We start from the raw sequence: 115,343 nt of genomic DNA, 5'->3' as shown, positions 1-115,343 counted from the left end.
GAGATTTAAAGCGTCCTTCCCAAAACCGTCCGGTACATTGGTCTTCTTTGTTGGCTTGGCGAGCAATGTACTCATTAAGGTTTTTCATAAACCATGAGATATCCATCAGTCTTTCTCGCCATTGATGAATTATTTTCTCCGCACAATCTATTTCAGGTTTTTCCGTCAATTCATTGTTTGAATATCGCTCTATCAAGGGCAAAGGACGATAAAGTTTGGTCCAACGTTGTATCACTTGATAATTAGACCAGCCTTTTGCTTTTTTTTCATCGACGTGAAGCACTAAATGATAATGATTAGACATAATGGCGTAGGCACAAATATCGATAGAGAATACTTGAGATAGTAGCCTGATTCTCTCTATTAGCCATATTTTACGATGATCGAAGCACTGACCACTTTGCTGATCTTCGCCGCATAAATACGCTTTTCGGACGCAACGAGAGATACAGTGGTAATAAGGTGTGTCTTGCAGAGAAATCAGCGAAGAACGAGCTTGAGTCATGGCAGTATGTCCAGTCTGTTTTTATATACAGTAATAACATTAGACGCATTGTTGAAAACTGTCAAAGATGTCAATAGCATTTGGTAAGATTTAGATAATATTTTGTTGGTAAAAGAAATGGTTAACAGCCTAGTGATCATGACTGTCCCAATGATCACTTGTTCTCAGTTAAGTAATAATGAAGCCGTTTAAGGTGGTTTTACAGAAGGGGAAACTGCTCCGGGTGTGATACGGTTAATTTTGTGACTGTCCCACAGTATTTTTTCACCGTTTGATAGAGATTGTTGACTGTCCTATAGATATTGACTGTCCTGTAGATTGGGGAGTGTCGCTGCGGGTGATTGAGTAAATTCTCAGCCGCAACTCGCCTTTGAGTTGAAGCTAGGGCATAATGTCGAGGTTAAATCATAATAATTTTCATTTAGAAACTATATCATCATGACTCGTCCTTTTTTTACTTGGCTTATGCCTTTGGTAATGCTTTCAATTTTGATTCTTAGCTCTTTTGGCGTTCAGTCTTTTCCGGTTACCGTGCAAGATCAACAAGGTACTTTTACGTTAGATAGTCAGCCCAAACGCATTGTTGTTTTGGAATATTCTTTTGCTGGGGCTTTGGCATTGCTCGATATTACGCCGGTTGGTATTGCCGACGATAATGACCCTAATCGTTTAATACCTCAAGTTCGCCAGCACTTTGGGGCTTGGACTTCGGTAGGCAGTCGAGCACAACCAAGCCTGGAAGTGATCGCTGAATTGGCGCCAGACTTAATCATTGCTGATCCGAGTCGGCATGCTGCGATCAAAAAAGATTTAGAAAAAATAGCACCGACACTGATGTTGGCTTCGAGAAGAGAGACTTATCAAAATAACTTAGCGTCTGCTCAAATTATCGCTGACGTCGTTGGTCGTGGCCGTGTGATGAAAAAACGCCTGGCACTGCACCAGCAACGTATGGCGAGCTATCGACAACAGCTCAATGCGATGGGGATGAATGGTCAAACTGCGTTGTTTGGTTCAGCACTTGAGAACGTCTTTTCGGCGCACCCTAACATGTCTTATGCCGGTGGTGTCCTAAAGGCGCTTGGATTTCAAAATCCTCCTTTCTTTGCAAAAAAAATGGCCACTCAGCAAATTAACCTTGAGCAGTTTCTTGCCGTCAATCCAGATGTCTTGTTTTATGCTAAAGCGTCGTCAGAACCGATATTTGAGCAATGGCAAACACAGCCTTTATGGCAATTTATGTCGGCCGCTAAATCCGAGGAAATGTATCTGGTTGACGGGCAGCTGTGGTCGAGAAGTCGCAGTGTTATCTCAGCAGAGCTGATTGCACAACAGGTGTTAGACTTATTGAGTCAGTCAAACCATGAAGGCTAATCTTCGTTTTAGCAGTCTGTGTTTGGGGTTTGTATTGATAAGCATTGTTATGCTGATCTTCAGCTTGCGAACGTTTAGCCCCATCCACATAAGCGTCATTGATATAAAGGATGCTTTAAGTTTTGAGCCGACGACGATGGGAGCCATGATCGTTGAACAAATTCGCTTACCAAGAGCGATAACGGCTTGGTTGGTCGGAGCCAGTCTTGCCGTTGCCGGGGTGTTGATGCAAGCAATGACACGCAATCCTTTAGCCTCACCAAGTGTGTTAGGTGTGAATGCAGGGGCTTCTCTCGCGGTTGCTTTGGTCACGACAGTATGGGCTTTTGATAGTGTTTTTTCTTCTTTTTTTGCGGCAATGATTGGCGGTTGCCTTGCATGGTGCATTGTCATGTTGCTCGGCGGGGTATTGTCTGGCCCTTCTCATCGAGCACGGCTTGTTCTTGCCGGGATTGCGGTGTCGGCTTTGTGCATGTCCTTAACCAAATTAATTATGCTGCTTGAAGAAGAAAAAGCGGCCAATATTCTCGCTTGGCTGGCGGGATCATTGATCAGTGCTGATTGGCCCACCTTACAAACCATCACTTTGCCATTACTGATTTGTTTGTTATTGTCAGTGATTATTTCCCCAAAACTCAACCTCTTAGCGATTGGCGAAGAAAATGCGCAGAGCTTAGGTTTGTCTTTGAATACGATAAAATGGGTCACAGGCCTCATCATTTTAGTTATGGTTGCCGTTTGCATCAGCGCGGTGGGCAGCATCGGCTTTATTGGTTTATTAGTACCACATTTAGCACGCTATTTGATTGGGTACGATCATCGATTCATCATCCCAATTAGCGCTTTAATTGGTGGCTCACTGTGCTTAACTGCCGACGTATTAAGTCGTTGGGTGGCCTATCCCATAGAGACGCCTGCTGGGGCGATTATTGCGTTAATTGGCGCTCCGAGTTTCTTTTATTTGGTTAGGAAGAAGTAGTGCAAAAATCTTCTGTGTATCTTTATCTTTCCCTTGGCATTATGGCGTTATGTATCGCCAACTTAAAAATGGGCGCCGTTGATTTAGCGTGGCATGAGCTTTGGCAGCCCAGTGATTCTGCTCATCAATTTACCTTGTATGACTATCGGTTGCCAAGGGTACTACTCGCACTCATGGTTGGTGCTTTCTTAGGTGCCTCTGGTGCATTGGTCCAAGGCGTGGTCAGAAACTCATTGGCATCGCCTGATATTTTAGGGATCAGCCATGGCGCCGGTCTGGCTGCGGTCTTTTTTATGCTCTATATGCCGAATGGCTCGGTGTATTTATTGCCCTGGGTGGCGCTTGTGGGAGGCTTGGTTGCTGCGGGGGTTTTATTGGTGTTTTGTCGTCGGTTACACAAGCCTATTGAGTTTGCATTGACCGGAGTCGCTTTGGCTGCGCTTTTGGGATCAGTCATCGATTTTTTAATGCTGACGCAAAAAGTGGATATTAACCAGGCCCTGCTGTGGCTGACGGGCAGTTTGTGGGCAAGAGGGTGGACTCAAGTGACGTTATTGCTGCCTTGGTGTCTGCTGTTACCTGTGGCCATCAGTTGTAGTAAAAGACTCGACTTATATGCGATTGGAGATGAAAAAGCCATTAACCTGGGTGTGAAAGTCAACAAGACACGGTTGGGGGTATTATTACTCGCGGTCTTGCTAACGTCGGTGTCGGTGGCGGTTTGTGGTCCACTGGCATTTTTGGGATTGGTCTCGCCTCATATTGCTCGTCGTCTCGTGGGGGGAAATCACTTCCAACTGATCGCAGTTTCCATGTTAGTCGGCAGTTTGTTGCTACTGTTTGCCGATTTGCTCGCACGCAATATTTCGCCGCCCCTGGATATCCCGGCTGGTATTATGACGGCGTTGTTAGGGGCGCCGTATTTTTTGTATTTATTGTCTAAAATGAAGTAATTCAGAGGTTTGATCAGCTCATGACTAACCAAATGGCAACCATCATCATCAGTGAGCCGGCAATGCGGTTCATCAAGCGTACGTTTTTGTCATCCCCGAGGAGTTTTTTTAAGCCTTTACCGCCAGTGGCGTATAATGTCATACAGATGAACTCAGATAACATGATGATGGAAACTAAAAAAGCCAGTTGTGGTGTGAGAGCATGGCTTTGGTCGATAAATGGAGGTAACAAAGACACCATAAATGCCCAGCCTTTAGGGTTGGCGATAGCGGTAACAAAACCTTGCACAACCAACTCCCAATCTGTGCCTTGTTGAGTCTTGGTTTCTTGAGAAAGAGCCAATTTGCCTCTTGAAAGCCAAAGTTGAACTCCTAAATAGAATAAATAGCTCGCCCCTATGATCTTAAATCCAATGAACAACATTGGGTAGTTGAGCATCACTGTCGCTACTCCAATGACGGCGGCGATAGCCACTAACGCCACGCCAACAACTTCGCCGGCCATCATCCACAAGGTGCGTTTATAGCCAATACTCATCCCTAAACTCAATGCCAGAGTCATGCACATACCAGGGGTGATTGATACAAAGAAAAAGGTTGGGATAAACATGGCAAGTAACGCGCTGTTCACTAGGTATCTTCCTTAATACATTAATGTGAAACCAATTGTATCGATAAGCGACCGAGAGAGGAAGACTTTTTGATAGACGATTATGCTAAATAATTGTCATTGTTGTAAAAGTTAACGCCTTTATCAACCGATTAAAGTACACTATTGTGCGATATGAACGATGGACCTAAATTGAGTGCGATAGTGAGAGAAAGTGGTTGCCAATAACTCACTCGGTGTCTGTCCCTGATATTATGTTTGGACTGTTTTATGACTGTCCGCAACTGCTGTGAGTATATGTATCCTTAAGTGTCCGGATCTTTGTTGAGTGTCCGGAGCTTTGTTGTAGATTAGTGTGGCTAAAAGTTCATGCCTGTCTAGACAATGGCGTTGTCGTTGTTTTTATGACTGTCCTCAACGTTTTTTAGGACATGTGACATGGTCACATATTTATATGAGTGTCCCGTTGATTCTGAGTGTCCCGTTGATTCCATCCCGTTGATTCATGGGGGGCACAGTTTTGAAGCTTGTGGTTGTCTTAAAAGTGTTGTGAAATTTTGTGTGTGTCCGGGTAGGTGTCGCGTCGAGAGATGTCCTTTGCAAGTGATCGTAAATGTATGGGTGTCCTGAACATGGTTGGGTTGAGAAGACCACGATGGGTAATGGTTTAATGATGATTTTGATGAAATAGGTGGCTGTCCTGAAATGATGAGTATAGAGGAATTGTGGTTGCCGATGTTGGTGATTTTTATTGGTGCTTATGTACAAACGGCGATTGGCTTTGGGTTGGCAATTATTGCCGCGCCGGTCTTGATCATACTCGACCCGCAGTGGGTCCCTTTACCGATCATTATCAGTGCGTTCACGGTCGCATTGTTGGGGGCGGTCCGTCATCGTCGCAGTATTAAAATTGGGCAGTTGAAAATGGCGCTGCTTGGCAGAGTACCTGGGTCGTTGTTGGGCGCGGGTTTATTAGTCTGGGTTTCTAGTTCTGTGCTGTCGATGTGGGTTGGCGTTCTGGTGTTAGTGGCGGTGTTGGTGAGTTTAATGCCGATTCGCTATGAACCCACACCAAGGCGTATGGCGGTTGCGGGGTTCTTTTCTGGTTTATTTGGGACCAGTAGTGCGATTGGTGGCCCACCGATGGCGTTATTACTTCAACATCAAGAAGCGCATTCGTTGCGCGCCAATTTGTCGGCCTTTTTTATTGCCAGCTCTTTAATATCGATTGCGGTTTTGGTTGTATTAGGACATGTGACATGGTCACATATTTACATGAGTGTCCCGTTGATTCCGGCGACGATGGCGGGGTTCTTTTTGGCGATTAAAACCACAGAACACTTACCCAAGCAAACCGTGAGGTATTCAGCCTTGTTGTTGTGCTCGGTATCGGGCAGTGTGGCGATTTACGAAAGCCTTTTTGTTATGAAGTAGCGCGTTGTTTTCGGGTGCGCGGTTACGGTTTTCAGAGAGAATAAAGGATTGATTATGAAAAGTGCGCTTATCTTGGTTGATATTCAAAATGATTTTTCACCACAAGGAGCATTGGCCGTCCCCTGCGGTAATGAGATTATCCCAGTGGTCAATCAGTTAATGCCATTAGTTGATGTCGTTGTGGCTACCAAAGATTGGCATCCGAGTGGTCACAGTAGCTTTGCGTCGACGCACCGCGCTCCGGTCGGTGATATCAAAATAGTGAATGGGGTTGAGCAGATTATGTGGCCCGATCACTGTATTCAAGGCAGCCTTGGTAGTGATTTTATTCCTGGCTTAGAAACCGAAAACATAGCGCACGTGATCTACAAGGGCACGCACCGTGATATTGACAGCTACAGCGGCTTTTTTGATAACCAAGACAAATTTAAGACTGACCTCGACGACGCCCTACAAGGTTTGGGAATTAATCGACTCTTGATCGTCGGGTTAGCCACGGATTACTGCGTCAAATTTACCGCTCTTGATGCGTTGAGACTGGGTTATCATACCGCGGTAGTAAAAGACGCTTGTCGCGGTGTTGAGTTAAGCCCTGGCGATATCGAAAACGCGTATCAAGAGATTGAAGCCAAAGGGGGAACGGTGATTTCCTCATCACAAATTCAGCAATACTTGAACCAATAACTCAAAGGGGAATCGATGGACCTTCTCAGTGTGATTGCCCCGATATTTATCATTATCTTAATCGGATTTTTGTGTGCTAAGGCCAAGTTATTGTCGGTTACTACGTTTGCAGAAATGGGGCGCTATGTCATGTATGTCGCTTTACCTGCTGTGATTGTAAAAACCTTACTCACTTTAGACTTGGCAGCCTTGTTCAACCCCAATTATTTTATTAGCTACATCTGTGCGTCTTTGGTTACGCTCGGTTTGGGGATCGTCGTATTTATTGCATTACTCAAGCAACCCTGGCCAACGACATCGGTATCGGTAACGGGTATGGTGGTGCCAAACAGCGCATTTATTGGCTTTCCTTTACTCAGTCAAATACTGGCCGATCCGCCGCTGAGTGGTTTTGCTATGGCCTTAATTGTCGAAAACTTGATTGTGGTGCCTATCTGCTTTGTTTTGATGGATTATCATCATTCGTCTTCATCATCAAGCTTGGCGACCAAGGTTTGGTTGGTGTTAAAGCGCAGTATAAAAAATCCGTTATTGATCGCCATTGTGTTAGGGATTGTCGGCAACCTGGCTCAAATAACCTTGCCCCAAGTCGCGCAAACCACCCTCGACCTGTTGGCCCCTTCGGCTGTCGCGGTGGCGTTATTTGTGATTGGCGGCTCGTTAGCCACGGTGGTGTTAAGTGAAACCCACTGGCGTGCGGTCACGTTAACCTTAATGGGTAAATTAGTCCTTCATCCATTGATTGCTATGGCGATAGGGTACGCATTATTACGCGATCATCCTGAGCTGTTTTTAACTTTAGTCTTGATCACCTGTGTGCCTATGCTCAGTACGTTTACTGTGATTGGTGAGCGTTATCGGCAAAGTGCTTTTTGCGCCTCGACTCAGCTTCTCACCACCTTGTGTTCATTATTGACCATTCCGCTGATGGTGTTTTTAGCCCACTTATTAGTGAAGTTTTAATGGGCTTAGTCATGGCTGGCTGCTTGTTTTTGTCTGCCGGTACCTAACGGTTGAACTCGATGAACTACTGGTATCTATGCTCAAAGGCCGCTCAGAAACACAGCGAAAACCAAGACGAGTGAATCGGCTTGTGGTGTGATGTGTGACTCACTGCTATTGCGACTTGCCTGGGAGGGCGATCATTGAGTGGGGGGGTCTTGCTGTGAAAAGGTGAGAAACAGTTAGGGTATAAGAGAGTGCAAGTTTGTCCCCGCGGCGGTTGTGTTGGCGGGGACAAAAATACGCCAGGTTGTTAGCGCTAAAATACCATCTTCACCGTTATTGAGTTAGCTGCAGCGCCTCATTGATCACGTGGAAAATGTAATTTTGCTCAACCGCACCTTGGAATAGGTAGGCTTCTGGCCCTTTGGCAAAAATAGCCACATCTTCGCCAGAGTGCGTTTCTGAAGAGAACTTGATTAATGATTGCTGTTTGTAATCCAGCGCGAGGACTTCGTCTTCGGTTGGGTTTTCTCGCGGGCCATTGGCAGCGGTCGCGCCATTGCCATAACTGATGGTAGTGTAACGGCGGCCGTATTCATCTTCGCTGTATTCGTTACCGAGTTTAGCTAAGCCTAAAATTGGGTTACCGCGGTTTGAGTAGCCATTCATAATAAAAGTATGCGCGTGGTCGGCAGTCACGATGATCAGCGTTTCTTCTGGATTGGTTTTTTCGAGTGCGGTTTTGATGGCTTGATCAAAAGCAACCGTTTCTGCCAATGCACGGCGAGCGTTGGTGTCGTGGTGAGCGTGGTCGATACGACCAGCCTCAACCATTAGCATATAACCGTCTTGATTGTTGGAGAGAATATCGATGGCTTTAGACGTCATCTCGGCAATCGAAGGTTCATCTGCCCCGCGATCCTCTTCGTATTTCATGTGGCTGCTTTCAAACAGACCAAAGGCACGCGTAGTGTCTTTGCCCAACTGATCAAAGCCGTTTTTATCGTAGACGTATTGGCCATCTGGGTAACGAGTTTCCCATTGCTCAATTAAGTTTTTACCATCACTGCGTTTGCCCTTTTTACCTTCAGGGTCAACGACGGTCTCAGGGAGAAACTCGCGGCGACCGCCGCCAAAGACCACTTGTAATCCATTGCCTTTATCAAAGTTAACCAGCTGTTGTGCAATATCGATACAGCCTTGCTGCTTGGCAATATTGGGCATGGAGCTGTCGCTTTCCCAGTTGCGATCAGCACTGTGTGCGTAGGTTGTTGCTGGCGTTGCATGGGTAATGCGAGCGGTGCTGACCACACCAACCGACAAGCCTTTTTCTGCGCCCATTTCCCAAGCGCTTTTCACTTCATTGCCTTTGGCAGTGGTACAAAAACCGCGCTGTACATTGTCGTTAATGCTGATCACGCCCGACTTGGTTTTGACACCTGAAACCATCGCCGACGCCGTACCGGCTGAGTCTGGGGTTTGAGCGTTGGTATTATACGTTTTCGACAAGGCCACGTTAGGAAGGGTTTCCATGGTCAGTTGGTATTCTTCACCGAGTAAACCTTGGCGCTGGCCCTCAAAAATACGGGCGGCAGTAATGGTACCGACACTCATGCCATCGCCAACAAATAAGATCACATTTTTGGCCGGATGGGTAATTGGTTGATTGGCTTTTGCTTTGGCAAGCGCGTCTTGTGCTTGTGTAAACCAAGGGTCGTTAGCTTGTGGGGCATCAACATGAGCATTTTGTTGTGTTGTGCAGCCGGTGATGGCCAAGGTTATTGCGGCGCTGAGCAATAAAGGGTGAGTATTCACAAAGAACTCCATTTTTATCATAAATAGCGTGTTAATTTCGCCATAGAATATAATTATTACTGTGAATTATTGATGACGGAAAAATGAAAATATGGCGCTGTCATCAAAATTTATTAATTGGAATCTACAATAAAACATACAAGATTTTTATAAATAAGGGTTTGTTTTGAAGTGTGTGATTAAATTGTTCTATCAAGCTTGTTTGATGTTGCTTGTGAGTGGGCTAGTGAGTGCAAATCTCGTGCTGGCCAAAGAAAAACAGGATGTTATAACATTACAATGGCAAGACTTAATCCCTTTTGAAGAAAGAAATACAATTCCGCCACAGCGAGAAATTATTAATCACGATGGAGAGGCGCCAGCACAATTATTATTTGGTGGAGTGAGAGATGACCTTAATAATAAATTAATTACTATACCGGGTTTTGTAATTCCACTTGAAGGTGATAATGAAAAAATAACGGAGTTTTTATTGGTGCCGTTTTTTGGTGCTTGTATTCACGTCCCGCCACCGCCGCCAAATCAAATCATCTATGTTAAATTCGAGCACGGTGCGCCTATCCAACAATTATGGGATGTGGTCAATGTGACCGGAGTCATGAAAACCCAGACCACCCAATCAGAGTTAGCGCAAACTGGCTACCTGTTAGAAGGGGTGTCTGTTGCTCCTTTTCAAGAGTAAACGAAATGACAGCCTGGTTATCGAATCCTGAAAGACACAAAGAGCAGTGATTGCAGTGGATTAAGCGGACAGGCATGGTATTCTGAACACATGTGTATAGATTGAGCATGTGCTCATACCAATAGAGAGAATGTGGATGTCTGAGTCGACTTTTGATCAGCAAACCGATTTACTCACTGCGATAGCCGTTGCTTATTATCAGCAAGGGGCCACTCAAGAAGAGATTTCTAAAAAATACCACCTTTCACGAGCCAAAGTAGGGCGTTTATTAAAGCAAGCTCGCGAGGAAGGGATTGTCGAAATCACGGTCAAGTATCACCCGGTTTTCAGTGCCCAAATTGAGCAGCGTTTGATTGAGCGTTTTGGGATTAAACGCGCACTCATTGCCTTAGATCAACCCAATGATGAACTGCAAAGGCAGCAAGTGGCGGGCTTAGTGTCTAATTATTTATCAAGTCAACTCAAAACCGGTATGGTGGTCTCGGTTGGCCAAGGACGAAATGTGTCGGCTGTGGCACATCACACCGGTGTGATTGACCCACGAGATTGCAAATTTGTCTGTAGTATTGGCGGTATTCACCCCCGTGGTGGGATGTTTAACGCCGATCACATTTGTCGTCAGTTAGCCAAAAAATACGGCGGCAGCTCAGAGACACTTTACGCTCCAGCGTACGCGCAAACTCGTGAGCAAAAGTTCGCCTTTATGCAAAATGTCACGGTCAAACAAACCTTAGATTTGGCGCGCAAAGCCGATGTCGCCTTGGTGGGCATCGGGGATATGAGTGAGAATAGTTATATGGTTGACCTTGGCTGGTTTACCGCGGAAGAAGTCGTGTCATCGCGTGTCGAGCACGGGGTCGTCGGCGATTTTGCCGGCTATGATTTTTTTGATATTCACGGTCAAATTCGCGATACCGTGATGAACGATCGTGTGATTGGTTTGGGGATCGAAGATTTTCGCTCGGTATCAGAAACGATTGCGATTGCAGCCGAGAACAACAAGCCGTTGGCTTTGTTAGGCGGTTTGCGCACTGGGGCGATCGATGTACTAGCCACCAGTGTCAGCAATGCGCTGACGGTTCTTAACCTCGACCAACAAATGGGGCAGTTGACCTTACCCCAAGGGCAAGGGGTAGACTCTGTAAAACCACTCGATTGAGAGTACAGGACAAAGGAGCGGATATGGGGTGTTGTAATCAAGCGCCAAAAGGCGGAACTCGCAGTATGGGCTTATTATTAAAAATGGTTGGTGTGATGTTTGCCATTGTGATCTGCCTCGCTTGGCTGTCGAGTTAACCCATTGAGTGACCGTCTTTTTTAACCAAACGTTGTACTGAAGGTTGTCATCAAAAAGCCGGCGAATGCGCCGGCTTTGTTATAGGTTTGTGCGGCCTAACACGAGCTAGGCAGAGGCCAAGTCTGCTTCGCTGGCGCTGCCACGCACTTTTAACAGGCTGTAGGTCACTGCGGTGATCACACTGCCAAGGGCGATGGTCGCCAAGTACATGATGGCTGGGCTGATAGCGCCAGGAATAAACAGAACAAACAATCCGCCGTGGGGAGCCATCAATTTTGCGCCAATTAACATAGAAAGGGCACCGGTGGTCGCGCCGCCAAGCATACACGCAGGGATCACGCGCATTGGATCTTTCGCGGCAAAGGGTATCGCCCCCTCAGAGATAAAGCACAGCCCCAGTACAAAAGAGGCTTTACCCGCTTCTTGCTCTGACTTGTCAAATTTTTTCTTTGCCATAAAGGTGGCTAAGCCCATTCCCAATGCCGGTACCATACCCGCTGCCATGATGGCCGCCATCGGCAGGTATTGTTGAGAAGCGAGCAGTCCCACGCCAAAGGTGTAAGCGGCTTTGTTGACTGGGCCACCTAAATCAAAGCACATCATTGCGCCGAGGATAATACCAAGTAATACGGCATTGGTTGAGCCCATGCTGTTCAGGAACTCTGTCATCGCGGCCATGATCGATGCTACCGGGCTGCCCACGATATAAATCATCACTAGGCCGGTAAACAAACTGGCGACAAAAGGAATGATCAAAATGGGCTTGAGTGACTCCATCGAGACCGGCAGTTTTATCCATTGTGCAAGAGCCTTCGCGCTATAACCGGCGATGAAACCGGCCGCAATACCGCCTAAGAACCCAGCGTTAATGGTGCTGGCCAGCATACCCCCAATCAGGCCAGGAGCCAGGCCTGGACGATCGGCGATAGAAAAGGCAATAAAGCCGGCTAAAACGGGGATCATAAGAGCAAATGCCGAGCCTCCACCTATGGTCATCAGCGCGGCGGCAAGAGTGCCTTCTTCTTTAAACGCTTCGATACCAAAGACAAACGAGAGTGCAATGATCAAGCCCCCGGCAACCACAACCGGCAACATATGAGATACCCCAGTCATGAGGTGCTGGTAAACGCCTTTGGACTCACTCGAGCTGGTTTCTTTCGCACCGCTGTGGTGATAAACACTCGCTTGCTCCCACGCGTTGTCCATCTCAGCCGCGGTTTTTTTCAGCGCCGGTCCGGTTTTGGTGCGATAGAGTTTTTTGCCATCGAAACGCTCTAAAGGTACTTCGATGTCTGCGGCAATAATGACCAAATCTGCTTGTGCGATCTCCTCGGCGGTCAATTGGTTTTTCGCACCGACCGAGCCACGGGTTTCTACTTTGATCTTGTATCCGCGCTTTTTACCCTCTTCTTCAAGGGCTTCTGCGGCCATAAAAGTGTGTGCTACCCCGGTTGGGCACGCGGTAATAGCGACGACATTTTTGCTCGTCAATACGCCAGCTGATGGTGCTTGTGGCGCTTGATAAGCTTGGTCTTGAGTCAGTACTTTGGCGCGCTCTTTGGCTTGTTGCAACGAAGTTGTTGGGTTTTCTATCACCTCTTCAATGCTGAGTTTGCTGACCGGTTTGCCGATAAAGCGCGTGGTATCAATGTCTTGATCACTGGCTATCACAACCAGTTGCGCTTGCTCGATGCTTGCAGCAGACAACACCGATCCACCGGTAAGGCTAGATTGGCATTCTACTTGGCAAGTCCAGTTCAATTCTTGGGCGGCTTTTTCAAGTAATTTGGCCGCAATAAAGCTATTTGTCATCCCGCTCGGACAGGCTGTCACAATGGCTATATTCATCACATTCACCTTTGTTTTAGTTCACGTTTGTAGGGCTTAATGCCGTTACTTGTGTTTGTTTTATTGTTGTTGTTAATTGTTCGAAGTCTTTGATCCCAACACCGACTTGGGTCACCGCCAAAGCGGATAGGGCCGTGGCAAAGGCCAGCCCTTCGCTAACGGGCATCACCTGCATGCAAGCCCATGTTAGGCCGGCGACTAACGTGTCTCCGGCGCCCACGGTGCTTTCCACGGGCATGACGGGGGCTTTCGCTTGATAGAGTTGTCCTTGAAACACACCAAGCAGGCCTTGTTCACCGCGAGAGACAATCACATTGCTCACCCCGCGTTGGTTGAGCTGCCTAATGGCTTCAAGAAGATCATTTGACGTATTCACATCGCGATCCAGTATGAAGGCGAGCTCCTCATCATTGGGTTTGATAAGCCAAGGTTTGGCTTCAATACCCGCTAACAGCGCCGCTCGACTGCTATCAAAAACGACTTTCTTACCCATCGACTGGAGCCGTTCAATCCATTTTGCACATTGTTGCGGCGATACCCCTGGCGGCAGGCTGCCGGCAATCACAAAATACTCGTGTTGCTTGGCGAGTTCGAATAAGGTGGTTTCAAAGCGGGCGATATCGGCTTGGCTTATCGAGGCGCCAGGAAAATTGATGTCTGAAACAGAGCGCTCTTTATCGACTAATTTGACATTGACTCGTGTGGCGCCGTCGACTTCGATAAAGGCATCATGCAGGCCGAGCGATTGAAATAAATCATCAAATTGAGCGCGGTTTTCTCGACCTAAAAACCCGGTGACGGTCACTTTGGCGCCCAACTCGCACAACACTTTAGCGACATTGACCCCTTTACCAGCAGGGTGCAACGTGCTGCGGTTGACGAGATTGACGGCCCCTGGCGTGAGCGTATCCAGCTCTCCGGTAAGATCTAAAGCGGGGTTGAGGGTAATGGTTACCACTTTATCGGTCATTGATGTGTGACTGGTCATGATAACTCCTACGCCTCACCAAGGCCTTGTGAAATAACCTTGCCAATCGCATCGAGCGCTTCAGCGGCGTCTTCACCTTGAGCGGTGAACTGCAGTTGATGCCCTTTGAGAACGCCCATCGCGATCACTTTCATCAAACTCTTGGCATTGACGCTTTTGTTGTCGCCATTGAGGTTGGCAACTTGAATTTTGGCTTGGAAACGCTTCGCTTCAGCAACCAACATGGCACCGGGTCTGGCGTGCAGGCCGTGGGCATTATTGATGGTAAACACCGCGCTGTGTGCGTTGTTATCGTCATGGGATGCTGAGGCAGATTGGGTGTCGCCTGCCGGCACTTGGCCTTGCAATGTTGCCACCACATCGGCTTTATTGGTTTGATTGAACAAGGTTTCTTGGTGCTTGTTCCACAACAGTTCAACCACATTGTTTAATTGAGGAAGCAAAGCATCCGCTTGGCCGGCAAGTATCAGCAGCCCCTTCACTTCTTTTTGTTGATGCGTAAAGGCCTTAGCGACGGAAACAAAACTGGCTGCAGGTTGAGTGACGTGCTGATCAGAATGCATTAACCACAATCCGTTCCCGAGGTGGGAGGGCGCACAGTCAATCGCATTAGCGACAAATGTCGCGGTGACACATTGCTGATTTTTTAATAATCCGGCCCCAGCGACACTGAGCTGTAGCATGTCGTCGGCAGGAAACGACAAAGCGATCAGCGACTCATCTAGGTGGCAGGGCAGGGCGGCATTGCCTTGTAAAATCTCGATCAGCTGTTTGCTATCGGTGGCGTTTTTTAGTTGCTCATCGATGCCATCGGCACTTAATACTTTGGTCAATTGTTTTAAAATGGATAGATGTTCATCCGATTTAGCCGCAATACCTATGGCCAGATACACGGTGTTGCCATCGTGCCAATCGACGCCATTCGGAAAGTGGAAAATACTCACTCCGGTTTTGATCACCTTGTCACGGGTTTGTGTGGTGCCGTGTGGAATTGCAATACCATTGCCAAGGTAGGTCGAGCTCTGTTGTTCACGCTCGAGCATGCCATTGACGTATCCGGGCTCAACAAGTTGTCTTTGTTGTAATTGGTGAGCGATATTTTTAATCGCCGCCAGTTTATTACTCGCGCTTTGGCCCAGAGTGATGTCATCGGAAGTTAAAGTCAGCATAGTTGCCTCTCGTAGTACAAATAGATGGCCGCAAACCCATGCCGCCACCAAGAATAACTTTACCTATCACAGTAAAAATCGAATGCTGAATCGATTCAGCATTGAGATAAAAAATTTTTCATTCTCAAAAAGAACAATCCATTCCCCAACGCATCGAACACAGAGAAGCCTAAAACAAGGCAAAGTTAACATCAAAACGGCGATGTCCTCACTTTTATCTCGCTGCTGAATCGTTTCAGCTTTTATACTGAACCGATTCAGCTTATAATGCAAATTCTGTTTTCACTTGGCATTGATATCTATGATCATGCGCACACTTTAAAGGATCGTTTATTATGACATTGGATGAAATTGCCAAACTCGCCGGCGTATCGAAAACCACCGCCAGTTATGTCATCAATGGCAAGGCGCAGCAATATCGAATCAGTGCAAAAACGCAACAAAAAGTCATGGCGGTAGTCAATGATCACAACTACCAACCAGATAGGGCAGCCAGTTCACTAAGAGCAGGACACTCACGTTCTTTTGGCTTAATTATTCCCGATCTTGAAAACAGCAGTTACGCAAAACTGGCCAAGCTACTCGAATACAACTCGCGCCAAGCGGGTTACCAAATATTGATAGGCTGCTCTGATGATGACAACGAACGCGAGAAAGAAGTCGCGCAGGCTCTAGTTAGCCGTCGTATCGATGCATTGCTCGTTGCCAGCACCATGCCCGACGCCAGTGATTTTTACCTAGCAATACAAAAACTCGGTACCCCCGTTATCGCTATCGACCGCCCTTTAGATGATGAGTTTTTTGCTTGTGTGGTCAGCGAAGACAATCAGGGTGCTTATCAGTTAACGCAATCGATATTGTCACCGTCGATCAAAACCGTTGGACTCATTGGCGCCTTACCTGAATTGACGATTTCTAAAGAGCGCCATCTCGGTGTGGAGAAAGCAGTGCGCCAGGCGGGTAAGCAATTGCAAGTCGCTTATGGAAAGCACTTTGATCGCCGTGAGGGTTCAGCGCTGTTCGCACAATGGCTTGAGCAAGGCACACTGCCCGATGCCGTGATGACCACATCTTATACCTTACTCGAAGGGGTATTAGATGTGCTGGTGGATCACAATACGCTCAGTCATCAACTGCCCATTGCCACCTTTGGTGATAATCGCTTGTTGGACTTTTTGCCGTTTAAAATTAATTCGTTATCACAGCAATTTGAGTTAATCGCCGACAGCGCCACAGAGTTGGCCATCAATGCCTCGGCTAAGCGTTACCACACCGGGGTTGAATTTATTGCGCGCCAGTTAATTCGTCGGCGTTGATGTTAAGCGCGATGCGAACGAAATCTTATGTAAGCGTCAAGCGAGCCAACGCAAGTGGCAGAACGCCGCGCTTTTTTAACCATCAACGTGAAAACAATCAATGTGAAAGAGTATGCTTTTGCAACGTTGAACTATCGCTTAGTGTTGTATTGTTAACTGAAAGCAACACAGTGAGATTGACAGATACGGGTATTGATATCGTTTGAGTGGCGTTCAATGTTATACTGAACCTATCGCATTAATTGAGAGTTATCATGCAACACGAAATCCCAGAAGAAGACGCTATCGAAATTGAAGCCCTTGGCGTTGAAGTCAGCAGTCAACCGATAGAGCTTTACAAAGTGCTCAAAATGGCCAATGTGGTCAACGGCGGCGGAGAAGCCAAACACTTTATTGGCGAAGGCTATGTGGCGGTTAATGGCGAATTGGAAACCCGCAAACGCCGAAAAATGTACGATGGTGATTTTTTGGAGTTTGATGGTGAGTATTACGTCGTGGTGTGTGATAGCCCTGTTGAAGAGCCGGCTCAATCCACCTCATCTGTAGAAGATGGCGACGATTTTGATGCACCGGTTTCGCACGTATCTTTAGCAGCGCCCGCGGATAAGCAAGACAAGCACAAGCGTTCTAAAGCCGCGCAACAAAAACGCACGTCGAAAAAAAGCCGCTCAGCGTCGAAAAAAGGGCCGTCTAACAAAGCACAGTCAGCGTCTTCGTCATCAGCGGCGTCTTCATCACCTTCTGATGGTTCACAACGCGCCTCGACCGGACGCAAAGCTCCTGGTTTTTTGTAAGCCCGCTTTTGACACTCAGTGACGAGGCAAGCTTGCAATTAAGCCAAGGCCTATTGAACTCGAGTGATAAACCTTTGAATTCACGTAATAAAAAAGACCCCAGTTCACGGCGCGTGACTGGGGTCTTTTGATGCTAGCTATTGAGGTAGATTGATATATCAGTCTGCAAAGGCCAAATCGAGAATGCGTTTGCTAACGTCTAAATCAATGCGGCTATGCTCACCCAAGGCGGTCATGTTGTGCGCTTTTAACTGTTTGAGAACGTTGTCGATCGCTTGTGCTTGGTCGGTGTCGTAATCGGCCACGCGAATCGGCATGTCGAGCGAGAGATACAGTTTTTCGATGGCGTTAATGGTTTGCTCTGCAAGATCGTCGGCATCGGCTAGCCCAAAGACTTCTTTGCCCAATAATTCAAGCTTGTCTTTTTTGCTCTCAAGTGTCACACGTAACAGAGACGGTTGGATCATCGACAGCGAACGCGCGTGGTCAGTGCCCCACAGAGCCGTTAACTCGTGACCGATCATGTGCGTTGCCCAGTCTTGTGCTACGCCACTGCCAATCAAGCCATTGAGTGCTTGGTTCGCTGCCCACATCAAGTTAGCGCGCCATTGATCATCTTGTTGCTCAAAGTTGTCGGCCAGTTGTTTCAGGGCTTTAAGTAGCGCTAACGCATAGCCATCTTGTACCATGGCCCCAGCAGGGTAGGTGATAAACTGCTCACAAGTATGAACCCAAGCATCGATGACGCCATTGGCTAACTGGCGTTGTGGCAAGGTTTTCATAGTGTCGGGATCCAACACGGCAAACTGAGGCTGTACTTTAGGTGAAAAGAACGGCAGTTTGGTTTGCAGCGCTTTGTTGGTGATCACCGCGCCGGCATTAGACTCAGAGCCCGTCGCCGGAATCGTTAACACCGCACCAATGGGGAGGGCATCGTCGATCTGATAGTCGCCAGTGAGAATGTCCCAGCCATCACCTTGATATAAAGCCGATGCAGCAACGTATTTCGAACCATCAATAACAGAACCGCCGCCAACAGCCAGAATGTAATCGGCTTGCTGCTCTTTGATCAAAGCGACTGCTTTATCTAAGGTTTCTTTGGTTGGGTTGGGCTCAATACCTGAAAACTCAATCCATTGGTGGTCACTTAGCGCTTGCTCAACTTGTTGGTAAACCCCATTGCTTTTAATTGACCCACCGCCGTATAAAACAATGACTTTTTTATCAAGCGGGATCTCTTGCGCAATGTTGCTGATTTGCTGTTGGCCAAAGAGAATTTTTGTAGGGTTGTGGTAACTAAAATGCATAACTTCACTCACTTATTTTTGTATCACTAAGGGAGAGTTAAACACGGATACTGGATTGAACCCGCTGGTTTAACTCGACAGTGTGAGTGCATAATAGCGTTTGGAGTTGGCATTATTAAGGCGGGTTTCGCCAAAATAATTGCCTATTTCTACAAAAGTGATAATTTTCACTGGTAGGTTTCTTCATGCCGCTTTAGGCTGTGACGACTCGTTCTTGACGCGGTAAGGTGTTTGTTGTCTTTTCATTGCTAAGCACCAGACACGTGTTTTGTTTCATTTTTTCCGGTAGGACCATGACACCGTTATGCTGAAATTTGATCATTATTTACACCAATATTTATTACGTCATCAGCTCAGTCATCTAGAAGGCAATTGCCACACCGAGATTGAGGGGGTGTCGATTTATCGCAGCACACGCGGCCATGAGCGCCAGCCATTGTTGTATCAATCGGGGATTATTGCTTTGGCAGCAGGTCGTAAAACGGTGTTCGGGGGCGGGCAACGTTTTCAGTACAGTGCCAATGATTATTTGGTGGTTGGCGTGCCATTGCCATTAGAGTGTGAAGCCGTGTGTGATGGTGAGCAGGCGCTGATGGGGATTGCCGTCAACTTTACACGCGCGCGGTTAATGCGTTGTGTCAGCCGTTTGGAGCAGTTGGGCTTTTGTGCCCCAGCCAAGCAAAAAGACCCGCTGTGTGGTTTACACTGCCGCGCAAAAGATGGTGAGATCAACGAGATTTTGCTCCGGATTGCCAAAACGCTCAATCATCCCCTGACCGCACAATTGATTGGCGAAGCCTTAGTGGACGAGTTGCTATATCAAGTGTTGATGCATGAAAGTGGTGCGGCCTTGATCAATCTTGCTCGACAAGAAGGCAAGGCATCAAAAATTGCCCGCAGTTTGGATTATATTCATCGCCATTACGCCGAGCCACTTACGGTCAACTTTTTGGCTCAGGAGGTCGGTATGAGTGTTTCGGCTTTTCACACCGCGTTTAAATCGGTCACTTTTTTGCCGCCGCTGCAATACTTAAAACAAGTGCGCCTTAATAAAGCCAAGGAGTTGATTCAATTGCAGGGTAAACGAGTCAGTGAAGCCGCGGTATTAGTGGGTTACCAAAGCAGCTCACAGTTTAGTCGTGAATTTAAACGCCAATTTGCTCATACTCCCGGTGCCATGGCAGAGCGGGAGTATCCAGTCGCAAGCTAGAAGCAAAAAACGACGAGAAGCGTTAGAACTGGTAGTGCTCAGGAATGATAACAATGCCTTTGTCCGAAATCTGAAAGCGCTTGCTATCTTCTATTGGGTCAAATCCGATCGTGGTATTGGCCGGGATTTTGACGTGTTTGTCGATAATACAGCGAGAAATTTGGCAATTTTCACCCACTTCGACGTCATCGAGTAAAATACTGTCAGACACGGTGGCACTGTCTTGAATACGAACATTGGCGGACATGATCGAGTGATGAACCGATCCCCCCGAGTTGACCACGCCATTGCAAATGATGGAATTGATAAAAATGCCTTCATTTCCCGAGCCCGATGACACGGTGCGCGCTGGAGGCAATTGGCGCTCATAGGTCCGGATTGGCCAATTCTTTTGGTATAAATTCATCGGTGGGATAGGTTCAAGCAAATCCATGTTCGCTTGGTAATAGTCATCGATATCGTTGATGTCACGCCAGTAACTGTCTTTGTCGACACGGCCTTTTTTACCCGAGAATTGGTATGCAAAAACTTGATTTTGCGCGACTAAATGAGGAATGATGTCTTTGCCAAAATCGTGTTGAGAATCTGGATTTTGCGAGTCGGCTTCTAGCAGTTCAAGCAAGATATCCATGTCAAACACGTAGATCCCCATCGAAGCCAAACAAGCCTGTGGCTCCTCGGGTAAGGTGGCCGGTCGACGAGGCTTTTCGGTAAATGAAGTCACTCGACTGTCGTTATCGATACCAAGAATGCCAAACTCGCTGGCCTTTTCCGCCGCGACTTTCATGGTAGCAATGGTCATTGCGGCGCGGTTTTCTTTGTGCTCTTCGACCATGGCCGCGTAGTCCATGCGATAAATGTGATCGCCTGAAAGCACCACCACGTATTTCGCTTCGCTGCGGGTCAGCAGCCAATCGTTTTGGTAAATGGCCTCAGCGCTACCGTCGTACCATTTGCCGTTTTTAGGCCTTTGCGGTGGAATGGCCGTCACGTATTCACCCAACTCGGGGTTAAAAATAGACCAGCCATCGCGCAAATGCTTTTGCAAGGAGTGGGATTTATTTTGCGTCAATACGAGGATTTTGCGCAGCCCTGAATGCAGGCAATTGGTGAGTGTAAAGTCAATAATTCGGTATTTTCCGCCAAAAGGCACAGCGGGTTTGGTGCGGTCGTCGGTTAATGGGCTAAGCCGAGAGCCCACTCCACCAGCCAGTATGACGGCGAGTGTATCTTGCATCACGTTCTCTCTTTTTTTCGTATATTTATCGTGTTAACAAGAGCAAAAAAGCAAATTTAATGCCAGAAGTCATTGTTTGATAATGGTTAAGCCAGAGTTGACCACATCATAATGCACTTATCTTTATCATTGATCAATCTGGAGAATCGATAATTTGGGCTAACTCGAAGTTTGAGAAAAAAGTGACCTTGGGCTGGGGGAATATAAGATCAAGCCGAGTCAGTGGTGAGGGAAAAAGCGGAGTTTTTATTATTTTTATGAAATTAATTTTATATTCAAGTAATATTCTTATTGATAAAAATCCCCGATTGCGCTTACCAAAGGGGTCGCGCAATCGGGATTCGCGTAATAGACGGTAAACCGCGATGCCGAACACTGTGAACAGTCGAGTACGGTGTTCGCAGTCGAGGTCAATTTACAGTGTAAAACTAACGTTCCCAGTAGGCTTCTTCGAGGCTGTCTTCGCGTTCTGGCAACGACTGACTGAGGCGAGGCGAGTGCTGTAGTAATACTTGGTAACTGACTCGGTTGGCGTATTTACAGATTTGCGACAAGGACGAGTACGTTAAACATTTAACACTGTGCTTGTGTGAGTCTGGCACTTTTTGCGCGTGAAAAACATTGGCGGAAATGTCGTGGAGCAAAGCCGATAATGCACCATCACCGGCGCCATTGGTGTTTTTGATTTTGAGTGGTCCGCCGAGGTAAGGGCCGATATGAGAGTAGACTTTAACGGGCTTTGCGCAATCGGCTTTTAACATACTGCGGCTAAACTCGTGGCGGTTGTAGGCCTCGATTGGCCCGTTTTGGATGTCGTGACGCGTTTCTCTTACAGACTCTTCATCGCAATATCCCGCCATGTATAAGCCGTTCTCGCCAGCGGTACACAACACCAAATCAACCCATTCAAGCGCTTTATCGGCGGCCAAAAGTGGGTTTGATTCACCGGTTAACGCTAAACCCTCTTCTTCGTTCATGGCAACAACAGTGACGTTGTCACTTATGAATTGTTGCCAAAATTGTGGGTCTTTTTCTATCACGTATTTGGTGCCTAAGGTTAGCACCACGGGAACTTGGTTGGCTTTTGCATATTCAATTGCCTGCATTACCGCTTGTGGCATTGGATCCTCTTTTTCACCGCGCAGCAGATATGAGGAAAGGACCAGTGCAGACGCTCTAGAAAAGATGCCTTCGGGAATAGCGTCAGGCTGTAATTGGTTCATCGCACCCACGTTAATAGCAAAGGTTCGCTCACCGTCTGGCGTGATCAAGGTATAGCAACGGCCAATCGCGCCTTCTACGGTTTGTAGGTGGTTGAGATTCATGCGCGAGGAGGTTTTACACAGGTAACTGTAGGCGTAAGAGCCGACCTCAATGTTTTTCGACATGACGCCGAGTAACACTGATTTACTGTCGGCGATCACCGAGTAGTTGTGCAAGGTGTTACCTATGGTGCCACCTGGGTGCTGATGGGTAATTAAATGTTGCTGTTGAAGTTCTTGGTAGAGTTGCTCGGCTTTCTCATGAGGCAAAACTAATGAGTGACCTTTACTGAGTTGGTGACGCGCCAGGAAAGCATCGTCGACGTTGGCTTCGATATCGACCATGGTTTGACCAATGCCAATCACAATCGGCCGCGGTGTTTTGTCAAATGGCAAAACATGAGAGGCATTTAAAGGACGAGATGACGAAGGAAAATAGTGTTTTGATTTGCGTTGACCGGGGAACTTCATGATAACAGGCTTTGGAAAAAAACAGGCGCGCAATATAGCACAGATTTACGCAAAGGGGATGAATAAAGATCTTAATCACAAAATTGGTTATGCTTAGCTCATCATCAAAGGCCAAGGAATGCAAATGCCAGATCCAAAGTTAGAAAAAGTATACGAATATTTGATCAATGATGAAGACGCCAGGGCTTGTCGTGCGATTTCAGATAGCGCCTGTAAAGTGGTGCCGGGCAATTTCATTAAGATGGTGGTCGCGCAATTTTTTACCAAGCTTGGTGATGCCCTCATTAATCCGAAAGTGACCTTGCCATGGATCATGCAAAGTATTGGTGTACCGGCATCGTTTATTGCGTGGTTAGTGCCGATCCGTGAATCGGGATCCTTGATACCGCAATTGGCCATTGCCAGCTTGATCAGGCAAATGCCACTGAGAAAATGGCCTTGGGTCGTCGGCGCGCTGATTCAGTCGTTGTCTGTACTCGGGATTGGCCTGGTTGCCTTATTATTTACCGGGGCAACCGCCGGGACACTGATTATCCTATTGCTGGTGATCTTCAGTTTAGCAAGGGGACTAAGCTCAGTGGCAGCCAAAGACGTCCTTGGCAAAACCATCCCCAAAAAACAGCGCGGGCAAGTCAATGGGTGGTCGAGCAGCAGTTCAGGCTTAGTCACTCTAATGCTGGCCGGGGTGATGGCTATCTCTTATTTTGTCGACTGGCAAGGCAATGGTGTCTTTTATGCGTTGAGCTTGATTGGCGCGGCTGCGGTATGGTTGTTAGGCGCGGGGGTATTTAGCCTCATCAAAGAAGAGCAAGGCGAAACGGACGGGGGCAAAAACGGGCTGCTCGAAGCGTTGAAACAATGCCGATTACTGTGGACCGACAAGGTGTTCTTTCAGTTTGTCTTGGCGAGAACCTTGCTGTTGAGCACCGCACTGAGTGCACCGTATTACGTTTTACTGGCCCATCAGAAAATCGGTAACCAAATGTGGTTATTGGCTTTGTTTATGTTTGCCAGTGGCATGGCCTCTTTGTGCTCAGGGCCGTTTTGGGGGCGCTTTGCCGATCAGTCGAGTCGTAAAGTCATGATGCTAGGCGCGAGCTTGAGTGGATTGATCGGTATTGGTTTGTTTGTCATCGCCCAACTGGCCCCCCAATGGTTGGCATTAAGCGGTTTCCTGCCCATACTTTATTTTGGTATTTGTATTGCTCACGATGGCGTACGCGTCGGTCGCAAGACGTACTTGGTGGATATGTCTGAAGGCAACACGCGCACGACCTATGTCGCCGTCTCTAATACGGTCATTGGCGTGATGTTATTACTGATGAGCTTTTTGGGATTGTTGACCGAGCTACTGGCTTTGCCGAGTTTAATTGTCTTGTTTGCTGTCTTTACCTTTGTCGGGGTATTGGTCACGAATAAATTGCCAGAGTTGTCTCAATAACACCGCTTTTTTACATGGCTTTAGCACCATCGCCTAACTCGAGCGCAGTAGGCTTGGTATTGGTCGCCAAACTTTTGCTTGAGCAGGGCTTCTTCTGGAGCGATTTGAAAGGTGTTGAGGTATGCGACAAACACAAAGCAGGAGAGCAGGCTCAAAGGCGATGATAAGGTATAACTATAAGCGAATAAAATCAGGGCGAGGCTGAGGTACATCGGGTTGCGTGAGTGAGCGTAAATGCCGTCCTCAATCAAATAACGCGTGCGTTCTATATGGTGTGGGTTGATTGTCGTTTTGTGTTTGATAAAGGGAATGAGGGCGGCAATCGCAATTGTGACGGCAAAAATCAGTGTCACCACAGCGACAAGTGTTTGCCGTGGCATTGCCCAACTCAACCCTTTGATATGGCTTAACCCGTAAGCAATAGCGGCACAAATCAGTAGCAGTACCGGGGGCGGGATCAGGAGCGCGAGCCTTGTGATGGCGAATGTTGGTTTTTCGTTGCCTTGATTCATAGTGGTGTGTCCTTGTTTGCGATTTTGGTGCGTGTCCCCGATTGCGTTTTTAATGCGTGTCCTGTTGGCGATTTTGGTGCGTGTCCCGATGAAGCCTGTCCTGATGAAGCCTTGTGTGTCAGATCACTATATCGAGCAGCAAGTGGTTGGCAGCGCCGATTACCGTTCTTTATCATGATAAATATCAATACAGGGAATCATGCTTGCGCTTATACCAATATATATCAAGGTTAAGTGCAATGGGTGAAAAATGGGCAAGTTTAAAGTTCAAGTGATTGGGGCGATATGCGGTTTTATCGTCATGACTATTTTGGTTCTGACGACAATGAGTTACATGGCATACAAAGAAGAGAGTGTGCTGCTTACCAAAGAAATATTACAACAAAAAAACGCCACCGTCCGCGCTGAGTTACATGAGCGCTTTCAGCACTTAAAAGCCTTGTTGTCGTCTGTCGCTATTAAAGAGCAAGATTTTACCGCATCGGGATTGAGCCCAGAGGCCAAACTCGCGCTTCAACCTCTTAACACCGTATTAGACAAAGCCAGCTCTGGGGTTTATGTCGTCAGACGCAGTGGTGAGATTTATGATCTCGAAAGCAAATTGGATTTTAATGTCCAAGCCTTGCAGCGGCCTTATTACACCGCGGTCTTTCAACTTGGAAAAAACGATTATTTTTCTGAGCCTTACTTGTCTAAAACCACGGGCAAGTTAGTCGTCGGTGTGATTGTTAAGGTCAATCGTGATATTGCCATCTTATCGAGCGTGTTTCTTGATGATTTATTGGGATCGGCTCGCCAGCGCGATGACTTATTCATTTATACCAGCAAAGGGTTGATCGTTCACGCCCCTTACCCAGAGTACATTGGTCAAAAAATTCAAGACAAAAGACCGACCTATCAAGCGTTCAGCACACAAAATCAGCAACTTCATTATTCCGCCGAGGTCAATGACCAATCGGTTGACTTTACCGCTTTTTGGGGCGAGTTTGCCATCAACGGCTGGCAATATGTGAGTTTTGTCCGCGATGAGACCATTGAAGCAGACGCCAATTATCAATTAATCCGCGCTTTGGTAACCGGTGGCTTCATGCTGCTATTTTCCTGTGTGATGAGCAGTTGGTTAATCAACAAATTGGTGCTGAAACCCGTCGGTGGCGAGCCAAAGGCCATCGAAGCCATGATAGCGAAGATGGCTCAAGGCGATTTTCGAATGCCAGACAGCGGTGACAATGACGTTAACAATCAAACTGGTATTTATCATTCAACGTTGTCGCTGAATCATCAATTGCGCCAACTCATCAGTAATACTCATGCTATTTCAGAGCAAGTCACCAGCGCAACGGATCACTTAACCAACGCCATGGAGCGCAACAAAGACAACGGGCAAGATGAATTGGCGCAAGTCGAGCAAATTTCAACGGCGGTCACTGAACTCTCTTCTACCTCACAAGAAATGAGTCAAAAAGCCATCAGTGCAGAAGAGCAAGCCATGCAAGCAAGAGGATTTGTCGAGCAGGGCAAGCAAAAAGTGGAAGAAAATATTCAACTCAATAACAGTGTGCATCAATCGTTTACTGAGACCGCTCAATTGATCGATGAACTGCGTCAATTTGCGATAGAGATTGACAGCGTGACCGAAGTGATTAACGCGATTTCTGAGCAAACGAATTTACTCGCGCTCAATGCCGCCATTGAAGCGGCGAGGGCGGGAGAGCACGGTCGAGGATTTGCCGTGGTGGCGGATGAGGTGAGAAGTTTGGCCTCGAAAACCCAGCAATCGACGGTGAATATTCAACAAATCATTGAAAAACTGCAGAGTCAGTCGCAAAAAGCCCAGCAAAATATGCAGCACAACATGAGATTAATTGGTCAATCGGTTGATCTCACCAATGCGATTGATGACAGTTTTCAAGCTATTTTTGCATCCGTTAGCGCGATTTCTGATGTCAATACCTTAGTGGCGACCTCGTCACAAGAGCAATATCACGTTACCGAAGATATTGCGCTCAATACCACCAAGGCGCACGACTTAGTCCATCAAAATGTGGCGTTAATTGAGAAGACGTTGCAGTCGTGCAAAGCTTTATCCGATGCTGCTGAGCGTCAAAAAAAGGAGTTGGGTTTGTTTAAAATAGTTTGAGGATTGAAGGAACGTCTAGAGAATAGGCTCAGAGGAGAGGCTCTGAGCCCTAGGTGGCGTTTAAAGACCAAAAAAGCGGACAAACTGGCGGTATTTGTCGGTTTCTAATGCCAAATCGGCGCGATAAAATTGGATCCTATCTCCAGGGCGGGCTTGGCCGAGTTTCATTAGACTGAGTTTAGAGACACAACCAATTTTGGGGTAGCCGCCGAGAGTTTGACGGTCATTGAGTAAAATGATCGGCTGGCCATTCGCGGGCAGCTGGATGGCGCCCAACGCGATCCCTTCTGAAATCACACCATCGCCGTGACCTTGAATCGGTTCGCCTTCTAAGAACGCCCCCATACGATTGCATTGCTGCGTTAAGGTGTAAGGCTTTTGGTAGAGTACGCGTTTGGTGTGATCGGAAAAGTCCTTGGCCTGGTAAGATTCGATCACGGCGATGTTGAGCGTACTGTCATAGTGACGAGTGAAGTGGCGCTCGACCCATTGCGCTTTGTCGATGCTTGAGGAAGCGGGGCGCTGCTGAAGAATATCGCCTTTATTCAGCGCTTCTCCTGGGTGGCTAGGGTGGCCGCCTAATTGGTTGCGAACCACGGTCGCTGCGCTGTTAAACACGTCCGCGCCGACAAATCCCCCTTCGATGGCTAAATACGCGCGCATGCCGCTTCGGGCGACTGATAAGGATAAGGTTTGACCTTTTTTGAGCAAAAAACTGCGCCAATTGTGCAGTGGCTTGCCATCGATATCCGCTGGCATCGGCGCGCCAGTGAGCGACAACCAACAATCTTTTAGCGCTTTAAAGGCGGCATTACCTAAGGTAATTTCCAACGTTGGGCTGGATATGTCGTTGCCCAATAAGCGATTGGCCCAGCAATAAGCATGCAAATCCATCGGTCCACCACAGCTGAGTCCCATTTGCGCTACCCGATAACGGCCGGTGTCTTGAATGAGAGTTTGCATGCCCGGCTTCACGGTTAATAATGCCTTCATACTTGTCCTCCCATTTGCAAAAACGTGGCGCGGTCGATGGCTTCAAAGCGAATGGTATCACCGACTTTGAACGGCATCATCGGCTTGGCATCGATGTCGAATAAATCGATTGGGCAGTTGCCGATGATCTGCCAACCGCCGGGGGTGTCTAAAGGATAAACCGCCGTTTGTTGATCGGCGATGCCCACACTGCCTTTTTTCACCTGCAAACGCGGTTTGGCGTGGCGAGGCGTGGCTATGGCGGGGTCTACTGAGCCAAGAAACGCAAACCCCGGCGCAAAGCCAATGGCACAGACGGTGTATTCTTGGCCGGTGTGCTTCTCGATGACTTGATCGACCGAGAGGCCTTTTTGCTTGGCCAAGGGTTCGAGATCCTCTGCTACATCAGGGTGGTAATAGACGGGCAGCGTTAGGGTGTTCGCGGTGGCGTTCAGCGGCGATGTGGCAAAGCTTGGCCAGTGCGCTTCACACCATGTGGTTAAACTGGCGAGGTCGACTTTCAGCGGGTGATAGTCGATCAAGATCGAGGTGTAAGAGGGGATCACATCGAAAATGGCCTCGCCAAACTGGGCTTCGATGGCGTCGGTAAATCTCGCCAAGCGTGCAATGAGCGAGAGGTTGATTTCGTCGCTCACATAGACAATCAGCGACGATTCAGAGACAGGTAAGATCTTCATTGGCATTGGTCAATCAGTTGGCGCAGTTGGTAAACGGTGTTGATCGATTCTTGATTATCACCGTGAACACAAACGGTATCGGCTTGCAACGCTAAGGTTTGCCCGTCGATGGTGGTGACGGTCCCTTGTGTCACTAACTGTTTGACTTGGTTGATGATAAGTTCTGGCTCATGATACACAGTACCTGGCAATTGCCTAGACGCTAACGTGCCGTCCTCGGTATAGGCCCGATCGGCAAAGGCTTCGAACAATAGGGGAACCTGGTGTTGATCAGCAATGGCTTGATAGGCTTGATTATCCGCTTTAGCGAGGATCATTAACGGCAAATCAAATTTTGCTTCAGCGATGGCTTCGACAATGGCGCGATAAATATCGGCATTGACCATCATGTCGTTGTAGAGTGCGCCGTGGGGCTTGATGTAAGTGACGCTTGTGCCGTAGAGCTGACATAGGCCGATCAAAGCACCGACTTGATAAGTGAGCGCGTGTTTGATTTCGTCCAAGGTGTGGGGGATAGAGCGTCGACCGAAACCTTTTTTGTCGTCGTAGCCAGGGTGAGCACCGATACTGACATTGTGTTTGATCGCGCGTTGTATGGTTTGCGCCATGATGTCTGGATCGGAGGCGTGAAAACCACAGGCGACGTTGGCCATATCGATATGCGGCATGACCGCTTCATCCATTCCGACTGACCAAATGCCAAAACTCTCGCCTAAGTCACTGTTTAATTTCATTATCAATATCCTTATCCTGTTGTCACGAGACTGACCTTAGTCTCTTACAATCCATCCAATACCGCCACGCTACACACGCAATAGCCCTGTTTTGGGCGCGGTTTATTGCGTACAGGTGAATGGCGCATCGTCCGTTTTTTCGCCAACAAATGCAAAGTGCATTTAAATTAAATCGTAATTACTTTTTAATTGTTGTCAAACTGTTTATTTGCAGGTAGGGTAAAAATGTCGTATTTATGACCAGTGCCGCAGCGATATCATCAAATTCATCAATAAGCGTCGCGCACGCTTACTGAACGTTGTTTGCCCGTCGGCTCGGTTAATATGGAAAGGAAATTCGCCAAGGACACTCTAAGGAGAAGGCAATGAAATGCTCTAAATGGAACAAGTCACTACTCGCGTTAACGTTACTCAGTGCCAGCAGTGCCTACGCAGAAACGCGTTGGGATATGGCCACCCCTTACCCTGATGCCACTTACCACACACAAAATATCGTTGAATTTGCTAAAGAAGTGAAAGCGGCGACCGATGGGGAACTCAACATCGTGGTTCACACCGGCTCGTCTTTGATCAAACACCCTGAAATTGCGCGTGCGGTTAAAACGCGTCAGGTGCAAATTGGCGAAGTCTTCATTGGCATTTTGGGCAACGAAGCCCCCATTTATAAGTTGGATAACCTGCCGTTTCTCGCCACCAACTTTGATCAAGCGAAGGCCTTGTATGACGCTTCCAAGTCGGCGTTAGAAGCTCAGTTAAACAAAGATGGCATGATGCTGCTTTACTCGGTGCCATGGCCACCGCAAGGGATTTACAGCAAGCAAGCGGTGGTGGATGTCGAGGACATGAAAGGGGCCAAAATGCGTGCTTACAGCCCAACTTTGTCTCGCTTGGCTGTGTTGCTCGAAGCCACGCCAACCACAGTACAAAATGTCGAAATTCCTCAAGCTTTCTCGACCGGAATTATCGACATGATGATCACCTCTTCCACCACAGGGGTTAACTCTCAATCCTGGGATTACCTCAGCTATTACAACGACGTGCAAGCTTGGATTCCCAAAAACATGGTGATCGTCAATCAGCGCTCCTTTAAGCGTTTGCCAAAAGAAGTGCAAACTGAACTCCTAAATGCAGCGAAAAAAGCCGAGCAGCGCGGTTGGCAAATGGCCGAAGAAGAAACCGTGTCAAAAACTCAAGGGCTTGCTAAGAACGGTATCGAAGTGTCACAGCCAAATGAAGGGCTTAAAGCCTCGCTGCAAGACATCGGTGCTGTGATGGCCAATGAATGGAAAGAAGAAGCTGGCGCGACCGGATCTCAGGTTCTCGACAGCTATTATCAATCACAGCAATAATTCTGTGATCATACAGCAAACGGGCGCACGGCGTGAGCTGAGCGCTCGCTTTGTTGCTTTTTAAATGGCTTTCAAGCCTTTATCACAGACCTTTATCACAGACTAAGTGAGTTGCGCAGTGTTAAATAGCCTGTATTCAACAAGTGATAAACGGCACAAGTCAGAGAATGACGAAAGAAGACCCGTTATTTACGTCATGGGTGTGCCGCAGCAACCCGAGACTAAAAACAAGTAACGAGAACCACAATAACGCAGAACAGGGAGTTCGATGATGCGTGATGGATTGGATAAATTGTACCGCTGGTCGGGCGCAGTCTCCGGGCTGTGTATTGTTTTAATTTGCCTTATTATTTTGGCCCGAGTCGTGGGGCGCTGGTTTGGCGTCGCTATTCCATCGAGTGAAGATTTGGCCGGCTATCTGTTGGCTTCTGCGAGTTTTCTCGCCTTGGCCTACGCCTTTCGCCAAGGGGCACATATTCGTGTCAGCTTGTTTACCCAGCGGCTTGGGGCGCGTTATTTGCGTATCGTTGAATCCTTAGTCTTGCTGTTTGCCTCTGTGTTGTCGGTTTATTTGAGCTATCAGCTTGGCTACATGGTCTATGAATCTTGGTTATTTGACGATGTTACTCACGGCTATATTCCGATGCCCTTGTGGTTAGTGCAATTCCCTACCGCCTTGGGGGCGCTGTTGTTTGCCGTATCGGTGGTGGATACGTTAATTCGTTACCTGACCGGCGCAGAAGCGATTCCCGCCTCAGATGAAGAACAACTCGTACAGCAAAATACGATATCAGGAGAAGGCCAATGAATGAGTTAATGATTGGCGTAATAGCCCTGATCGTCCTATTTACCTTACTGGCGGGCGGCACCTGGATCGCCTTGTCTTTGGTGTCTGTCGGCATTGTCGGCATGAGCTTACTGGGCAATCAATCGTTTGGCCTTATCTATGCCACCACGACATGGGGCGCGATTTCAGATTGGTCATTGGCCGCCTTGCCCTTGTTTATTTGGATGGGCGAGATTTTGTTTCGCACTCGCTTGTCTAAAGACTTGTTTGAAGGCCTGACCCCTTGGCTCAATCGAGTGCCTGGCTCGTTGTTACACGTCAATATTCTCAGTTGTGGCATGTTTGCCGCCGTGTCGGGCTCGTCGGCGGCCACTGCAGCGACGATCGGCAAAATGACCCTGCCAGAATTAAAGCGCCAAGGGTTTGATGACAAGATGGCGATCGGTACTTTAGCCGGCTCAGGCACGTTGGGGCTTTTGATCCCGCCATCGATTATTTTAATTGTTTACGGCGTGTCGGCAGAAGTCTCGATTGGCCGTCTGTTCATCGCCGGAGCCATCCCCGGGATCATGCTGTTGGCGATGTTTGTGGCGTTTACCATTTATTGGTCATTAGCCCACCCTAGAATTGCCCCTAAATCCACCATTCAATACACTTGGGCGGATAAGGGCAAAGCCTTGGTCAAATTGATCCCTATCTTGTGTTTGGTGGTGTTTGTTTTAGGCTCAATTTACGGCGGGATCACCACGCCAACAGAAGCGGCCTCATTTGGGGTGTTAGGGGCATTGATTCTCGCGCTTACCAGCCGTACCTTGACCTTAGACACCTTTGTCCAGAGTTTGATGGGGGCGGTGAAAACGTCCTGTATGATCATTTTTATTTTGGCGGGAGCGGCCTTTTTAACCGTGGCGATGGGCTTTATCGGCTTGCCGAGAATGTTGGCAGAGCACATTGCACTTCTCGAATTATCTCCATACATGCTGTTGTTTTTCCTAACCATTTTGTTTGTCGTTCTCGGGTGTTTTCTCGATGGGATCTCGGTAGTGGTATTGACGACGTCCGTCGTATTGCCCATGGTGACCCAAGCGGGTATCGACCCTCTGTGGTTTGGTATTTACATTGTGCTGGTGGTCGAAATGTCGCAAATCACCCCTCCGGTTGGCTTTAACTTGTTTGTGATCCAAAGTTTGACCGGCAAAGATATCTTATATGTGGCCAAAGCGGCACTGCCCTTTTTCTTTGTGTTAATGTTGGCGGTGGTGGTGGTGACGGCGTTTCCACAGTTGGTCACCTGGCTACCGATGACAATGACGAAATAACTAAGAGAACGGGAGAATGGTCTATGAATGAGCCAGTGACTAAAAGGCCGATTGTCTCTTCTTCACACCTTGCGACAGCAGAGGGGATGGCACTCAGTGAATTTGAATACGCCTTAACTATGATGAACAATGCCTTTCATCGTTGGATGCAATCTTGCAGTAGCGCCACCGGGATTTCTGAGCTGAGTCCGCTCGATATTATGGTGGTGCACAATGTGTATCATCGCGAGCGTCCTAAGCGCATCGCCGATGTGGCCTTTACGCTGAATATTGATGATTTGCACACGGTGTCCTATTCGGTGCGCAAACTGGTTAAGCTTGAACTAGTACAAGGTCGGCGCCAGGGCAAAGATACTTTTTATTCGGTGACGGAAGCCGGGGAAGATTTTTGTAACCGCTACAAAGAAACCCGCGAGCAGTTGTTGGTCGATGCGATTAAAAAGCTCGGCATGGATGAACAACTCGGTGACATTGCCAGCGCGATGCGGACGTTATCGGGCTTTTACGATCAAGCCTCTCGGGCGGTGCGATCGCTGTAAAAGTCGTCGGATCATGCAGTTTTTGTTATTTAACTGCATGATTTTTAACCTTGTGCTATACTCTACCGTGTGATTAGAAACACAGGGGAAAAACTATGGCTCCAGGTGCGAAAGACCTTAAGGAAGATGAGTTATATATCGCATTAATAAGCATACATGGATTGATAAGGGGCACAGATTTAGAATTAGGCCGAGATGCCGATACCGGCGGCCAGACCAAATACGTAGTCGACTTAGCCAAAGCGCTGGGTAAAAACCCGCAAGTGAGCAGAGTGGAGCTGATCACCCGTCGTATTCAAGACCCGCATATCGATGCAATTTACTCCACGTTCAGTGAATCCCTCAACCAAGGTAGCCGGATCGTTCGCATTGATGGCGGCCCTTCAGAAACCTATTTTGCCAAAGAAAAACTTTGGGATTATCTCGACAGTTTTGCCGATAACTTACTCGATTATTTTCGCCAGCAAGACCGCATGCCCGACGTGCTGCACAGCCACTATGCCGATGCCGGTTACGTCGCGACAAAATTGCACTTACAAACGGGGATCCCACTGGTGCACACGGGCCATTCGTTGGGCCGAGATAAGCGAAAACGTTTGTTAGCCAGCGGCATGAGCCGGCAGCAAGTTGAAGAAAAATATAACATTTCTCAGCGTATTTATGCCGAAGAAAGCGTGCTCGCCAACGCGGACATGATCATCACCAGTACCCATCAAGAAATCAGTGACCAATACGACCTCTACGACTTTTACAAACCCAATGCCATGAAGGTGATCCCGCCCGGGACGTCATTGGATGATTTTCACCCGCCGCAGTTAGGTGAGCCAGTTTCGGAGATCCGAAAGTCGATCAGTCGCTTTCTCGACGACGCGGACAAACCGATGATCTTGGCCTTGTCGCGCCCTGATCCGCGAAAAAACATCGCCTCCTTACTCAAAGCGTATGGTGAGAATCCTACGTTACAAGAAAAAGCCAACTTGGTGATCATTGCCGGCAATCGCGACGATGTGCGCCAAATGGATGAAGGAGCTCAAAGCGTTTTGAGCGAGTTGATGGTGCTGATCGATGTCTACGATCTGTACGGCAAAGTCGCGTTGCCCAAGCACCACCTTTCCGAAGAAGTACCCATGATTTATAAAATGGCTGCCAATTCGATGGGGGTGTTCGTCAATCCAGCGCTGACTGAGCCCTTTGGTTTGACTTTGCTCGAAGCGGCGGCCTGTGGGTTGCCGTTTGTCGCAACCGAAAACGGTGGTCCTGTCGATATTGTGCACAACTGTCAATGCGGCTTGTTGGTCGACCCTTTAAACGTCACTCAGATTGGCGAGTCTATAGAATCACTGTTAACTGACCCCGACAAGTGGCGTCAATATTCACAAAACGGCATTAAAAATGTCGCAGAGCAATATTCTTGGCAGCACCACGCCAAACAGTACCTCAAAGAAGTCAAACGCCTTGCTTCGACGCCGGCGACGGTTATTGCCCAAGATGAAATTCGTTTAGCCTCGCGTCATGTCCCACGAATGCTGGTGTCGGGGTTAGATCGCACCTTGCTTAGCCCGCAAAGTGATGGCTTACAAGATTTTTCTAAGCTGATGAAAAGCAAGCGCAAAGAGTGTGCGTTTGGCATTGCCACAGCGCGGCCTTTAGACAGTGTGTTGGCGGTGATGAAAAAGCACGGCTTGCCAAAACCGGATATTTTGATCTGCAGTTTGGGCACCGAAATTTATTTTTCTCGCGAACTCAACCCAAGTACCGATTGGCGACAGTACATAGATCACAACTGGAATAGCAAAGCGATACGGCGCATCTTGTCGAAGTTTAAAGGCCTGAAACGCTTGCCTCAAGACCAGCAAAGCAAGTTTAAATTAGCCTACGAAATGGTCTCCGATGAGGTGACCTACGAGGACATTGTTGCCGCCCTTCGCAAGGAAGAACAAACCGTTAATGTGTTTTTGTCTAATGAGCGTTTTATTGATGTGCTGCCCGTACGAGCCTCGAAAGGGTTGGCGCTTCGCTATGTGGCGCGTTTGTGGGAAATCCCACTGCAAAACATTTTGGTTGCAGGCGGCTCAGGGACCGATGAGGACATGCTTGGCGGCAACATGCTCAATGTGATTGTCAATAACCGAAAACACGAACAGCTTTCAGATTACATAGAACAAAAAGCGATTTATTTTGCTGAAAAAAATTACGCCAACGGCATTTTGGAAGCGATAGAGCACTTTGACTTTTTTGGTGCAGGAGAGGGTAATGAGTAATCCACTATTAATTTGTACCGACCTTGATCGCACTTTGTTACCCAATGGCGTGCAGCAGGAATCCCCTGGAGTGAGGGTGCATTTCCACCGGTTAGCGCAAGACCCGAATACCATTATTGTCTATGCCACAGGCCGAGATAAAACATTGGTCGATGAGGCGATCGCACAATATCAACTGCCATTACCTGATTATTTGATTGCCGATGTGGGCTCGAGCATTTATTCCCGTGACGGTGAGCAATGGGTGCAGTGGCAAGGGTGGCGTGAGCGCCTTCGCCAAGATTGGGATGGCTATTCGCGTGAGCAAATGAGTCGTTTGTTTCCCCTTTCTGAGCAGGTGACGGCTCAAGACGAGTTTCATCAGGGCGAGTTTAAATTGAGTTTTATGATCGAACCGGTCGAGGCGTTAGAGGGGGTGTTGGCTGAGTATGAGCAAATCATCCAAGATAACGAGTTACGCTGTCACTGTATTGCCAGTGAAAATGAATATGACAATCACGGTCTGATTGATATTTTACCAACCCAAGCCAATAAGTTGTATGCCTTAGAATACGTCATTGAGCAAATGGCACTCGACCCGAATCAGGTGCTGTTTTCTGGCGACAGTGGCAATGATATTCAAGTATTGGCTAGCCACTTTCCTTCGGTATTAGTGGCCAATGCGACCGAGACCATCAAGAGTAAAGCCATTGCCATGGCCAAACAACAAGGTAACAGTGATGCGTTGTACTTGGCTAAAGGTGAATCGCCAGAGCTCAACGGCTGTTACAGTGCGGGGATCATCGAAGGATTGCATCACTTTTTCCCGCAATTTCGCTTTGAATTAACTTAATGGAGTAAGTATTCAATGAAACAACAATCAATCTATTTATTTGGGGAGGTGTTGTTTGACTGCTTTCCCGAGCAAGCGCCGGTGTTAGGTGGTGCCCCTTTAAATGTGGCTTGGCACCTACAGGGGTTTGGTTATTCGCCGTACTTGGTCACCTCGATAGGCGACGATGAACTGGGCAAGACGCTGCAGCATAAAATGCAGGAATGGGGTCTGTCTCAGCAATACGTTCAGATCAACTCGCAACTGCCCACCGGGACCGTGGCGGTCGAGATGATCGACGGTGAACCTCACTACGATATCGTGGGCCCTGTGGCTTGGGATGATATTGATGAACAACAAGTTCCTGAACCACAAAGCGGTTATTTTTACCACGGTTCGTTGGCGTGTCGCAATCACACCTCGAAACGGGCATTGGATCGTTTGCTGACTCACAGCCGCGATGATCGCATTATCGATGTCAATCTGCGCCCGCCACATTGGAGTAAAGACGATGTTCTGGCCAGTTTGCATTGTGGCTTATTGGTCAAGTTGAGTCTCGATGAGCTCTATACCTTGTCTCCTATTGAGAAGGGGGAGTGGCAAGAGCAAGCGTTGGCATTAAAGCAATCACTCGATATCGTTAATTTGTTGGTGACACGCGGGGCTCAAGGGGCGAGTTTGTTTGACGGCGAAGATCAACGCTTTGATACCGCAGAAGATTTCCACACGTTGGACAAGGCCAATTTTCCGGTTGGCGCCGGAGATGCATTCACCTCTGTGGTGATCATGGGGGTGATCAACCAATGGGATTGGTTAAAGACTTTAGAGCGCGCGCATCAGTTTGCCGGTTACATTGTCACCCAACCCGGTGCGGTGGTCGAAGATATAACGATCTATCAAGATTTTATTAATTTTTGGCACTTATAAGGGAGGTGAACTATGTATGAACCCGTCTCCCATACGCTGCTCAATCAAATCTTTGACGATCTGGCCCCTAAGTTGGGCGAAAAAGAGCTGCGTTTTTTCTACAGTCGCTTAGGGGCGAACTTTTACGCCATTCACGGTTTGTTTGAACGCTTGTACGGCAATCGCGATGATTTTTATCCCCACTTGCGCCATCTAGTTGAAGTGTTGACCATCAATTACATTGAACGCAGCCCAGAGCTGCGCAAAAAAGATCGCGAGCGAGAAGAAAATCATCAGTGGTTTTTGGATCAAAAATGGGTTGGGATGGCCTTATACGCCGATGGTTTTGCCAAAGACTTACAGGACTTAACCTCTCGAATCGACTATTTTTCTGAACTCGGGGTCAACTTTATTCACATTTTACCCATCATGGAGTGCCCAATTGGCAAAAGTGATGGCGGTTATGCGGTGAGTAATTTTCGCAAAGTCGATGAACGCGTCGGCACCAATGAGCAACTGCTTAATATTATCAATCATTGCAATCAAACCGATACCTTGATCGCTTTAGACATGGTGGTTAATCACACGTCCGATCAACACCAATGGGCGATGAAAGCCAAAGCCGGTGATAAGCAGTATCAAGATTGTTATTACATGTTTGATAATCGCGACATTCCCGACATGTTCGAGCACACCATGCCGGATATTTTCCCCGAGCAAGACCCCGGCAATTTTACCTATAATGAGCAGATGAACAAATGGGTGATGACGGTGTTTAATTCCTATCAGTGGGACTTAAATTACACCAATCCGGCGGTGTTTATCGAAATGTTGGAAAATATTTTGTTCTGGGCCAACCAAGGGGTGGATATTTTGCGCCTCGACGCGGTGGCTTTTTTGTGGAAAAAAATGGGCACGGCATGTCAAAACGAAGAAGAAGCCCATTTGATTTTACAACTGTTCAAAGACTGTTGTCAGATTGTGTCGCCGGGACTGCTGTTTATCGCTGAAGCTATCGTATCGCCCACCGAAATCATCAAGTATTTTGGTGAAGATGCGGTGGTGGCCAAAGAGTGTGAAATTGCCTATAACGCGACCTACATGGCGCTGATTTGGGATGCCGTGGCGACCAAAAACGCCAAATTGCTCAGTCAAGGGATCCGCAGTTTACCGGGCAAGCTCGAGCAAGCAACTTGGCTTAACTATTTGCGTTGTCACGATGACATCGGTTTTGGTTTTGATGACAACGACATTTACCACATTGGTTATGACGCTTATTGGCATCGCAAATTTCTCATCGATTACTTTACCGGTCAACATCCGAGCTCGGATGCCACTGGGCGTATTTTTGGTCAAAATGACAAAACCGGTGATGCGCGAATTTCAGGCTCTTTAGCCTCGCTTGTGGGGTTAGAGCAGGCACTGGCATCCGACGATCCACAACGGGTCGACGATTGTTGCCGTCACATTACCTTGCTGCACAGCCTGATCATGTCCTTTGGCGGTATTCCCTTGCTCTATTACGGCGATGAGGTGGGGATGCTCAACGATTATTCCTTTGAGTCTGACGAGCAAAAGAGTCATGATTCTCGCTGGTTGCACAGGCCGCGTTTTGATTGGCAACACCTTGAACGCCGCCACCAGGAGGGGACGGTACAACAACGTATTTTTCAAGATATCCGCAAGTTGATTGAGATCCGCAAAGCCACTCCGTCGTTTGCCGATTTCAACAATCGCGAGTTACTCGAGCTCAACAATGATAACGTGTTTGGGTTTGTGCGTTACGATGTGCAAAATCCATCAGAAAAGGTGTATGTGATTGCCAATATGTCGCTCGAGCCGCAGACCATTTCCTTACACGATATGACCAAATCTCAGTATGTGGTACATCATCAATTGGTCGACCTTTGGACGGGCACCTCACCAACTCTTTACGAGCAATCACTGGTGTTGGGTGGTTTTCAATTTTATTGGCTAAAATTGGCGTAATGTCCGCCAGGCTTTAACTTGGAGTAGAGGAAAGCCGGCGTCTTATTTTAGCCGGCTGACCTTTTCCTCAGTTGCAGAGTCACCCTTCTCTTGATTGTCGAATTTGGCTTGTCGTTGTACTTGTGACGGGGTCACACCGTAGCGCTGCTTAAACTGGCGATTAAAACTCGATTTTGAGTTGAAACCACACGCCATGGCAGCCGACATGATGGTGCCTTTCTCACCTAACTCGAGCAAGGATTTCACTTTGCTTAGGCGCAGTTCGTTGATCAATTGATAAAAGTTTTTGCCTAGCCCTTGATTGATGGTTCTCGATACGTCTCGATAAGGGAGGTTGAGCTGCTCTGCCAGTTGATAGAGAGAGAACTCACTGTCGGTGAAGGCTTGAGTGCGCTGTAAGTGCGCTACGATAGCACGTGCTTGTGGCGCAATGGTAGGATGGTGTGGCGTTTGGCGGGTAGGGTTGTCGTGGCGTTGCTGATGAGTCGCCTTGAAAGTGGCTGCAGTAGGGTCACCCAGTGAATGCGTGGAAAAAACAGGTTGCTGACGCGCCCCAAATACGGTGAGAAGTCCGATAAAAAACACAAACGACAATAATTGTACACGGACCACAGGCAGGGTATCGGGGACGGGGTCTTGGAGGTTATAAAGGAGGTTGATCACCGACAGTAACCCAAGCGTGGCCGGTAAGCTATAGACCCACGCTAAACGCCGTGACCATGACAGTTTGGCAAAGTAGTCTAAAATCGTCTGTTGGTGCTTGTGTAAAACCATCAGTGCGCTGACTGAGTACGCCAAAAATATCAGCGCGTTGATCAGGCCAAAGTGCTTCATTATCGGTAAAAACCAAGGGTCGAATGGGTTGGCCGTGAAGGTTAACATGGCTTGAGTGTCAAACTGTGGCGCTGGGCGCATAATACTTGGGTGGCTCATGAGTAGATACATGGCATAAAAAACCAAGGTTGGCAGCAAATGGGCAGCGTAAGTGGTAAGGCGTGGCGGTGAGGTTTGCGTTAAAGCGCGTAAATAAAGCAATAACAATGGACCATGCAACAAATTCAGTGTTGGATTGGTAAAATAGAAAAAGCGTCCGATGTCGATATGGTGGAATTCTAGCCCGGAATGGATCAAAGGCAACGACAAGACGATGAGCCAAGGAAACAGAATTTTCTGCGCGTGTGTTGGTGGCCTTTGAATGGCGAAAGTGATCATGGCCATGCTCGCCCAAGCAAGACCCAACAGGCTGATTTCCCAATTTAATGTTTCAAAACCACTCAAGGTAAGTCCTTCTAAAAAGCTAAATTGATATTTTTTTAGGTGCCATTCACCGCCATTGGGACGCCAGTGGTGCTTGGTTCAATTAATGTGTTCTGGCATGTTCCTTATTTAGGCAGAATCCATATGAATCATTCTATCACCACTTTATCGCTGATGACGGCAGCACTGATGAGCACTCAGCCGGCCTTAGGTGACACGTTTTTACCTGTGCTACCGGGGACTGGGCAACGTCAACACTACGATACACAAGGCAAGGTGCTGGCGGTATCATCTTCAAGTGTTTATACCGGGCAGGATGCCTCTCACCCCGGACATGGTTTGCGCTATCGAGATAATGGCGATGGCACAGTCACCGATTTAAACACCGGATTGATGTGGCAAAAAGCTCATGACTTCACGCGTCGTACTTTAAAGCAGGCCAAGCGACATGTCGAGAATATGACGCTGGCCGGTTACGACGATTGGCGCATTCCGACCATCAAAGAGTTGTATTCGCTTGCGGACATGGAGGGCCAATTAATCAAACCCGGGGATGATGGGGTCAGTAAACCTTATATCGACACCGATTACTTTGATTATCAATACGATCGTCATTTAGCTTTCGCGGGGCAATTTTGGTCCAGTACCGTGTATGTCAAAGAGGCGATTCAAAATTTTTCTAAGCACGGCGGTTTGCTGGGGGCTTTTGGCTTTAACTTCTCGGATGGCCATATTAAGTCGTATGAAACCGGTCTATTTTATGACGGCACAGAAATTACTCGCGCTGATAATATGTTTGTCCCGGGCTGTTTTGTGCGAGCAGTGCGCGGCAGCACAACACTGTATGACATGCATTACGTGGATAACCAAGATGGCACGGTCACCGATACGTCCACCCATTTGATGTGGGCAAAAGACGACAGTGGCAAACGAATGAATTGGGTCGAGGCGCTCGAGTACGCTAAGCAATCAAAGTTAGCTGGCCACAATGATTGGCGCGTCCCTAATGCCAAAGAGTTACAAAGCTTAGTGGATTACCAAAAAACGCAATTCCCAGCCATTAATACAGCGTATTTTAATACCACGTTAAAGCAATTTAACTCGCCAAAAGACAGTTATTATTTTTGGACCAGTACCACGCAAGGGGATTTTAAGTGGACTGCAGATTACGTGTCGTTCGCTCAGGCGTGGAGTAAGAAAAACTCACAGGCGACGACTTATTATGATTGGCATGGCGCGGGGGCACAGCGCAGTGATCCCAAAGCGGGTCAACCGAGTGACTATGAATTGGCGTCGAAAATGGCGTCGGATTATATTTCGATTGATAACTGGGTTCGCTTGGTCAGAGACGCAGATTGATTGAAAGGAAACCAAGGTCGCTTCGCTCAAAGAACAGTGAAGGAGAGTCTAGGACAGTCTAGGACAGTGTGACACAGTGCAAGACAGTCAAACACAGTAAAAGACAGGGGCAAGATCACTTCGTTTCAAGATCGCTGCGCTGCAAGTGGCAAGGAACAGACAGTGAAGGACAGTCTAGAACAGTGTGACACAGTGTAAGACAGGTAAACACAGCGGGACACGCATGAAATCGAGCGGTGGAAATTGGTGAGTGTCCCGCTATTTTTGTACAAAGCAGGGGCAAGATCACTTCGTTTCAAGATCGCTGCGCTGCAAGTGGCAAGGAACAGACAGTGAAGGACAGTCTAGAACAGTGTGACACAGTATAAGACAGGTAAACACAGCGGGACACGCATGAAATTGAGCGATGGAAATAGGTGAGTGTCCTGTAAATGGTGTACAGCAGTCAACATGGTGACGGGGTAACGAAATGGATAACAACAAAATGGCTTCTAATGCGTCTTTTGTTTCGCGCTCTAAAGGGGCAATGCTGGGCTTAGCGCTCGGTGATGCCTTAGGGACAACATTGGAATTTAAGAGCAAAGACAGTTACGTGCCGCTAACCGATATGGTCGGTGGCGGCCCGTTTCGTCTCAATGCGGGTGAGTGGACCGATGATACTTCGATGGCGCTGTGTTTGGCCGAGAGTTTACTGGCCGTTGGTGATCACGATGCTCAAGATCAAATCGAGCGTTACCTTCGTTGGCGCGAAGAAGGGGAAAATTCAGTCAAAGGCTATTGTTTTGATATTGGTAATACCGTGAGCAGCGCGATAAATCGTTACCTTGATATTGGCGACCCTAATGCCGGTATTGAGGAGTCTTATACTGCGGGCAATGGCAGTTTGATGCGTTTGGCACCCGTGGCGGTTTTCTTTTCAACCGTGAAAGGGGTGAGCAAAGAGACCTTATTCGCCATGGCAGAAGCAAGTTCGGTGGTGACCCACGCTGAGCAAAGAGCGATCCAAGGGTGTCAAATAATGGCACATTTAATGGATAAGGTGTTTCATGGTGAGCGCGATAAGGCGGTTTTGTTCGCTTCTCTTGAGGCACAATTTTCCCATGTTCATGAGGATTTTTTCCCTCTGGTCTCAGGAGCGTTTGTGACTAAATCGCGCGATGAGATTAATGGGACTGGTTTTGTGGTCGATGCGTTAGAGGCGGCACTTTGGTGTTTTGCTCACAGTGATAATTTTGCTGAAGGGGCGCTGTTGGCGGCTAATTTAGGTGATGATGCCGATACAACAGCCGCCATTTATGGTCAATTAGCGGGGGCGTTTTATTCCCTTGAGGGGTTGCCATCCGATTGGCTGGCGAAGTTGGCTTGGCGAGAGAAAATTGAGGATTATGGTAAGCAGTTAAGTCAGTCTAGAACAGTGTGAAACAGTAATAGACAGGGGCAAGATCACTTCGCTGCAAGATCGCTGCGCTGCAAGTGGCAAGGTAAAAAGTGAAGGACAGTTATACACAGTGTAAGACAGTCAAACACAGTAAAAGACAGAGGCAAGATCACTTCGTTTCAAGATCGCTGCGCTTCAAGTGGCAAGGTAAAAAATTGAAGGCAGTGAAACACAGTATAAGACAGTGTAGGACAGTCTAGGAAAGGCACAGAGTGCGGGACACGCATGAAATTGATCGGTGGAAATTGGTGAGTGTCCCGTTATTTTTGACCAACGCTATCGAGTTTTTAATCTGTGATTTAGTCAGATTGGTACAATAGGTTATCGAAATTGACGTCTTATACCCCGCCCATTTGGGCGAGGTTTGACGACTAAGTTGCTAAGGGGCTCGTGTTTCATAAATGAAATCACAGCCTTTACATTATAGCTTCTTGGATGTGTTTAAATTTTTATGGTTTTAACCATTCCTGCTTCTGCATGACCTGGGATATTACATGAAAATTCGATGTTGTTGTCGCCATGGAAGTGCCACAGCAGTTGTTTTGCTTTGCCTGGTTTCACTGTCACACTACTACCGGTGTCGTGATCGTGATTTCCCATACTTTTCATCATCTTTCGATGCTTAACTTGTTCTGCAGGGCTCCCTATAGAAAATTCATGGTCAATGTTACCCGAGTTCATCACTACAAACTGTACGACATCATTTGGCTCAATTGTGATCTCTTGCTTGAAGCGAATAGTCATATCATCAGATAAGAGTACATAAACCACTTTATCTGGTTTGGAACCTTTTGCAGACATACCGACATCAGACATACCTTCCATCGCCATGTTAGAATGATCCATTTTTATATCGCCCATTTCAGAGTGGTTGTGTTGCTCATCTGCAATGACACTGCCAGAAAGTAGAATTAATACCAGAGTGCTGATTGTCTTTTTCATAATAAACCTCAGTTGCGTTTTCATTAATATAGCCCTTTGTGAAAGTAGGAGATCTTGAGTGTGTTTACGAGTTAACTTCGTACTGTTTCCAGAGTTTAAAAATTGCTGGCAGAACCAGCAGGGTGAGTATGATCGCCGAGGCCATCCCCCCAATCATAGGTGCAGCGATACGTTGCATAACTTCGGAGCCCGTTCCGGAACCCTGCATAATTGGGATTAAGCCGATAATGACTGTGAGAACCGTCATCATGATGGGACGAACGCGTAGTCCAGCGCCTTCGATTATGGATTCTTGCAAATCTTGTGATGTTAGAGGCTTTTTGTTTTCCTTTAAATCAAGCTTTCGGTAATGCCATGCTTGATTGAGGTAAACCAACATAATGACCCCTATCTCTACCGCTACACCAGATAGGGCGATAAAGCCTACGCCAACCGCTATAGAAAAGTTGTAGTTCAGGTAGTCCATCAACCAGAGTCCGCCGACCATCGCCAGAGGTAGAGTGAGCATGATGATCATGACTTCGCCAACACGTCTGAAGCTGAAATACAAAAGCAACATGATGATGGCAATGGTGACGGGTGTGACGATACTAAGCCGGGCTTTTGCGCGTTCCATGTATTCGTATTGCCCAGACCAGGCGAGGGAATAACCCGCTGGCAATATCAGTTGTTCGGATACGCTTTGTTTTGCTTGTGCGACATACGAACCAAGATCTCGGCCAGAAATATCGACAAAAACCCAGCCGTTTGGACGCGCATTTTCAGTTTTAATCATCGGTGGGCCATCTTCAAAACGGACCTCCGCCACGTCTGCAAGTGCGATATGTGCTCCACTTGGTGTCACCAGTGGAAGATTTTTCAGTTTCTCAACCGAATCTCGATATGTCTGAGGATATCGAATATTAATTGGATAACGCTCTAGACCTTCCGTTGTCTCACCAACATTCATACCGCCTATTGAGGTTGAAATTACTTGCTGGATTTGTGTGATACTAAGACCATAGCGGGCGGCTTCTTTGCGCTTAATATCAATAGTCACATATCTGCCCCCAGCGACACGTTCAGCATAGACTGACGCGGTACCTTCAATGGTATCGAGGATAGGTTCGATCTTCGCCCCAATGCTTTCAATCACTTTGAGATCAGGACCGGCTATTTTTATCCCGATTGGGGTTTTAATACCTGTCGACAACATATCGATACGAGTTTTGATCGGCATTACCCAGGCATTGGTTAACCCGGGGAATTGGATGAGATTGTCAAATTCCTGCCTTAGAGAATCCGTGGTGATCCCTTCACGCCACTCTTCTTTCGGTTTTAACTGAATAACCGTCTCAATCATGGTTAGCGGAGCTGGGTCTGTAGCGCTTTCTGCTCGGCCAACCTTGCCCCATACTGTTTTTACCTCAGGCACGGTTTTTATTAGCTTGTTTGTTTGTTGCAAGAGCTCGCGAGCTTTACCGATGGAAATACCCGGATAGGTTGTCGGCATGTACATTAAGTCGCCTTCGTCCAGAGGGGGAATAAACTCACTCCCCATCTTGGCAATAGGGATATAAGCGGATGACATCAGGATAAGTGCAATAAGCACGATACTTTTCGGGTATTTAAGACTGATGTTAAGTATCGGTTTATATAAGGAGATCAGAAAACGGTTAATGGGGTTTTTGTGCTCAGGTAGAATTTTTCCCCGTATCAGATACCCCATCAATACAGGCACCAGAGTAATAGACAAGCCTGCAGCTGCCGCCATGGCATAGGTCTTGGTGAATGCCAGTGGCGAGAACATTTTACCTTCTTGCCCTTCGAGCGCAAATACCGGTACAAAGCTCAGCGTAATGATAAGAAGTGAAAAAAATAATGGCGCACCGACTTCTTGCGCTGCTTTCCCAATGACCTGCCATCGGTTTTTATCTGTTAACGGCGTTCGCTCAATATGTTTATGCACGTTTTCTATCATCACGATAGCTCCGTCAACCATGGCACCAATCGCAATCGCAATCCCTCCTAGTGACATTATGTTGGCGTTAATCCCTTGCCAATACATGATGATAAAAGCTGAAAAAATACCCACGGGTAAGCTAAGTGCAATGACTAACGATGAGCGGATGTGATAGAGAAAAAGCGCACACACAATGGCGACCACAAAAAACTCTTCCGCCAGTTTTTCCCACAGGTTGTCGACCGCTTTATTGATCAGTGTTGAGCGATCGTAAGTGGCAACAATCTCAATGCCTTCCGGCAGGCTGGATTTAAGCTCAACAAGTTTCTGCTTTACATTGCTGATGACATTACTGGCATTTTCCCCAAAACGCATCACAATCACACCGCCAACGGCTTCACCTTCACCGTTAAACTCAGAGATACCTCGACGCATCTGAGGCCCCAGATTGATATCAGCAATATCACCCAATAGTAATGGGGTTCCCTTTTCGGTCACCTTAAGTGGCAGTGCTTTAATATCTTCTATACCGGACAAGTACCCCGTTGTTCGTACCATATGCTCTGCTTCAGCGACTTCAATTACTGATGCCCCCGTTTCCTGATTACCCAGTCTAATCGCCTCATTGACTTGTTGTAGTGTGAGGTCGTAAGCACGTAGTTTGGCAGGATCAATGTGTATTTGGTATTGCTTAACCATACCGCCAACGGTAGCGACTTCTGAGACCCCATTAACGGTTTGTAGCTCATATTTTAAGAACCAGTCTTGATAACTTCGAAGCTCAGATAAATCGTGTTTACCGCTTTTGTCTTGAAGGACATAACTGTAAACCCAGCCGACACCCGTGGCATCTGGCCCAAGTGTCGGCTTGGCATTGTCAGGGAGGTTCGGTAAGACCTGGCTGAGATACTCCAGTACTCTAGAGCGAGCCCAGTAAATATCTGTATTATCATTAAAAATGATATAAACATAGGAATCTCCAAAGAAAGAGTAGCCACGTACGGTTTCTGCACCTGGTACAGCTAGCATGGCTGTCGTTAATGGGTAAGTCACCTGATCTTCGACGACTTGCGGGGCTTGTCCTGGGTAACTTGTTTTGATGATAACCTGAACATCAGAGAGATCAGGCAGTGCATCGATAGGGGTGTTTTTTATGCTAAACACACCGGCAAAAACGAGCAACAAAGTCAAAATAAGGACGACAAACCGATTGTTGATGGACCATCTTATAATGTTAGGGATCATTGATTGCCTCCGACTGGCTCAAGCGCAACCAATTTGGGCTCACTATCTGATCGGTTGATGAGAAACCGAACTGACTGCCCTTCGGTAAAGTGGTTTAAGTTGATGCTCTCATCTACAGAGAAGTTCATTTCTCCCGCTTCCCAATACCAATCAGGGATGGGGTCGTGCACGACAGTTAACATACCAAAATCGGCCATGAGCATACTTATCTTCCCAGAGCTCCAAACCTCGTTGGCAATATCAGAGTCGCCGACGTTGAAGTCGAGAATTTCATATTGACCAGAGTCGGTTTTGTGAATTTCAAACTCGATAGATTGACCGGGTTTAATCATGGCTATATCCAAACCCTCTGCAAAGTGAAAGTTCATGACCATTCCTGGCCATTGCCACTCTTCAACGGGTTGATGATTAATCGTCGCCATGCGATGTCCAACCATCATGTCGGTAACTTGTCCTTTGACCCAGACACTAGAGTTCTTGGCCTGCACGCCATTGATTCGCTCTAGCTCTGCGGTTTGACTGGATTCAGAGTCGAGCATAAATTGAGCGGAGGTGACGACCTTATCTCTTGCAGATAGGCCAGAAATAACCTCAATAACGTCTCCGGCTTCTCTGCCCACCTCGATTCTTGCGGAGCGGTAGTTTCCATTGCCTTCAGACAGCACAACTCGGGTCATCCCCCCCGAACGAATGACCGATTCTCGTGGGATAGTTAGGACTGGTGTTTTCGATTCTGCCTGAAGTATCACGTTAGCGAACATATTGGGTTTGAGTAGGCCATCTTGGTTTGAAAACGTTAAGCGCACTTTAAGCGTTCTTGTTCTCGCATCTAAAATGGGATAGATATAATCAACGTTTCCTTGCCAGGTTCGACCGGGAATAGCGGCTAGTACCATAGAGGCACGAGTGCCTATTTCAACCCAGTGTGCTTGACGCTCAAATACTTCTACATCGACCCAAACCTCATCGAGCGGCCCTGCTTTGATAACTGTTTGAGCGGGGGATATGTAACCTCCTTTGCGGATGTTTAATTGAGCGATCACACCATTAGCAGGGGCGTTTATCGCGATGTTTTTGCTCGTTCGTCCTTGTTTTACCACCTGGTTAATCTGGTTTTTATCCATCCCCAGCACAACCAAGCGCTCTCTCGCAGCGTTAATCAAACCTTTACGACCAGTGCGATAGGCATTGAGCAATTCTTCTTGTGCTTTCACTAATTCAGGAGAGAAAAGAGTAAAAAGCACATCACCTTTAGATACCTGTTGTCCAACTGTATTCACATTAAGGTGGTCTATCCAGCCAGTCACTCGGCTGTTGATTTGCCACAAACGACTTTCATCAAACTTGATGTATCCCACGGTATCAATTTGCGGTGTCAATTTATTGAAAGAGGCACTGGCGGTTTTAACGCCGAGATTGTTTTCTACTGCTGGGTCAATCTTAACCGTGCCTTTCTTTGATTGGTTTGAGGAGGTTTCATCGTAAACCGGGATAAGGTCCATTCCCATTGGAGACTTGCCCGGAGAATCTCGGCGATAGTTAGGATCCATGGGGGCCACCCAATAAAGAGGTTCTTTTTCTTCTGCATCGGATATAGAGCCTGGGCCCATTTCATGCCCGCCCATAAAGTATTGATTTGCGGAAAAACCTAAAATGCCACCGATAAGCAGTGCCAATGTAGCTACAGGTAGTGATTTCATTGATTGTTCTCCTCAAGCTCATAAGCGGTACTCAGTTCAGTGATATTTTGGTCGTAGCGGTTGAGTACATAGGCAAGTTCATTTTGGGTGTTGTTTATGTCGGCCACTAAACGCGCCTGTTCTTTCGCGATCATGAGCTCATCTTTGGCTGCACTAATGAGTTCACTAAACTGAGCCGTATTATTTTCATACCCACGTTCAATGGCTTGAGTACGTTCTTTGGCTTGTTTGACTAACACTTTTTGATAGCGGTTAATACGGTCTTGCAAATTGTGTTTATCGGAAATTAGAGTGTTGACTCTGGCATTCATCTGAACCAAAAGGCGATCTTTTTGAGATTTGGCCGCACTAAGACGATGTTGTGCTGCTGAGTATTGTCGATCTTGTTTTTTATCAGTGAATAGAGGTATATCCATCGTTAAATAAGCGCTGACTAAATCGGATGCGGGCTGTCCATCCATACTGTTCGCTTGTCTGAAGGCATATGCCACTTCAACACCGAACTGAGGTCGGTAAGATTGCTCAGCGATAGACACTTGAGTTTGTTTGCTCTGTATTATTTGTTCTACGGCTTTAACTTTCGGGTGAGTTGCCAGTAAATCAAAATACGCCATCGAGTCAGAGTTGCGGGTTTTGTCGATAGCGAGCAATGATTGCCAGTGGTTTTCTAAAGAGTCATTTAGTTGAGCTTGTTGAAGGTATTCAGGTTCCACCCACTCAGAGAGTTGTGCACGAATACGCTGTTGCATTTGACGATTTTTCTGGATTTGCTCGTTGAGTTGACTTACCTGAAGCTCAGCGTAAAGCAAGTCTTGTGTTTCACTTTTACCGAGCGAGTAGTTGGTCTCAATAAAGCGGCGCATTTGCTGCATGAGTTGATGCATTTCATTAATAAGCTCACGCTCACGAGTCAGGTAGTTTAGCTCTATCCACAGCTGCGTAATACTTTTGGCGATATCAAGTTTTCGCAGATCTGCCTTATAATTCATCGCCTGAGCCTGTTGCTGATAATGTTTTTTTGATAAATCGAGTGTGGCGCCACGGCTGAACTGCTGAGAGAGTCCAATAGAAATATTGGTCATGGCATCATCATCGAGCTGAAAACTGTCGACAGGTAGACCACTCACTCCAAATTTTACTTTTGGGTCTAACAAGGTTGCGCTGGCGATTCCGGTTTCCTTAAGTGATAAGGATTGTAAGTTGAGCTGAACGACGCCCTGATCACGGGCTACCGCAAGTTCAATAATGTTATTTAACGTCAATTGGCCTTCACTGGCATAGGAAGGTGTCAGCACAGTATTTAATAGCAGTGCTAGAGATACGGTTTTGATTTTCACTTTTAATTCCAATCGTTTACAGGTGTAAGTGATTAGCAAAACTAATCGCTTGCAAACAGAATGAGTCACGCGGGAAATGCGCGTGAAAAGAGAGTGATGATCGAGATCATCTGATGGAATTTAAGCGATAGGGGGACGGAAAAGTGAACTGGAAATTGAGTTAATTTGATTATTCAGTTCTTTTGAAATAAGAACGAGGCCGAAACTTTGCGAAAAATTATAAGTCGATGGGGTAAAAGTAGTATGGACAGTGAAGCAATGACTGTAGCATTGGTTTTCTGAGGCTTTATCATCACAGCATATAGTGTTGTCACTAGCGATACTTTGTTGAGGTGAATCGCAGTGTGAGCCGCTCGAATCGGCTGCCATACTCATTTTAGGTGATGAGTGAGCATTGACAGAAATAAGAGGTGAAGCAGGGAGAGCGCTAGATAGTGTTAAAACTACTAACGTTACAAATGTCACCCAAATTGTGTGCATTTTTTTTCGCATCACAAACACTTATTTTCTATAGATACAATAAATATCTACTATAGCTTTCATGCTGTCAATAAAATACTACACCGAGAAGGGCAGTCTAGAACAGTGTGACACAGTTTTAGACAGTCAAACACAGTAAAAGACAGGGGCAAGATCACTTCATTTCAAGATCGCTGCGCTGCAAGTGGCAAGGTAAAAAGTGAAGGACAGTCTAGGAAAGGCAAAGAGTACGGGACACGCATGAATTTGAGCGGTGGCAATAGGTGGGTGTCCTGTAAAAATCATTAGAGGCAGAATGGAACTTAGAGCATTTGAAAAGCGCGATCATCACCTGCTTATCAGTTGGATTGACTCGGATAAATTGAACTATCAATGGGGCGGACCAAACTTTGAGTTCCCTTTGGACTCGACGCAAATTAGTAAGCATTGCTCGCAACCGGACGTATTTCCCTTTATTTTTGTGGTCTCAGGTCAGAGTGCGGGTTATATAGAACTATTCAAAGTGACGGAGTCTCACTTCAGAATATGTCGTGTGTTTGTTTCAGTCAGTTTTCGTGGTAAGGGTATTTCAAAGCTCATGCTTGGTCAATTAATTGATTTAGCGAAAGAAAAACACAGCGCTAACTTATTGTCATTAGCTGTATTTGAACAAAATACAGTGGCGATACATTGCTATGAGTCATTGGGTTTTACGGTCACATCTTATGAAAAAGGTTCTCGCTTTTTCGACGGAGAGGCTTGGGGCCTTTTACGGATGGAAAAACGACTATAGAAAAAATTCAGTGTCGAACGGTGAAGCTTGATTTGGGACAGCTAAGTTAGGAATTACATAAAGTGCAGTGCCTTAAGAGCGGGATTGAAGTCCCTATTTTGGTGCGTATTCGCTGTTACTGCTGGTGGTAATCGTTACTGCGCTTTTGATGTTAGGGTAAATATAATCAATGGCTTAAAGCTTGCAATAGAGAGTGGGAATTTTAATTACCCATCAAGGATGAGCGATGAAAACGAAAATTATTTCCCTATGTATGTTTATTTTATCTTCTAGTTTAGCGTTTAGTACGCCAACCTACGCAAAAAAAGCGTTAATCATAGTTGATATGCAGAACTGTTTTGTTTCAGGGGCGGATTCTGTCGTGCACAGTCTGCCAGTGAAAGGAGGAAGGGATATCGTGCAAGGGATTAATCAATTGCAAGAAAAGTTCGATATCGTTGTGGCAACAAAAGATTGGCATCCCGCCAATCATGGCAGTTTTGCCAGTCAACATTCAGGAAAAAAACCGTTTGATATGTCTGTACTTGGTGGAGTTGACCAGGTGCTGTGGCCCGATCATTGTGTGCAAAATACATTAGGTGCAGAGTTTGTTAACGGCCTAACAACTGACAAAATAACCCACACCACTTTTAAAGGTTTGGATCCTAACGTAGACAGCTACAGTGGCTTCAAAGATAACAATCAATCGGCTAAAACCGACCTAGACGACTTTTTAAAATCGCAACAGGTGGATGAAATCTATGTGGTTGGGCTGGCAGCAGACTACTGCGTGAAAGCCACCGCGATTGATGGAGCTAACTTGGACTATAAAACGTACTTTATTAAAGACTTAACCAGAGCCGTTGACCCAAGTGAAGAAAATATCCAGAAAATATATTCAGAACTTGAAAAGTCCGGTGTTGAAGTTATCTCATCAGAAACAATTTAAACCGCTATTTTTAGTAAATGACAGTTAAGGACAGTCTAGTACAGTCAAACAAAGTAAAAGACAGGGGCAAGATCACTTCGTTGCAAGTGGCAAGGTAAAAAGTTAAAGACAGTCTAGAACGGAAAAGAGTGCGGGACACGCATGAAATTGAACGGTGGAAATTGGTGAGTGTCCCGCTATTTTTTGCCACTGTTATTCGACAGGATTTATTGATTCCACTGCACACGCTTGAGTTCAATTGAGGTTGTGCATTCACCGAGCAATGGGCCTAATTCCAGAAAATGAGACGTTTGCTTATGCTGCTCTAGAGCCTCTTCGTTTTCCCAACACTCTTTGATAAAAAAGGTGTTTTCATCAATCACTTCACCTGAGCAGTATTCAATACAGCCGGGTTCTTTTTGGCTTTCTGAGCACAATTTGGCGAGAATTTCCTTAAACTCTGAAAGCTTATCTTCCTTCGCTTTCAGTGTGACGAGAAGATTGACGTTGTTTTGCATTTTCATATCCTATTGATACATAAGAGACAGACAGTAAAACACAGTAAACTGCAGTTTAAAACAGTGAAGTGCAGTCACTTTGCCGTGTGGGACAGTGAAACACAGGGGCAAGATCACTTCGTTTCAAGATCGCTGCGCTGCAAGTGGCAAGGTAAAAAAGTTTAAGACAGTGAAGGACAGTCTAGAACAGGCAAAGAGTTCGGGACACGCATGTATTTCAGGCGTCGAAATAGGTGAGTGTCCCGTTATTTTCTCTATCTAGCTCAAGGCTCAAGTAAGGTCAAAATCAAAAAATAAAGGTTTGGTTTTTTTTCTCGGTTTTCCTTGTGACTGTGTTTTACTGTCCCAAACTGTGTTGCACTGTCTTATACCTTGGGTTTTCTTTACGACAAATAAGGCATCAGCTCATCGTAATTTGCTAGCGTGATCTGCTGGCTCTGAGGGCTCGACTTTAAAGTGTGAATATCAATGTTGTAGGTATCGAGCCAATAGCGGATCAAGGAAGCATTGGTATGAATATCGAGTACCCCGTCTTGCATGCCATAATCTTTGGCGATCACCGCTTGTTGCTTGTCGTTCAATCGCGTATCTGGCGTGAGTTTGATTGTGATGTTGGTGTTCCACAGTGTATCGGAATTTTTTAAAAAGCGAATGCTGTCGTTGATGTCTGGCGTGCCGTGAATTCGACTCAGCACAAAGTCTCGGTAATCTTGGGCGTGTTCACAATAAGCGCGAACATGCCAGCGCAGTGGCGTCCAGACCAGGGTGTGTGGTGAGATAATACGCTCAACCAGTTCGCCATCTTTTAGCGGTGTGTAGCTAATATCGACACGTTTTTTTTCGCGTATCGCTTGTACCAATGGCCGTAGCACTTGGGCCGAGAGGTTGCGAGTGACGGGGTGTACGCGCTGTGTGTGCTCAAAGCCCATGTTGAGCTCGTGAAAGGTATCAGTCATGTCTTCGCTGCGTGCTAGGAGGTGTAAATACTCGTCGGCGTGGCCATTGGTCAGCTCAGGGGCAAAGGTGTCGCTGGGCTTGTAGCCTTTAAGGGATTTATCGTACACCAAGTTGCCCGGCGCAATGTCGGCAAGGTAGGTATTGATGTCTTTTGACGCTTGTTGCCTGCCAATACCGAAGTGTTGCATCAAATGGCTGGTGGTTAAGCGGCCTTCCCAGAGCGCGATAATTTCTATCATGCGGTAGCGAAATAATAAATCCCAGCGTATTGGCCATTTGCTCATGGTGAGGTGATCCCTGTCTAGTTATGCTACATGTTTATGTATTCAGTATTTACCTGTCGCGGTGGTTGGTAGATTATGAGTTTAGTTTCTATTGGTCAAGTCACATTGGCCAAGTGATGTAGCAGATTGAGGGCATAAGACGATGACTAAGCAAGCGAATTACACCAAGTATCAAAAACGGGTGATTAAGTTTTTAGGCGATACCTTAGGCACGAAAACGCCGTTTCGCTATGAGCGGGCGCAGAATAATCATTTAAAGGTGTTGATCGATGGGGTGCCTAAGCCATTGTTTACCGGCTCGACGCCGTCAGATTGTAAGTCGCTGAATAATTTTATGTCTGAGGTGAAGCGGGAGTTAAGAGCGTTAAACACACCTCAAGAGGAGGTGGGCTCGAGCAGGGCAATCAAAGGCGAGGCTCAGGTGTCGACGTCGAACTTTGATGAGAAGTTGTTGCAAGGCTGTATTAAGTCGCTGCGCAATCGCCTTGAGGTGATTAAGTCGAAGGAAGAGGCATTAGTCATTGAGCATAAAAATGTTGAGGTGGTGTCTGATAGCCGTTTGCAGTCGGTGAAGCATGTGTTATCGCACGGGTTACAGCAAGCTAAGCAGCAGCGTTATGTTAAGCCCAAGGAGATGAAGCAGTTTGAGCAGCATTTGCTGAAGCATTTAAATTTTATGTTGCCGACCTTGGCGTTTTATTCTGATTTATTAAATAGCAAGTCTGGCTATCAGGCGGTGAAGTTATCTTCTGATGCATTACCTGTGGCACAAATGGAGAAAATGGTCAGTCAGAGTGATTGTGCGGCTGGGGTCGTGGGCAATATTTATCCGATTCAGGAGTCTTCGTTTAAAGAGGCGGCGCTTTGCGTTTCACAGGGTGAGTCGGGGTCGGAGCAGCCAGAAGCTGAGGCGCCAATCCTCGCCGTTGAGTCAGCAGCCAAGGGCCAAGCGGCGCAGTCGTTAATGGCGCTGAGTTCTGCCGAACGGATTGCTCAGTTTCGTTCGTTAAGTCGCGCGCAGTCTTTGTCTTTAATTGAGGAGATTGAGCAGGCGATGGCGTTAAATCGCGAGCAGGATATTGAATCGGTGGTGATGTTAATTAAGGAAAAGGGCCTGCCGTTGGAGTCAATTATCGCCAGGTTGGAGGCGTAAGGGCGTGACCATAGTGAGTAAGATAATCCATGCAGTTTGTTGTTCATGTTGAAGGACTGAACTCGTTACCATGATCATGCGTGGTAATGCAGATTCGAGGGTTAAATGTTGCGGCGAATAAATTGGCATGGTTGAAGTTGATGGGGCCTGTATTGGCTATTATTCTCATTCTACCGAAAAGTCAGCCAATTATATTTATAACAATCACTCAACCTAGATCACAAAAAACGCCCCACTAAGCGGTAGTTTGTTTGACTTACCATCCAAATCTCGCCAAACCAACCTGAGCTCTCCTGACAAATTGCTAACCTTAACTACACATATCAAGCCCCAAATAGTGAGGTAGAACAATGTCTAATCCACTGTTAAGAAAAGTGTTTTGCATCGAAATTGGCACTGGCATGAGTAAGCTCGTAATGCTGAAACTGGCCGATAACGCCAATAGCAACGGCGTGTGCTTTCCCTCTCATCGTTACCTAGCGGCTAAGTGCGAAATCTCAGAACGTTCGGTGCGCAATCAGCTGACTTATCTTGTTAAGCATGGCTGGATTGAAATTCAAAACCGCACCAATGGCAAAGGTGGTCAGCGCAGCAATTTTTACTTTTTGAACGAGAAGAAAATCGAGCAGGCCTATCTCGATCAAATGCATCAAAGTGATGAATCAAGTCAGGCGAACAGCGTCGTTAAAAGCTTAGATTTACCTGCCAAGCCTCGCCAAAGTATTCAAACAAAATCTGCTCAGTGGGCTGGGGTAGAGCGCTCAGAAAGTGGTCTCAAAACTGCTTCAAATCCCCATCAATCTCAGCAAGTCTCAAACCGACAAACCTCGACTTATCCACAAGGCGGTGGCACCGGTTGCCGGTATGTCAATGAAACTGAGCGAGTAAGCAGCGGCACGGTTTGCCACCACTCATATGATACAGAGTCAGTAAAAGCAGGAACCGATTGCCGGGGGGAGGTGGCAATGGCTGCCGACTACGCGGGCGGCACCAGTTGCCGACATAATCTTTTAGAAAGAAATAAAAAAACTCTGTCGGCAAATCCTGCCACCCTACAAGCGCCTCCGGTGTTTGATGATCAACCTTTTAGTGAGCTAAGAACGCAAGTGAACCTGGATCAATTTGCCATCTGTCGGCGAGCGTTGGAATTAGCGATGAATCGGCAGTGAAGTACTAAACACACAGGAGCCTTTTGTGATGTGATCTGCGATGAGTTCAGTATGTCGATTTGCTCGTTACCATGCGCCAGCGTGATAGAGCAGGCGAGTTTATTGAAGCGAATAACAAAAGTTCAGCCCAAAGTGAAAGAACGGTATAGCCTTATAGGTTTAAAAACAGGATTAATTGATGATTACAAGCTTTGGTTATATTAAACTAATTTTTATGCATGTAATTGTTTTTAGTTGATGACTAGTAGAAAGTGTATTTTGCAAGTCATCATCTTGAGTGGCTTCGTCTAGATGGCAAGAAACAATCTCGAATCCAGTTCTCCTATAAAGTGGAAGGTTTAATAAAGGTATTTGGCATGAACATATTTTCTGGCATCTTGAGCATATGGTTAAACTGGTAGAGGTACTTAAGGCATCACTTCTGCAAGCTTCTGAAAGATTAAAACATAAGGATGTGAAATGACGGTAAGTGTCGCAACTTGTTCAGCACAACAACTTTTTGAAGGCCAAGAAATACGGGCGAGTAATGGCAAGCTACTTAATGGAATGTTAGTCATCCCTGAATATCAGCGCCCTTATTGCTGGGAAAGTCAGCAACTTGACAGTCTGTTGGAAGATTTAAGAGAACATTTTCAAAAGCATAATGAGCTAGCGTATTATTTGGGTAGCCTAATTCTTCACCATGATGAACAGCAACTGAAAATCATCGATGGTCAACAGCGTATTACTACGTTAGCAATATTCGGTTTTCTCTCTCAACAGTACCTACAACTTGATCTTCATTTTGAATCACCCCTTAGCCAACGACAAATTAAGACAAATCTAGATTGGTTAGCAGATCGCAAATCCAAGTGGGCGAAGCTTATCAATTTTGAGCGTATTCAGTTTTCATTGGTGGTCACTGAATCAGAGGATGATGCGTACCGCTTTTTTGAAACGCAAAACACTGGCGGTGTAAGACTTGGTGGTCCCGATATTATCAAAGCCCATCACTTAAGAGCTGTTCCTAAGGTTCATCAATCAAGATTCGCGATCCAATGGGAAGGGTTGGGTAAATTAGATAACTCAGTCAAATCCCTTTTAAAAGGGCGTTATTGGCAACAACTGAATATGAGAGAACTCGCGCCACATCAGAAGACAAAAGCGGTGAGGGATCAAATTGTCTCCGAACTTGGTGAACAAACAACCGAAGGTGATGACATTGCTTATGGTCAAGTACTGCGGTTAACCGGGATTGGTGGCGACGTTGTCCAACAAGCCGCACAACAGGGATACGAAGTCAGGCAGCCGCTTAATGCGGGTATCAACACTATTCGTTACCTGGCGTATTTCCAAAACTTATATCAGCAATACTGGGTTAACCCGACGTTGCCCCATCAAGAAGGTTACAACCGCTTTATTTGCTGGCTAAAAGGATTAGAAGGCTGTGGCTATTTACAAGGTCTCTATGAAGCGTGCCTGATGATGTACATCAGCCAGTTTGGAGAATATCAGTTAGAGTTGGCAGCGAAAAAATTATTCAGAGTCATATACTCCTGCAGAGTGAGTAATCAGAAAGCGGTAAGAGAAAATTCAATTTCAAGTTTTGTGAAGGACTATCCCGTTTTGGACTGGATTGCTTTGAGCTATACGCCTAAGCAGTGTTTTGCCTTTTTTGATGCGTTTGATTTGGTCGTCGATCCCAGTAATTTAGTAGATTCTAAAGATAAAACCAAAGAAGTTAACAGTGTGAAAGTGCGATTTATTAAAGCTGTAAATGATCATTTTGATATTGATTTGTGTCCAGAACAATACGCGGCTTCATTTGCTAACTTATTAACCCGTAATATCACTGAAATGACGGAGGCGGCATGAGTTCAAAGGTTGAAACAGAGCTGCTTTCATTACAAACCATCGCGAAAAAAGATTTGGGTTTCGTTATTCCTTGCTACCAGCGTCCTTATGTCTGGCGTGAAGAAGAAGTGATTAAATTATTTGACGATATTCACGATGCTTATTTAGCGAAAGAGCCCCATTACTTTATTGGCAGTGTCTTGAGTGCGTTAAATGGCGATAAAAGCGAATATGAACTGATTGATGGGCAGCAAAGAACCACAACATTGATGTTGTTATCACTTGCCTTCAAGGCAGTAGGGGTTGAGACTCAGCTGGCTCATGTGAGTATCAAAGGTGAAAATCCAAGGTTAACGTTCGAAATTAGAGAGTCAGTGCGTAACTTGCTTGGCAGCTACGCGGGACTGGACAAGATCACGAAACCCGGTGAAGAAGATATTCGTAAGGATGAGTATTTAGTACATCTGGAGGCTAACCTGTCGATTCTGAGACAGCAAGTCGATAAGTTGGCAAAGCAATCAGACTTCGATATCTATGGTTTTGCTGACTACATTTTTAACCAAGTGCAGTGGGTAAATAATATTGTTCCAGCATCGATGGATCTTAATCGCTTGTTTTCGAGCTTAAATACAGGTGGTATACAGCTAGAACCCGTCGATTTATTGAAGGCTAAACTGTTCAAACACATTGCAACAGATAAGGCTGTTTACAGTGGTATCTGGCAAGCCTGTGAACACACAGACAACTATTTTGAACGCAATCTCAGACAAATTTTCGAAGATGCCGACTGGCAAAAACTGGAGTATGCAGATCTTGCCAATTATCAGGCAGAGAAATTTCCTCTAGTCAGTTCTAGCAACAATGTTCAACGAGTTGGTAAGTCAATTGCTGAGATAGCATCAGGATCATTGGATTTCGATGTCGAACCTGAACAATTGGAAAATCAAAGCGATGATTTTGATGACGAGACCGTTTATTGCCGTTCAATTATCAGTTTTGAATTACTGTTGATTCATACGCTCAGAATTTTTTGCATCCAGAAATCATGGGATGATCTTGCACCTCGTATCCGCGCTAGCAATCTGATGTTGTGTTTTGAAGGGCTACTACAACAAGATGAGCGAACCATTAAATCGTTTATAGAGCTGTTATGGCAGGTCCGTTATCAGTTCGATACATGGGTTGTAAAATGGGTCGAGCATGATGACAGAGAAGATGCTCAGTTACGTTTAACCTCGATTAGTAAGAATAAAGCCTACATCAACCGCAAAGCCAAAGAACTTGGTTTATTGGCACAATTGCAAGCGGTACGTAACTTTACCGGTGATCGCTCAGCCCAGTATTGGTTGACAGCGTTTCTAAGTCGGTTGGTTGCGGATCCGAAAGTAAAAGACGAAGACGTGGTTGCGCTACTGGAACGTATCGATAATCAAATGTCGCTTACCAGTGAAACGCAAAAAGAAACCAGTTTTAAACTTGCATCAGGGACATCGCCACAAACCATTCCCTGGGAAGAACAAGCCGTATATCTTAAAAGCTCTTTGGGAACTCGGTTCGAACATTACTGGTTCCAGAAGTTGGAATACTTACTCTGGAAAAACGGTGATAAAGCCAATGATGAAAAGCTAAAACGTTATCGGATCACTTCGAAAAACTCAGTTGAGCACGTTCACCCTCAAAATGAAGAGTATCATCACCAGCTTGAAAAGAGCCCATTAAATGCTTTTGGTAATTTAGTGCTTCTAAGCCCGGGAGAAAACTCTTCATATAGCAACCAAACGGTAGCAAAGAAAAAAGCGGATTTCGATTCTAAGCCACGTTATGACGCGTTGAAGCTGAAAGATATTTTTGAAACATACACGCAATCATATAACCAATGGTCTGCCAACGAAATAGAAAAACATCAACAGAACATGTTGGTATTGTTGGAAAAACATTACACACAAGGAGTAACTAATGGTCAGTAATACTAACGAGCAGGCGTTAGAGGCTAGTATTGAAAAAGCACTCACTGGCCATTGCCTTGAAGATCAAAAGATAGAAAGAGTATGGGACACGCATGAAATTGAGCTGCGGGAATAGGTGAGTGTCCCGCTATTGTCCGAGTGCAGTTTGAAATGACACGTTTTGACGCTGAGGAAAATAAACGGCTTTTTGATTACTTGTATGATCGAATAGAAGATATTCATGCTCAGTTTGGGCAAGAGCTAGAATGGTTAAGATTGGATGAGAAAAAAGCTTCTAGAGTGCAATGTGCAAGACCAATCAATGGTGATGACCGCCAGCAGTGGCCTGAAGTGATAACTTGGTACGTTGAAAACATGTCTCGCCTTGAATCAGCGTTAAAAGACGTTATTCAAGATGCAAAAAAGGTCTTGTAGGGTGAAAAATGTTGACCATTCTTTAAGTTAATATGTCAGATTTTGCTGAATCACTTAAACCGAATGACTCAAATATTCAGGCTGAATATTGCAAAAATAAAGGTGGTGGCCATGTTATATGCAGTGACAAATTTGAAAGAGTTTGATGTCGTAAAAGCGAACAGTTATGTGTGCGGCGTTGCCCGGCCGTGTAGCCTGCTTGAGGTGTATGAGTATGAAATCATGCAAACCGATTACTGTCGTATTATTGATCTTATGGAGCATCATGACGGTATCAATTATCAGTTGGTGTAGGGGAAGAATGGAGTGGGGCATTTTACGAGTGAGCTTATGTGGTTAGCTCGTTTGTGCCCCATTCCTTGTTTTAATGATTCTACACATACATCACCTAAGCTTTATCTGGCTTACTTTTTTCTAATCTAAGTATGTGACCAAATTTACCAATTCACTACAATCGCACTTTAAGCGACTTCAACTGGCATGCCCCATTTTTTGTTGACGAAAGCCAAGGATATTAGCCTTACGCTAAAACGCAGTGTCTAACACATCAAAATCACGATTGATGTTATACATTTACATTGACCTTAGATAATCAAGTTATAATAAATATTCTTCAATCAAACTCTGCAATATCAGCGATGACAAAAACAACGATCAAGTGGACTAAGAGTAAATGCTCTCTTGAGGCATCAAAGTTCAAGACAAGAAAGGAATTCAAAGTTAACTCAGGCAGCGCTTACAACTCTGCTTTAAGATACGGTTGGTTGGATGATATTTGTTGTCACATGCCTGCTAACAACAAGAGAGCCAAATGGTATTGGACTTTTGAACGATGCAAGGCAGAAGCTATTAAATATCAAACCCGTTCAGAATTTAAGACTGGCTCAGGAGGAGCTTACGATTCTGCGCAAATCAACCAGTGGCTAGATGAGATTTGTGGCCACATGACAAATAAGTACAAGAAAAGTGGTTTCTGGACAAAAGAAAATTGCCAAGCAGAAGCTTTAAAATACACGTCAAGCAAAGAGTTCAAATCAAAGGCTGGTGGCGCTTACACCAAAGCAGCAAAGTCGGGTTGGCTCAAAGAAATTACATCGCACATGCCTAACCCTTATAAAGAACTAAAAAAGTGCCTATACGAAGTGTATTTCGAAAAATCGGACACTTACTACATTGGCTTAACTAACAACTTCAATAGAAGAGTTATTGAACACACGAAGAGCAAATCTGGTTCATCTACGACCTACTCTACATCCGTATTCGACCACATCAATGCGACAGGTGAAACGCCTCAGTTCAGACAGATTTCAGAGTATATGGATGCTGATTTAGCCTCGGATGAAGAGCAAAGACTCATTACCCAATACCACCTAAAAGGCAAGTCGCTGCTTAACCGAAATATAGGCGGCTCTTTGGGTGGCGGGTGGATCAAGTGGACGAAGAAGACGATCCAGACAGAAGCTTTGAAATACGACACTAGAACTGAATTTATAAACAATGCATCTGGGGCTTATGAAGCTGCCGTCAAAAGGGGGTGGCTACAAGAAGTTTGTTCTCACATGAAAACCTTTAGTAAGCCTATGGGACATTGGACTAAAGAGAACTGCCGCATCGAAGCTTCAACGTACACATCCAAAAAAGAATTTAAGTCAAAATCTTCTGGAGCATATCAAGCAGCTAGCAAGCATGGTTGGCTAGATGAGATTTGTCATTATCCAAATGCTAAACGCAAACCAAACGGTTATTGGACAAAAGATAGGTGTGAGCTTGAAGCGAAGAATCACAAAACGCGAGGTGAGTTCCGAAAAGTCTCCTCACAAGCTTATGCGGCTGCACAAAGATCAAAATGGTTAGACTTAATTTGCTCTCACATGGTTAGCCCTCAAAAACCAAATGGCTACTGGACTAAAGATAGATGCCAAGAGGAAGCGTTAAAGTACACAACTCGAAGTAAGTTCGCAAAATGCTCATCAAGCGCTTATACAAAAGCAAAAAGAGAAAAATGGTTGGATGATATTTGTACCCACATGAGTAAGCCTAAGCAACCGAATCCTCTTCGTCAGTAGCAAAAGCACTCTGGGAATTTCTTAAAAATAATTCCGATTTTCTAGGTTGATGCCAAATTGAGCGGTTTAAAATATCTCCTATGCCAATTAACAGGGCGGGATCCATTTTTCTAAAAAATGGCCGCCCGATGAATTTAAACGATCTGTTTGTATTAATTAGACCGAAGCCACGGTCTATATGAGCAAGAATTGTTTAAATACCAAACAGAAGTCGATGACTAAATCACCACATTGACCTTGTTAAAAATATGAGATCTCGCCCTGTGATTTATGCCTATCCAATCTTATGGTCAAAAAATTTCAAAGACTTAAAACATTGTTTTGCATGTTAGATTGCGACATATCGCTTAATGATAATCATTGGATTTAACGTGACGTTCGTTTGTGCGCATCTAATCTAAACCAACCTTTTAGCTAGCTCTCCCTTACTCAAGTGACATACAAAAAGTAATTTATGAATTGCTAATTTAAGAAGGTGCTCTAAATGATTTTTGTCCAGAGACGTGTTACTCAGCCTTAACCAGGCCATAAACCCCAATCACTGCGAGAAAGGAAACTCTCTCGCACGGTGATTGCGTATCGAGTGCACCACCACACCTTCCAACGAAAAAGAATCCGCTTCACTGACATGCACTGGCGCAAAACCGGTATTGGCCGATAAAAGCTGCCGATTAACGGTATCCAAAATTTTACAAACAAACTCACCATTATAATTTGCCACGACCACATCACCATTCAGCGGTTGAACATGCCGATCAACAATCAAAAAATCATGGTCAAAAATACCGACGCCCTGCATCGAATCACCACAAGCTTGCCCAATGAATGTTGCGCTAGGGTGTTGAATCAGTATTTCATCGAGGTCGAGTGCAAGCTGAGTATATTCGCTGGCCGGGCTCTCAAAACCGGTAATACCGGCACTGGCAAAAATTGGAATGACTTTCATAACACAATACGCTTTACTGTTTTTATATACAGTTATATTGTGGTTTAATGCGATGCTATGGTCAAGATTGAGCTTTAAAGTTACCCATTTTTTTACACAATGTCAGAGCATAGGCTACGTGGGCAATAGGGTAGAGGGTTAAAGTAAAGTCCAGGCTCATAGGTGAGAAGCGATGAATTGGTTAATTAACGTCATTAAGAGTATTACTGTGTTCTTGAGCGGGCGATTTTTATGAGTAAGCGAGTTAAAATGTTTAGTTCGTTCGGGTTCAAATCTTGCTAGTAATAATGATTAGTTCGACCTCATTATCGAGGTTTGAACTAGATTTTTGTTATTCAAGTGTTACCTCAAGGTACTGCTTTTTTCAGTTTGACTAGTGCGTTAAAATGAGATAGATTTTAAATTAAGGCTGTATGGAAGCCTGCTCACTCCAATAAGGCAAACTCTTACGGGAACCATAATCTTAAATTATATATTTTCTTATTTATTTTGGCGAGAAGAAGAAAATTAGGAGTGGATTTACTTAGTTTTTCGTCTAGGTATTTAAGATTATGAATATTACTCAATCCTTCATTTCAAATTTCAAAAAAAAAGCTAAAAAGATTAAAGACGAACTAGGTGTTAAGCATACCCAAGCACTCGAATTAGCAGCTCAGGAAGTCGGCTTTCCCAACTACCATTCTCTATTGAAGTGTTCGAAAAAAGCTAATAATTGTAAAACTCATATAGTTAATACCGATAAAGATGGGGTTAATGATGAGTTCACTATAGATCATGGAAATAGAGGTAAACAGATTAACCCTAATCAAAAGAGCTCTCTATTAGTTATATTTGACGATGATTTGGTGATAAATAAGATAGAGTTTGAAGGCCCCAGTCACAAACTTATTTCGCGGAACTTTAAGACCGAGTATCTCGATAAAGGATTTGCAGCCGAAATAGGTGCAAGAATACCAAGTTTCGATGAAGTTAAACACCGTGATTTGGATATAGGCTATGGTTCGAAACTTCATGAAGCGGGATATATATGTATTGAATTCTTGCGAAACAAAGACAATCCTTGGACGATTGAAGACGCTAATCAAGTTGCGCAAGAGCGCATAGGTTCGAAACTTGGACATTCCTGCTACCGTGACTTCTTTTTCATTAATGGAGAATATATCAATAACCATCTCCACGATGAAATGATTAGAAGGTTAGACCTTGAAAACGATATACAGTACCACCCTGCAATCGATGGTTATTATGACGACTATAGCTAAGTGTTAACTTAAATTATACTTTTCTGAGTCAGTTGTTCTCCCTGACTGACTCATTAATACTCCCAATGTTTGTTGAGCTTGATAGAACTAATGAACGTAATCGATTCTATATATAGATAACCTAACCTCTAGCCACTTTCCACACAATTAAATCACTGCGAGAAAAGAAACTCTCTCGCATGGTGATTTTAGCAAATTTATGCTAATAGCTTCTTCGTTGTTTTGATTAATTAAAATATCCAGTTTAGTTAGTAATCAAATCTACTATCATCGAGTCGAAGTTTTTCGGCAGCTTAGACTTAAAAAATTGATAAGTTAAGTGCTTTCTCTTTGCACCAAGTGCTTTAAAGTGTTTATCTAGCCAGAAATACACTTCTTTACTTCTGTTCTCGGTATATCTGAAGTCCCAGTCAAAAGCATCACTCATATACATATCAGAAGCAAGCATATCGCATTCTAGCTCCTGTCCTTGTTTGACAAATACTAATAGTATTATCGCCCGCCAAACGGCTCTTGGACAATTCCAATTAGTCATTTTTTTCTCATTTTGAATGAACGGCAGATTAGATAGTTCAAGACCAGTATATTTATAAAGCGTGCTATAAAAATCAGCCAAAGACGACTCCTTATACATTATACAAATGTCCTCTATAGTGATTTCACTATCATCCTTAGCAAAACGTTTAAGGCGACTTTGCTCCTTTTTATCCGCTTCCAAGTTGGCTTGATACTGGAGCTTTTGCTTCCATTTATCTATGCCATGCCAATTAGCTCGATGATGTATTCCTCTTGGATCGAGAGTTACCACGAGTGTGGGTGACAAGCATTTCTTCATGGCGTAACCACTTTGTGGAATTATAATGTTTACTGGAATATTTTTAGCCACATGACCTCGAGCTAAAACATAGTTATTATTTGACTCAATGACACCATTTATTGATTGAACAACAATTTTTTCTTTACGCTGAAAGCTTGACTGACCACACTCTCCAGTGGCACTGACGAAACCATACAATAAGTTATTTTTATGGAGTTCTTCTAACTTGAGTATGGCATCATCTGCTGATATGCCGTTCAATTTATCAATTGAGTCACTATCGATAAAGTCATTACTAGCTTCTTGTTTTATTTTTGTTTTTCTGAGCCATTTCCTTGGTGCATCATGCAGAACAAATTTTTTGAGTTCATCACGGCTTAAATCTAGATCCATCCCAGATATATCAATTTCTAGGGCTGGAATACCAGTGTCATGATATTTCTCTATATGAGCTGAGCCTTTTATGTTGGTATAAAAAATCTCAATAGCAAATGGTTTGTTATCATGATTGACGAAACAGTCGGCAACTATATGGCCTTCAGAAAGTGTTTTTTCAAGCTCGACATTCTCTAACTCTACTTCATAGCCAAATGACTTATAAATAGGATTGTTATCTGCAGTGGTGATGGAGTCTGAAATGCTTTCGGCAATGATTGTTTTAGCAAGTTGATGTTGGATACTTTCAACGGAACAGTTACTGTCTGAGCTATGTGCAAAGTGATACGCCATGTGATCCCCCATTCTTGCAATAAGTTCAGAGCCGCATGAGATACAGAAACAATTACATTTACTCCCTCGTTCAGTGTTTCTATCCAGTTGATTGATGTTAACCAACCTATCTCGAATTGCCCATGCTGTTTTGAGTGTCATTAATTAATCCAATAGCTAATCATTCTTATTAAATACAATAAATTGCATATTAAAGATAGGTTTGTGACAGTCAAGGATAATTAATGGTTTAATGAGATATTGGTTTCAATTGAACTTTGAATTTGGTCACCTGATCAGACGCACTTAGCTACATCTCATCGTATAATGGAGCAACAGCTACCAAACTTACTTACAGTGCGTGATCTCGATTAGCATTTTTACTGGGGCTGGTTAAATACTGGCCCCAATATAACTAGGCTATAAACTAACAAATTTCACTTATCACGATCCCCATATTTCGCCAGCTGAAAATCCACCAACTCTTTGGTAAACTCGCCAAACACCGACAACAACGACGCCTCAACCGCAAAGTTCGCTTGAAAACGACCGTCTTGCACAACAAACCAAACCGATTCCGCCGACTTACTATTACCCCCGATAAACGCATTAATCGGATTCGAACGCCAATACTTAAGCCACTCGGCCTCATCGGGAGCTTGCAAACGCATCTTCTCTGGCAAATCTTTCTTCAAACCTGGGTAGCGCGATAACACCTGCCAGCTGCGCGCCGCCAACGCCTCAAGCGTCGGCGGATTGGCAAACCCATCTAACTCAATCAAAGCCTCAAGCAAAATCGCCTTAAAACATTTTGTCATCGACATCTTCTGCACCGCAGACAAGAAAAAATCCCCGTGCTGCTGCTCAAGTGCCAACAACGCCGCATCGCCCGTTTGCTCAGCCACCAAATTTAGCCAACTGCCCGCTTGCTTATTCACCTTGTTAAAATCATACCCAGCGCGATAAAACTCCACCGCACGCGGGCGATGCCCCAAATACGAGGCCAAATGAGAAAACTCTTCCGCCGAGTTAAAACGAAGCTGCTTCGCCAACTGCTGCCAAAAATCCACCACCCGCAAATCAAGATTAACCACGCAGCCCTTACCAAGCTGCGGTTTTTCAACCGAACGGCCACCCATACCCGCTAGATCAGAAGGGGAGAAGATACCCAAAATCTCACCCTTATTGAGAAACGAACGGTGATTGCCAATAAAATCCAACACCACCAACTTCGACTTATTGGCGTGACGGCGTAACCCCCGGCCAAGCTGTTGAATAAAAATAATGTTCGACTCAGTCGGGCGCACCATCAACACCGTATCAATCGAAGGCAAATCTGTCCCTTCATTGAACAAATCCACCGAAAACAACACATCCACCTCACCCTTATCGAGCAAATCCAATGCCTCATTACGACGCACCGGTGAATGACTGTGTACCGACAAAGCCCGAAAACCCTGATCAGCAAAATGCAGATTAAATTGCTCGGCCATATAATCGGCATGCTTAGTCGAAATACAAAACGCCAAGGTTCGCGACTGCTTCAGCGATAGCCAATGAGAAAACACATGCTTTGCTCGGCGAACCGTCGCCAACTGGGCATCTAAGGCATTGGGATCAAACTTACCATTGCGCCACGGGATCTCTTCATAATTGACCGACTCATCCCAAATACCGTGATACTCAAACGGCACCAAAATCTCATCATCAATGCCGTGCACTAAATTGCGCTCAAACACCAAATTGTCATGACACAGCGACAAAATATTCGCTTGATCGGTCCGCTCTGGCGTCGCCGTCAAACCCAACAAAAAGCGCGGTTCAAAATAATTAAGAATATTGAGGTAGGTACTGGCGCTGGCATGGTGAAACTCATCAACCACAATGTAATCAAACGCATCGGGCTCGAACCGGCGCAAATGATCGCTGCGGCCCAAACTTTGTACCGAGGCAAACACCATCGCCTTGTCTGAATCTTTATACTTAGCATTGTAGTAACCGGCGGACTTTTCCGGCCACAACTTAGCAAAGGTATTAAACGCCTGAGTTAAAATCTCCTCGCGATGGGCGACAAACAGCACGCGCTTCGCGTTTATCTGTTTAGCATCAAAGGCCGACAACCAAGTCTTACCCATGCCCGTACCCATCACCACCAAACCGCGAACATAACCTTGCGCTCGAGTCTCATTTAACGCGGCCAATGCATCGACTTGCACCGCATTCGGCACATACACCTCATCATCAACCAAAGACGAATCACCAACCAGAGACAAAGTAGGGGGCGTACGTCGCTTGAGGTACTCATCAATCCACTCATCGGTTAAAGCTTTCGCGCACTCATGCTCAAACAGCAACGCAAACTGCTCGCGGATACGATGAAACTGCCGGGCCGATTCACTGTCCTCAGGTGGCTGATAATCAAAACGCAAACACCACTCATAGGCATCGGTAAGGGCAGTACGGCTGATATTGTTCGAGCCAATAAACGCACTGCCTTCAAACAGCGACGAACCCGACTCCTCAGAGGCCGCGCTTTTGACAAAGATATAAGACTTTAAATGAAAACTCGTTTTGCTCGGCGTTTCAAAAATCTTCACCTCGACGCCATCACCTTGCAAAGCCACCAACGAACGCAGCGCAATCGGGTGGGTAATGTGCAAATAATCCGAGGTCAAGATTCGCAGCTTAAGCGCGGTACCGAGTGTTTGATGACGTTCAATCGCCTCGACCAGCGTGGGCAACAGTAAATCTAACCCAGAAGGTTGAATAAATGACACCGCGATCTCAATCTCCGTCGCGTGATTGATGGCGTGTCTCAACTGTGGCAGTAGTGGATCATCGCCGCCGGTCGTTAATAGATTCGTACTCGAGATTAAAGAGCTTACCGTCATATTGGGATTCCAAAAAAACAAAAATCGGGGGAGGGCGTGAGTTCATTATCTTGTGCGCAGCCAACGACCCGTTGATTAAACACCTTGCTTGATCAGCAGGGCATTGAGCCACTGTTCATCTTGGCGACCTGGCCTTTGATCGGCAGTGACCCAAGTCTGTTTGACGCTCAGGGAGGTCTCGGTGAGTAACGATGCTAACGTGCTTTCGGTCAGATTGGTAAACACACGGCCATCGCGCTCAACTTGCCCCTCACCGTATTTAAACGAGCAGTAAAACACACCGCCATCGGCCAGGAGCGAACTTAAATGGCGCATGGTCTTGGCCAAATCCTGATGTTCAACGTGCAATAAAGAAGCGCAAGCCCAAATCCCCTCAAAGGCGATAGAACTTTGAAACGACAAAAACGTCTCGCACGCTACCTCTAACCCAGTGTGCTGCTTGGCTAATTTGACCAGTTCTGCACTGGCATCAAATGCCACTACCTGATGACCAAGCTTGGCAAAATACAGACTGTCTCGCCCAGAGCCACAACCGGCATCAAGGATGTGGGCCGACTTGGGTAAGTGGGGGAGAAAGGCGTCATACAAAGGGCGCATATCCACATCAACCGTACCAGAAAAGAACGGCTCAGCATTTTGATCGTAATAGCTCACAGTTTCACTCAATGTACATATTCAATTTATTCAATATCATAGCATTAACGAAAAAATATTGTATTATCATTGTGATGAAAAAAAGCGTGATGAGCAAAAGCGTTATCGCGTGAGTTAGGCTTAATTTAGATAATGATTAGAGAACACCATGCCAGTTGGAAAAGTCACCTCATTTAGCCCAAATAAAGGATATGGGTTTATTGCGTCAAACGAAGATACCTACTTCTTTCACCAATCGGATTTACCGGCCAATTGCCCAGTGAGTGAAGTCAAAAAGGGCGCACTGTTTGAATTTGACGACGTTCCTCAACCCAAAGGAATGGCGGCCAAAAAACTCAAGTATATTGAACAAGAGCAGGCGTTATTTTTTCTTCCCCGCTTTGTCGTCGGCCGAGAAAATAGGCCCAAATACGGCCAAGTGCTATCGAGAATACCGATAAAAAGCCCTTTTTATCGCGATCCACAAGATTGCCGTGACGACATCATTGAAGGGGCAAAGAAAATTGGCTGCAATGGCGTTTTAAACTTAACCGTGCATCGATCCACTTGGTTTAGGGGCAATTATTGCTACACCATGCATTGGGCGAGCGGCGACTTGTGCTTACTGGCCGAGCAAAAATATTGCCAAGCCCACGAAAAAGACGAACAGGATGAATTAATCCCTGAATACACCGAAGAGGCCGAAGAGCGAGCAAAAGCCTTAGTTAAACGCTATCGCTTAAAACGTTTACGTCAGCGCACTCCGTGGGTCTTGCTGATTGTTATCGCTCTTATTATGATTGGGGGAATTTAAGGGGTAATTTTTACCCGTCTTATCAGTAACAACACCAGTTAAACGACAAGAAACCGCGGCTAACCGAATCAATGACCAAGGGCAGCCGCTGAATCTTCTCACTCTTTTAACCCGCTCACTTCAACCCCGCTCACTTTAACCCCAAGCGCTTAGCCAATTTGTGCAAATTACTGGCATCAATGTCTAACAACTTCGCCGCGCCGGCCCAATTGCCACCACACTCGGCTAAAGCCTGCTCAATACTGCGCCGCTGCACAAGAGCCACGGCCTGCTTTAACGGCAACACTGATTTTTCTGGCTCAGCCGAAGCGGGCGCCTCAACGGCTAACTCAGTAGAAACCAACACCGCCGAACTCACATTTGCCACCGCTTGCTCATCTGCGCCAAAATGGCTCGGCTCTAACGTCACAATCTGCTGCGTATCCGCCCCTTGCGTGAGCGCTTTTAAACACGCGCGACTGATCGCATGCTCCAACTGACGCACATTCCCCGGCCACGGATGCGCCAACAAAAACGCTTCACTTGCCAAAGAAAGCCGCAAAGAACGAAACCCCAACGGACTGCGATTGCGCTCGATAAAATAGCCCGCCAACAACAAAACATCCTGACCGCGCTCACGAAGCGGGGGAATATCAATAGGGTAAACCGCCAAACGGTGATACAAATCAGCGCGAAACTGACCTTGCTCCACCATGGCCCGCAGATCTCTATTGGTCGCCGCAACAATTCGCACAGACACCTGCTTCACCCGATCTGAGCCCACGCGCTGAATTTCACCGCTCTGAATTAACCGCAATAACTTCGCTTGCGTAGCCAGTGGCAACTCGCCCACCTCATCCAAAAATAACGTACCCTGATTGGCCGCCTCAACCCGCCCTTTACGCTCACTCAGCGCACCGGAAAACGCGCCCTTAACGTGACCAAACAACTCACTCTCCACCAAACTCTCAGGCAGGGCAGAACAATTAATGTGCACCATCGCCTGAGACGAACGTGGCGACATCTGGTGTAAACGCTGCGCAAACAATTCCTTACCAACCCCGGTTTCGCCGGTTAACAGCACACTAAGTTGCGTTTTGGCAACAATATCAAGCTCGCGCAACAGAGTTTGCAACTTGGGATCCGCGCCAATCAACTCCGCGCTCGACGCCACAGCGCTCGGGGCCACATCGGTGAGCTTTTGATGATAATTGCGCAGGGCCGTCACCTCTTGCTCAAGCTCGGTTTGTTGTAACAAAACCTCACAAAAGCGGGCCAGTGTAGGGACTTTTTGCTGACATGCCCTATCAAACTGCCCAGGCTGTAACGAATCAAACGTCAGAACTCCCCAGCGCTTGCCCTGTAAACTCAAAGTAATGCCCATACAATCGTGCACCGGCAAGGCAGGGTTATCATCATGGTGTAACGCGCCATCATAAGGGTCGGGCAGCGGACTGTCGGCATCAAAATGCACTAAGTCATCCGAGGCAAAAATTTGCGCCAATCGAGGGTGCTCAGCCAGGATAAAACGCCGGCCAAGAGTACTGGTCACCAGACCGGCCACCGCCAAGGGTTTAAGTTGATCCCCTTCGCACTTTAACAGCCCCACGGCGCTGCAAGGCAAATGGTGCTGAATGTGATCCACCAACGCTTGCCAGCGCTGAATCGGCGTCATGGGCTGATGCAACAGTTGAACACTGAGCCAATCATGCATGGTTAAAAGTACCTTATCGGGTCAATAATACCTGAAAATGTTAGGGTAATTTATACCATAACTTTTCAAGATTAAATATAAATCAATACGTTATATTGTGGCACACTCTTTGTAATCTTAAAGGCAGACATGAATTTCTCATTGGAATACCACTCTCTATGTTGAGCTTGGTATCCATACTTGACCTTTCGGAGCCTTCTATGAATGAACAACAAAAAGCCTTAGTCCGTGCCACTGTCCCTGTCTTACGCGAACACGGCGTTGCCCTCACGACCCACTTTTATCAGCGCATGTTAAGCCACAACCCAGAGCTCAAACACATCTTCAACCAAGCGCACCAACACTCAGGCCGCCAACAACAAGCCTTAGCGTCTGCCGTATTAGCCTACGCAGAAAACATCGACGACCCTTCGGTATTATTACCCGTGGTGGATAAAATTGCTCACAAGCACACCAGTTTAGGCATCCGAGCAGAACAATACAGTATTGTCGGTAAACACCTGTTGGCCTCGATTCAAGAAGTGCTTGGAGAAGCGGCCACACCCGAACTCGTCTCCGCCTGGGCCGAGGCTTATCAATCGCTGGCAGATTTATTTATTGGTGTCGAATCCAAACTCTACCAACACTCCATCCAAGACGAGTTAGGTTGGACCGGTTGGCGACCGTTTAAAGTGATCAAAAAAGTCGCTGAAAGTGAAGAAATCACCTCGTTTTACCTCGCGCCGACCGACAACGGCCCCTTGCCACAATTCCTCGCCGGGCAGTACATCAGTGTGCGCATTTGGCTAGAAGAGCAACGTATTTACCAACCGCGCCAATACAGCTTATCTCAAGCACCAGGCCACGATGCTTTGCGTATCTCGGTCAAAAAAGAGCCCGGACGCGATGCCCATCACCAAGGGGTTGTCTCTCATTGGTTACACCAAAACATCGAAGAAGGGGCGATATTGGATGTCTCAGCGCCCTTTGGTGAATTCACGTTGGATAAAAGCACCGCAAGACCGATCGTCTTGTTAAGTGGCGGCGTCGGGATCACCCCAATGATGGCGATGGCAGAAGAGGCGATGCGCAAGCCCGAACTCGCCTCAAACGTGGCTTTTCTTCACTGTACCCGCAACGCCAAAGTTCACGCATTCAAACCGACAACCGATGCGTGGGCCAAGCAGGGGATGGAGGTGCGCTATTTTTATGACTCAGACCGCAAGGGCGAGCAACAGAGCGCCCCAATCGATCTTAAAGACACTTTGCAAGCGAAGTTTCACGATGCCGACGTTTACCTCTGCGGCCCGACGGGCTTTATCAAACACTACACCGAGCAGTTATTCGCCATGGGATGGCCAACCGAACGCATACACCGCGAAGCGTTTTAAGGTTTGACAAAATAGCCTTGCCCGATGCGGGTGAGGCTTTTCAAAATAGCCGAGTTCGTCTATGGTTAGCCACATAAGCGCCAACCCCGACACATAGGCCAGTGATGAACGACTACCAACCAATCGATATCCCCTTTAATCAGCGACATACCTGCTGGTTCTGCGGCGAGCCAAGCAACCAACAGAGCTTTTTCCCCAACCCGAAAACCAAACAAAACCAACACCGCGAACTGGCACTGCAGATCCCATGTTGCCACGAATGCCAAACGTTCAGTCAACAAAGTGACCGAGACAACGTGTGGGAATGGCGACTGCACATCAAACACCAACTGATGAAAAAATACGCCAAACACCTCGCGATTGGCGTCAACTGGAGCAAAGAAGAACTCGAGCAAACCGAATTCGATGGGGCGTCTTTTAAAGGCTTTAAACGCAGTGCTTGGCAAATGTACCAAATCGCGCAGCAACGCGTCGACTACCCCGGGTGGGAGTTGGCCATCGACGGCATCCCCCTCGAGATCATTAACGATGCCCACCGCTTCGAGTTCGACAACAAAACCTTTATTCACCTCAACGCGGCAGTTGAGTTTTACGTGCAAGCCGAAGGGCTAGACAACTACCTGTTTAGCCAACTGGTCGACATCCTCGGCAGCGAACGCCTCGGTTACGCCTTAAAAATTGCCCGCCTCAACCGCAAAGTCAGCCGTCGCCAAGCCGATCAAATCATTCAAGAGATCGAACTGCAACAAGAAGAGCAGCGAGAAGCCGAGCAGATCGCGCAGCGAGAAAGTCAGCTTGCCAACACCCAAATCTGCTCGGTCACCACCAAACAATTTAACGTGAGCAGCGAACACATTGATTGGGCGATGACGCGAGGAATACGCAACCTTGCCGAATTAAACGAGGCCGAAGATGCGTTTTTTGATGATCACGCTCAGTATGGCGGAGTCGCCGCGTTTGAGTTTTACCACAACCTGCAACTCTACCTACAAGCCAGACAAGACCCCGCCTGGTGCCAAGCCAATGACCTCAATCATGCCCAATGGCAAATCATCAACAATAACAAATAAACGTCACACTCACTGCCGGCCGCGGGCACTGGTCACCACCCGCTTTAAAATCCAACGGATCAACAAAGGAATCCGCTCGGTGCCATACTGCTCACAATAATCGACAATCGCCAACGCCAAATCTGGCTTGGCGTATTTTTTCAACGCACGATTAACGACTTTCTTAGCGGGGATAGGGTGATCCAACGGAATGCGCAATAGCGACTTAAAAAAGGGCTCAAAACCATGGTGAAACAAAAAATGCTCAATGTCTAAATCGGGCAATTCCGACAAATGATGCCGCTCTGGTTCATGAAGCAAACGCGAACGCACCGAATGGGCATACTTCTTACCAGCCATGTCGCCATCGGTCACCACGTGCCAATCAATGCCCAGCGTCTGAGCAACCTTGATCAGTGACTTCAGCCCTGACTGCGCAAACTCAATAATCTGCACGCCCTCTGCCGCTAAATTATAATGACAAATCTGGGCAAACTGATTAAAAAGCCATACCTCGGTTTCCCCTTCAACCAACAACCAACAGCGCGCAAACAAGGCCCCAGTGCGGTGATAGCGAATGTGAAAGCCAATTTTGCGCAGCTCATCTTGAGAAAACTCCTCCGGGTTTAAGTGGTAACTTTGCGTCTTATCCGATTTTCTCACCAACCGGCGAATTGAGCCAAGCGGCACCCAACTGACAATGTCACTGCTGTTGGTGGTCAACACCTTTTGCACTGGCAAACGCTGAATCAAACTCCAGGCCCTTGCGAGCTGGGTCGGGTGCAAATGCCCCTCGGGATCTTCTATGATCAAAATCGGCCGGGCACATTGACGAAGCTTAACCTTGCCTTTGGCCTGCAGATACGCATTCAAAAGCCGCATTAACAGCAACTGAGTTTGCTTATCTTGCTGACCAGAAATCCACCGCTGCAACGAGGGCTCTGTCGAACTGGCGGCATAAAACAAATTATCCTTCAACCCATCTTGTGAGCGGCTCGAGGCCGATGCCTTAAACGAAAAATAATGGCCGATCAGCGAATGCATGGCGGAAAGACTGCTGCGGATCTCGCCTTTATTGACATGGCCCGGTGTGGAAAGCAAACGACGACAGGTATTATTGATCCGCTTCTCAAGGCGAACCAAAGCCGGCGACGACTGCGACGGATTTCCCGCAAACGCCTGCTGAGATTGCTTAAGACGCAAAATCGGATGCAGACTCATCAACTCCTTGGCTAAAGCCTGTTTATTGGTGAGTGGCAAAGGCAAGCCCTGCGCACAAAGAAAATCCACCTCGGTCGTCACTTGCTGACCCTGACGATGGGCTCGCAAACAATAAAAAATCTTCTTCTTATGCTGGTGAACGACCCACAAGGGCGCTAACTTGCGATAGCGCACCGCTCTTTCTTGCTGCTTATCGGTTGAACCAAACACCAATACAATATGCAATTGCTGACTTTGTGGTTGTGACTGAGCGTAATCGAGATGAAAATCGCGAATCGAAAATTGAGGTAGCTCTCCTTCAACCGGTAATGCTAAACTCAAGGCATCGAGTAAGGATGATTTACCCCAGGTGTTCTCACCGAGTAAGGTGGTTAACGCATTAATGCTCAGTGACAAACGTTTTATTCCTCGAAACCCTGCGATTTCGATGCGTTCTAGTTGCATTGCGCCTCCCGTCATGGGCCGTTGAAGCGGCGTGAGTGATGCTCAGTTTAAAGGCCAGTGGCTACCCATCTGACTGCATTGCCGATCACCTGAGTAGGCGAATAGTCTCGATGACAATAAAACCGATGGTGATAAAACGAACCATCCCCGATGGCAAACGGCTTAACACCAACCGTGGATTGAGGCCATCAAGCGGCCACCAAAGTCAAGCGCGAACACCACGCGCCGCAAACTGCCGTTACATCGAGCCACTACCACGACGGCTGGTGCAACGAAAAGCCCGCTGGGTTCGCCAGCACCGCGCTCGGTCACCTCTTCGTTGCGCTTTACGGTGACCAAGTCGGTCGCCAAACCTCAAGCTAGCCGCGAACCCTGGGCCACACTAAAATTTTAGTGGAAAACAACAAACTAACCCAATGAGTTAGGAACTTTTTTTACAAAAAGAGACCTTAAACAGCAAGGGTAGAGAAACCCTGACAAACCGGGTGTCACCAATTTGTCATCACGATTGGGTTAGTATTAGGAGATGAAAACCACCATGACACAAGCTGTACTGACCTTAACCATTGCTCACCTCAATGACACCCATTCGTATTTTGAGCCTACCCATCTGCCACTGACTTTAAACACGCCGTCTGGGCCTATCCACCCTTATGTCAGCGTCGGTGGGTTTGCTCGCATTGCCAGCCGCGTGAAAGCGCTACGCGCACAAGCGAGCGCCAAACAGCAGCCGTTTTTATTGCTCCACGCCGGAGACTGCTTTCAAGGCACCTTGTACTTCACCTTGTTTAAAGGCGAAGCTAACGCCCGACTACTCAATGCGCTCAACATCGACGCGATGGCGCTTGGCAATCACGAACTCGACATGGGCAACACGCCGGTCTACCACTTTCTAAACCGCATCCATTTTCCGATGCTGGCCGGTAACTGGGACCTATCGCGTGAACAAGCAGGCAAAGCACACCCGCTGGCAGCGCAACGCAACTTGTTCGCCTATGACGCGACCGAGCGCAGAGCTAAGGTCAAAATACACGACTACCAAGGGCAAAAGGTGGCCTTGTTTGGCCTGTCGATCGAAAAAATGCACGACATCGCCAACCCCGATGCCGACACCGACTTTGCCGATGCCATCGAGACGGCGCGTCAAACCGTCGCGTGGTTACACCAACAAGGGATCCGCCATATTATTTTACTCAGCCACCTGGGTTACGAGCGCGACATCGATTTAGCACAACGCGTCGACGGCATTGGGCTGATCATTGGCGCCCACACCCACCGCTTACAGGGTGACTTTAGCGAACTCGGGCTTGGCAAAGACGACGATTACGGCCGTAAAATCAACCGCACTTACATAGTGCAATCTGGCTGCCACGCCCAAGCCCTGGGCCACTGCCAAATCAGCTTTGACGCCGAAGGCCAAGTGGTGGCATTTGCTGGGAAAAACGAATTATTGCTCGGGCGCAGCCTGTGTATTGAGCCAAGCTTAACCGAGCCATTAGCCGAACAAAGCTACCAACAAGCCAAAGCGATTTTAGACCAGCATCCCCTGACGTGTTGGTGCCCGCAAGACCCAGAGATCAAACAACTACTGGCCAAGCACTATCAGCCACATGTCACTCGTTGGCAACAACATGTGATCGCCCACAATCCGAGTAAAAAACGCCACGTTCGAGTGCCAGACCAACAAGGCGGCAGTGATATTGCACCGCTGGTGGCACAGTCTTTTCACCATGCGATGAACGCACTGGGCAAGCACGTCGATTTTGCCATTCACAATGCGGGGGGCACCCGTACCGACTTGCCGGCTGGGGCGATCACCAGTGGCGATATTGCTGGCCGCTTACTGCCATTTTCTATCCCGGTGGGGTGTTATGACATTGACGGCGATAACCTAAAGGCGCTACTTGAAGGGGCGATTAACAATGCCACCAACAACGGCGTACAAGGAACCGGTGGGGGCAGCTACCCTTATGTCTATGGGCTGAGCTTTGACTACCACCCTAGCGCCAGTGCCGGGCAGCGCATTGCCAATTTAACCATCTACCAAAATGGCCAATGGCAAGTGGTAGAGCCACAGCGCACCTACACAGGCAGCTCAACGCTCTACACCATGAAAGGCAAAGAAGGTTATGATGCAATTTTAAAGGCCGACAATTGTCAGGCAAGTGAGTTGACTATGGCCGATTGCTTTATACAATTTTTGCAAACGAAGACCAACGCCTTGCAGGAGCGGGCAAGTGATCGCGCAATCGATGCCGCCAGTGACACCCATGAGCGCGAGTGTGCCGATAACGCGCCGCAAAAGCCGTGAGTTTGCAAAGAGACGCAACCACACCGCAAAGCACGACATTGAACCATACCGACATTGAACCATACCAACATTGAGAAATAAAACGAGGTCGATAAACAACCATGTGGAATGGAAAATACAACTTAGTACTGCTTAGCAGCTTGTTCTTGTTACAAGCTTGCGCCAGCGTCGACTCTGGTCGCCAAAGTCGCACCAACGACGAGCCGCCCGCAACCGGGCTCGAAGGCATGATGGCCAAGCTTTACAATGTACCCTCGATTGCCCAAGACGGGGAGGGCAAAACACAATCCCTTACCATGTCGAAACTCTACTGTCAGCCCAATATGGGGTTTGAGCTCTATCAGGGCAAACAAGAGCACGACAACGCTCAAGTACAAGTGACGGTGACCTTGCCATTTAGTGTCGCCAATCGCACCGAAGGGGCAGAAATTATTGATGGGGAGTCTTTGCATGTCTTCATTAATGGCGAAGAAAAGACCCTCAATGCTTTACCGGTCGATGAGAGTGATAAACAAGGCAAACGCTTAGTCCATCGCCGTTATTTGATGCCTTTGTCGATGGTGGATGAAATCGGCTATGCCAGCAGCTTTTACGCTCAACTGGATCTTAAAGACGACGAGCAAATCCAAGCCAACTGCGGCCCATTGAGCTTTCAACAGGCGAAAGAAAACTGGCATTACGATAAGCCGATCTCGCCAAGTGTGGTCAATTTTGCCAATCGATATGTGGCCAGTGAAGGGTTCAAACGATTTTTAACTATGGTCGATAACGCCAATTTTTAAGCCAGGAAAACGTCACGCTTGTGGCTCTAACGCTCTACAGCGCTAAAAGCGAAGATGAAAAGGACGATTGACCGGCCCCTTTAGCGCGAGCCGGTCTCTATCGCGACGGTCAAGCGAGCAAGCTTTTACTTCCTCGCGCTGGCTTTTTCAGCCGCGGCTTAGTGCTGCTCTGTTGAGTGGCTGAGCGGAACCTCTTGCGTTTGCCATTGGACGTGCTCTTCTGGCTGCGGCTCAGGTTGCTCATCTTGTTGGTTTGATTGTGCTAACGTGGGCTGTTGCAAAAAGGCCAGCGATTGATAGGCGTTTTTAAGCCACACTTTCATACGTTGACGCTCAGCGATGTTCATCAGGCTGCGGTCGTTGGCCACGGCCCAAAAACTGGTGTTGTTAAAATCAATTTTTTGCGTCAGTTTGGTTTGTAATTTAGGCAAATCAATGATGATGGCTTGCTGGGCTAATGCGCGCTCAAAAGCCGGGGATTGTTCAAACTTAGTGAAGTTCTGACCGCGACCGTAGTTTTTGACCACCACAAACGACACCGGCTCTGCTTGGTATTTTTCTAAGATGCCCGCCAATAGTGAGACAGAATCAAAACCGTCGTCCATCACGTGCCACCAGTACACTTGATGACCGAGCTCGTCGAGCAAATCAAACACTTGAGTTTCTTCTATCCAACGACCAATCGGATTGGCGGTTTGCGCGGCGAGATCAATAATCAAATCCTTGTCTGGATTTTCTTCAATCACGGTGAGCAGGCCATCGAGGCTTTCTTCATCGCCAACGATAATCGGTGCGGCAAAATCGCGGTAAAAGCGTGAAAAAGTGCCATGAGAGGCATCGCAATCAAAGCCTAAAAAAGGGCGTTGCTGATCAATGTGAAATTGCGCTAACAAACGCGCGGTCATCGATTTGCCGACGCCGCCTTTTTCTCCGCCAATAAAGTGTACCTTTGCCATGTGAGTTCCTTTCTGAAAGTGATGGTGACTTATTGTTATTCAAGTGGTTTCACTATATCACGATTTATTGAAGCTGAAATGACAAAATCTCAGTAAAAAGAAAAAATCCCCTAACAAAGCGGATGAAAAAGTACCGACAATAAAAAAGCAGGGACGAACCCTGCTTTTGCCAATTTATGTACTATGAAGCGTGTTAGTCGAACTTGTAGTTGACCTGCACAGCGCCAATGTAAGTAATACCTTCTGAACTGTAGTCGTATGTGACACCTGAGCTGCTGGTTTCATCAAATTCGATGTCTTTAGTATCAATCAATGTCATACCAACATCCACCGACCATTTTGGATTGTGAATGTAAGTAAAGCCGGCACTGTACCAGTAACGGTCGGTATCTGGGATACTCAAGGTTGATTTGCCCGCTTGCTCGTCGTAGGCAAACCCGGCACGCAGAATCCAATTTGGATTCAAGAAGTAGGTCGCGCCAATCGAGTAGCGGTTGTTGTCTTCATAAGACTCATCTTTGTTAAAGCAGGTACCAGCATTAAACGTACAGTTATCAGAAGATGCGGTTAGATCAGTAAAATCACTCCACTCGGTCCATTGCCACCCATAGTGAATTGCCCAAGACTCATTCAAACGGTGGTAAGCCGACAGCTCAAAAATGGCTGGTAGGGGAACATCAAGTTCGGCTTCTGTATCAACACCGAATAAACTGTTGCTGTAATCGCCATCAAATTCTAGATCGACTTTTGAGCGGTAAGTGGCGGCAAAGCGGTTGTGTTCGTTGTACTCGTACATCGCGCCGACATTCCAACCATAGCCCCAGGTTGACCCTTCCATGCTGACAAAGTTATCAGAGGCTGATGCCCCAACAGAGGCGCCAATATCGCCATAAGTTCGGTTCAATTCTGCCTTGGCATAGACAAGGTTTAAGCCTGCGCCGACACTCCATTGCTCATCGATGCGATAGGCCAGACTCGGGTTGAGGTTGACACTCACCAAAGAGGTGTCACCGGCATTGGTGCCCGCGGTGGTATCATCTGGGTAATCGGTGGCAACGCCGTAATAAGTGAATAGGCCAATCCCCCAAGCCCATTGCTCATTGATCGGTGAGAGGTAATAGGCAGCCGGAACGATTTGTGACGGTGCCACGTCTTTCGATTCTTGGCCATTAGTTTTGTTAGTAACATCAATTTCAGGATCGATGTAAGACAGGGCACCAGAAAACTCGGCGCTGTCAAACAAGGTCATCGCCGCCGGGTTACGGGCAATCACAGAGGCGTTATCGGCCACCGCACCTTCACCAGAAAAGGCACGTCCAAGGCCCGATGCCGAGTGTTCGTTCACTTGAAACCCGGCCGCAAAGGCTTGAGTGGCAAGCAAAACACTGCTCGCTACCAATGTTTTTTGTAGCTTCTTCATTCTTAATCCCTCCTAGGGCGTTGGTCCAAGTGTCTCGGATGAGCATTGAACTTAGTTTTTCTTATTTGTGTCTGAAATGTTGTATAAATGTTAATGAGTGGTCTGATGTGTTGTCAAAAAAAGACCGAAAAAACTTCACAAAACTGTTATAGCCGTCATAGTGTTGTCAAAATCAAGTATTTATCACTCTGAAATAAACGCGATTTGGGAAAAATGACACCGCGTAATCATATAATGAGAAGTTTTCTTTATTTGTTTTTTGATAATCTATTCGAATAAAGTCGGCGGATAATACCTGAACTGTCATCAAAGTGTAGTGTATGACAAACAGGTCAGAGCAGTTGGTTTGAAGGAAAACTTGCTGCTAAATACCTGTATATCATGTGTTTATTCAATTAAACTGGCAAAAATAGACTTGTTATCTTGAGAGCGAGTTCACAGTGCGATTGGCAACAATCGACCCCGTTTACCCTGCGGTGTGTCGCGCCAGTGGCGGTGGGAAAATCGTTAACCTAGGAGGGATTAGCGCTGATGAGCCAAGTTATCTGGAAGCGCGACATCGATTTAGCGCGCTTAAATCAAAGTTCTCAACAAACCCTGATCGCGCATCTTGGCATCGAGTATTGTGAGATAGGTGATGATTATCTCAAAGCCCGTATGCCGGTCGCCGCCATCACCCATCAGCCGCTCGGTATGTTGCACGGCGGCGCATCGGTGGTACTGGCTGAAACCTTAGGCTCGGTGGCGGCCAATTACGCGGTTGTCGAAGGCGATTACTGTGTGGGCTTAGAGGTGAACGCCAATCACCTAAGAGCCAAACGCAGTGGCGAGGTGATCGGCACGGCAACGCCTGTTCACCTAGGCCAGAGTACTCAAGTGTGGCAGATCGAGATTTGTGACGAGCGCGGGCGAAAGATTTGCCTGAGCCGTCTCACCATGGCCGTACTTAAACAAAAACGGCCTTTTAAAAGGGGACAAGATGACCTATGAACAACCGTGGGGAAAAGTGATCATTACCGCTCGTGAAGTGGTGGTGAAATTAACCCAGCCTGCGACAACGCTACAAGCCCGTCACGATGCGATCAAATTGTTTGGCCGTTCGCCGACGGTGATGGTAGCCAACGACATGGAATGCCAATGGCATATTCAGCTCACCGACGATCAACTGGTCGATCAATTGGCTAAAGCCTTGTCGATTGCGATCGATTAAATTGCAAAAAAGAGGAAATATCCGCACAATAGGGCGTATGATGTTCAGTGTAAGATTTCCTCTTTTATGTCCAGTCGTCGTTTAAAAGCGCAATTTGATCGCCTGTTTGATCATTTTCAAGGCCAAGATGGTGATACTCAGTTAGACGTGATCACTGAGCTACTTTGCTGTACGCGTCGCAACGCCAGAATGGTGCTCAACAAGCTTGAAGACGCAGGTTGGATAGAATGGCAACCGGAAAGCGGTCGCGGCAAATTATCGACGTTGCGTTTTAAACATCACCGCGATGACATTGCCAGCGACAGAGCCAAACACTGGCTTGATGAAGGCAAAATGGACAAAGCGCTTGAAAGCCTCGACCACGACATGGGCAAGCTCAATCAAGTGCTGCAACAGTATTTAGGCGTACAACACAAGGGCGGCAAACAAACCCTGCGCTTGCCTTATTATCGCCCATTGCCAACGCTGAACCCCACCCAGCCATTTCGCCGCTCGGAAGTGCATATCATGTCACAAGTGTTTAGCGGCCTGACCAAACTTGATCACAATGAACAGGTGGTGGGCGATGTCGCGCATCACTGGCAGCAATGCTCGGCGACCCATTGGCGCTTTTATTTGCGACCGAATATTCACTTTCACAACGGCTTCACGCTGACAGAGGAGATGGTCAAAGACAGCTTGTGGCGCACGAGAAGCTTTCGCTTGTTTGCCCATATCGAACGCATTGAGATTGTGGCGGACAACACCCTAGATATTCACCTCAGCCATCCCGATCATCACCTGCCGCGCTTACTCACTGAAGTGGTGGCCAAACTGCAACTGCCCCTCTCATTACAAGGGCCTGATTACGCGAAAATACCGATTGGCACTGGGCCATTTCAAGTGACCGAAAATAAGTCCAACAAACTCACGTTAACCGCCTTTGATGATTACTTCGGTTTTCGCCCTTTACTCGACCAAGTGGAAGTGTGGGTGGTTGATGACAGCTATTCAACGATTGTTTACCCGAGCCTCAACACGCTCAACATTACCCCGTCCGCGAGTAACGATGACGTGGCCCTTGATCCTGGTAGCTTGTTGCTGATGATCAATCGCCGTAGCGGGATCGCCAGTCGGCCGGATGTGGCCCAGTATTTGAGCGCCCATTTGAATGGCTTGCAATTGATGCGCGACTTGCCACAACACAAGGTGAATGAACTCGGATTGGTGCCCGCTTACGGCATCAAACCGGGCTGGATGGATCACCGTGCCGACGCACTGCCAGCCACGCCTGCCAACGTCGACGTCATCAGCTTGGCTTACCAAGACAAGCACCCAGTGCTGATGTTGCTGGCACAGGTGATCAAACAAAAACTGCAGCAGCAAGGGATTGAGGTTGACTTACTGGCTTACGATCAGGTGCTAGAACAAGAGGTTGATGTGTGCCTAAAGGCCATGGGCATGGCGACGCACCGCCAAGATGCCTTGGCCGCTTGGTTATTGGATTACAGTCAATTGGCAAGCTTTGCCATCCGGCCTGAATTTGATGCTTGGCAAGAGTGGGTGCGCGACTGGCAAGCCGATGAGCAAGGCGACTTTCCCGGCCGCTTGATTGGCAAACGGTTAATCGAATCGCTGCACGTGGTGCCACTATTTCACTGTTGGTTGGGCATCAATCAAGATCACTGCGGGGCATTGCAAAACACCAAATGCAATGCTCTTGGCTGGTTCGACTTTTCCTCGGTGTGGGTCAATCCAACCCTCTCGTGACCCTTGTGGCTGTGAAAGAAGCGCGGGAAAATGGCCAATAAAACATTCATTGTTAAGCTATTAGTCCTTGATCACGATACGCAATTGGCAAACGCGATTATACTGTCGCTGTAATATACTGTCACTGTAACAGGGGATAACAGGACTTGTGGGGTAAGCATCAATGACAAAAAAATATTGTGTGGTCATGACCACCACCAGCCGCGAAGGCAACGCCGAGTCGATTATCCGATATTTATTGGACAATAAACTGGCCGCTTGTGTGCAAACGCAAACCATCCAAAGCCATTACTTGTGGGAGCAGGAGATCTGCCACGACAGCGAAATACTGATCAGCATAAAAACCCGCCTGTCACTGTACCCGCAAGTTGAACAAGCGATCTTGGCGGTGCACGAATACCAAGTGCCGCAAATCATTCAGTTGCCGATTTGCGACGGATTTTCACCTTATTTAGCTTGGATACGCGAGTCGACGGCGGGTTTGCAAGACCAATAATCCCAATGCGCAGAGCGCCCCTAATGTGTCGCACAGCATGTCTTTTTGCGCGTCCCATACGTCGCCCTGAGAGCCTAAAAACGCAATGCCTTGCGAGCCGCCGACGTGTACGGCATACCACCACTCAACGATTTCATAACCGGCCGCGACCGACATAATGGCGAACAAGGCGTAACTGGCAGCGATGGGCAAGGAAAGCTTTTTGTGGCGCAATAAAATTTCGGCGATTGGGTAGGCGTAAAGACCAATTGAAAAGTGGGCCACGCGATCAAATTGGTTGCGCTCTGAGCCAATCAGGTGATTGAACCAGTCAAAGGGGACTTCTGCAAAACTGTACTTCGCGCCAATGGTATGCAGCGTTAACCAAATAAACATCAAGACATAGGCGGTGGTCGAAAGCGGAAATCGAGATCTGGTCAGCCAAATCAGTATCAGTATCAAGGTTGCAGGTAAGATTTCAGCCAGCCACACCCCATAATCCTTAGCCGTGGCGGCGACAAACGCAAAAAGCAGGCCGTAAAGGAGTGTGAACAGCGTTAAGCAGGATGATGATTTCATAACGGAACCTCAATGAATGTGCTTGTGATCATCTTGTCACAGAATTGTACGCTGTTCAATTGTGCGCTTGGTTCGGATTCGGTTAAATTTGCTAGGGAAACGTTTGGCATTTAGATAAGGATTACCTATCATTAACCTCATCAATAATGATGATAAAGGTCTTCCATGAAACTCGAAACTGTCGATTTTGCCGCGGATAATGCTGCAGAGCAATTTGTCACCTCTCTGCACAACACTGGCTTTGGTGTGTTAAAAAACCACCCCATTTCTCACCAATTGGTCGAGACGATTTACCAGCAATGGCAAGCATTTTTCCTCTCTGAGCAAAAGAACGACTTTTTGTTCAACAGCGACACGCAAGATGGTTACTTTCCACCAACCATTTCAGAAAAAGCCAAAGGGCAGACCGTTAAAGATATCAAAGAATACTTTCACGTTTACCCTTGGGGGCAAATCCCTGATGCGTTGCGCGAAAACATTCTGACCTATTACCAACAAGCCAATGAGTTTGCGCAAACGCTCTTGTCTTGGGTTGAAGAGCACTCGCCACAAGAGGTGAAAGCGCGTTATTCCATTCCGCTGTCGAACATGGTGGCAGAAAGTGAAAAAACCTTGCTGCGTATTTTGCATTACCCGCCAATGACCGGTGACGAAGAGCCAGGCGCTATTCGAGCCGCAGCGCACGAAGACATCAACTTGCTGACCATTTTACCGGCGTCTAACGAGCCAGGTCTTCAGGTGTTGGCCAAAGACGGTGAGTGGCTTGATGTCCCTTGTGACTTTGGCAACCTCATTATCAACATCGGTGACATGTTACAAGAAGCCTCTGGTGGCTACTTCCCATCGACGACGCACCGCGTTATCAACCCAAGTGGTGAGCGCGTTAGCCATTCGCGTATTTCATTGCCGTTGTTCTTGCACCCAAGCCCTGAGGTTGTGTTGTCAGACCGCTATACGGCACACAGCTATTTAATGGAGCGTTTAAAAGAGCTAGGCGTGATTTAATACCACTCTAACACAATAGCGGGTTAAAAAAGTCGATAACAGCGTGAAGAAAATAGCTGGTGGAACAACGACTCACTGTTTGTATTGATAAGCAAATAGATTGATAAGCAAATAGGTTGCCTTGTTCTCATACTTGATTCTGCGTACTCATTGACCACCTACTTAATCTGATTGGTATAACTTATCACCGGGCATCGCTTAAGACGGATTCCGCCGTTCGATGTGTGAATGACCGTCAATGACACTAAGGAATAAATGGGATTGGGATAAGATCACATTTATTCCTTTTTTTGTATTTTTTTGTTCGACAATACCCAGGGAGTGGCGTTGAATGGCGACTCTATTCGCTTGGATATCGCTTACTTTTTATGTCTTCAAATTCTGCTAAACCCACCGAGGGCGGCGTTAGCGCGACGGGGGATTTTGAAAACCCGTTGCTTTGGCCGCTTTGGGAAGTGTTAAAAAACCAACCCGATGGCTGGAAAGTCCATACATTAGCGGCCCACCTCACTCAGCAACAGGTGATGCCGACCCTTGACGATTCTGAATATAAAGATTTGTTTAAGCGCAACTTTCTCATTATGAACGCTTTGTACCAACTGCAAGAGAGTTTGTGGCCTGAGCAGTGGTTGCAAGTCGAAGCGATGAACATTGTGTTGTTTCACACCATTCCGTCGCACTGCGCGCCACAAGCCGACGACCCGCTCAAAGCCTACTATCTCGATTGGCAACATTACCAAGCGGAAGAAGGGGAGATCCGCCGCTTACTCGATCAGTTTTGGACTCGATATCAAGGCTATTTGGGGCATGACAGTGCTCTGGAGCTCAGTACCGCGCAGGCATTGGCTTTATTTGAGTTACCTGAAGATGCCAGCGCGGCGACCATTCGCAGACAATGGCGTCGTTTGGCCATGCGTTGGCATCCGGATAGACCAAATGGCGACAGCGAACGCTTTCGAGCGCTGTGCAGCGCGTGGCAGATATTGAGAAGTCACAATTAAGACGTCGATTTTAGCGATTGAGCATGTGCTGTGCTGCGCGTGGCAGATATTGAGAAGCCACAATTAAGACGTCAATTTTAGCGATGAGCGTGTGCTGTGCGGACATACCAACTGCGCGACCCGATGCGTTGGCAGCAACTCCAGAGCAGACCGAATGGCGACAGCGAACGCTTTCGAGCGCTGTGCAGTGCGTGGCAGATATTGAGAAGCCACAATTAAGATGTCGATTCTAGCGATTGAGCGTGTGCTGTGCAGACATGCCAACTGCGCCCGATGCGTTGGCAGCAACTCCAGAGCAGACCAAATGGCGACAGCGAACGCTTTCGACAGCTGTGCAGTGCATGGCAGATATTGAGAAGCCACAATTAAGACGTCGATTTTAGCGATTGAGCAAGTATTGGGTACACATGCCAATCCGCAATCTGGCGCATCGGGCCCTACACGAAAAACAAATACACGATAAACAACACCCACACCGCTGGGTGTTGTCTTCAAGGGGTCAATACACCTTTGTCGAGTGCGCTTACCCGGCCTTAAATTGACTGTCGCGACAACGATTGAGCGCGGCCATCACATCACAGCGTCTTGGTTTGGCCAAATCACCATGCGGCGGCAAACTTTGATACCAATCTTGATTGAGCAAAGCATCGACCGATTGTACCGGCTCATTGAGCCATTGTTGCTGCTGCGCTAATTGGAATAGACACCATGCGATGGCATTGATTTCTGCACCGCTGTCGATTTGCTCTAACGCCGCTAAGTTAACAATGGTTTGCCCTAAACGCAGCTGATTATGGCCTTTATTCCCAACGCGAAACTTACCTTCTTGTAAAATTTTCATCAACGCGCGACTGTTGAATGAACGAGGTGACGGCGTCACAAATTGCCCGTCGGTTTCACTTTGTCGTTTACTCGGATAGTCACTGACGACTTGTTTGGCGGTCTCGGTGACATCAAACGCTTGGTATTCGTGCATTTGAATCACGCAATCTGCCACGTCTAAATAATCCCCTGAACCGCCCATGACGATCAGACTCGATACCCCACAGTGCTGATACAAATCTCGGACTCGGTCGACAAATGGCGTGATGGGCTCGGCATCGCGGTGGATCAAAGCCTGCATACGCTCATCGCGGATCATAAAATTGGTGGCCGATGAGTCTTCATCAATCAGAACCGCTTGGCATCCGCTTTCGACGGCTTCTTGTAACGCCGCCGCTTGTGACGTAGAGCCCGAAGCATCTTGACTGCTAAAGCAATCGGTTTTGATCCCGTGTGGCAGTGATTTAATGTAATTGGACAAGTTTAACTGATGAACCGCACGGCCATCTTCTGCGCGAATTTTCATTGCCGACTCATCCATGACCACATATTCGCGACCGTCGCCTGGGATGTGATCGTAAATGCTTTTTTGTAGCGCCGACAACAAGGTCGTTTTACCGTGAAAGCCGCCGCCGACAAACAAGGTTACCCCCTCGGGAATGCCCATCCCCGTCATGGGCCCGTTGTGTGGGGTCTCTAGTGTGACGCTCAAACTGGCTGGGCTTTGGAAGGTGACGGCGTCTTTCATTGGCAACTCACTGTCACCCGCCAAACGAGGTAATACGCTGTCGTTGGCGACAAAAGCCACTAATTGGTGTTGCTTAAGTTGTGCGCGCAGTGCCGCTTGGTTTTCAACGGTTTGACAGTGCAGGTGCAAGGCTTCGAGGTCCAATTCCAATTTCGCCGTCGCTTTACGAATCCATTTTGGCAAGTGGTGAGTCAGTAAATTGATCGCTTTTTTGCCCAAGACGGTACGACCTTCTGCAGGCAATGAAACGCGAAAACGCAGTTCAATCCCGCTGTCGTTAAACAGCACCGCGGTACTGTCTAAAATCGTTTGCTCACTGATGGTGACATCGACATTGGGTTCGTGCTTGATCTGCTCGGCAAAGCGGCGAGCGATAAAGTCTCGCGCCCCGCGTTGATAAGCGAGAGACTGTTGTTGAAGCTCAGTCAGACCGGTTAATGCCCACGGACGAATGGCGCGTAACCGAGAGGAGGCGGCGTAGGGATCAGATTGAACGGTATCAATCAAGAGTTCAAAGTCACTGAATGCGTAGCGTCCTTTGATTTGTTGATAAGCGCGATAGGTCTGGCGTTCGATTTTTTTGAGTTGAGCGATCAATTGATCCATAGAAAGCGGTCCAAGGTTATAAATAGTCGTACAAGCGGGGCGATTATAGGAAGTCAGTTGCGCCGAGTAAAGCACTGTCCTCATTGCGCCGGTCCCCAGTACGGCAAAATGCCGGCGTGTCTAATAGCAATCTAACTCAATAGCGAGTCACCTTAGCGGGTTAAAAAAGCGCGATAATGTCGTTAAGAGCATAATATGTAGAACGACGACTCACCGTCTTTTCTTGTCTTGTTCTCAAGGTTCTCAAGCTTTTTCTCTGCGCTCTCATTGACCTTATACTGAATCAGATGGGTATAAGGCTTATTGGTTGGTTATCCGTGATGGGTTATTGACGATCGGCTGAGCTCGGTGGTGATGGTTGGTGTAATCGCAATGCTTGGCCAAATTTTTTCGCCGGCATGGGTTTACTGTGTATAAAGCCTTGCGCGATGTCATAACCTAGGGTGTTTAAGTAATCCGCTTGGCTCTGGCTTTCGATGCCTTCAATAATGATTTGCAGTTTCATTTGCTTGGCAACGCCGATGATCGATTTTACGATCGCTCGGTCGTGGTGTGAGTGCTCGATATGGTTAATGAAGGATTTATCGATTTTTATTGCTTGGAAAGGATAGCGTTTCAAATAACTAAAAGAGGCAAAACCGGTACCAAAATCATCAACGGCCAACGCCAAGCCCAAGTTATGCAGCGCTTTGATATTGTCTGCGGTGGTGGCATCTTGAGTCAACACTGAGGATTCGGTGACCTCGATTTGAATGTATTTGGCGGGCAATTGATAGCTTTTTAGCCAATGCTCGACTTGTTGACTAAAATCGGGGCGACGCAATTGCAACGCAGAGACATTGACTGCAATCGAAAACGACTCGACATAGGCAGACCAAGCTTTGGCGGTTTCGATGGCACTACGTAAGGCAAACGCCCCCACAGAGTAGATGAGGCCATTATTTTCGGCCATGGTAATTAAGGCTTCATCGGAAATAATGCCCAAAATCGGGTGCTTCCAACGCAACAAGGCCTCTGCACCGATCCAAGCGCCAGTTTTTGCACACACTTTAGCTTGATAGTAGAGCATCAAGTCATCGTTTCTGACTGCTTGTAATAAAAAGCTTTCCAATTGATTGTGCTGTTTCAGCGATTCGGTGTGCTCTGGGTGATAAAACTGATGCGAGTAACCGCTGTCTTTGCACAAGAGCATGGCTTGATTGGCTTTGAGTAGCAAGGCTTTTGGGTAGTCATCACCGATTTGTTGGGCAATGCCAATAAAAGTATTAAATTGAATATCGAAGTCGGAGAAGTGAAAGCCGTGATAGGTGGTTTGTTGGATTTGGCGGCAGAGGGTTTCGATATTGTCGTGCAGTGTTTTGTCAAGGATAACTAAGGTCAACTCACTGGTTGCGGTGCGGGCTATCAAGCTGTTGCTCGGCACCAAACTTTGGATGCGTTGGTTAAAAAGCACAATAGCCGCATCCAGCGCATCGACGCCAAATTTGCTTTGCAAGCTGGCGGCATTGGCAATACCGATCGACAAAATACTCAGATAGGCGTGTTTGATGCTCATTTTTGATAACGCGTTGAGCAGGCCGCTGCGATTGAGCAATTGTGTGGCATTGTCGTGATATTGATAAAAGTCCGAGCGGGGTTGGGTTTTAACCATTTGCGATGATGGTGTCAGTAAGTTTTCGGCCTTTTGATCCTCGGGCTTGATTTGGTCGGGCCCAGATTGTTCAAGCCCAGATTTTTCAAGCCCTGATGGCTCAAGTTTAAGAGAGTGGCTATGCCACAAGAGTTTCAGTTCCATTTGTAGCGTGCGGACCGAGTGCTCTACTAGGGCGATTTCTGAAGCCGAGAAAGGATGCCGCTCAGAAAACAGCAAAACGAGACTGCCAAAGACGTGCCCATCAGGCCAGAGCAAGGGATAACCGAGGACGCTTTTTATTTGACTGCGCGCTTGATATAGATGTTGAAATTCTTCACTGTGAGGTAAGTCTTCAATGAGCAGCGACTTTTGGCTTTCGACAATACTTTGGCAAAGGAGGGTAAAACAAAAGGCTTGCTCAATCCGGCGCTTGTTGTGTTCGACCTTGAGGGGAATGGCCTTGTCACCGATAGGACTGATCACCACACTGTCGGCGCCGGTGAACGTGGCTATCATTTCTATCAGGTTCTGCCAGTCTTGATAGGTCGTGGCAGTTAAAGACAAGCTTTGCCCCCACTTAATTTGGTTACACATTAAGATTCTCAACCAGTTAAGCAATATCAATTAAGTATAGTGAGTTTGCCTATTGTTGAAATAGATATTTATCACTTTTTAGCGAAAGCAATTTATTGTCTCATAATTGAGCTTAGCGTTGAGACTGATCCGATTAAAGATGAATGTCGTAAAGACAGTAATCCTGCGCTTTGAGGGAACTTTTACTTTTTATCAACGGCCAAACGGCACAAGAGTCAAGCTTTTTTGCTGATGAATTGCTTAAATATCAATACACAAAAAGCATTTGTTAAAGGTTATCCACAAAATCGGTGGATAAGTTTTGGGATAACTTGCCACGGCATCCATTTGTGTGTGATTAGGCGTGGCGCTAGGCAAGTAAACACCGATGCTTGATGCAAATTCGACGGTTTGATCTTTGTGTATAGGCTATGCTGTCAAGATAAAAGTAGTGTAAAAGTGAATCAAGACGAAAACCCTGTCAAAAATGTGATTTTTTTCACTGTAATTGATAGGTAAACTGTAACAAACCGACAAATAAGATGGCAGAAATGAAATCGAACGAAGGTAAACACATAGGCATTATTGGTGGTGGTGTAGCAGGCTCGACAGCGGCTATCCATTTTACTGAGCTGGGCTTTAAGGTTTCCATTCTTGAAAAAGGCCCTAGTCTGGTCAATGGTCCACCGATTTGCCATTTGCATGCGGGCGGTAACCTGTACCGCGAAATCTCTCAACAGCAATGTGTCGAACTGCTCAAACAATCAATTGACAGTGTGCGTTTGTTTCCGCACTCGATCAATGTTCGCCCGACGGTGATTGCGGTACCTAAATCCGATGGCGGCACCCCAGAAGACCTCTTGCCTCGTTTAGAGACCATTCAGAGCGCTTATCAGCAATTGGTCGATAGTGACGAGAAAAACCGCGTGCTCGGTGACCCTAATGCCTACTATCGTTTGCTGGATCGCGATGCGTTAACCGCGCTTGCCAAGCAGTCGCAACCTAAGTCACCCAAGACGCTTGAAGAGTGGTGTATTCCCTTTGCCAAAAACGCCGACCTCGAACAATTGAAATACCCGGTCGTGGTGGTGCAAGAGTACGGTTGGAGTGTGTTTCGTTTAGCGGCCTTGGCCCATTTAACGCTAGACAAGGCGCCGAACTGCCAAGTGATGACACAAGCCAAGGTTCAGCACTTGCACCGAGACAAGCATGGGTGGCAAGTGCAATTCGAGCGACATGGACAGCAAGAAAACCTAGAGGTTGACTATCTCATTAACGCGTGCGGTTTTCGCACCGGGGTGTGGGACGATGAAATTGGCGCCAGTTGCGAACGCTTAGTCGAGTTTAAATCTGCTTACGTCACTCGTTGGCATCAAGGGGATGAGCAGTGGCCTGAAGTGATTTTTCACGGCCCAAGGGGCACAGACAAAGGCATGGCGCAGTTGACCCCTTATGGCAACGGCGTGTTTCAATTGCACGGCATGACGCCAGATATTACCCTGTTTGACAATGGGCTCGTCTCTTCCGATCGTACGTCTTCCCAGCCGAAGCTAGACCCTAAACACATTCATCGCATCGACACGGGTTGGGAGCAGCAGGATATTGACTTGAGAACGACGAAAGCCATTGCCCATGTTGCGCAGTTTATTCCTAGCTATCAAACGGCTCAAGTGGCCGGTAAGCCGCTGTTTGGTGCGCAGCAAATTCCGGGGCGTGACCCTTCGCTGCGCGCTTCGGATGTGAGCTTCTTTGAAGACAATTATGCCCGGATAGAAATTGTTAAGGCCTCTTCGACCTTGTATGCCGCGCAAAAAATTGCCGCCCATTGGTTTGGCATTGAGAGGGACAGGGATATAGAGCGCACACACAGCGTGACAACGTCACACAGCCTCGAGCAGACCGAGCAAACCGCGATGTCGTTGGCGACCCTAAGGCAGTATCCTGTCGAATTGGCTCAAGTGTCTGGAGAGACTAGCACTGAAGAGGCCCGCGCAAAAGAAATAACCCGTTGCGATGAAACCAGCATGGCCAGTTAATCCAATGGGTTTGATTTGAAAGTGAATTGAGGTCGCGTATTGATGACGGCGGCCTAAACCACGTGTTGAATTTTTCAATCCATGGTTATTCAATGTCTCAGTGTACATTCGATGCCTCAGTGTACATTCAATGCCTCAGTGTTCCCTGAGGCATTTTTTATTTCAACTGAGGTTGTACTATTCTAACTCAATAGCGGCTCACCTAGCAGATCACCTAGCAGATCAAAAAAACTCGATAACATCGTTGTGAAAATAGTTTGTAGAACAACGACGGTCTTGTATTAATAAGCAAAATAGGTTGCCTTGTTCTCAAGCTTGATGCTGCGCACCCATTGACCACATACTCAATCCGATTGGTATTATGCGCCATCAATAATTTGGCGTAACTGATAAATAAGCAAGGCATCTTGTGCGCAGTCGACACTTAATGAAAGGGTGTCGGCCTCAATGGCAAGCTCTTGGTTTGAACCTTGGTACCACTGACCAAAGTCGATTAAATGCGTCACCTGGGCAATGATATTGTGGCTGTCGAGCTTTCTGGCCGAGGCGCTGGTGGCCGGATGGGGCTTATCGACCTCAATATTAAACAATAAGGGGACGTCATAGTCGTCGGCGATGGCCAAACTGCGTTCGTTGTCTTGGCTAGCCGCCACCATTAGGGGTAATCCGAGTGAGGCACTGGCCATACAAATGGCGCGCATAACGTCGTCTTCGGCCATCATTTGTTCAAATAAAGCGCCTTGCGGTCGAATGTGATGAAGCCGTTGCCCAAAGTACTGACACTGAGTTTGTAATGCGCCAACTTGGTATAAAATTAATTGGGTGATGTCTTCAAGTGGTAAGGTTTGCGATTGCAGGCCGAAGTTGACTCGGTCTTGGAAGCTGGGGTACGCGCCGATTTTAACCTTGTGCTGCGCCGCTCGCTGAATGGTTCTCGCCATCGTCGCAGGGTCGGACGCGTGAAAGCCGCAAGCGATGTTGGCTAAATCGATATTGGGAAAAATAACTTCATCAAACCCCTTGTCCCAAACGCTGAAACTTTCGCCGACGGCACAGTTGATCGTGATGTTTTGATCTGGCATATACAAACCTTGCTTTGACAATTTAACGTCAGTATTCGTTGTTTGCACGGCGAGGTAAATGGAAAAACCCATTCTAGGTAAAAAATAGTTAAAAAAGTGCCATTAATTGATATTAATGATGGTTTTTAGTTAAAAAGTTGATTAGAATTTGCGCGACTTTTTTTACGACACTTTGGGTATGATGATGGAATTAGCGTTAATTGGTGCATTTTTGGTTGCGGGCTTCTTGATGGTCAGAAAAGAGAAGCGCAATTTCTAAGCGGTGCGTAGGGCGGGTGATCGGCTGTGACGATGATCTGCCTTTTCTTATTGGCTCATTATTTCTTTTTCTATTGCGATTTCCCTTCCTTTTCCTCTTGTTCGAAAATGCGTATTCTTAACGTATCCAACACGTTAAGGGCCGCCATGAAATTACCTATCTCTCTTGATGCTTTATCAATACTCGACACGATTGAAAGGCGAGGAAGCTTTGCCGCCGCGAGTCAAGAGCTTAACAAAGCCACATCGTCGCTCACTTACCAAATACAGAAATTGGAGCAAGATCTGGACATCTTGATCTATGATCGCTCCGGCTACAAAGCCACGTTAACCCCGGCGGGTCAGTTGTTGCTCGAACGAGGGCGGGCGATCTTACAAGCCAGTGAGCAATTGGTTTTTGATGCGACAGCGTTGGCCAATGGCTGGGAGCTTGACTTGACCTTGGCTTACGACGGCTTATTGCCGGTCGATGGCTTTTTTCCGCTATTGCGCCAATTAGAAACCGTGGCGCCGACACGAGTTAAACTGCAAGAAGAGATCTTAAGTGGTTGTCTTGAGGCGTTGCAAAAAGAGCGAGCCGATTTGTTGGTTTGCCCCGATTTTGGCCAATACCCGAGCGAGATAAAAACGGTGAAAATCGGCCAAATCAGCACCATGTGGGTGGCGAGTCCCGAGCATGCGATTCATTTTCGTCGTGGTGAATTAAACGAGCAGGCCTTAGAACGCCATCGAATTATCGCCATTGCCGATACGGCGCAAGATCAACCGGCAATGAGTGTCAATGTATTGCAAAAACAGCCGCGTTTAACCGTGAGTACGATGACAGCAAAAGTGCAAGCGCTGCAAGCCGGCCTTGGCATCGGCACTCTGCCGGTTTATGTTGCTAAGCCACTTATCGACTCTGGTAAGCTGCGAAACATCGAGGCGCTCAAGACGGCTCAGGATTACGATTTGATCTTGGCTTGGAAAAGAAACACCATGGGCAAGAGCAAAACCTGGTGCATTGAGTTTTTAACTCGCTATGGTGTTTCCCACCTTTAGTGTTTATTTTGCGCTCTTTTCGCCAATAAGATGAGACGTTAGACGCCGGCGGCTATGTTTTGGGTGACAAGTTTAACCGCAGGTGGCAGCAGCCTTCCTCAAAATCAATGCGAGTGGAAAACCCGAGGCGTTTGGCCAATGCAATCATGGCTTTATTATCCGGCATGGTCATGGCGTGTAATTGGCGCAACTGTTTCTCTTGCCCGTAATTGATGAGCTTTTTGAGCAGTTTTTTACCGAGCCCTGTGCCTTTGATGTCGCTGCGGATCAAAATGGCAAACTCGGCGCTGTTAGTGTCATTGTCGATCAATGCTCGAGTAACGCCGATAACTTCGGGTTTTTGATCGATAAAGCGCAACGCAATAAAAGCCATCTCGCGGTCGTAGTCAATTTGGGTAAAGTTGGCGAGGGTATCATGAGTGATTTCACCAATATCAGAAAAAAAGCGCCGGTAGAGATCCTCTTTACTGGTTTTGGCGATAAATTGTGCGTGCAGCGGCTCGTCTTCTGGCAAGATCGGCCTGAGTAAAATCGGTGTGCCATCTTTGAGCACTTCGGTTTCCACTAATTCGGCAGGAAAAGGGCGAATCGCGAGTCGGGCGCTGTCGTTGTGGTGGCAGGCTTGTAAGGTTAAATCGGTATCGAGAATTAACCGCTGCGATTCACTCAATAGCAAGGGATGAATATCCAAGCTCTTGAGTTCGGGAATGTCGATGATCATTTGAGATAACTGAACTAAAAAGGTGACTAAATGGGTAAAGATGGCATTGGAGTCTAAATGGTTGAGACGCAATTTGTTTTCTTTGAGTGCCTGTAAAATCGCGTAGCGGGCTAGGGTGCTGTTTAACGGTGGGATCAACACCACCGCATCGCGCTCCATCACCCATTCGCGCCCGCCTTGGCCAAGAAAAATCACTGGCCCGAACACGGCATCGGTCATCACTTTAATTCTCACTTCATCACTGCCTGCTAATTGTGCCATTTTTTGAATGGTAAAACCTTCTATGTTAGCGGTCGGGTATTGTTCAGTGACGCGAGTGAGTAAATCCCGCGCTTTATTGTTGAGCTCTTTGGCATCGGTCAGATTGAGCAACACCCCTTGAATTTCGGACTTGTGGACAATGTCTTTACTGCGCAGCTTTAACGCAACGGGAAAGTCGATTTTTTGCGCCTGTTCTATCGCTTCATCGACAGAGGACACTTGCCAGGTTTTGGCCACCTGCATGTTAAAGCAAGCAAAAAAAGGCGCGGCGTCTTCGGTTTCTAATTGGACAAGCGGTTGTTCGTGTGTCGAGCAAGCCGATGCCGAGCATGACAACGAGGCTTGCTCAAAGGTCGTGGCGATCCATTGTTTGGCCTGTTCAATATTGGCTTGGTATAAGGGCTCGGCGGTGGATGGGGTTTCTCGCAATTGACGTTGGTTACGACGGTACTCGACTAAGTGCATGTAGGCGGCGATGGCACTTTCAGGGGTTCGATAGGTAGGAAACCCGGCCGCCATCAGCTTTTGCCGAGCGAGGTGGGCACTTTTTTCGCCGGTCCAATTGGTTAAGATATTAAATTGTTGCGTTTTGGGGTGTTGCGCCAGTTGTGCAATGATGGCTTCTGCGGTCAAGGTAGCTGGAGCAATGGCCGATGGACTGTGAATGATCAAAATGGCGTCAACATCGCGGCTGTTGAGTAAAATCTCTAGGCAAGTTAAGTAGCGTGCTTGGTCGGCATCACCTAAGATATCGACCGGATTACGGGGTTGCCAAGTTGGCGGTAACACTTGAGCCAGTTGTTGTTCGGTTTCTGTCGTCAATGTTGCCAGTTTTCCACCGCGTTGATAGAGGGTATCGACAGCCATAGCCGCGGTGCCGCCACCATTGGTGATGATCGCCAATCGCTCACCGCGCAGAGGCACAGCATGAGTGAGGGTTTCAACCGCGGCAAACATCTCATGGGTATTGTTGACGCGCAGCATGCCGCTGCGCTGGATCGCTGAGTCATAAATGATATCGGCGGGGTCAGTGCGGTAACGCCCCGGCTTGAGCACTAAAATGCGTTTGGTCCTAGACGCGGCGCGGGCCGCAGATAAAAAAGTACGGGCTTGGTCTATCGATTTGACATACAGCACAATGGCATGAGTCTTGGCATCTAGAGCGAAGTGGTCGAGTAGATCACAAAAGTGAATGTCTTGTGATTCGCCAAGAGACATCACGGCAGAAAAACCGATTTGCCTTTCTTCTGCCCAATCGAGCACGGTGGTAATAATGGATGCCGATTGCGATAAAAATGCAATATTACCCGTCTTCGCTCGGCTGGCCGAAAACGACAAATTGACCCCTTGCCAGGGCAAGATGATCCCCAAACTGTTCGGGCCAATGACCCGCATGCCATTTTTTTTCGCCAAGTCGATAGCGCGCTTCGTTGTGTTTGGCTTCTCTTGCCCTTGGTCGATGACGATTATGAATTTGCAGCCGGTTGTGCTGAGTTGCTCAATAAAGTGGTGATGACGGTGACTGGCGGTGCACAAGATGGCAATATCGATGGTGCGAGGTAGCGACTGGATGTCTGGGTATGCATGAATGCCTGCCACCGCTTTATAGTTGGGCGTAACTGGGTAGACCACGCCGCTAAACTCCCCGGCGAGTAAATTGCGAATCACCACATGACCGGCACGGTGAGGGCGGTTTGACGCGCCAATGACCGCAATACTGTTTGGGTTAAATAAAGTCTGTAAGCGAGTCATTGGTTCTCCCGAATTGGTCGGCTGATAAAAAAGTGGCACCAAAGCTATTGTACGAAGAATTGTCTTGATAGTTTGTGTGATAAATCACAGCTTACCGGTGGGATTTAAGCCCTTAGTACTTGATTAACTTGAACAGTATCGGCATGATTTATTGGTATCTTTTTAAAAACACTATAGTGACCTTATGAAAAAAATAGCAACGATAAGTTTGACGTTATTAGTCAGTGCTTGTGCATCCGAAACCTATCTCACCGATGTCACCAGTGAAAGTCAGCGCGAAACTTACGACACCGATACGATTTCGCAACCGTTGACGGCAAAAACCGCCAACGAATCCAGCGCATTAAAACCTTTGGTGCCTTCATCGAGCCCTTCGACGCAGCAACCTGCGGTGAGTCAATCTAAAACTGCCATGACGCAAAAGACTCAGGTCACACGTCAAACGGTGACAACGCCAGCAACGAGTAAGGCGAATACCGTTTCCTTAACACCACCCACTGAGAAACAAAAACAACAAGTATCGCGTTTTGGTTATACGATTCAGGTGGTGGCGGTTGGTTCACAACAAAAGGCCAATCGCTTTGTACAGCAGTTACCTCAAGGCCAGCAGCCCATTTGGGAAAACTACAAAGTGGTCAATGGTACTAAGTGGTACGCCGTGCTGTATGGTGATTATGCAACCAGTACTGAAGCTAAAGCGGCGATTAATACTTTACCGTCTCAGTTTCAGACCCTTAAGCCTTTTGTGAAAAGCATTGATGGGATCAAAAATTCTCAATTCCCAACCTTGAACAAAGTCAATTAACGCGGCTCTGGCAGTGACCAATAGACGCTGTACCTTGGTTGGCCGCTCAATATTGGCTCTGTCAGTGCATGAGGCGGTTAAGCATTCGTCAACTGCGCCGCCTTGTTGCCACAATAGGTCAAATTTGCTGTACCTCTGCGGTCAAATCACTATTATGTCGGTAGAGAATTAGGAATGGAAAGACAGTTAATGAATAAAAATGTGTTACTTTTGTGTGGCGGCTCAGGCTCAGAGCACGAAATCTCTTTGCTATCGGCACAGTATATCGCGCAGCAATTGTCTCAGGTCGATGACATTACGGTAAAACAGGTAATCATCGAAAAAGACCATTGGCTTGATGTAGAAAGTAACCCTGTCACTTTCGACCTACACCGCCGGGCGATTTGTTGGCAAGATCAGCAATGGCCTATTGATTATATCATTCCCTGTATTCACGGTTTTCCCGGTGAAACAGGGGATATACAGTCACTGTTTAAATTGGCAAATCTGCCTTATCTCGGCTGTGGACCTGAGGCGAGTAGCAATAGTTTTAATAAGATTACGTCAAAGCTGTGGTATGACACGTTAGGCATTCCTAATACGCCGTATTTGTTCTTAACCTCACCAGAGGAAGACTCTCACGCTAAAGCCGAATCGTTTTTCAAGCAGTGGGGCGAGGTGTTTGTCAAAGCCGCATCACAAGGCTCGTCGGTGGGCTGTTATAAAGTGAGTGAATTATCTCAGCTGAATCACGCTATCGAGCAAGCCTTTGGCTTTAGTGATCAAGTCTTGATTGAGAAAGCGGTTAAGCCTCGTGAGCTAGAAGTGGCGGTGTATCAATTTAATGGCGAACTGCATGTCACTTACCCAGGTGAAATCGTGGTGGCCAGTGACACTTTCTACAGCTATGAAGAAAAATACAGCTCAAGCAGTCATGCACGAACCGACGTTGAAGCGAAAAACTTGTCGAGCGAGCAAGTGGATAAAATCAAACACTATGCGGCAGTAGTGTTTACCCAAATGAAACTTAAAGATTTAGCTCGTGTTGATTTCTTTTTAACCCCAGAAGGTGAGGTGTACATGAATGAAGTCAATACCTTCCCTGGGATGACGCCAATCTCCATGTTTCCTAAGATGTTAGAAAACCATGGTCATCGCTTTAGCCAGTTTTTGGTCGATCGAATTGTGGCGGCCACTCAGGCCTAATCCCACGGCCGCAACTTAACGAACTTGAGCTTTTCTTGCTCAGCTTTGTGTTGCCATCCCAGGTATTGCGATGGCATCACAGGGCTTAACCATCTTCCAAAATCTTGTATTTCTTTTACTTTTAAACCTTGTGCTTTTAATGCCTGCACGGCGCCGACTCGGGTGGACTGGCCTGAAAAAATCACATCAATACCGAGAATATCGCTGGCTTGACGCATCACTCGATAGATGGATGAATCGTTGAGTAACGTTTGACTGATGTTGTTGTATCGATCGATAGCGCAAAAAAGCGGCCCTTCGTGATAAGGCAAGTGTTGAACCCAAGTGTGTAAGGCGTGGCTTGCTTTGTCACTCAATTGGTATTGATGATGCTCAAGTTGTACATAAGCGATGTGGTTAGGGTCAAAAATCACATTATCGAGTGTCAGGTGCTTGAGTTCTCCGCGTTTTAAAGCACACTCAAACATCACCATATAGATAGCGAGATCACGTTTTAGTTTGATTTTTTTTGTCTTGTGTAGGGCGTGATAGATATCTTCGATATGTGACAGGGTCATGGCGGTGGCTTGTTTGTTGTCATTACCGGCATTGGCTTTGAGCTGTTGTAGCGTCCATTTGATCTGACGATGATTGACTGGGTTGGCTAAAGACAACAAGGTATGAATTTTACCAATATTGACCACAGTTCTACGTATACTACTGAACTTACGCAATTTTGATTCTTTTTCTATAAAGCGCCTCAAGGTAGTAATGGCCCCGGGTAGTGCTCTGACGTGATGAAGTTGGCAAAACTCGCTGTAGCGTCGCCAGTCGTTTTTTAACGCCAACAAACTGTTATGAGTGTATTGGCGTTGGGTGATCATTTGCCATTCTTCGAGTGTTGGAGTGGCGTTGAGTTGGTCGATGATCGTTTCTATTTGTTTTTTATCAGTATAAATAAGTTTGTTTTTCATATTTGAAGCACTATAACTTAATATTTATCTAGCAATTATACTTGAAGAATTAACAGTTACAATTATTATTAGATAAGAAATAGTTAGCTAAGGTTCTAGCATGCCCAATACCATATATCGCAATTTTCATTTGACCAGCAATGCCAAAAATCCTCAGCTGTGGCAAGTTAAAATTAAAAACCACATATTAGAAGGCAGCCTCAATGCGGTAAAAAAGAGCATTGATTGGTGGTGTGACACCGCATCCATTGTACCGCCGAGTAAGTTTGCTTCATTAGATAGCGCCAGTGGTGAAAGCTCGACCAATAAAGCGGAAGACTTTAACGGTTACACTTTAAGAAATGATGCTGGCAGCGAGAATTCTTGGTATTGTATGTTCAATGGTAAGCTGATCAAAGGCTCTAAAATTGCCATTCAACGGCATATTGAAGCCTACTTGATTGCTAAACAAAAAGCACAGCAACAACAGAAGAAATAGCATTATGACTTTAGTTTATTCGACAGAAACAGGACGTATCAAGCCTGAAACTGAGAAACCGCAAAGAGAAAAGGGCGATGGTATTGTCCGCATTCAAAAACAAACCAAAGGACGCAAAGGCAAAGGCGTTATGGTGGTGACAGGGTTAGATCTCGATGATGCACCTTTGAAAATTCTTGCCGCAGAACTGAAGAAAAAATGCGGATGTGGTGGCTCAGTTAAAAATGGCACGATAGAAATTCAGGGTGATGATCGCGAGTTAGTCAAAAAATTGCTCGAAGCAAAAGGTCATACAGTCAAACTTGCTGGCGGTTAATTATTTTAACTCAATGGTGTTTAAAAACAAAAGTTCGATTCATTGAGAGCAGTAAAGGTTCAAAACTCAGCAGGTTATCTGCTGAGTTTTCACGATAAAGCCAACCTTTATGATGCGGTAATGACTGCCATGACTAATTTACCGTCAACTTTTACCGGGCCATCTTCTTTTGCGCCCAACGTGTATTCAAACACTCCCGTTTTCATTCCTCCATCTTCACCGTGTAACATCAGCATCAGTTTTTGATCTTTTTCGATCGGTTCCATCAGAATGGCGGTCACATCTTTGTTCATTCCAGATTTAAGTGGTGCATAGCCAACCACCGGACCAGGCTTCATATCTTCATTGGTTTTATGAACGACTAGCCAACCATTTTTGTGTGAATGAATTTCGGCGGCGGTGACGGTACCGCCTGTCAGGCTTTGATCCATGCCTTTAACGTATTGGTGATTCATGGCCATGGCTTGACCGGCAAATAGAGCAACAGACAAAGAACTCAGTGTGGCGATAACTTTTGACTTGAACATCATAGTGCTTTCCTTAGTTGAGTTTGGTTTTAAAATAACCACTCTTTATACGTAATCAGGAATCATTTGAGAGCTAAATTTTTCAAATTAAATTATCAGCACCGATTATAATATTAATGTGAAGCCAGTAGTACGCGGGTTATAAACTGTTTAAGTTGATACGTATCAATCGCTTGAGTTAGATACGTCGGCAAAAGATTATTAAACAGCAACGTTTATGATCACTTGGCAATGAATTAGTTAATACCAAAATATTGTCGTTCAAGAATGCAAGGCATTCGTAGAACAACAATATTTATGGATATTATCTACTTTATGGTAAATTGGTTATGGTCAATAGACGTATTAATCAGTAGCCATGATCAAGAAGGTTGTAAAGTAGGAGAGGATGATACCGTGAGTTTTGAACGTCGCATATTGAGATGAAAAGCACTCATAACTGGATAAACTTCAATTTAACATAAGATACATAATGCGCACTTAGGGTTAGTTTGTTAACATCGATAAATTAACATGACTTGTGGTGTTTTTACTGTGTTGGTGAGAATTTAAAATGATCGCTCGTGGTACCGATTATTTCCTTAAACCTACAACTCCAACACTTACTTGAGTCAGCACTATCAACAGCATTACACATAGCTTTAATCGCGTCAGTCTTTCTTATTAAATGGCCCTAAGTAATCTTGTCCCAGTCGAGAAGCTTCCGTTATTGGATCTTTCTTTAGAGTTGTTTAGAGATTAGGTGGCGGACACTTAAAGTACTCAGTCCAGTACCCCTTCCAATCATCAGACAAGCTAAACAATGGAATACTTCCTTTATGCGCTATGTCTAACCAACCTTCACCGACTAGCGGCTCCTGTCTCAAAGCACGAGATATGTTATTAGGAGCTTTTATGTTCTTTGGGTCTGTAATAATGTACGTGTTGATTGCCTTTGTTATCTCACTACCACTACTTGAGCTATATCCCTGCTTGGTGCGAACTACAAGCCCTGCAAACACTAACGGGAGATAGAGTGTTCCTTTGATTTTTCTGGCTTCCAAGAACTTAGGAAGCTCCTCAAGAATCTCATCATCAAAATCCAATTCTCTAATTGGTTTAGAGTAAAATTGCTTGGGCAGACTAATTTCTGAAGTATTTTCGAACAAAGGCAATAATCCCGTCTGATAGTATCTTTCCAAATCAAGGATAGAGTTTCGGTTATACATATTGTCGATTCGAGGAACGGTTATGTAACTAGAATCATCACATAGAAGCCCTTTAGGCTCATCCTTAGTATTTATTAGATGTGCGTAACAGCCATAGTCTAACGAATACAGGTTAAACTTCTGACTTTGTATCGTACTCACAGACACACCTTGTTTAATCAAGTGAATCACCCTAGCGTCAAACAAGAAATCGATTAACGAGTCATTCGTGTCGCTTTGGACTAAAAAAGCTCTAGTTTTCTTATCAGCTATAACAGCACTAACAATCCACTCGAGTAGTTTAACTGCTTCTTTTCGAGAATTAATATCTTTGCTTTTTGAAGTCGTGTACCAGTGTCTAGCAGCATTACGAATACCCGTAACTCCAATCTTTCTTCCGTCTGCATACAGTGAGGCTTGAGATATGATATGAATAGCATCTCTCGGAACACCTTCACTGGCTCTAGTAAACTCTTCTAGAGCGGGCTTGTTCGTAAAAACCTGAGAGATAAAGGACTCCACATTGTCTGGAACTACACCACATTTATCTGATGCCTGTACATGCTTATAAATTAGGTTTTTAAAAAATTGTACTGACTTCTCACTGTCGCTATCAAAGACCATAAACTGGTCTAAATTGATTGAGGTTGACGCATCTGAGGCAACTTCCAAGCCAATAAACTCACCGCTGTCATTACATGTGCGAAAGTTAGAACGATGCGAGATTGCCGCAATTTTTACCGTAACTGACGGAATAGAAAAAACTATCCGCCTAAGCATATCCGCTAAGTATGGCTGAAGGTCTAGTGGAATCTCACTCCACTCATCTATCAATAAATAAAGACTCTGCTCTGGTAAATGCTTAACAATACGAGTCAATATCCTCGAAAGAGCACCAAAGTGAATTCGCAGGGTTCTTTTACCACTTTCTCTCGTTGTGGATGAGCCTGAGCAGCTTTCTTGTGTTCGGTCAGAGTAAGAGGCTCCCAGTTTTGGCGTTGTTGATAATGTAGCATTTAGGCCGCTAAAGGACTCTTGAGAAACTGAATTACTTGAACTAGTCTCGACTTCAAACTGACCTTGCACAGTCATATTCGTTGCTTCTTCAACAAAGCTGTCCAAAAGCGGAACTAGAACAGAAAGGTCACACTCGTCGTTATTGTAACTTTCATCTAGAATCTGCTCTCTAACTTCACAAAGAGTATCTGATAATAATCGCGAGGCCCTTTCACTAAGACTTAGATTCGCATCTGAATACATTCCTCCCGTAGTACCCATGGTTCTCATATCTAAACTGACGGTAAGAATGCCTTGATTTTGAGTATCATTCTTTAAATATCTAAGAAGGTGAGTTTTCCCTGTACCTCGCCGTCCGTAAATAATTTGGTTTTCAGCGCAAGAAAATAGCGAAAAGACCGAACCAACGTGAACAAATGATTTTACTAAGTAATCATCTGGCTTGCGCTCTGCTCGCCTTGGCATAGTCACAAGTATTTCACTCAGAAATTTCATTCAGCTAGCTCCATTATCTTTATGTCACGGCTATCATATAACGAAAACTATAGTGTTGAAAACTCACTAATTACTTTTGTGTTGAATCAGACTCATAGGAATACAAGCCGATAGTACCAAGCCTTTCTTTACCTTATATTAAACGCCCTCACCTGCCGATCATATACACCTTGCCACTGGTCGTGTTTGTCCACTTCAAGCCGTGTGATCTGGCCGTCGATGTTTTAATGGCTTTTTTAAGCCAACCAATATCAATTCTTGTCGCGGTAATGGCCTACCGGATGCCACCGCCAACACAATCGCGCTATCTAAAGGCACACTTAAAATCATATCAAGCCCCTTTAAACTCGTTTCGGATAAGCCCAACAAAGTCAGAGCCACCGCATCGATCACGCCGCCATCGTCAATGGTCGCCATTAGCATTTCATAATGGCTTAGCACCGACTAGCATTAATACATACCGGTTTTTTGTGGGCGACGAAATGACGAATTTGTTATTTGTCTATTCGGCGCAGTTATTAGCTAAATACGCTTTTCATACACAAACGAGAGTACGTATAAAATATAAACGTTGCCCTAACTCATTGTTACATAGCGTGTATTTCCGTATGGAATTTTTGTTACCGGGTCACGAAAGTTAATGATTGTGATGGTCTCGTTGTTGATTTACGTACACAAAGAACTAGTTATAGTGCTTTAGGTCACAATGTTATGTGACAGATAATAAATAAGCCAGCAATATCGCTATCACTGGCTTATTGACTTTAAGATGGAGACTTTTCAGCCGCCTCTTCTCTTAACTTTTCAGCAACCATCTGAATTGCTTCTGAGGTACTGACGCCTTTAGACATCAGTTCTTGAATCCGTTCAACTGCCTTTTGTTGCTCTTCATGAGACAAGGGTGGAAAATCGTCAAACATAATAGGCCCTCTATCTATTCGGGGCTGACTATAACGATTTCACTAATAAGTAGCAAGAAAGTTCACCGATGCGCCCATAGAATTTTCGTTCGTATATTGAGCGGCCACATCCACTTCTAACAGTTTTAAAAGGTTAAGTCCGACACCGGCCGTTAACGTATCGTCCGTCTCTCTAGCCATATTATGCATATAGCCCGCCCGTAATTTGATAAAGCGGATCAAATCAAACTCAACCCCAGCACGAAGCATCTGAGTATCATCATCAATACCGATGAACTTCTTTTCTTCATTGAGATCGTAATCAATACTGGCTGTGAAATAGTCCGATACAATCCCCGCTCCCACGGTAAATAAGGGTTTCAAACTGTATTGATAATTGAGATCCCAAGTCCGTGAGCCTGCGGTTACCGTGGAGTGTTTGGTATCAATCTCATGACCAACCAAATTTTTACCCGCCAAACCAATTCGATAAGGCCCGTAAAACCACAACAGGCCGGCATCGAAATTGAGCAACGTTTCGGTTGTTGAGTTATCGATAATGTCTTCAGCATCAAAGTTTTCAAACGAAGCACCATAGCTATAGGTGTAGACTTTTTGCACTTTTGGTGTAACGCCAAAAGACATATGCTGATTGAGCACCTGACTATAACGAGCAAGAGAGACGCCCACTTCCGCAAGACCAAAAGTCAAAGATTCAACAATACTATCGTTCGCCGGATCAGAGTCATCGACCCTAGGGGTGACAAAAGATTCCGCATAGACTTTGCCGTATAACGTCGCCGCCAAATAAGAGTTGGGAATGCCGACAGCGGCAACCGCACCGAGTTCAACATTAAAACTATCACCATCAACGGCTCTTACCGCATCCTCAGCCCCCGGGTCTGAGCGGTCAATCAAATCGGCAATATCATCAATCTGATCGAGCAATTCATTTTCATCGCTAAATTGAAAACCTAAGCCAGGAGCAATCATCCCCAAGTCATCACTGCGACGGTAAATAGCCGCAATGGCAGGGTTATAAAATGGCGCGGTTAAATACGTTGCTGAAACGGTTCCGACCTCTCCCATCGCATCGCCCCTAGCCTCAACAGTATAATTGGCGGCATACAAATGACAAGGTAACAGGAGTGAAGCCCCCAAACACAACTGACGATAATTTTTCATAAACAAACCTAGTTCTGACTGATCATTTTTATATCGACAAGATTATGGTTTATTTGAAGGGCATTTACACGTTTAATTGAAAAAAGTGTGAGAGATTAATCATTTGATACGTCAAGTGTTCGACTAATGGTTTGCGAGGTTTGCAGCAAAATATCCCCTTGCCAGCGGCGATTACTCATACTGACAAACAAAACATACCTATCATTCGGTAACTTAGTCGCTTCTAATTTGGTAGGATATTGGGCATCGTAAGTTTTACTCCACACCTGTTGATAATCATCATCGACATAATCAGAGACCGTCACTTTTAGCAGCGGCAAAGGGCAATAACGGTTGGTTAAGGTTTTCTTTTCAACTTGCCAGGTGTCGTTCGAAGACCAGCGAACATAGTGCGTCGGCTCTTGATCTGACAATATGACCCAACTGCTCCATTCCGGCTGGTCGTCTGCTGAAATGGTCAAGCGATACAACCCCGGCGCTAACTTATTACTCAAGGTATAACGTTGTTGAACGTGTTGTTCATTTTCTTCGTCATCATCAAGAGTAAACAAAGTACCATCTGTTGAGATTTGAGTATTCACCCATTTTTCAAAGCGAATGCTATTGACCTTTTGATGAGATAGCACATCAATAAGTAACCGATGACTGTCATTACCGGGATATTGAACTGTCTCTCGCTGTATCGTTACGGCGTCTAACCACTCGGGCATCGCACCGTTCATCAAAGACTTGCCACAATCTTCAACCAAAGACTGGTTGAGCAGTTGATTGAGGTGGTGATTGAGACTGCCATCGTCATTGGATTGCCAAACTTCCACCATGGAATTAAACATATCCGAAAGATCGTCTTCAAGCAGATATTGATGGGCTTGAGTTAACGGGGTGTTGGATTCAAACCACTGACTATCGGCTCCAGCCATCAGTGGCTGGAGCGATAACAAACTAATAAGAATCGGGGTAACTTTCATTAGCCTTTCATCTTATAACCAACGCCGCGCAAGGTTTCGATTTCCAGACCCGGTAACTTTTGACGCAATTGCAGAACGTGAGTATCAACCGTACGCGTGGTTGGGAAGTGATTGTAACCCCATACATGGTCCAATAACTCATCTCGAGTAAACACACGGCCAAGATTGCTAGCTAAGAACAACAGCAGATCAAATTCCGTACGCGTCAAGGTGATAGACTCATCTTTGTAAAACACTTCGCGCGTGCCTTTGTCAATGATCAAATCTTCTGTGACCACGCGGTCTTTTTCATCCTGATCCGCGCTGTCTGGAGAACGTAATTGAGCACGAATTCGAGCAAAGAGCTCGGCTTCAGCAAAGGGTTTCGTCAGGTAGTCATTCGCGCCAGAATCTAGACCTGCAACCTTGTCTTTTACCGTGACTAATGCGGTAAGCAGAATAACAGGCACGTCATTGATGTTTTTCCACTCTTTCAAATGCTCAACAGAATCGCCATCAGGCAACTGGCGATCGAGCACAACAATGTCTGCTTTCGACCACAATTCAGCAACTTCAGAAATTCTCTCTGCGTGAAGGCATTCATATCCCGCCTGCTCAAGGCTCACTAATAAACCGTCAGCTAAGTTTTTGTCATCTTCAACTAAAAGCAACGTCTGTTTCACAAGGTATCTCCAAGATAAATGTTGTTGGTGGGCCGTAGAGTTTCATTTTTCCTCCCATACGGCCGACCATGGATTCCACTATGGTCAGTCCTAACCCAAGACCACTTTTACTGACAAAGGGTTTACGTAAATTCGACCAATCTTTCGCGCTTAACTGTCCTTGGTCTATGACGGAGATGGTCAGTTTGTCTGAACAGGTATCAACCTGAAGGCAAACTGGTGCGACACCATATTTCACCGCATTTCGTAATAGGTTTTCAATACAGTTGCCCAACCAATACACATTGATTCTGGCGGCAACATCATGATTTATTTTAAATTCAACTTGTCCCGGAAAGCTATCTTCTACTTTAAATTCTAACCACTCTCTGACAGAAGGCAGCCATTCCGTTGAAAATTGTTGATTATCTGACTGTAAATAGTCTTTACTTGCCTCCGCGAGTTGTCGTAATCGCCTAGAATCTTCGCATAACCGTCGAAACTCATCGTAAAGCGACTCGGGTAAATGCTCAAAATCACGACGGAACCCTTCCACCGTGAGTGACAGACTGGCGATTGGGGTTCGCAATTCATGGGTGAGAATTTGCAGCACCAGCATACGGCTGCGCAACTCTCGTTTTTTGGTATTCCAGCGATAATAGAGCCAGCCCAACACGAGTAATACGTTAGCAACGATCAATGCGATCATACTTATTTTTAAAATTTGCGATTGATCTTCAATATCCCAACAAATGTTACCCCGCTTGACAAAGCAACTGGTGTTCGCCGTTAACAGGTGCATTTGTAACCCGGCTTTTGACACGTTGCCCTGCCAGGTTTTTGCTCCGTAAATAAGGTAGTTATCACCCCTTTTTAACCACAAATCTTGACCGTCTATAAACATACTGGAACGATTTATCAAGGCGTATATCGCGTCGTTTGGCATGTTTTTTAAGCGATTTAACAACGGATCATTGTCAGGGTTACTTCTTTCTTTGACATGCATGTACTGTTCAAGCTGGCTTGCCATGTCTGGATGCGTTTGTGCGTACCGGTAGGCATAAGTCCCACCGCCTGGATGAATCAAATTACTACGAGAAAACCAACGAATAGACAGGTGAGTGCCTTTACACAAAGCGCGAGTAAACACCAACGGCTCCGTTACTAAAGGGTTTAACGGCAACTGGCCACTACAGGTCTGAGATAATTGATACAAACGCTGTATGTCACGCAACGGGTACTTCGCCGTTTGCGGCAAAGTGGAATCTGGAGAAATCAAAACCGTTGGGTATTTAGACTGTAGTACCCGAACGTCATATTCTTCTCTGGGCTGTTCTTGATTGAATAAACTGACAAATATACCAATGCGCTCAGGCAAAGAGTTTGCCCAAGCGGTTGGAATCCACAATATCGACACTACCAATGAAAACAGTAAGGTTAATTTATTCAAAACTTATACAAAAATCTGAAGAATGTAAGAATACTATACAGTATCACTTAAAAAAATGACAACCAAAGCACCAGCTTCATTGAGAGTGGTAACTAAATCCAAATAACGCCGTTATAAAGCATCGATTGCGGACTGCGATTGCTTAAAGTGAACGCTGCGCCCCAGTTCGACTAGCGGTGAACGCTTGTCTCAGCCTAAGGAATAACGCGTTTACGAGACAAAGAGTGTAAAGGCAAGTGATTCCCCTCGCCTTTACGTTACATTGGTCTTAAATACCGAACAGGTTAAGTATTCAAGAGAACATTTTTTCTCCCATCTGATCAATAAACATCTGAGATTTTTTGACCATCATATCATTGGCATCACTTTCACTGGGCAACACGTCTGAGCGAATAAAGCGATGCGTCTTTTCTTCACCATCGATGACTTTTTTAATCTCACCGGCAACGCGATATTGACCGTTCTCTGCTATCCCATCAGGAAAAATGGAAAACCCTTTATACTCGATGGCTTCAATCTCTTTTGCTGTTTCTTGAGGTGCACTGTCCTGACGACCAAACAAACGCGATAAAAATCCCACATTCACTCCTTATTTTAATGCTTTACTCACAATGGGTTTCTCAAACCATTCTAACTCGCCTTCATCTTGATAGCGAGACTGCGCGTAAACAATGGCCACCGGCTCTTCGCGCTCTCGACGACGGTCTTCGGCCAGCATGGTCTCGGCATTTTGCAAAGCAACGACAACATCTTGTTTTAGCGCGACCAGTTTGGTTTCTGGTAAGGACGACAAAAAGTCAATGTCATAACGGATATACACCGGTCTTAGCTGAGCGAGAGTTAAACAGGCTAAATCGGCCAGCTTTTCTTGATCATAACGCTCAGAGTACTGATTTTCAGCCAACTCTTGGCCAACCAACGTTTCCATGTAATTGTGTACTTCTGCATGGATCTGCATTGCACGCTCCTTTTTGTTTACCGAACACGGTGTAGCACTTGATTAGACTAGAAAAATACCCAATTTAAACTATAACTCACAATTTTATCGATGAGAAAATATTATGCCGATGCGTGACATGTGTTACAGTTATCGCGTCGTTTATTCATCGGAATTACACTTTCAATTCATGTTGTCTTTTTGCCTAACAGACTATCGTTTCAGAATAGTCGTTCCATTTATTCTCTTACTGGGTACCTTGTTCAGTATGGATCAGTGGATTGAGTTAGCACAAAACAACAAAAGCCTGGTTTTATCGATCCCTTATGCCATTTTATCGATTTGTTTGGTTTGCGGTTTTCTCTTCAAGCAGATGCGCTTCGCCTTAGTGAGCTTTGGTTTGCTGATCATCTACTACTTAATCCAAACCCGCTTACAAATTCCGTTAAACCGCGGCACCACCCTGTTAGAGCTTTCCATCCTTAGTTTTTTGCTTCCTGTCGGTTGCTTTTTGGCTTATGTCGTCGATGAAATGCATTTTACCTTTAAACAATGCCTGCTGTATTTGTCGACCCTCGCGGTCATGGCATTATGGGGCAATATCACATTGGCCTATTTTACAGAGGCGCATTTAGAGCACTGGACACAAGGGGTACTGTTTAGCATTGATAGCGTGTCAAAACTGCCCTTTGTGTTAATCTTGTACTCCATCATTATGATTGGCATCAGTGCTTTGTTTGTGATCCGCTATAATCGCATTTTTGATATTGTGATTTATGCCACGTTACTGTTTACCTCCTGTGTTTTTATCAGTTTTGATACGCCCTATATCTCGAGTGTATTTTTTACGTTACTGGCCAGTTGCTTGGTTTTTTACTTGCTCTCTTCGAGTCACGAGCTCGCCTTTATTGATTCCTTGACCAAAATAGCCAATCGGCAAGCCTTTAACTCCGATGCCGCGAGAATCGGCAAACGCTACGCCGTCGCAATGATTGACGTTGATCACTTCAAACAATTTAACGATAGATATGGCCACGATGTCGGTGACCAAGTGCTGCAACTGGTCGCCTCTCGGATTGAACAAACCCTAGATCAAGGCAAGGCCTACCGCTTTGGCGGTGAAGAATTTGTCGTTTTGTACCGCTATAAAGAGCACAACAAAATGAAGGAAAACCTTGAAGCCATTCGGCAAACCATTGAATCCTATCCCCTGACCCTACGCGACGAACACCAGCGCCCATCCCACTCGCGCGTCGGCAGTCAGCAGCGCGGACAATCGACCAAAGCCAAATCAACCACCCAAATTACCGTGAGTATTGGCGCGGCATTGTCGAAAAAACATCGTTCACTGCACGACACTCTCATTTGTGCCGATAAGGCCCTTTATCAAGCCAAACGCCGTGGTCGTAATCAGGTGATTATCGATCGCGATTGATCATCACGCCCTTCCCTGACACTCGCGTTTGCCTTGTCACGAAGTAAAAATTTGACGGCAACGCCATAAAATCAACCACAATCAGAGAAAATTCGCAATGTTTCCGTCCAATGATTGACTTTTGTTATCGACAGATTAGTATCTCGTTTTTTACACAATAGGACTGAATTATGTCTGATCAAGCGGCGCCCAATAACGATGAGACCACAGCTAGCTCTCAAGTAGACCTTGCTTCTCTTTCCCCTGAGCTTCAACAAGTGATTGCATTTGAAGAGGTTCCACAAGAAATGCTGGCCATGGTTGAATCCATCCACAATGTCTCACAAGAAACCGTGTTGGACTCTTGGAATTCATTACCTGCCAGCGCTCAAAACATCGTTGATAGCTTTGAGCAGTTTCACGCTCTGGTCTCCGTAAGCCAAGCGTTTGCCGGTGTCAGTGCCCTACAGTCTTTTGAAGGCATGCAAGCACCGCAAGGCACTTCAACCGAAGAACAAGAAAACTACAAGGCGCAGATGCTTGACCAAATCCTATACAACTGCGTGAAAGATATGGTCAAACAGCTCAAAAAAGCCCGCCGTGACCCAATTTTGAAAAAAGAATTCCAGCAAGTGTTCGCACGCTAGTCCGACATTCCCCGGCTTTTTTAGAGGGGAATAGGCTTGGCGCTTTTCCTTTAGAACAGCGCCAAAGCCTCACTTCAGTTTGATACAAATCGAGTATTCACAATAAACCCTTTCAATTTCATACCATTTTTCTGCTTTTTTTGTACAATCTAATCAGGAATTTATTTGTGGAGATAGCATGAAGCAGCTCATGACACGAATGTTGGTTACAGCATTACTAGGGATGATGGCCTTACCTGCCCTGGCCAACAACTTTAATTACAATCAGTTTGAGATCCGCGTGGGATCAAGC

Annotated in this window: 98 protein-coding genes and 1 pseudogene (2 of these 99 running past the window's edge); 55 read left to right on the top strand and 44 right to left on the bottom strand. The window is 46.3% G+C overall.

Going from position 1 to position 115,343, the window contains the following annotated elements; translation table 11 throughout:
* Positions 1-505, bottom strand: partial view of a transposase gene (locus AB0763_RS17180; RefSeq protein WP_306099669.1) — the 5' portion only. Its footprint begins 488 nt before the window's first position; the window shows 505 of its 993 coding nt (coding positions 1-505); the start codon lies at positions 503-505; the stop codon falls past the left edge of the window.
* Between the two features lie 465 nt (positions 506-970).
* Here AB0763_RS17180 and AB0763_RS17175 point away from each other — a divergent pair, with 465 nt between their 5' ends.
* The 3 genes from AB0763_RS17175 to AB0763_RS17165 are packed head-to-tail and all read left to right on the top strand — an operon-like array spanning position 971 to position 3,811.
* Positions 971-1,879, top strand: a complete 909-nt coding sequence (locus AB0763_RS17175; RefSeq protein ID WP_368644301.1) for a Fe(3+) dicitrate ABC transporter substrate-binding protein — start codon at positions 971-973, stop codon at positions 1,877-1,879.
* Positions 1,869-2,858 (top strand): iron ABC transporter permease, encoded by a 990-nt coding sequence (locus tag AB0763_RS17170; RefSeq protein ID WP_306099667.1) that lies wholly within the window; start codon positions 1,869-1,871, stop codon positions 2,856-2,858. Before AB0763_RS17175 ends, AB0763_RS17170 begins: the two co-directional genes overlap by 11 nt.
* Before the next feature lie 41 nt (positions 2,859-2,899).
* Positions 2,900-3,811: an iron chelate uptake ABC transporter family permease subunit gene (locus AB0763_RS17165; RefSeq protein ID WP_368644300.1), complete on the top strand. Its 912-nt coding sequence runs from the start codon at positions 2,900-2,902 to the stop codon at positions 3,809-3,811.
* Between the two features lie 13 nt (positions 3,812-3,824).
* Here the strand turns inward: AB0763_RS17165 and AB0763_RS17160 are convergent, their stop codons facing one another.
* Positions 3,825-4,442 (bottom strand): LysE family translocator, encoded by a 618-nt coding sequence (locus AB0763_RS17160; RefSeq protein ID WP_306099665.1) that lies wholly within the window; start codon positions 4,440-4,442, stop codon positions 3,825-3,827.
* 687 nt (positions 4,443-5,129) lie between these two features.
* Between AB0763_RS17160 and AB0763_RS17155 the strand changes: the two genes are divergently transcribed.
* Genes AB0763_RS17155 through AB0763_RS17145 form a run of 3 tightly spaced genes read left to right on the top strand, consistent with a single transcriptional unit; the run spans position 5,130 to position 7,502 of the window.
* Positions 5,130-5,855, top strand: a complete 726-nt coding sequence (locus tag AB0763_RS17155; RefSeq protein ID WP_306099912.1) for a sulfite exporter TauE/SafE family protein — start codon at positions 5,130-5,132, stop codon at positions 5,853-5,855.
* A gap of 54 nt (positions 5,856-5,909) precedes the next feature.
* Complete coding sequence (pncA, locus tag AB0763_RS17150; protein WP_306099664.1) at positions 5,910-6,539, top strand: bifunctional nicotinamidase/pyrazinamidase; 630 nt, start codon at positions 5,910-5,912, stop codon at positions 6,537-6,539.
* Between the two features lie 15 nt (positions 6,540-6,554).
* Complete coding sequence (locus tag AB0763_RS17145; RefSeq protein ID WP_306099663.1) at positions 6,555-7,502, top strand: AEC family transporter; 948 nt, start codon at positions 6,555-6,557, stop codon at positions 7,500-7,502.
* 318 nt (positions 7,503-7,820) lie between these two features.
* Here the strand turns inward: AB0763_RS17145 and AB0763_RS17140 are convergent, their stop codons facing one another.
* Positions 7,821-9,299 carry an alkaline phosphatase gene (locus tag AB0763_RS17140; protein ID WP_306099662.1) on the bottom strand — a complete coding sequence of 493 codons (1,479 nt, stop codon included), beginning with the start codon at positions 9,297-9,299 and terminating at the stop codon, positions 7,821-7,823.
* A 205-nt stretch (positions 9,300-9,504) separates the two neighbouring features.
* On the opposite strand from AB0763_RS17140, the gene AB0763_RS17135 reads away from it, so the two are divergent.
* Both AB0763_RS17135 and AB0763_RS17130 read left to right on the top strand, forming a co-directional pair.
* Positions 9,505-9,981: a DUF3299 domain-containing protein gene (locus AB0763_RS17135; protein ID WP_306099911.1), complete on the top strand. Its 477-nt coding sequence runs from the start codon at positions 9,505-9,507 to the stop codon at positions 9,979-9,981.
* A gap of 136 nt (positions 9,982-10,117) precedes the next feature.
* Complete coding sequence (locus tag AB0763_RS17130) at positions 10,118-11,140, top strand: sugar-binding transcriptional regulator (RefSeq protein ID WP_306099661.1); 1,023 nt, start codon at positions 10,118-10,120, stop codon at positions 11,138-11,140.
* 243 nt (positions 11,141-11,383) lie between these two features.
* Here the strand turns inward: AB0763_RS17130 and AB0763_RS17125 are convergent, their stop codons facing one another.
* From AB0763_RS17125 to fruB, 3 genes are read right to left on the bottom strand one after another with little or no spacing between them, the layout of a single operon-like run.
* Positions 11,384-13,126: a PTS fructose-like transporter subunit IIB gene (locus AB0763_RS17125; protein ID WP_306099660.1), complete on the bottom strand. Its 1,743-nt coding sequence runs from the start codon at positions 13,124-13,126 to the stop codon at positions 11,384-11,386.
* A gap of 16 nt (positions 13,127-13,142) precedes the next feature.
* Positions 13,143-14,096, bottom strand: a complete 954-nt coding sequence (gene pfkB, locus AB0763_RS17120) for a 1-phosphofructokinase (protein WP_306099910.1) — start codon at positions 14,094-14,096, stop codon at positions 13,143-13,145.
* 26 nt (positions 14,097-14,122) lie between these two features.
* On the bottom strand, positions 14,123-15,283 hold the full coding sequence (gene fruB, locus AB0763_RS17115) for a fused PTS fructose transporter subunit IIA/HPr protein (RefSeq protein ID WP_306099659.1): 1,161 nt from the start codon (positions 15,281-15,283) through the stop codon (positions 14,123-14,125).
* 335 nt (positions 15,284-15,618) lie between these two features.
* On the opposite strand from fruB, the gene cra reads away from it, so the two are divergent.
* Both cra and AB0763_RS17105 read left to right on the top strand, forming a co-directional pair.
* Positions 15,619-16,599, top strand: a complete 981-nt coding sequence (gene cra / locus AB0763_RS17110) for a catabolite repressor/activator (RefSeq protein ID WP_306099658.1) — start codon at positions 15,619-15,621, stop codon at positions 16,597-16,599.
* 254 nt (positions 16,600-16,853) lie between these two features.
* Positions 16,854-17,393 carry an RNA-binding S4 domain-containing protein gene (locus AB0763_RS17105; protein ID WP_306099657.1) on the top strand — a complete coding sequence of 180 codons (540 nt, stop codon included), beginning with the start codon at positions 16,854-16,856 and terminating at the stop codon, positions 17,391-17,393.
* 158 nt (positions 17,394-17,551) lie between these two features.
* Here the strand turns inward: AB0763_RS17105 and AB0763_RS17100 are convergent, their stop codons facing one another.
* The gene (locus AB0763_RS17100) at positions 17,552-18,700 is read right to left on the bottom strand and encodes an iron-containing alcohol dehydrogenase (RefSeq protein WP_306099656.1); all 1,149 of its coding nucleotides are present in this window, start codon (positions 18,698-18,700) and stop codon (positions 17,552-17,554) included.
* A 304-nt stretch (positions 18,701-19,004) separates the two neighbouring features.
* Here AB0763_RS17100 and AB0763_RS17095 point away from each other — a divergent pair, with 304 nt between their 5' ends.
* Positions 19,005-19,910 carry an AraC family transcriptional regulator gene (locus AB0763_RS17095; protein ID WP_306099655.1) on the top strand — a complete coding sequence of 302 codons (906 nt, stop codon included), beginning with the start codon at positions 19,005-19,007 and terminating at the stop codon, positions 19,908-19,910.
* Positions 19,911-19,932: 22 nt separating this feature from the next.
* On the opposite strand, the pseudogene glgC reads toward AB0763_RS17095, so the two are convergent.
* Positions 19,933-21,156 (bottom strand): annotated as a pseudogene (glgC, locus tag AB0763_RS17090) (glucose-1-phosphate adenylyltransferase); the annotation flags it as partial.
* Positions 21,157-21,575: 419 nt separating this feature from the next.
* The gene (locus AB0763_RS17085; RefSeq protein WP_306099654.1) at positions 21,576-22,880 is read right to left on the bottom strand and encodes an inosine/guanosine kinase; all 1,305 of its coding nucleotides are present in this window, start codon (positions 22,878-22,880) and stop codon (positions 21,576-21,578) included.
* 124 nt (positions 22,881-23,004) lie between these two features.
* Here AB0763_RS17085 and AB0763_RS17080 point away from each other — a divergent pair, with 124 nt between their 5' ends.
* Positions 23,005-24,321: an MFS transporter gene (locus AB0763_RS17080; RefSeq protein WP_306099653.1), complete on the top strand. Its 1,317-nt coding sequence runs from the start codon at positions 23,005-23,007 to the stop codon at positions 24,319-24,321.
* A gap of 20 nt (positions 24,322-24,341) precedes the next feature.
* On the opposite strand, the gene AB0763_RS17075 is transcribed toward AB0763_RS17080, so the two are convergent.
* Complete coding sequence (locus AB0763_RS17075; protein ID WP_306099652.1) at positions 24,342-24,833, bottom strand: isoprenylcysteine carboxylmethyltransferase family protein; 492 nt, start codon at positions 24,831-24,833, stop codon at positions 24,342-24,344.
* A gap of 52 nt (positions 24,834-24,885) precedes the next feature.
* On the opposite strand from AB0763_RS17075, the gene AB0763_RS17070 reads away from it, so the two are divergent.
* Together AB0763_RS17070 and AB0763_RS17065 are read left to right on the top strand one after the other, a co-directional pair.
* Positions 24,886-25,011, top strand: a complete 126-nt coding sequence (locus AB0763_RS17070) for a hypothetical protein (protein WP_306099651.1) — start codon at positions 24,886-24,888, stop codon at positions 25,009-25,011.
* Between the two features lie 72 nt (positions 25,012-25,083).
* Positions 25,084-26,973 (top strand): methyl-accepting chemotaxis protein, encoded by a 1,890-nt coding sequence (locus tag AB0763_RS17065; protein WP_306099650.1) that lies wholly within the window; start codon positions 25,084-25,086, stop codon positions 26,971-26,973.
* Positions 26,974-27,033: 60 nt separating this feature from the next.
* Here the strand turns inward: AB0763_RS17065 and AB0763_RS17060 are convergent, their stop codons facing one another.
* Genes AB0763_RS17060 through AB0763_RS17050 form a run of 3 tightly spaced genes read right to left on the bottom strand, consistent with a single transcriptional unit; the run spans position 27,034 to position 29,377 of the window.
* The gene (locus AB0763_RS17060) at positions 27,034-27,966 is read right to left on the bottom strand and encodes a biotin-dependent carboxyltransferase family protein (protein WP_306099649.1); all 933 of its coding nucleotides are present in this window, start codon (positions 27,964-27,966) and stop codon (positions 27,034-27,036) included.
* Entirely contained in the window at positions 27,963-28,649 is a 687-nt protein-coding gene (gene pxpB / locus AB0763_RS17055; RefSeq protein WP_306099648.1) for a 5-oxoprolinase subunit PxpB, read from the bottom strand. The genes AB0763_RS17060 and pxpB overlap by 4 nt, the downstream gene beginning before the upstream one ends.
* The gene (locus AB0763_RS17050; protein ID WP_306099647.1) at positions 28,640-29,377 is read right to left on the bottom strand and encodes a 5-oxoprolinase subunit PxpA; all 738 of its coding nucleotides are present in this window, start codon (positions 29,375-29,377) and stop codon (positions 28,640-28,642) included. Before AB0763_RS17050 ends, pxpB begins: the two co-directional genes overlap by 10 nt.
* Positions 29,378-29,742: 365 nt before the next feature.
* On the opposite strand from AB0763_RS17050, the gene AB0763_RS17045 reads away from it, so the two are divergent.
* The 8 genes from AB0763_RS17045 to AB0763_RS17010 all read left to right on the top strand — a co-directional run bounded on the left by AB0763_RS17045 (position 29,743) and on the right by AB0763_RS17010 (position 39,338).
* Entirely contained in the window at positions 29,743-30,726 is a 984-nt protein-coding gene (locus AB0763_RS17045; RefSeq protein WP_306099646.1) for a TRAP transporter substrate-binding protein, read from the top strand.
* A 268-nt stretch (positions 30,727-30,994) separates the two neighbouring features.
* Positions 30,995-31,534: a TRAP transporter small permease gene (locus tag AB0763_RS17040; protein WP_306099645.1), complete on the top strand. Its 540-nt coding sequence runs from the start codon at positions 30,995-30,997 to the stop codon at positions 31,532-31,534.
* Entirely contained in the window at positions 31,531-32,832 is a 1,302-nt protein-coding gene (locus AB0763_RS17035; RefSeq protein ID WP_306099644.1) for a TRAP transporter large permease, read from the top strand. The genes AB0763_RS17040 and AB0763_RS17035 overlap by 4 nt, the downstream gene beginning before the upstream one ends.
* 23 nt (positions 32,833-32,855) lie before the next feature.
* Complete coding sequence (locus AB0763_RS17030) at positions 32,856-33,371, top strand: winged helix DNA-binding protein (protein WP_306099643.1); 516 nt, start codon at positions 32,856-32,858, stop codon at positions 33,369-33,371.
* A gap of 95 nt (positions 33,372-33,466) precedes the next feature.
* Positions 33,467-35,632 carry an HAD-IIB family hydrolase gene (locus AB0763_RS17025; protein WP_306099642.1) on the top strand — a complete coding sequence of 722 codons (2,166 nt, stop codon included), beginning with the start codon at positions 33,467-33,469 and terminating at the stop codon, positions 35,630-35,632.
* Entirely contained in the window at positions 35,625-36,464 is an 840-nt protein-coding gene (locus AB0763_RS17020; RefSeq protein ID WP_306099641.1) for an HAD-IIB family hydrolase, read from the top strand. Before AB0763_RS17025 ends, AB0763_RS17020 begins: the two co-directional genes overlap by 8 nt.
* A gap of 15 nt (positions 36,465-36,479) precedes the next feature.
* Positions 36,480-37,370 carry a carbohydrate kinase gene (locus AB0763_RS17015; RefSeq protein ID WP_306099640.1) on the top strand — a complete coding sequence of 297 codons (891 nt, stop codon included), beginning with the start codon at positions 36,480-36,482 and terminating at the stop codon, positions 37,368-37,370.
* 12 nt (positions 37,371-37,382) lie between these two features.
* Positions 37,383-39,338: an alpha-amylase family protein gene (locus tag AB0763_RS17010; protein WP_306099639.1), complete on the top strand. Its 1,956-nt coding sequence runs from the start codon at positions 37,383-37,385 to the stop codon at positions 39,336-39,338.
* 42 nt (positions 39,339-39,380) lie between these two features.
* Here the strand turns inward: AB0763_RS17010 and AB0763_RS17005 are convergent, their stop codons facing one another.
* Positions 39,381-40,616 (bottom strand): AraC family transcriptional regulator, encoded by a 1,236-nt coding sequence (locus tag AB0763_RS17005; protein WP_306099638.1) that lies wholly within the window; start codon positions 40,614-40,616, stop codon positions 39,381-39,383.
* Between the two features lie 123 nt (positions 40,617-40,739).
* Between AB0763_RS17005 and AB0763_RS17000 the strand changes: the two genes are divergently transcribed.
* Positions 40,740-41,954: a DUF1566 domain-containing protein gene (locus AB0763_RS17000; RefSeq protein ID WP_306099637.1), complete on the top strand. Its 1,215-nt coding sequence runs from the start codon at positions 40,740-40,742 to the stop codon at positions 41,952-41,954.
* 469 nt (positions 41,955-42,423) lie between these two features.
* Positions 42,424-43,374 (top strand): ADP-ribosylglycohydrolase family protein, encoded by a 951-nt coding sequence (locus tag AB0763_RS16995; protein ID WP_306099636.1) that lies wholly within the window; start codon positions 42,424-42,426, stop codon positions 43,372-43,374.
* A 459-nt stretch (positions 43,375-43,833) separates the two neighbouring features.
* On the opposite strand, the gene AB0763_RS16990 is transcribed toward AB0763_RS16995, so the two are convergent.
* The 4 genes from AB0763_RS16990 to AB0763_RS16975 all read right to left on the bottom strand — a co-directional run bounded on the left by AB0763_RS16990 (position 43,834) and on the right by AB0763_RS16975 (position 50,558).
* Positions 43,834-44,334 carry a cupredoxin family protein gene (locus AB0763_RS16990; protein WP_306099909.1) on the bottom strand — a complete coding sequence of 167 codons (501 nt, stop codon included), beginning with the start codon at positions 44,332-44,334 and terminating at the stop codon, positions 43,834-43,836.
* A gap of 64 nt (positions 44,335-44,398) precedes the next feature.
* The gene (locus AB0763_RS16985; protein ID WP_306099635.1) at positions 44,399-47,521 is read right to left on the bottom strand and encodes an efflux RND transporter permease subunit; all 3,123 of its coding nucleotides are present in this window, start codon (positions 47,519-47,521) and stop codon (positions 44,399-44,401) included.
* Entirely contained in the window at positions 47,518-49,221 is a 1,704-nt protein-coding gene (locus AB0763_RS16980) for an efflux RND transporter periplasmic adaptor subunit (protein WP_306099634.1), read from the bottom strand. Before AB0763_RS16980 ends, AB0763_RS16985 begins: the two co-directional genes overlap by 4 nt.
* Positions 49,218-50,558, bottom strand: coding sequence for a TolC family protein (locus tag AB0763_RS16975; RefSeq protein ID WP_306099633.1), 1,341 nt, complete (start codon positions 50,556-50,558; stop codon positions 49,218-49,220). The genes AB0763_RS16980 and AB0763_RS16975 overlap by 4 nt, the downstream gene beginning before the upstream one ends.
* A 775-nt stretch (positions 50,559-51,333) precedes the next feature.
* On the opposite strand from AB0763_RS16975, the gene AB0763_RS16970 reads away from it, so the two are divergent.
* Both AB0763_RS16970 and pncA (AB0763_RS16965) read left to right on the top strand, forming a co-directional pair.
* The gene (locus AB0763_RS16970; RefSeq protein WP_306099908.1) at positions 51,334-51,810 is read left to right on the top strand and encodes a GNAT family N-acetyltransferase; all 477 of its coding nucleotides are present in this window, start codon (positions 51,334-51,336) and stop codon (positions 51,808-51,810) included.
* Positions 51,811-52,036: 226 nt separating this feature from the next.
* Positions 52,037-52,738, top strand: a complete 702-nt coding sequence (pncA, locus tag AB0763_RS16965) for a bifunctional nicotinamidase/pyrazinamidase (RefSeq protein ID WP_306099632.1) — start codon at positions 52,037-52,039, stop codon at positions 52,736-52,738.
* 206 nt (positions 52,739-52,944) lie between these two features.
* Here pncA (AB0763_RS16965) and AB0763_RS16960 read toward each other — a convergent pair whose 3' ends face one another.
* Entirely contained in the window at positions 52,945-53,235 is a 291-nt protein-coding gene (locus tag AB0763_RS16960; RefSeq protein ID WP_306099631.1) for a putative quinol monooxygenase, read from the bottom strand.
* Between the two features lie 383 nt (positions 53,236-53,618).
* A complete protein-coding gene (locus AB0763_RS16955) occupies positions 53,619-54,476 on the bottom strand; it encodes a YafY family protein (RefSeq protein WP_306099630.1) in 858 nt (285 codons plus the stop codon).
* 142 nt (positions 54,477-54,618) lie between these two features.
* On the opposite strand from AB0763_RS16955, the gene AB0763_RS16950 reads away from it, so the two are divergent.
* The 8 genes from AB0763_RS16950 (at position 54,619) to AB0763_RS16915 (ending at position 63,078) form a co-directional block, all read left to right on the top strand.
* Positions 54,619-55,629, top strand: a complete 1,011-nt coding sequence (locus tag AB0763_RS16950) for a hypothetical protein (protein WP_306099629.1) — start codon at positions 54,619-54,621, stop codon at positions 55,627-55,629.
* A gap of 350 nt (positions 55,630-55,979) precedes the next feature.
* Positions 55,980-56,798 carry a helix-turn-helix domain-containing protein gene (locus tag AB0763_RS16945; RefSeq protein WP_306099628.1) on the top strand — a complete coding sequence of 273 codons (819 nt, stop codon included), beginning with the start codon at positions 55,980-55,982 and terminating at the stop codon, positions 56,796-56,798.
* 459 nt (positions 56,799-57,257) lie between these two features.
* Complete coding sequence (locus tag AB0763_RS16940) at positions 57,258-58,652, top strand: DUF262 domain-containing protein (protein ID WP_306099627.1); 1,395 nt, start codon at positions 57,258-57,260, stop codon at positions 58,650-58,652.
* A complete protein-coding gene (locus AB0763_RS16935) occupies positions 58,649-60,598 on the top strand; it encodes a DUF262 domain-containing protein (RefSeq protein WP_306099626.1) in 1,950 nt (649 codons plus the stop codon). Before AB0763_RS16940 ends, AB0763_RS16935 begins: the two co-directional genes overlap by 4 nt.
* On the top strand, positions 60,588-60,713 hold the full coding sequence (locus AB0763_RS16930) for a hypothetical protein (RefSeq protein ID WP_306099625.1): 126 nt from the start codon (positions 60,588-60,590) through the stop codon (positions 60,711-60,713). The genes AB0763_RS16935 and AB0763_RS16930 overlap by 11 nt, the downstream gene beginning before the upstream one ends.
* Positions 60,714-60,736: 23 nt before the next feature.
* A complete protein-coding gene (locus AB0763_RS16925; protein ID WP_306099624.1) occupies positions 60,737-61,012 on the top strand; it encodes a DUF4268 domain-containing protein in 276 nt (91 codons plus the stop codon).
* A gap of 111 nt (positions 61,013-61,123) precedes the next feature.
* A complete protein-coding gene (locus AB0763_RS16920) occupies positions 61,124-61,306 on the top strand; it encodes a hypothetical protein (RefSeq protein ID WP_306099623.1) in 183 nt (60 codons plus the stop codon).
* 284 nt (positions 61,307-61,590) lie between these two features.
* Entirely contained in the window at positions 61,591-63,078 is a 1,488-nt protein-coding gene (locus AB0763_RS16915; RefSeq protein WP_306099622.1) for a GIY-YIG nuclease family protein, read from the top strand.
* Between the two features lie 538 nt (positions 63,079-63,616).
* Here the strand turns inward: AB0763_RS16915 and AB0763_RS16910 are convergent.
* On the bottom strand, positions 63,617-64,024 hold the full coding sequence (locus AB0763_RS16910) for a LexA family transcriptional regulator (RefSeq protein ID WP_306099621.1): 408 nt from the start codon (positions 64,022-64,024) through the stop codon (positions 63,617-63,619).
* 551 nt (positions 64,025-64,575) lie between these two features.
* On the opposite strand from AB0763_RS16910, the gene AB0763_RS16905 reads away from it, so the two are divergent.
* Positions 64,576-65,286 carry a hypothetical protein gene (locus AB0763_RS16905; protein ID WP_306099620.1) on the top strand — a complete coding sequence of 237 codons (711 nt, stop codon included), beginning with the start codon at positions 64,576-64,578 and terminating at the stop codon, positions 65,284-65,286.
* A gap of 244 nt (positions 65,287-65,530) precedes the next feature.
* Here the strand turns inward: AB0763_RS16905 and AB0763_RS16900 are convergent, their stop codons facing one another.
* The 3 genes from AB0763_RS16900 to AB0763_RS16890 form a co-directional block, all read right to left on the bottom strand.
* A complete protein-coding gene (locus AB0763_RS16900) occupies positions 65,531-66,973 on the bottom strand; it encodes a competence protein CoiA family protein (protein WP_306099619.1) in 1,443 nt (480 codons plus the stop codon).
* Between the two features lie 275 nt (positions 66,974-67,248).
* Positions 67,249-69,702, bottom strand: a complete 2,454-nt coding sequence (locus AB0763_RS16895) for a DEAD/DEAH box helicase family protein (protein ID WP_306099618.1) — start codon at positions 69,700-69,702, stop codon at positions 67,249-67,251.
* Between the two features lie 75 nt (positions 69,703-69,777).
* Positions 69,778-70,299 carry a bifunctional 2-polyprenyl-6-hydroxyphenol methylase/3-demethylubiquinol 3-O-methyltransferase UbiG gene (locus tag AB0763_RS16890; protein WP_306099907.1) on the bottom strand — a complete coding sequence of 174 codons (522 nt, stop codon included), beginning with the start codon at positions 70,297-70,299 and terminating at the stop codon, positions 69,778-69,780.
* Positions 70,300-70,504: 205 nt separating this feature from the next.
* Here AB0763_RS16890 and AB0763_RS16885 point away from each other — a divergent pair, with 205 nt between their 5' ends.
* Complete coding sequence (locus tag AB0763_RS16885) at positions 70,505-71,149, top strand: cold-shock protein (RefSeq protein ID WP_306099617.1); 645 nt, start codon at positions 70,505-70,507, stop codon at positions 71,147-71,149.
* Positions 71,150-71,279: 130 nt separating this feature from the next.
* On the opposite strand, the gene norR is transcribed toward AB0763_RS16885, so the two are convergent.
* Positions 71,280-72,842, bottom strand: coding sequence for a nitric oxide reductase transcriptional regulator NorR (norR, locus tag AB0763_RS16880; protein ID WP_306099616.1), 1,563 nt, complete (start codon positions 72,840-72,842; stop codon positions 71,280-71,282).
* A gap of 200 nt (positions 72,843-73,042) precedes the next feature.
* On the opposite strand from norR, the gene hmpA reads away from it, so the two are divergent.
* On the top strand, positions 73,043-74,212 hold the full coding sequence (gene hmpA, locus AB0763_RS16875) for an NO-inducible flavohemoprotein (RefSeq protein ID WP_306099615.1): 1,170 nt from the start codon (positions 73,043-73,045) through the stop codon (positions 74,210-74,212).
* 104 nt (positions 74,213-74,316) lie between these two features.
* Entirely contained in the window at positions 74,317-75,282 is a 966-nt protein-coding gene (locus AB0763_RS16870; protein ID WP_306099614.1) for a hypothetical protein, read from the top strand.
* A gap of 9 nt (positions 75,283-75,291) precedes the next feature.
* Here the strand turns inward: AB0763_RS16870 and AB0763_RS16865 are convergent, their stop codons facing one another.
* Entirely contained in the window at positions 75,292-76,926 is a 1,635-nt protein-coding gene (locus AB0763_RS16865; protein ID WP_306099613.1) for a DUF2813 domain-containing protein, read from the bottom strand.
* 538 nt (positions 76,927-77,464) lie between these two features.
* Between AB0763_RS16865 and AB0763_RS16860 the strand changes: the two genes are divergently transcribed.
* Together AB0763_RS16860 and AB0763_RS16855 are read left to right on the top strand one after the other, a co-directional pair.
* Positions 77,465-79,237 (top strand): bifunctional UDP-sugar hydrolase/5'-nucleotidase, encoded by a 1,773-nt coding sequence (locus AB0763_RS16860; protein WP_306099612.1) that lies wholly within the window; start codon positions 77,465-77,467, stop codon positions 79,235-79,237.
* 101 nt (positions 79,238-79,338) lie between these two features.
* Positions 79,339-80,019 carry a hypothetical protein gene (locus tag AB0763_RS16855; protein ID WP_306099611.1) on the top strand — a complete coding sequence of 227 codons (681 nt, stop codon included), beginning with the start codon at positions 79,339-79,341 and terminating at the stop codon, positions 80,017-80,019.
* A gap of 158 nt (positions 80,020-80,177) precedes the next feature.
* Here AB0763_RS16855 and AB0763_RS16850 read toward each other — a convergent pair whose 3' ends face one another.
* Both AB0763_RS16850 and AB0763_RS16845 read right to left on the bottom strand, forming a co-directional pair.
* Positions 80,178-80,975, bottom strand: coding sequence for a hypothetical protein (locus AB0763_RS16850; protein ID WP_306099610.1), 798 nt, complete (start codon positions 80,973-80,975; stop codon positions 80,178-80,180).
* 193 nt (positions 80,976-81,168) lie between these two features.
* Positions 81,169-82,395 (bottom strand): outer membrane protein transport protein, encoded by a 1,227-nt coding sequence (locus tag AB0763_RS16845; RefSeq protein WP_306099609.1) that lies wholly within the window; start codon positions 82,393-82,395, stop codon positions 81,169-81,171.
* A 531-nt stretch (positions 82,396-82,926) separates the two neighbouring features.
* On the opposite strand from AB0763_RS16845, the gene AB0763_RS16840 reads away from it, so the two are divergent.
* From AB0763_RS16840 to cutA, 4 genes are all read left to right on the top strand, one after another.
* Positions 82,927-83,385 (top strand): hotdog fold thioesterase, encoded by a 459-nt coding sequence (locus tag AB0763_RS16840; RefSeq protein ID WP_306099608.1) that lies wholly within the window; start codon positions 82,927-82,929, stop codon positions 83,383-83,385.
* Positions 83,375-83,605 carry a DUF3389 family protein gene (locus AB0763_RS16835; protein ID WP_306099607.1) on the top strand — a complete coding sequence of 77 codons (231 nt, stop codon included), beginning with the start codon at positions 83,375-83,377 and terminating at the stop codon, positions 83,603-83,605. The genes AB0763_RS16840 and AB0763_RS16835 overlap by 11 nt, the downstream gene beginning before the upstream one ends.
* A gap of 66 nt (positions 83,606-83,671) precedes the next feature.
* Positions 83,672-85,354 (top strand): SgrR family transcriptional regulator, encoded by a 1,683-nt coding sequence (locus AB0763_RS16830; RefSeq protein WP_306099606.1) that lies wholly within the window; start codon positions 83,672-83,674, stop codon positions 85,352-85,354.
* Between the two features lie 163 nt (positions 85,355-85,517).
* Positions 85,518-85,850 (top strand): divalent-cation tolerance protein CutA, encoded by a 333-nt coding sequence (cutA, locus tag AB0763_RS16825; protein WP_306099605.1) that lies wholly within the window; start codon positions 85,518-85,520, stop codon positions 85,848-85,850.
* On the opposite strand, the gene AB0763_RS16820 is transcribed toward cutA, so the two are convergent.
* Positions 85,806-86,408 carry a DUF2238 domain-containing protein gene (locus AB0763_RS16820; RefSeq protein ID WP_306099604.1) on the bottom strand — a complete coding sequence of 201 codons (603 nt, stop codon included), beginning with the start codon at positions 86,406-86,408 and terminating at the stop codon, positions 85,806-85,808. The genes cutA and AB0763_RS16820 overlap by 45 nt on opposite strands.
* Before the next feature lie 165 nt (positions 86,409-86,573).
* Between AB0763_RS16820 and AB0763_RS16815 the strand changes: the two genes are divergently transcribed.
* Both AB0763_RS16815 and AB0763_RS16810 read left to right on the top strand, forming a co-directional pair.
* A complete protein-coding gene (locus AB0763_RS16815; RefSeq protein ID WP_306099603.1) occupies positions 86,574-87,413 on the top strand; it encodes an isopenicillin N synthase family oxygenase in 840 nt (279 codons plus the stop codon).
* 368 nt (positions 87,414-87,781) lie between these two features.
* A complete protein-coding gene (locus AB0763_RS16810; protein WP_306099602.1) occupies positions 87,782-88,414 on the top strand; it encodes a DNA-J related domain-containing protein in 633 nt (210 codons plus the stop codon).
* Positions 88,415-88,937: 523 nt separating this feature from the next.
* On the opposite strand, the gene AB0763_RS16805 is transcribed toward AB0763_RS16810, so the two are convergent.
* Both AB0763_RS16805 and AB0763_RS16800 read right to left on the bottom strand, forming a co-directional pair.
* Positions 88,938-90,590, bottom strand: a complete 1,653-nt coding sequence (locus AB0763_RS16805; RefSeq protein WP_306099601.1) for an ABC-ATPase domain-containing protein — start codon at positions 90,588-90,590, stop codon at positions 88,938-88,940.
* Between the two features lie 325 nt (positions 90,591-90,915).
* Entirely contained in the window at positions 90,916-92,817 is a 1,902-nt protein-coding gene (locus AB0763_RS16800; protein WP_306099600.1) for a GGDEF and EAL domain-containing protein, read from the bottom strand.
* A gap of 530 nt (positions 92,818-93,347) precedes the next feature.
* Here AB0763_RS16800 and AB0763_RS16795 point away from each other — a divergent pair.
* On the top strand, positions 93,348-94,832 hold the full coding sequence (locus AB0763_RS16795; RefSeq protein WP_306099599.1) for an FAD-dependent oxidoreductase: 1,485 nt from the start codon (positions 93,348-93,350) through the stop codon (positions 94,830-94,832).
* A 359-nt stretch (positions 94,833-95,191) separates the two neighbouring features.
* Here the strand turns inward: AB0763_RS16795 and AB0763_RS16790 are convergent, their stop codons facing one another.
* On the bottom strand, positions 95,192-95,914 hold the full coding sequence (locus AB0763_RS16790; RefSeq protein ID WP_306099598.1) for a LamB/YcsF family protein: 723 nt from the start codon (positions 95,912-95,914) through the stop codon (positions 95,192-95,194).
* Positions 95,915-96,319: 405 nt separating this feature from the next.
* On the opposite strand from AB0763_RS16790, the gene AB0763_RS16785 reads away from it, so the two are divergent.
* Entirely contained in the window at positions 96,320-97,213 is an 894-nt protein-coding gene (locus tag AB0763_RS16785; protein WP_306099597.1) for a LysR substrate-binding domain-containing protein, read from the top strand.
* 52 nt (positions 97,214-97,265) lie between these two features.
* Here AB0763_RS16785 and AB0763_RS16780 read toward each other — a convergent pair whose 3' ends face one another.
* Positions 97,266-99,947, bottom strand: a complete 2,682-nt coding sequence (locus AB0763_RS16780; RefSeq protein WP_306099596.1) for a bifunctional acetate--CoA ligase family protein/GNAT family N-acetyltransferase — start codon at positions 99,945-99,947, stop codon at positions 97,266-97,268.
* A 184-nt stretch (positions 99,948-100,131) separates the two neighbouring features.
* Here AB0763_RS16780 and AB0763_RS16775 point away from each other — a divergent pair, with 184 nt between their 5' ends.
* Positions 100,132-100,752, top strand: a complete 621-nt coding sequence (locus AB0763_RS16775) for an SPOR domain-containing protein (RefSeq protein WP_306099595.1) — start codon at positions 100,132-100,134, stop codon at positions 100,750-100,752.
* A 189-nt stretch (positions 100,753-100,941) separates the two neighbouring features.
* Positions 100,942-101,937 (top strand): D-alanine--D-alanine ligase, encoded by a 996-nt coding sequence (locus tag AB0763_RS16770; protein ID WP_306099906.1) that lies wholly within the window; start codon positions 100,942-100,944, stop codon positions 101,935-101,937.
* On the opposite strand, the gene AB0763_RS16765 is transcribed toward AB0763_RS16770, so the two are convergent.
* The gene (locus AB0763_RS16765) at positions 101,934-102,890 is read right to left on the bottom strand and encodes a tyrosine-type recombinase/integrase (RefSeq protein WP_306099594.1); all 957 of its coding nucleotides are present in this window, start codon (positions 102,888-102,890) and stop codon (positions 101,934-101,936) included. The two genes, AB0763_RS16770 and AB0763_RS16765, sit on opposite strands and share 4 nt — an antisense overlap.
* A 100-nt stretch (positions 102,891-102,990) precedes the next feature.
* On the opposite strand from AB0763_RS16765, the gene AB0763_RS16760 reads away from it, so the two are divergent.
* Both AB0763_RS16760 and yciH read left to right on the top strand, forming a co-directional pair.
* Positions 102,991-103,368: a DUF3319 domain-containing protein gene (locus tag AB0763_RS16760; RefSeq protein WP_306099593.1), complete on the top strand. Its 378-nt coding sequence runs from the start codon at positions 102,991-102,993 to the stop codon at positions 103,366-103,368.
* A 4-nt stretch (positions 103,369-103,372) separates the two neighbouring features.
* Positions 103,373-103,684 carry a stress response translation initiation inhibitor YciH gene (gene yciH / locus AB0763_RS16755; RefSeq protein WP_306099592.1) on the top strand — a complete coding sequence of 104 codons (312 nt, stop codon included), beginning with the start codon at positions 103,373-103,375 and terminating at the stop codon, positions 103,682-103,684.
* Between the two features lie 107 nt (positions 103,685-103,791).
* Here the strand turns inward: yciH and AB0763_RS16750 are convergent, their stop codons facing one another.
* The 10 genes from AB0763_RS16750 to AB0763_RS16705 all read right to left on the bottom strand — a co-directional run bounded on the left by AB0763_RS16750 (position 103,792) and on the right by AB0763_RS16705 (position 113,011).
* Positions 103,792-104,145: a hypothetical protein gene (locus AB0763_RS16750; RefSeq protein ID WP_368644296.1), complete on the bottom strand. Its 354-nt coding sequence runs from the start codon at positions 104,143-104,145 to the stop codon at positions 103,792-103,794.
* A gap of 797 nt (positions 104,146-104,942) precedes the next feature.
* On the bottom strand, positions 104,943-106,910 hold the full coding sequence (locus AB0763_RS16745) for a hypothetical protein (RefSeq protein WP_306099590.1): 1,968 nt from the start codon (positions 106,908-106,910) through the stop codon (positions 104,943-104,945).
* 195 nt (positions 106,911-107,105) lie between these two features.
* Positions 107,106-107,327 carry a hypothetical protein gene (locus tag AB0763_RS16740; protein WP_306099589.1) on the bottom strand — a complete coding sequence of 74 codons (222 nt, stop codon included), beginning with the start codon at positions 107,325-107,327 and terminating at the stop codon, positions 107,106-107,108.
* Positions 107,328-107,674: 347 nt separating this feature from the next.
* Complete coding sequence (locus AB0763_RS16735) at positions 107,675-107,830, bottom strand: YoaH family protein (protein WP_306099588.1); 156 nt, start codon at positions 107,828-107,830, stop codon at positions 107,675-107,677.
* Positions 107,831-107,872: 42 nt separating this feature from the next.
* Complete coding sequence (traF, locus tag AB0763_RS16730; RefSeq protein ID WP_306099587.1) at positions 107,873-108,994, bottom strand: conjugal transfer protein TraF; 1,122 nt, start codon at positions 108,992-108,994, stop codon at positions 107,873-107,875.
* Between the two features lie 95 nt (positions 108,995-109,089).
* Positions 109,090-109,962 carry a DUF2861 family protein gene (locus AB0763_RS16725; RefSeq protein WP_306099586.1) on the bottom strand — a complete coding sequence of 291 codons (873 nt, stop codon included), beginning with the start codon at positions 109,960-109,962 and terminating at the stop codon, positions 109,090-109,092.
* Entirely contained in the window at positions 109,962-110,624 is a 663-nt protein-coding gene (gene vxrB / locus AB0763_RS16720; RefSeq protein ID WP_306099585.1) for a response regulator transcription factor VxrB, read from the bottom strand. Before vxrB ends, AB0763_RS16725 begins: the two co-directional genes overlap by 1 nt.
* Entirely contained in the window at positions 110,599-112,035 is a 1,437-nt protein-coding gene (gene vxrA / locus AB0763_RS16715) for a sensor histidine kinase VxrA (RefSeq protein WP_306099905.1), read from the bottom strand. The genes vxrB and vxrA overlap by 26 nt, the downstream gene beginning before the upstream one ends.
* 310 nt (positions 112,036-112,345) lie before the next feature.
* Complete coding sequence (locus tag AB0763_RS16710; protein WP_306099584.1) at positions 112,346-112,633, bottom strand: HlyU family transcriptional regulator; 288 nt, start codon at positions 112,631-112,633, stop codon at positions 112,346-112,348.
* 9 nt (positions 112,634-112,642) lie between these two features.
* Positions 112,643-113,011 carry a late competence development ComFB family protein gene (locus AB0763_RS16705; protein ID WP_306099583.1) on the bottom strand — a complete coding sequence of 123 codons (369 nt, stop codon included), beginning with the start codon at positions 113,009-113,011 and terminating at the stop codon, positions 112,643-112,645.
* 103 nt (positions 113,012-113,114) lie between these two features.
* Here AB0763_RS16705 and AB0763_RS16700 point away from each other — a divergent pair, with 103 nt between their 5' ends.
* The 3 genes from AB0763_RS16700 to AB0763_RS16690 form a co-directional block, all read left to right on the top strand.
* Positions 113,115-114,425, top strand: a complete 1,311-nt coding sequence (locus AB0763_RS16700) for a GGDEF domain-containing protein (protein ID WP_306099582.1) — start codon at positions 113,115-113,117, stop codon at positions 114,423-114,425.
* 170 nt (positions 114,426-114,595) lie between these two features.
* The gene (locus AB0763_RS16695; protein WP_306099581.1) at positions 114,596-115,051 is read left to right on the top strand and encodes a DUF3069 domain-containing protein; all 456 of its coding nucleotides are present in this window, start codon (positions 114,596-114,598) and stop codon (positions 115,049-115,051) included.
* A 178-nt stretch (positions 115,052-115,229) separates the two neighbouring features.
* Positions 115,230-115,343, top strand: the start of a protein-coding gene (locus AB0763_RS16690) for a hypothetical protein (RefSeq protein WP_306099580.1). 426 nt of this gene lie beyond the right edge of the window; only the first 114 of its 540 coding nucleotides appear in the window; its start codon is at positions 115,230-115,232; its stop codon lies beyond the right edge, outside the window.

Source organism: Vibrio sp. HB236076, from assembly GCF_040957575.1.
Classification (GTDB): Bacteria; Pseudomonadota; Gammaproteobacteria; order Enterobacterales; family Vibrionaceae; genus Vibrio.
Note: the sequence above shows the minus strand (reverse complement) of the source record. Positions and strands in the feature narration are given on the sequence as shown.

Excerpts from the sequence above, each read along its gene's own strand:
- AB0763_RS16820 (WP_306099604.1), bottom strand. The coding sequence starts at position 86,408 with ATGAAATCATCATCCTGCTTAACGCTGTTCACACTCCTTTACGGCCTG.
- AB0763_RS17135 (WP_306099911.1), top strand. The coding sequence starts at position 9,505 with ATGTTGCTTGTGAGTGGGCTAGTGAGTGCAAATCTCGTGCTGGCCAAA.
- AB0763_RS17030 (WP_306099643.1), top strand. The coding sequence starts at position 32,856 with ATGAATGAGCCAGTGACTAAAAGGCCGATTGTCTCTTCTTCACACCTT.
- AB0763_RS16735 (WP_306099588.1), bottom strand. The coding sequence starts at position 107,830 with ATGTTTGACGATTTTCCACCCTTGTCTCATGAAGAGCAACAAAAGGCA.
- fruB (WP_306099659.1), bottom strand. The coding sequence starts at position 15,283 with ATGCTGACTTTAACTTCCGATGACATCACTCTGGGCCAAAGCGCGAGT.
- AB0763_RS16745 (WP_306099590.1), bottom strand. The coding sequence starts at position 106,910 with ATGAAATTTCTGAGTGAAATACTTGTGACTATGCCAAGGCGAGCAGAG.
- AB0763_RS17155 (WP_306099912.1), top strand. The coding sequence starts at position 5,130 with ATGAGTATAGAGGAATTGTGGTTGCCGATGTTGGTGATTTTTATTGGT.
- AB0763_RS16900 (WP_306099619.1), bottom strand. The coding sequence starts at position 66,973 with ATGACACTCAAAACAGCATGGGCAATTCGAGATAGGTTGGTTAACATC.
- pfkB (WP_306099910.1), bottom strand. The coding sequence starts at position 14,096 with ATGACCGATAAAGTGGTAACCATTACCCTCAACCCCGCTTTAGATCTT.
- AB0763_RS16815 (WP_306099603.1), top strand. The coding sequence starts at position 86,574 with ATGAAACTCGAAACTGTCGATTTTGCCGCGGATAATGCTGCAGAGCAA.
- AB0763_RS17105 (WP_306099657.1), top strand. The coding sequence starts at position 16,854 with ATGCAACACGAAATCCCAGAAGAAGACGCTATCGAAATTGAAGCCCTT.
- AB0763_RS17065 (WP_306099650.1), top strand. The coding sequence starts at position 25,084 with ATGGGCAAGTTTAAAGTTCAAGTGATTGGGGCGATATGCGGTTTTATC.
- AB0763_RS17070 (WP_306099651.1), top strand. The coding sequence starts at position 24,886 with ATGCGTGTCCTGTTGGCGATTTTGGTGCGTGTCCCGATGAAGCCTGTC.
- AB0763_RS16980 (WP_306099634.1), bottom strand. The coding sequence starts at position 49,221 with ATGAAATCACTACCTGTAGCTACATTGGCACTGCTTATCGGTGGCATT.
- AB0763_RS17165 (WP_368644300.1), top strand. The coding sequence starts at position 2,900 with ATGGCGTTATGTATCGCCAACTTAAAAATGGGCGCCGTTGATTTAGCG.
- AB0763_RS16695 (WP_306099581.1), top strand. The coding sequence starts at position 114,596 with ATGTCTGATCAAGCGGCGCCCAATAACGATGAGACCACAGCTAGCTCT.
- AB0763_RS17170 (WP_306099667.1), top strand. The coding sequence starts at position 1,869 with ATGAAGGCTAATCTTCGTTTTAGCAGTCTGTGTTTGGGGTTTGTATTG.
- hmpA (WP_306099615.1), top strand. The coding sequence starts at position 73,043 with ATGAATGAACAACAAAAAGCCTTAGTCCGTGCCACTGTCCCTGTCTTA.
- AB0763_RS16760 (WP_306099593.1), top strand. The coding sequence starts at position 102,991 with ATGCCCAATACCATATATCGCAATTTTCATTTGACCAGCAATGCCAAA.
- AB0763_RS17015 (WP_306099640.1), top strand. The coding sequence starts at position 36,480 with ATGAAACAACAATCAATCTATTTATTTGGGGAGGTGTTGTTTGACTGC.
- AB0763_RS16850 (WP_306099610.1), bottom strand. The coding sequence starts at position 80,975 with ATGGCAAAGGTACACTTTATTGGCGGAGAAAAAGGCGGCGTCGGCAAA.
- AB0763_RS16740 (WP_306099589.1), bottom strand. The coding sequence starts at position 107,327 with ATGGCGACCATTGACGATGGCGGCGTGATCGATGCGGTGGCTCTGACT.
- AB0763_RS17075 (WP_306099652.1), bottom strand. The coding sequence starts at position 24,833 with ATGAATCAAGGCAACGAAAAACCAACATTCGCCATCACAAGGCTCGCG.
- AB0763_RS16890 (WP_306099907.1), bottom strand. The coding sequence starts at position 70,299 with ATGCGCCCTTTGTATGACGCCTTTCTCCCCCACTTACCCAAGTCGGCC.
- cutA (WP_306099605.1), top strand. The coding sequence starts at position 85,518 with ATGACAAAAAAATATTGTGTGGTCATGACCACCACCAGCCGCGAAGGC.
- AB0763_RS16865 (WP_306099613.1), bottom strand. The coding sequence starts at position 76,926 with ATGCAACTAGAACGCATCGAAATCGCAGGGTTTCGAGGAATAAAACGT.
- AB0763_RS16795 (WP_306099599.1), top strand. The coding sequence starts at position 93,348 with ATGAAATCGAACGAAGGTAAACACATAGGCATTATTGGTGGTGGTGTA.
- AB0763_RS16750 (WP_368644296.1), bottom strand. The coding sequence starts at position 104,145 with ATGGCCATGAATCACCAATACGTTAAAGGCATGGATCAAAGCCTGACA.
- AB0763_RS16920 (WP_306099623.1), top strand. The coding sequence starts at position 61,124 with ATGTTATATGCAGTGACAAATTTGAAAGAGTTTGATGTCGTAAAAGCG.
- AB0763_RS16835 (WP_306099607.1), top strand. The coding sequence starts at position 83,375 with ATGACCTATGAACAACCGTGGGGAAAAGTGATCATTACCGCTCGTGAA.
- AB0763_RS17095 (WP_306099655.1), top strand. The coding sequence starts at position 19,005 with ATGCTGAAATTTGATCATTATTTACACCAATATTTATTACGTCATCAG.
- AB0763_RS16800 (WP_306099600.1), bottom strand. The coding sequence starts at position 92,817 with ATGTGTAACCAAATTAAGTGGGGGCAAAGCTTGTCTTTAACTGCCACG.
- AB0763_RS16775 (WP_306099595.1), top strand. The coding sequence starts at position 100,132 with ATGAAAAAAATAGCAACGATAAGTTTGACGTTATTAGTCAGTGCTTGT.
- AB0763_RS16785 (WP_306099597.1), top strand. The coding sequence starts at position 96,320 with ATGAAATTACCTATCTCTCTTGATGCTTTATCAATACTCGACACGATT.
- traF (WP_306099587.1), bottom strand. The coding sequence starts at position 108,994 with ATGAAAAATTATCGTCAGTTGTGTTTGGGGGCTTCACTCCTGTTACCT.
- AB0763_RS16765 (WP_306099594.1), bottom strand. The coding sequence starts at position 102,890 with ATGAAAAACAAACTTATTTATACTGATAAAAAACAAATAGAAACGATC.
- AB0763_RS16935 (WP_306099626.1), top strand. The coding sequence starts at position 58,649 with ATGAGTTCAAAGGTTGAAACAGAGCTGCTTTCATTACAAACCATCGCG.
- yciH (WP_306099592.1), top strand. The coding sequence starts at position 103,373 with ATGACTTTAGTTTATTCGACAGAAACAGGACGTATCAAGCCTGAAACT.
- AB0763_RS17025 (WP_306099642.1), top strand. The coding sequence starts at position 33,467 with ATGGCTCCAGGTGCGAAAGACCTTAAGGAAGATGAGTTATATATCGCA.
- AB0763_RS16845 (WP_306099609.1), bottom strand. The coding sequence starts at position 82,395 with ATGAAGAAGCTACAAAAAACATTGGTAGCGAGCAGTGTTTTGCTTGCC.
- AB0763_RS16940 (WP_306099627.1), top strand. The coding sequence starts at position 57,258 with ATGACGGTAAGTGTCGCAACTTGTTCAGCACAACAACTTTTTGAAGGC.
- AB0763_RS16960 (WP_306099631.1), bottom strand. The coding sequence starts at position 53,235 with ATGCAAAACAACGTCAATCTTCTCGTCACACTGAAAGCGAAGGAAGAT.
- AB0763_RS16930 (WP_306099625.1), top strand. The coding sequence starts at position 60,588 with ATGGTCAGTAATACTAACGAGCAGGCGTTAGAGGCTAGTATTGAAAAA.
- AB0763_RS16855 (WP_306099611.1), top strand. The coding sequence starts at position 79,339 with ATGTGGAATGGAAAATACAACTTAGTACTGCTTAGCAGCTTGTTCTTG.
- AB0763_RS17130 (WP_306099661.1), top strand. The coding sequence starts at position 10,118 with ATGTCTGAGTCGACTTTTGATCAGCAAACCGATTTACTCACTGCGATA.
- AB0763_RS16830 (WP_306099606.1), top strand. The coding sequence starts at position 83,672 with ATGTCCAGTCGTCGTTTAAAAGCGCAATTTGATCGCCTGTTTGATCAT.
- AB0763_RS16700 (WP_306099582.1), top strand. The coding sequence starts at position 113,115 with ATGCCGATGCGTGACATGTGTTACAGTTATCGCGTCGTTTATTCATCG.
- AB0763_RS17175 (WP_368644301.1), top strand. The coding sequence starts at position 971 with ATGCCTTTGGTAATGCTTTCAATTTTGATTCTTAGCTCTTTTGGCGTT.
- AB0763_RS17000 (WP_306099637.1), top strand. The coding sequence starts at position 40,740 with ATGAATCATTCTATCACCACTTTATCGCTGATGACGGCAGCACTGATG.
- AB0763_RS17010 (WP_306099639.1), top strand. The coding sequence starts at position 37,383 with ATGTATGAACCCGTCTCCCATACGCTGCTCAATCAAATCTTTGACGAT.
- pxpB (WP_306099648.1), bottom strand. The coding sequence starts at position 28,649 with ATGCCAATGAAGATCTTACCTGTCTCTGAATCGTCGCTGATTGTCTAT.
- AB0763_RS16840 (WP_306099608.1), top strand. The coding sequence starts at position 82,927 with ATGAGCCAAGTTATCTGGAAGCGCGACATCGATTTAGCGCGCTTAAAT.
- AB0763_RS17125 (WP_306099660.1), bottom strand. The coding sequence starts at position 13,126 with ATGAATATAGCCATTGTGACAGCCTGTCCGAGCGGGATGACAAATAGC.
- AB0763_RS17085 (WP_306099654.1), bottom strand. The coding sequence starts at position 22,880 with ATGAAGTTCCCCGGTCAACGCAAATCAAAACACTATTTTCCTTCGTCA.
- AB0763_RS16725 (WP_306099586.1), bottom strand. The coding sequence starts at position 109,962 with ATGAAAGTTACCCCGATTCTTATTAGTTTGTTATCGCTCCAGCCACTG.
- AB0763_RS17020 (WP_306099641.1), top strand. The coding sequence starts at position 35,625 with ATGAGTAATCCACTATTAATTTGTACCGACCTTGATCGCACTTTGTTA.
- AB0763_RS16885 (WP_306099617.1), top strand. The coding sequence starts at position 70,505 with ATGCCAGTTGGAAAAGTCACCTCATTTAGCCCAAATAAAGGATATGGG.
- AB0763_RS16990 (WP_306099909.1), bottom strand. The coding sequence starts at position 44,334 with ATGAAAAAGACAATCAGCACTCTGGTATTAATTCTACTTTCTGGCAGT.
- AB0763_RS16780 (WP_306099596.1), bottom strand. The coding sequence starts at position 99,947 with ATGACTCGCTTACAGACTTTATTTAACCCAAACAGTATTGCGGTCATT.
- AB0763_RS16860 (WP_306099612.1), top strand. The coding sequence starts at position 77,465 with ATGACACAAGCTGTACTGACCTTAACCATTGCTCACCTCAATGACACC.
- cra (WP_306099658.1), top strand. The coding sequence starts at position 15,619 with ATGACATTGGATGAAATTGCCAAACTCGCCGGCGTATCGAAAACCACC.
- AB0763_RS16810 (WP_306099602.1), top strand. The coding sequence starts at position 87,782 with ATGTCTTCAAATTCTGCTAAACCCACCGAGGGCGGCGTTAGCGCGACG.
- AB0763_RS16910 (WP_306099621.1), bottom strand. The coding sequence starts at position 64,024 with ATGAAAGTCATTCCAATTTTTGCCAGTGCCGGTATTACCGGTTTTGAG.
- AB0763_RS16945 (WP_306099628.1), top strand. The coding sequence starts at position 55,980 with ATGTCTAATCCACTGTTAAGAAAAGTGTTTTGCATCGAAATTGGCACT.
- AB0763_RS17045 (WP_306099646.1), top strand. The coding sequence starts at position 29,743 with ATGAAATGCTCTAAATGGAACAAGTCACTACTCGCGTTAACGTTACTC.
- AB0763_RS17035 (WP_306099644.1), top strand. The coding sequence starts at position 31,531 with ATGAATGAGTTAATGATTGGCGTAATAGCCCTGATCGTCCTATTTACC.
- AB0763_RS16985 (WP_306099635.1), bottom strand. The coding sequence starts at position 47,521 with ATGATCCCTAACATTATAAGATGGTCCATCAACAATCGGTTTGTCGTC.
- AB0763_RS16955 (WP_306099630.1), bottom strand. The coding sequence starts at position 54,476 with ATGAGCAAATGGCCAATACGCTGGGATTTATTATTTCGCTACCGCATG.
- AB0763_RS17145 (WP_306099663.1), top strand. The coding sequence starts at position 6,555 with ATGGACCTTCTCAGTGTGATTGCCCCGATATTTATCATTATCTTAATC.
- AB0763_RS16970 (WP_306099908.1), top strand. The coding sequence starts at position 51,334 with ATGGAACTTAGAGCATTTGAAAAGCGCGATCATCACCTGCTTATCAGT.
- AB0763_RS16895 (WP_306099618.1), bottom strand. The coding sequence starts at position 69,702 with ATGACGGTAAGCTCTTTAATCTCGAGTACGAATCTATTAACGACCGGC.
- AB0763_RS16805 (WP_306099601.1), bottom strand. The coding sequence starts at position 90,590 with ATGGATCAATTGATCGCTCAACTCAAAAAAATCGAACGCCAGACCTAT.
- norR (WP_306099616.1), bottom strand. The coding sequence starts at position 72,842 with ATGCATGATTGGCTCAGTGTTCAACTGTTGCATCAGCCCATGACGCCG.
- AB0763_RS17050 (WP_306099647.1), bottom strand. The coding sequence starts at position 29,377 with ATGAAATTAAACAGTGACTTAGGCGAGAGTTTTGGCATTTGGTCAGTC.
- AB0763_RS17080 (WP_306099653.1), top strand. The coding sequence starts at position 23,005 with ATGCCAGATCCAAAGTTAGAAAAAGTATACGAATATTTGATCAATGAT.
- AB0763_RS16905 (WP_306099620.1), top strand. The coding sequence starts at position 64,576 with ATGAATATTACTCAATCCTTCATTTCAAATTTCAAAAAAAAAGCTAAA.
- AB0763_RS16870 (WP_306099614.1), top strand. The coding sequence starts at position 74,317 with ATGAACGACTACCAACCAATCGATATCCCCTTTAATCAGCGACATACC.
- pncA (WP_306099632.1), top strand. The coding sequence starts at position 52,037 with ATGAAAACGAAAATTATTTCCCTATGTATGTTTATTTTATCTTCTAGT.
- AB0763_RS16950 (WP_306099629.1), top strand. The coding sequence starts at position 54,619 with ATGACTAAGCAAGCGAATTACACCAAGTATCAAAAACGGGTGATTAAG.
- AB0763_RS17100 (WP_306099656.1), bottom strand. The coding sequence starts at position 18,700 with ATGCATTTTAGTTACCACAACCCTACAAAAATTCTCTTTGGCCAACAG.
- AB0763_RS16790 (WP_306099598.1), bottom strand. The coding sequence starts at position 95,914 with ATGCCAGATCAAAACATCACGATCAACTGTGCCGTCGGCGAAAGTTTC.
- AB0763_RS17040 (WP_306099645.1), top strand. The coding sequence starts at position 30,995 with ATGATGCGTGATGGATTGGATAAATTGTACCGCTGGTCGGGCGCAGTC.
- pncA (WP_306099664.1), top strand. The coding sequence starts at position 5,910 with ATGAAAAGTGCGCTTATCTTGGTTGATATTCAAAATGATTTTTCACCA.
- AB0763_RS16995 (WP_306099636.1), top strand. The coding sequence starts at position 42,424 with ATGGATAACAACAAAATGGCTTCTAATGCGTCTTTTGTTTCGCGCTCT.
- AB0763_RS16770 (WP_306099906.1), top strand. The coding sequence starts at position 100,942 with ATGAATAAAAATGTGTTACTTTTGTGTGGCGGCTCAGGCTCAGAGCAC.
- AB0763_RS17060 (WP_306099649.1), bottom strand. The coding sequence starts at position 27,966 with ATGAAGGCATTATTAACCGTGAAGCCGGGCATGCAAACTCTCATTCAA.
- AB0763_RS16705 (WP_306099583.1), bottom strand. The coding sequence starts at position 113,011 with ATGCAGATCCATGCAGAAGTACACAATTACATGGAAACGTTGGTTGGC.